84 protein-coding genes and 5 pseudogenes (2 of these 89 running past the window's edge) are annotated in these 115,343 nt (G+C 62.1%); 35 read left to right on the forward strand and 54 right to left on the reverse strand.

Annotated elements, in window-relative coordinates; all coding sequences use genetic code 11:
- The 3 genes in view from deoA to L8K08_RS11255 are tightly spaced (at most 54 nt apart) and all read right to left on the reverse strand, a layout consistent with a single transcriptional unit that may run on beyond the window.
- Window positions 1-634, reverse strand: partial view of a thymidine phosphorylase gene (deoA, locus tag L8K08_RS11245; RefSeq protein ID WP_242196756.1) — the 5' portion only. 674 nt of this gene lie to the left of the window's left edge; the window shows 634 of its 1,308 coding nt (coding positions 1-634); the start codon lies at window positions 632-634; its stop codon lies off the left edge, out of view.
- A 10-nt stretch (window positions 635-644) separates the two neighbouring features.
- Window positions 645-1,910 (reverse strand): NupC/NupG family nucleoside CNT transporter, encoded by a 1,266-nt coding sequence (locus L8K08_RS11250; RefSeq protein WP_242196759.1) that lies wholly within the window; start codon window positions 1,908-1,910, stop codon window positions 645-647.
- A 54-nt stretch (window positions 1,911-1,964) separates the two neighbouring features.
- Entirely contained in the window at window positions 1,965-2,363 is a 399-nt protein-coding gene (locus L8K08_RS11255) for a cytidine deaminase (protein WP_242196762.1), read from the reverse strand.
- A 279-nt stretch (window positions 2,364-2,642) separates the two neighbouring features.
- Between L8K08_RS11255 and L8K08_RS11260 the strand changes: the two genes are divergently transcribed.
- The 3 genes and pseudogenes from L8K08_RS11260 to L8K08_RS11270 all read left to right on the forward strand — a co-directional run bounded on the left by L8K08_RS11260 (window position 2,643) and on the right by L8K08_RS11270 (window position 10,142).
- Window positions 2,643-3,185: a hypothetical protein gene (locus L8K08_RS11260; RefSeq protein WP_242196765.1), complete on the forward strand. Its 543-nt coding sequence runs from the start codon at window positions 2,643-2,645 to the stop codon at window positions 3,183-3,185.
- Window positions 3,186-3,504: 319 nt separating this feature from the next.
- On the forward strand, window positions 3,505-4,707 hold the full coding sequence (locus tag L8K08_RS11265; protein ID WP_242196768.1) for a M48 family metalloprotease: 1,203 nt from the start codon (window positions 3,505-3,507) through the stop codon (window positions 4,705-4,707).
- Window positions 4,695-10,142: pseudogene (locus tag L8K08_RS11270) on the forward strand (WGR domain-containing protein). Before L8K08_RS11265 ends, L8K08_RS11270 begins: the two are co-directional and overlap by 13 nt.
- A gap of 146 nt (window positions 10,143-10,288) precedes the next feature.
- Here L8K08_RS11270 and L8K08_RS11275 read toward each other — a convergent pair.
- Both L8K08_RS11275 and L8K08_RS11280 read right to left on the reverse strand, forming a co-directional pair.
- The gene (locus tag L8K08_RS11275; protein ID WP_242196772.1) at window positions 10,289-11,614 is read right to left on the reverse strand and encodes an LLM class flavin-dependent oxidoreductase; all 1,326 of its coding nucleotides are present in this window, start codon (window positions 11,612-11,614) and stop codon (window positions 10,289-10,291) included.
- 23 nt (window positions 11,615-11,637) lie between these two features.
- Window positions 11,638-12,594 carry an ABC transporter substrate-binding protein gene (locus tag L8K08_RS11280; protein ID WP_242196775.1) on the reverse strand — a complete coding sequence of 319 codons (957 nt, stop codon included), beginning with the start codon at window positions 12,592-12,594 and terminating at the stop codon, window positions 11,638-11,640.
- Window positions 12,595-12,911: 317 nt separating this feature from the next.
- Here L8K08_RS11280 and L8K08_RS11285 point away from each other — a divergent pair, with 317 nt between their 5' ends.
- Genes L8K08_RS11285 through L8K08_RS11300 form a run of 4 tightly spaced genes read left to right on the forward strand, consistent with a single transcriptional unit; the run spans window position 12,912 to window position 19,759 of the window.
- Entirely contained in the window at window positions 12,912-14,519 is a 1,608-nt protein-coding gene (locus L8K08_RS11285) for an efflux transporter outer membrane subunit (protein ID WP_242196779.1), read from the forward strand.
- Between the two features lie 16 nt (window positions 14,520-14,535).
- Window positions 14,536-15,723 carry an efflux RND transporter periplasmic adaptor subunit gene (locus L8K08_RS11290; RefSeq protein ID WP_242196782.1) on the forward strand — a complete coding sequence of 396 codons (1,188 nt, stop codon included), beginning with the start codon at window positions 14,536-14,538 and terminating at the stop codon, window positions 15,721-15,723.
- 9 nt (window positions 15,724-15,732) lie between these two features.
- Window positions 15,733-18,798 (forward strand): efflux RND transporter permease subunit, encoded by a 3,066-nt coding sequence (locus tag L8K08_RS11295; RefSeq protein WP_242196786.1) that lies wholly within the window; start codon window positions 15,733-15,735, stop codon window positions 18,796-18,798.
- 22 nt (window positions 18,799-18,820) lie between these two features.
- On the forward strand, window positions 18,821-19,759 hold the full coding sequence (locus L8K08_RS11300) for a LysR family transcriptional regulator (protein WP_242196789.1): 939 nt from the start codon (window positions 18,821-18,823) through the stop codon (window positions 19,757-19,759).
- Window positions 19,760-19,788: 29 nt separating this feature from the next.
- Here L8K08_RS11300 and L8K08_RS11305 read toward each other — a convergent pair whose 3' ends face one another.
- The gene (locus L8K08_RS11305) at window positions 19,789-20,730 is read right to left on the reverse strand and encodes a cupin (RefSeq protein ID WP_242196792.1); all 942 of its coding nucleotides are present in this window, start codon (window positions 20,728-20,730) and stop codon (window positions 19,789-19,791) included.
- Between the two features lie 279 nt (window positions 20,731-21,009).
- On the opposite strand from L8K08_RS11305, the gene L8K08_RS11310 reads away from it, so the two are divergent.
- Window positions 21,010-21,879: an oxaloacetate decarboxylase gene (locus L8K08_RS11310; RefSeq protein WP_242196795.1), complete on the forward strand. Its 870-nt coding sequence runs from the start codon at window positions 21,010-21,012 to the stop codon at window positions 21,877-21,879.
- 45 nt (window positions 21,880-21,924) lie between these two features.
- On the opposite strand, the gene L8K08_RS11315 is transcribed toward L8K08_RS11310, so the two are convergent.
- The gene (locus tag L8K08_RS11315; RefSeq protein ID WP_242196798.1) at window positions 21,925-24,471 is read right to left on the reverse strand and encodes a hypothetical protein; all 2,547 of its coding nucleotides are present in this window, start codon (window positions 24,469-24,471) and stop codon (window positions 21,925-21,927) included.
- Between the two features lie 536 nt (window positions 24,472-25,007).
- On the opposite strand from L8K08_RS11315, the gene L8K08_RS11320 reads away from it, so the two are divergent.
- Window positions 25,008-26,330, forward strand: coding sequence for an OprD family porin (locus L8K08_RS11320; protein WP_242196802.1), 1,323 nt, complete (start codon window positions 25,008-25,010; stop codon window positions 26,328-26,330).
- On the opposite strand, the gene L8K08_RS11325 is transcribed toward L8K08_RS11320, so the two are convergent.
- Window positions 26,317-26,808 carry a helix-turn-helix domain-containing protein gene (locus L8K08_RS11325; protein ID WP_242196805.1) on the reverse strand — a complete coding sequence of 164 codons (492 nt, stop codon included), beginning with the start codon at window positions 26,806-26,808 and terminating at the stop codon, window positions 26,317-26,319. The genes L8K08_RS11320 and L8K08_RS11325 overlap by 14 nt on opposite strands.
- Before the next feature lie 107 nt (window positions 26,809-26,915).
- On the opposite strand from L8K08_RS11325, the gene fabF reads away from it, so the two are divergent.
- The 3 genes from fabF to L8K08_RS11340 all read left to right on the forward strand — a co-directional run bounded on the left by fabF (window position 26,916) and on the right by L8K08_RS11340 (window position 31,211).
- Window positions 26,916-28,184 carry a beta-ketoacyl-ACP synthase II gene (gene fabF, locus L8K08_RS11330; RefSeq protein ID WP_242196808.1) on the forward strand — a complete coding sequence of 423 codons (1,269 nt, stop codon included), beginning with the start codon at window positions 26,916-26,918 and terminating at the stop codon, window positions 28,182-28,184.
- Window positions 28,185-28,255: 71 nt separating this feature from the next.
- On the forward strand, window positions 28,256-28,636 hold the full coding sequence (locus L8K08_RS11335; protein WP_145160633.1) for a RidA family protein: 381 nt from the start codon (window positions 28,256-28,258) through the stop codon (window positions 28,634-28,636).
- A 595-nt stretch (window positions 28,637-29,231) separates the two neighbouring features.
- Window positions 29,232-31,211, forward strand: coding sequence for a U32 family peptidase (locus L8K08_RS11340; protein WP_242196811.1), 1,980 nt, complete (start codon window positions 29,232-29,234; stop codon window positions 31,209-31,211).
- On the opposite strand, the gene L8K08_RS11345 is transcribed toward L8K08_RS11340, so the two are convergent.
- Window positions 31,189-32,094 carry a DMT family transporter gene (locus L8K08_RS11345; RefSeq protein WP_242196814.1) on the reverse strand — a complete coding sequence of 302 codons (906 nt, stop codon included), beginning with the start codon at window positions 32,092-32,094 and terminating at the stop codon, window positions 31,189-31,191. The two genes, L8K08_RS11340 and L8K08_RS11345, sit on opposite strands and share 23 nt — an antisense overlap.
- Window positions 32,095-32,202: 108 nt before the next feature.
- Here L8K08_RS11345 and L8K08_RS11350 point away from each other — a divergent pair, with 108 nt between their 5' ends.
- From L8K08_RS11350 to L8K08_RS11365, 4 genes are all read left to right on the forward strand, one after another.
- Window positions 32,203-32,646, forward strand: a complete 444-nt coding sequence (locus tag L8K08_RS11350) for an Lrp/AsnC family transcriptional regulator (protein WP_145160627.1) — start codon at window positions 32,203-32,205, stop codon at window positions 32,644-32,646.
- 98 nt (window positions 32,647-32,744) lie between these two features.
- A complete protein-coding gene (locus L8K08_RS11355) occupies window positions 32,745-33,614 on the forward strand; it encodes an NmrA family NAD(P)-binding protein (protein WP_242196819.1) in 870 nt (289 codons plus the stop codon).
- The gene (locus L8K08_RS11360; RefSeq protein WP_242196822.1) at window positions 33,614-34,411 is read left to right on the forward strand and encodes an aldo/keto reductase; all 798 of its coding nucleotides are present in this window, start codon (window positions 33,614-33,616) and stop codon (window positions 34,409-34,411) included. The genes L8K08_RS11355 and L8K08_RS11360 overlap by 1 nt, the downstream gene beginning before the upstream one ends.
- 325 nt (window positions 34,412-34,736) lie before the next feature.
- Window positions 34,737-35,195, forward strand: coding sequence for a transposase (locus tag L8K08_RS11365; protein WP_145161222.1), 459 nt, complete (start codon window positions 34,737-34,739; stop codon window positions 35,193-35,195).
- A 247-nt stretch (window positions 35,196-35,442) separates the two neighbouring features.
- Here the strand turns inward: L8K08_RS11365 and xylB are convergent, their stop codons facing one another.
- From xylB to L8K08_RS11390, 5 genes are read right to left on the reverse strand one after another with little or no spacing between them, the layout of a single operon-like run.
- Window positions 35,443-36,903 (reverse strand): xylulokinase, encoded by a 1,461-nt coding sequence (gene xylB / locus L8K08_RS11370; RefSeq protein ID WP_242196824.1) that lies wholly within the window; start codon window positions 36,901-36,903, stop codon window positions 35,443-35,445.
- Between the two features lie 16 nt (window positions 36,904-36,919).
- Window positions 36,920-37,912, reverse strand: a complete 993-nt coding sequence (locus tag L8K08_RS11375) for a LacI family DNA-binding transcriptional regulator (RefSeq protein ID WP_145160617.1) — start codon at window positions 37,910-37,912, stop codon at window positions 36,920-36,922.
- Between the two features lie 25 nt (window positions 37,913-37,937).
- Window positions 37,938-38,870 (reverse strand): ABC transporter substrate-binding protein, encoded by a 933-nt coding sequence (locus L8K08_RS11380; protein WP_145160615.1) that lies wholly within the window; start codon window positions 38,868-38,870, stop codon window positions 37,938-37,940.
- A 34-nt stretch (window positions 38,871-38,904) separates the two neighbouring features.
- Complete coding sequence (locus L8K08_RS11385; RefSeq protein ID WP_242196827.1) at window positions 38,905-39,897, reverse strand: ribose ABC transporter permease; 993 nt, start codon at window positions 39,895-39,897, stop codon at window positions 38,905-38,907.
- Window positions 39,890-41,422 carry a sugar ABC transporter ATP-binding protein gene (locus L8K08_RS11390; protein ID WP_242196830.1) on the reverse strand — a complete coding sequence of 511 codons (1,533 nt, stop codon included), beginning with the start codon at window positions 41,420-41,422 and terminating at the stop codon, window positions 39,890-39,892. The genes L8K08_RS11385 and L8K08_RS11390 overlap by 8 nt, the downstream gene beginning before the upstream one ends.
- 971 nt (window positions 41,423-42,393) lie before the next feature.
- Between L8K08_RS11390 and L8K08_RS11395 the strand changes: the two genes are divergently transcribed.
- The 4 genes and pseudogenes from L8K08_RS11395 to L8K08_RS11410 all read left to right on the forward strand — a co-directional run.
- Window positions 42,394-43,743, forward strand: a complete 1,350-nt coding sequence (locus tag L8K08_RS11395) for a PAS domain-containing sensor histidine kinase (RefSeq protein ID WP_242196832.1) — start codon at window positions 42,394-42,396, stop codon at window positions 43,741-43,743.
- Window positions 43,728-44,111, forward strand: coding sequence for a response regulator (locus tag L8K08_RS11400; protein ID WP_145160607.1), 384 nt, complete (start codon window positions 43,728-43,730; stop codon window positions 44,109-44,111). Before L8K08_RS11395 ends, L8K08_RS11400 begins: the two co-directional genes overlap by 16 nt.
- A gap of 9 nt (window positions 44,112-44,120) precedes the next feature.
- The gene (locus L8K08_RS11405) at window positions 44,121-45,374 is read left to right on the forward strand and encodes an EAL domain-containing protein (protein WP_242196836.1); all 1,254 of its coding nucleotides are present in this window, start codon (window positions 44,121-44,123) and stop codon (window positions 45,372-45,374) included.
- Window positions 45,375-45,576: 202 nt separating this feature from the next.
- A pseudogene (locus L8K08_RS11410) lies at window positions 45,577-45,747 on the forward strand (haloacid dehalogenase type II); the annotation flags it as partial.
- 223 nt (window positions 45,748-45,970) lie between these two features.
- Here L8K08_RS11410 and L8K08_RS11415 read toward each other — a convergent pair.
- Window positions 45,971-46,250 (reverse strand): annotated as a pseudogene (locus L8K08_RS11415) (succinylglutamate desuccinylase); the annotation flags it as partial.
- Between the two features lie 130 nt (window positions 46,251-46,380).
- Between L8K08_RS11415 and L8K08_RS11420 the strand changes: the two are divergent.
- Both L8K08_RS11420 and L8K08_RS11425 read left to right on the forward strand, forming a co-directional pair.
- Window positions 46,381-51,405: a glycosyltransferase gene (locus L8K08_RS11420; RefSeq protein WP_242196843.1), complete on the forward strand. Its 5,025-nt coding sequence runs from the start codon at window positions 46,381-46,383 to the stop codon at window positions 51,403-51,405.
- 72 nt (window positions 51,406-51,477) lie between these two features.
- Window positions 51,478-52,845, forward strand: a complete 1,368-nt coding sequence (locus tag L8K08_RS11425) for a sodium:proton antiporter (protein ID WP_145160601.1) — start codon at window positions 51,478-51,480, stop codon at window positions 52,843-52,845.
- Here L8K08_RS11425 and L8K08_RS30265 read toward each other — a convergent pair.
- The 3 genes from L8K08_RS30265 to L8K08_RS11435 all read right to left on the reverse strand — a co-directional run bounded on the left by L8K08_RS30265 (window position 52,836) and on the right by L8K08_RS11435 (window position 53,833).
- Complete coding sequence (locus L8K08_RS30265; protein ID WP_277933608.1) at window positions 52,836-52,970, reverse strand: hypothetical protein; 135 nt, start codon at window positions 52,968-52,970, stop codon at window positions 52,836-52,838. The genes L8K08_RS11425 and L8K08_RS30265 overlap by 10 nt on opposite strands.
- A gap of 11 nt (window positions 52,971-52,981) precedes the next feature.
- A complete protein-coding gene (locus tag L8K08_RS11430) occupies window positions 52,982-53,194 on the reverse strand; it encodes a hypothetical protein (RefSeq protein ID WP_145160599.1) in 213 nt (70 codons plus the stop codon).
- Window positions 53,195-53,287: 93 nt separating this feature from the next.
- A complete protein-coding gene (locus tag L8K08_RS11435; protein WP_145160597.1) occupies window positions 53,288-53,833 on the reverse strand; it encodes a hypothetical protein in 546 nt (181 codons plus the stop codon).
- Window positions 53,834-54,284: 451 nt separating this feature from the next.
- Here L8K08_RS11435 and L8K08_RS11440 point away from each other — a divergent pair, with 451 nt between their 5' ends.
- The 3 genes from L8K08_RS11440 (at window position 54,285) to L8K08_RS11450 (ending at window position 57,180) form a co-directional block, all read left to right on the forward strand.
- A complete protein-coding gene (locus L8K08_RS11440) occupies window positions 54,285-55,694 on the forward strand; it encodes a circularly permuted type 2 ATP-grasp protein (RefSeq protein WP_242196845.1) in 1,410 nt (469 codons plus the stop codon).
- 2 nt (window positions 55,695-55,696) lie between these two features.
- Window positions 55,697-56,647, forward strand: coding sequence for an alpha-E domain-containing protein (locus L8K08_RS11445; RefSeq protein WP_242196846.1), 951 nt, complete (start codon window positions 55,697-55,699; stop codon window positions 56,645-56,647).
- 104 nt (window positions 56,648-56,751) lie between these two features.
- Window positions 56,752-57,180 carry a nuclear transport factor 2 family protein gene (locus L8K08_RS11450; RefSeq protein ID WP_119740554.1) on the forward strand — a complete coding sequence of 143 codons (429 nt, stop codon included), beginning with the start codon at window positions 56,752-56,754 and terminating at the stop codon, window positions 57,178-57,180.
- 107 nt (window positions 57,181-57,287) lie between these two features.
- Here L8K08_RS11450 and msrA read toward each other — a convergent pair whose 3' ends face one another.
- The 3 genes from msrA to msrB form a co-directional block, all read right to left on the reverse strand.
- Complete coding sequence (msrA, locus tag L8K08_RS11455) at window positions 57,288-57,983, reverse strand: peptide-methionine (S)-S-oxide reductase MsrA (protein WP_242196847.1); 696 nt, start codon at window positions 57,981-57,983, stop codon at window positions 57,288-57,290.
- 86 nt (window positions 57,984-58,069) lie between these two features.
- Window positions 58,070-59,830, reverse strand: a complete 1,761-nt coding sequence (locus tag L8K08_RS11460; RefSeq protein ID WP_242196851.1) for a cytochrome c biogenesis protein DipZ — start codon at window positions 59,828-59,830, stop codon at window positions 58,070-58,072.
- A 35-nt stretch (window positions 59,831-59,865) separates the two neighbouring features.
- Complete coding sequence (gene msrB, locus L8K08_RS11465) at window positions 59,866-60,366, reverse strand: peptide-methionine (R)-S-oxide reductase MsrB (RefSeq protein ID WP_119740560.1); 501 nt, start codon at window positions 60,364-60,366, stop codon at window positions 59,866-59,868.
- 325 nt (window positions 60,367-60,691) lie between these two features.
- Here msrB and L8K08_RS11470 point away from each other — a divergent pair, with 325 nt between their 5' ends.
- The gene (locus tag L8K08_RS11470; RefSeq protein ID WP_242196854.1) at window positions 60,692-61,402 is read left to right on the forward strand and encodes a response regulator transcription factor; all 711 of its coding nucleotides are present in this window, start codon (window positions 60,692-60,694) and stop codon (window positions 61,400-61,402) included.
- Window positions 61,399-62,865, forward strand: coding sequence for a HAMP domain-containing sensor histidine kinase (locus L8K08_RS11475; RefSeq protein WP_242196858.1), 1,467 nt, complete (start codon window positions 61,399-61,401; stop codon window positions 62,863-62,865). Before L8K08_RS11470 ends, L8K08_RS11475 begins: the two co-directional genes overlap by 4 nt.
- Here L8K08_RS11475 and L8K08_RS11480 read toward each other — a convergent pair.
- Both L8K08_RS11480 and L8K08_RS11485 read right to left on the reverse strand, forming a co-directional pair.
- Complete coding sequence (locus L8K08_RS11480) at window positions 62,828-63,769, reverse strand: alpha/beta hydrolase (protein ID WP_242196861.1); 942 nt, start codon at window positions 63,767-63,769, stop codon at window positions 62,828-62,830. The genes L8K08_RS11475 and L8K08_RS11480 overlap by 38 nt on opposite strands.
- On the reverse strand, window positions 63,750-64,631 hold the full coding sequence (locus L8K08_RS11485; RefSeq protein WP_242196864.1) for an AraC family transcriptional regulator: 882 nt from the start codon (window positions 64,629-64,631) through the stop codon (window positions 63,750-63,752). Before L8K08_RS11485 ends, L8K08_RS11480 begins: the two co-directional genes overlap by 20 nt.
- A 266-nt stretch (window positions 64,632-64,897) precedes the next feature.
- Here L8K08_RS11485 and L8K08_RS11490 point away from each other — a divergent pair.
- Both L8K08_RS11490 and L8K08_RS11495 read left to right on the forward strand, forming a co-directional pair.
- Window positions 64,898-64,972, forward strand: a pseudogene (locus L8K08_RS11490) (hypothetical protein); the annotation flags it as partial.
- A gap of 125 nt (window positions 64,973-65,097) precedes the next feature.
- Complete coding sequence (locus L8K08_RS11495; RefSeq protein WP_242197935.1) at window positions 65,098-65,370, forward strand: hypothetical protein; 273 nt, start codon at window positions 65,098-65,100, stop codon at window positions 65,368-65,370.
- Here the strand turns inward: L8K08_RS11495 and L8K08_RS11500 are convergent.
- Complete coding sequence (locus tag L8K08_RS11500; RefSeq protein WP_242196867.1) at window positions 65,357-67,621, reverse strand: ATP-dependent DNA helicase; 2,265 nt, start codon at window positions 67,619-67,621, stop codon at window positions 65,357-65,359. The genes L8K08_RS11495 and L8K08_RS11500 overlap by 14 nt on opposite strands.
- The gene (locus tag L8K08_RS11505; RefSeq protein WP_242196870.1) at window positions 67,618-69,264 is read right to left on the reverse strand and encodes a VRR-NUC domain-containing protein; all 1,647 of its coding nucleotides are present in this window, start codon (window positions 69,262-69,264) and stop codon (window positions 67,618-67,620) included. The genes L8K08_RS11500 and L8K08_RS11505 overlap by 4 nt, the downstream gene beginning before the upstream one ends.
- 188 nt (window positions 69,265-69,452) lie before the next feature.
- Between L8K08_RS11505 and L8K08_RS11510 the strand changes: the two genes are divergently transcribed.
- Window positions 69,453-69,677, forward strand: a complete 225-nt coding sequence (locus L8K08_RS11510; protein WP_145160571.1) for a YgdI/YgdR family lipoprotein — start codon at window positions 69,453-69,455, stop codon at window positions 69,675-69,677.
- 40 nt (window positions 69,678-69,717) lie between these two features.
- Here the strand turns inward: L8K08_RS11510 and L8K08_RS11515 are convergent, their stop codons facing one another.
- The gene (locus L8K08_RS11515) at window positions 69,718-69,882 is read right to left on the reverse strand and encodes a hypothetical protein (RefSeq protein ID WP_164487936.1); all 165 of its coding nucleotides are present in this window, start codon (window positions 69,880-69,882) and stop codon (window positions 69,718-69,720) included.
- Between the two features lie 190 nt (window positions 69,883-70,072).
- On the opposite strand from L8K08_RS11515, the gene L8K08_RS11520 reads away from it, so the two are divergent.
- Entirely contained in the window at window positions 70,073-70,342 is a 270-nt protein-coding gene (locus L8K08_RS11520) for a hypothetical protein (protein ID WP_242196873.1), read from the forward strand.
- Between the two features lie 16 nt (window positions 70,343-70,358).
- On the opposite strand, the gene L8K08_RS11525 is transcribed toward L8K08_RS11520, so the two are convergent.
- The 10 genes from L8K08_RS11525 to L8K08_RS11570 all read right to left on the reverse strand — a co-directional run bounded on the left by L8K08_RS11525 (window position 70,359) and on the right by L8K08_RS11570 (window position 87,317).
- Entirely contained in the window at window positions 70,359-71,789 is a 1,431-nt protein-coding gene (locus L8K08_RS11525) for a lipase (protein ID WP_242196876.1), read from the reverse strand.
- A 128-nt stretch (window positions 71,790-71,917) separates the two neighbouring features.
- A complete protein-coding gene (locus tag L8K08_RS11530; protein WP_242196879.1) occupies window positions 71,918-75,025 on the reverse strand; it encodes an autotransporter serine protease in 3,108 nt (1,035 codons plus the stop codon).
- Between the two features lie 116 nt (window positions 75,026-75,141).
- Complete coding sequence (locus L8K08_RS11535; protein ID WP_242196882.1) at window positions 75,142-78,099, reverse strand: autotransporter serine protease; 2,958 nt, start codon at window positions 78,097-78,099, stop codon at window positions 75,142-75,144.
- A gap of 30 nt (window positions 78,100-78,129) precedes the next feature.
- Window positions 78,130-79,464, reverse strand: coding sequence for a TolC family outer membrane protein (locus tag L8K08_RS11540; protein ID WP_145160562.1), 1,335 nt, complete (start codon window positions 79,462-79,464; stop codon window positions 78,130-78,132).
- A 2-nt stretch (window positions 79,465-79,466) separates the two neighbouring features.
- Window positions 79,467-80,768 carry an HlyD family type I secretion periplasmic adaptor subunit gene (locus tag L8K08_RS11545; protein ID WP_106578107.1) on the reverse strand — a complete coding sequence of 434 codons (1,302 nt, stop codon included), beginning with the start codon at window positions 80,766-80,768 and terminating at the stop codon, window positions 79,467-79,469.
- Entirely contained in the window at window positions 80,765-82,519 is a 1,755-nt protein-coding gene (locus L8K08_RS11550) for a type I secretion system permease/ATPase (protein WP_242196885.1), read from the reverse strand. The genes L8K08_RS11545 and L8K08_RS11550 overlap by 4 nt, the downstream gene beginning before the upstream one ends.
- A gap of 102 nt (window positions 82,520-82,621) precedes the next feature.
- Complete coding sequence (locus L8K08_RS11555) at window positions 82,622-82,990, reverse strand: protease inhibitor Inh/omp19 family protein (protein WP_106578105.1); 369 nt, start codon at window positions 82,988-82,990, stop codon at window positions 82,622-82,624.
- A gap of 48 nt (window positions 82,991-83,038) precedes the next feature.
- Window positions 83,039-84,472 carry a serralysin family metalloprotease gene (locus tag L8K08_RS11560; RefSeq protein ID WP_106578104.1) on the reverse strand — a complete coding sequence of 478 codons (1,434 nt, stop codon included), beginning with the start codon at window positions 84,470-84,472 and terminating at the stop codon, window positions 83,039-83,041.
- A gap of 367 nt (window positions 84,473-84,839) precedes the next feature.
- Window positions 84,840-85,943: a P1 family peptidase gene (locus tag L8K08_RS11565; protein WP_242196888.1), complete on the reverse strand. Its 1,104-nt coding sequence runs from the start codon at window positions 85,941-85,943 to the stop codon at window positions 84,840-84,842.
- 9 nt (window positions 85,944-85,952) lie between these two features.
- Window positions 85,953-87,317: an APC family permease gene (locus L8K08_RS11570; protein ID WP_242196891.1), complete on the reverse strand. Its 1,365-nt coding sequence runs from the start codon at window positions 87,315-87,317 to the stop codon at window positions 85,953-85,955.
- Window positions 87,318-87,516: 199 nt separating this feature from the next.
- Here L8K08_RS11570 and L8K08_RS11575 point away from each other — a divergent pair, with 199 nt between their 5' ends.
- Complete coding sequence (locus tag L8K08_RS11575) at window positions 87,517-88,302, forward strand: helix-turn-helix transcriptional regulator (protein WP_242196894.1); 786 nt, start codon at window positions 87,517-87,519, stop codon at window positions 88,300-88,302.
- A gap of 282 nt (window positions 88,303-88,584) precedes the next feature.
- Here the strand turns inward: L8K08_RS11575 and L8K08_RS11580 are convergent, their stop codons facing one another.
- Genes L8K08_RS11580 through L8K08_RS11595 form a run of 4 tightly spaced genes read right to left on the reverse strand, consistent with a single transcriptional unit; the run spans window position 88,585 to window position 92,358 of the window.
- Window positions 88,585-89,664 carry a polyamine ABC transporter substrate-binding protein gene (locus tag L8K08_RS11580; RefSeq protein ID WP_242196897.1) on the reverse strand — a complete coding sequence of 360 codons (1,080 nt, stop codon included), beginning with the start codon at window positions 89,662-89,664 and terminating at the stop codon, window positions 88,585-88,587.
- 60 nt (window positions 89,665-89,724) lie between these two features.
- Window positions 89,725-90,066 carry a cupin domain-containing protein gene (locus tag L8K08_RS11585; protein ID WP_242196899.1) on the reverse strand — a complete coding sequence of 114 codons (342 nt, stop codon included), beginning with the start codon at window positions 90,064-90,066 and terminating at the stop codon, window positions 89,725-89,727.
- Between the two features lie 26 nt (window positions 90,067-90,092).
- Window positions 90,093-91,499 (reverse strand): FAD-dependent oxidoreductase, encoded by a 1,407-nt coding sequence (locus L8K08_RS11590; protein WP_242196901.1) that lies wholly within the window; start codon window positions 91,497-91,499, stop codon window positions 90,093-90,095.
- Between the two features lie 49 nt (window positions 91,500-91,548).
- Window positions 91,549-92,358: a helix-turn-helix domain-containing protein gene (locus L8K08_RS11595; protein ID WP_242196903.1), complete on the reverse strand. Its 810-nt coding sequence runs from the start codon at window positions 92,356-92,358 to the stop codon at window positions 91,549-91,551.
- 256 nt (window positions 92,359-92,614) lie between these two features.
- On the opposite strand from L8K08_RS11595, the gene L8K08_RS11600 reads away from it, so the two are divergent.
- Window positions 92,615-92,887 carry a DUF1652 domain-containing protein gene (locus tag L8K08_RS11600; RefSeq protein ID WP_145160542.1) on the forward strand — a complete coding sequence of 91 codons (273 nt, stop codon included), beginning with the start codon at window positions 92,615-92,617 and terminating at the stop codon, window positions 92,885-92,887.
- A 67-nt stretch (window positions 92,888-92,954) separates the two neighbouring features.
- On the opposite strand, the gene L8K08_RS11605 is transcribed toward L8K08_RS11600, so the two are convergent.
- Window positions 92,955-95,405, reverse strand: a complete 2,451-nt coding sequence (locus tag L8K08_RS11605) for a UvrD-helicase domain-containing protein (RefSeq protein WP_242196905.1) — start codon at window positions 95,403-95,405, stop codon at window positions 92,955-92,957.
- 219 nt (window positions 95,406-95,624) lie between these two features.
- On the opposite strand from L8K08_RS11605, the pseudogene L8K08_RS11610 reads away from it, so the two are divergent.
- Window positions 95,625-96,319 (forward strand): annotated as a pseudogene (locus L8K08_RS11610) (pirin family protein).
- Window positions 96,320-96,383: 64 nt separating this feature from the next.
- On the opposite strand, the gene pgm reads toward L8K08_RS11610, so the two are convergent.
- From pgm to L8K08_RS11630, 4 genes are all read right to left on the reverse strand, one after another.
- The gene (gene pgm, locus L8K08_RS11615; RefSeq protein WP_106578094.1) at window positions 96,384-98,027 is read right to left on the reverse strand and encodes a phosphoglucomutase (alpha-D-glucose-1,6-bisphosphate-dependent); all 1,644 of its coding nucleotides are present in this window, start codon (window positions 98,025-98,027) and stop codon (window positions 96,384-96,386) included.
- A gap of 105 nt (window positions 98,028-98,132) precedes the next feature.
- Window positions 98,133-99,539 carry a PLP-dependent aminotransferase family protein gene (locus L8K08_RS11620; protein ID WP_242196908.1) on the reverse strand — a complete coding sequence of 469 codons (1,407 nt, stop codon included), beginning with the start codon at window positions 99,537-99,539 and terminating at the stop codon, window positions 98,133-98,135.
- Entirely contained in the window at window positions 99,536-100,969 is a 1,434-nt protein-coding gene (locus tag L8K08_RS11625; protein WP_242196911.1) for a hypothetical protein, read from the reverse strand. The genes L8K08_RS11620 and L8K08_RS11625 overlap by 4 nt, the downstream gene beginning before the upstream one ends.
- A gap of 723 nt (window positions 100,970-101,692) precedes the next feature.
- Entirely contained in the window at window positions 101,693-102,715 is a 1,023-nt protein-coding gene (locus tag L8K08_RS11630) for a zinc-dependent alcohol dehydrogenase family protein (RefSeq protein WP_106578091.1), read from the reverse strand.
- 247 nt (window positions 102,716-102,962) lie between these two features.
- Between L8K08_RS11630 and L8K08_RS11635 the strand changes: the two genes are divergently transcribed.
- Complete coding sequence (locus tag L8K08_RS11635) at window positions 102,963-103,877, forward strand: LysR substrate-binding domain-containing protein (RefSeq protein WP_028616088.1); 915 nt, start codon at window positions 102,963-102,965, stop codon at window positions 103,875-103,877.
- An 18-nt stretch (window positions 103,878-103,895) separates the two neighbouring features.
- Here the strand turns inward: L8K08_RS11635 and L8K08_RS11640 are convergent, their stop codons facing one another.
- The 9 genes from L8K08_RS11640 to L8K08_RS11680 form a co-directional block, all read right to left on the reverse strand.
- Window positions 103,896-105,614 (reverse strand): hydrogenase maturation protein, encoded by a 1,719-nt coding sequence (locus L8K08_RS11640; RefSeq protein WP_242196914.1) that lies wholly within the window; start codon window positions 105,612-105,614, stop codon window positions 103,896-103,898.
- A 121-nt stretch (window positions 105,615-105,735) separates the two neighbouring features.
- Complete coding sequence (locus L8K08_RS11645) at window positions 105,736-106,002, reverse strand: LysR substrate-binding domain-containing protein (RefSeq protein ID WP_347340999.1); 267 nt, start codon at window positions 106,000-106,002, stop codon at window positions 105,736-105,738.
- On the reverse strand, window positions 105,999-107,225 hold the full coding sequence (locus L8K08_RS11650) for a RhtX/FptX family siderophore transporter (protein WP_242196917.1): 1,227 nt from the start codon (window positions 107,223-107,225) through the stop codon (window positions 105,999-106,001). The genes L8K08_RS11645 and L8K08_RS11650 overlap by 4 nt, the downstream gene beginning before the upstream one ends.
- 13 nt (window positions 107,226-107,238) lie before the next feature.
- Window positions 107,239-108,726, reverse strand: coding sequence for a PepSY-associated TM helix domain-containing protein (locus tag L8K08_RS11655; RefSeq protein WP_242196920.1), 1,488 nt, complete (start codon window positions 108,724-108,726; stop codon window positions 107,239-107,241).
- Window positions 108,723-108,992 (reverse strand): hypothetical protein, encoded by a 270-nt coding sequence (locus L8K08_RS11660; RefSeq protein WP_145160526.1) that lies wholly within the window; start codon window positions 108,990-108,992, stop codon window positions 108,723-108,725. Before L8K08_RS11660 ends, L8K08_RS11655 begins: the two co-directional genes overlap by 4 nt.
- Window positions 108,992-111,073 carry a TonB-dependent siderophore receptor gene (locus L8K08_RS11665; RefSeq protein ID WP_242196923.1) on the reverse strand — a complete coding sequence of 694 codons (2,082 nt, stop codon included), beginning with the start codon at window positions 111,071-111,073 and terminating at the stop codon, window positions 108,992-108,994. Before L8K08_RS11665 ends, L8K08_RS11660 begins: the two co-directional genes overlap by 1 nt.
- 152 nt (window positions 111,074-111,225) lie before the next feature.
- Complete coding sequence (locus tag L8K08_RS11670; RefSeq protein ID WP_242196927.1) at window positions 111,226-112,914, reverse strand: ABC transporter ATP-binding protein; 1,689 nt, start codon at window positions 112,912-112,914, stop codon at window positions 111,226-111,228.
- Complete coding sequence (locus L8K08_RS11675) at window positions 112,911-114,638, reverse strand: ABC transporter ATP-binding protein (protein WP_242196931.1); 1,728 nt, start codon at window positions 114,636-114,638, stop codon at window positions 112,911-112,913. The genes L8K08_RS11670 and L8K08_RS11675 overlap by 4 nt, the downstream gene beginning before the upstream one ends.
- Window positions 114,635-115,343, reverse strand: the 3' portion of a protein-coding gene (locus tag L8K08_RS11680; protein ID WP_242196934.1) for a Gfo/Idh/MocA family oxidoreductase. It continues 341 nt past the right edge of the window; only the last 709 of its 1,050 coding nucleotides appear in the window; the start codon falls outside the window, past its right edge; it ends in the stop codon at window positions 114,635-114,637. The genes L8K08_RS11675 and L8K08_RS11680 overlap by 4 nt, the downstream gene beginning before the upstream one ends.

The following is a 115,343-nucleotide window of genomic DNA, read 5'->3' on the forward strand; positions in this document are numbered from 1 at the left end:
GCGGCTCGGCCATGAAAGCGCCGTTGCCGGTTTTCACATCCATGATCAGTACGTCGAGGCCGGCGGCGAGTTTTTTGCCGAGGATCGACGCGGTAATCAGGTCAATCGACTCCACCGACCCGGTCACGTCGCGGATCACATACAAGCGCTTGTCCGCCGGCGCCAGGTTGGCGGTCTGGCCGATGATCGCGCAACCGACGTCGGCCACCACCGCGTGCAGGCGTTCGGGGCTGGGTTGGCAGTCGTAGCCGGGAATGCTCTCGAGCTTGTCCAGGGTGCCGCCGGTATGCCCCAGCCCGCGCCCGGAAATCATCGGCACGTAACAACCGCAGGCCGCCAGTAACGGCGCGAGCAGCAAGCTGATCATGTCGCCGACGCCGCCGGTGGAATGCTTGTCCACGACCGGCCCTGGCAGGTCCCACTTCAGCACTTGGCCGGAGTCGCGCATCGCCTCGGTCAAGGCCAGGCGTTCGCTCACGTCCATGCCCTTGATGAATACCGCCATGGCGAACGCCGCCACCTGCCCATCGCTGAGGCTGGCGTCGGCAATGCCGGCGACAAAGCGTTGAATGTCCATCGCAGCCAGGGCGTGCCCGTCGCGTTTGCGCCGAATCACTTCTTGTGGCAACCACATACTGTGCTCCTTACAACGAAATGAAAAAGCCGACAATCGCCGCGCTCATCAGGTTGGAAAGCGTGCCGCCGATCATGGCCCGCAAGCCCAGCCGCGCGAGTTCCTCACGGCGTTGCGGGGCGATACCCGTGAGGCCGCCCAGCTGAATGGCAATCGAAGACAGATTGGCGAAGCCGCACAGGGCGAAAGTCACGATCACCTGGGTGTGCACCGACAGCAGCGGCACGCCGGCTTCGGCAGCCTTGGCCGGGGTCAGGTAGTTAGCCAGGTCGGCGTAGGCGACAAACTCGTTGAGCACCAGTTTTTCGCCGATAAAACCGCCGGCCATCACTGCTTCATGCCACGGCACCCCGAGCAGAAACGCGATGGGCGCCAGCACGTACCCGAGAACCAGTTGCAAGGTCAATTGCGGGTAGCCAAACCAGTTGCCCGCCCAGCCCAGTAGCCCGTTGAGCAGCGCAATCAACGCGATAAACGCCAGCAGCATGGCACCCACCGCCAAGGCCAGGCGCAAGCCAACCTGGGCGCCATCGGCGGCGGCGTCGATGATATTGGTGGGGCGATTCTCGGCCTGGCCCAGCTCCTCGATCACCTGTTCGGTGCAGGCGGCTTCGGTTTCCGGCTCCATGAGTTTGGCCATCAGCAAGGCACCCGGCGCCGACATGAAGCACGCCGCGATCAGGTACTTGAGCTCCACGCCCAGCCCGGCATAGCCCAGCAGCACCGAGCCGGCCACTGCGGCGAAGCCACCAACCATCACCGCAAACAACTCAGAGCGCGTCAGCTTGGCGATGAAGGGCCGTACCACCAGCGGCACTTCCGACTGGCCGATGAAAATCGCCGAGGTCACCACCATCGACTCGATGCGGCTGGTGCCCAGCAACAGGCGCAAGGTGCCGCCCACCAGCCGAATGATCCAGCCCATCACACCGATGTAATACAACACAGAGATAAAGCTGCCGAAGAACACGATCATCGGCAAAACCCGGATGGCGAACACAAACCCGCCACTGCCGAACACTTCAAACATGTGCGGTGAACTCAGGCCGCCGAACAGAAACTCGATGCCTTTGTTAGCGTAAAGCTGCAGCGATGCCACCGCGCCTGACAGCGAGGCGAGCACCGTCTGGCCCCACGGCACGTAAAGCGCAAAGGCGCCGATCAAGACCTGGATCAAAAACGCCACCGAAACGGTGCGCCAGTTGATCGAGCGTCGTTGATGAGATAAAGCAATGGCAATGAGAATAAGGGTCGCTATTCCGACAAGACTGATCATGCAGGCGTCTCAACAATGGACCACGCGAATGCAGACCCGAAGGCCTGCCCAGGATTAGAAAGCGTCGAAGGCGCCCGGCAGCAATTGCTCCAGGGTCCAGGTGCGCGTGGCGGCCGGGTCACTGCCCTGACAAATCACCACTGCATCCTTGGCCATCAACTCCAGCATCACCTGGCGGCAGGCACCGCAAGGGCTTATCAGTGAAACATTGGGTGCATAAACAGCCATGGCTTTGAAACTGCGTGGGGCATAGCCCTGGCTGATGGCGCTGAACAACGCGCTGCGCTCGGCACAGTTGGTCAGCCCGTAGGAGATATTCTCCACGTTGCAACCCTGTACCACCTCACCGTCGGCGGTCAGCAATGCCGCGCCCACGGGGAAATGGGAATAAGGCGAGTACGTGCTCTGGGCGGCACGCTTTGCCTGTTCCATCAAACGCTCTTCAATTGTCATGCACAGGGTCATCCCATCTTATTGCGAGCACGTCCAGGGCGGTCGTGACGCTATTGTGGTGTTATTTAAATAACAATTGATGTGAATATTCAATCTTTTTTTATGCTCGCGAACAAAGGTAGGCGCCGAAATCCTTGGCTGCCTCACGTGCACGCGTCTATGAGGTAGACAGGTGTTGTAGCGCTGTTGGCTCGCCAAGATCTAAGGCTAAAACCCTTTGTTTTCCGATAGTACAGCCTGAATACTGATAAGTTTTAGAGTGAAAATTCGGGAGCCATCATGGGAATTCAAGTCACGATACTAAAGGGCGTTTGCATCCTGACGATGGGGGCTATAGCGCTCGACGCGTTCGCGGAGGCTTCGGAACAGCGCTATCTGTGTAAGGCGCAAGAAACGCTATTGTTCGGATGCGACTCCGGCCGGAAGATGATCTCGGTGTGCGCGTCGCAGGATTTCTCGGCGACAACAGGCTATGTGCAATACCGATTTGGTACGCCCGGCAACATTGAGTTGAGCTATCCCGAGAAGCTGAGTCCACCCAATGGTCATTTCTGGTTCAGTTCTACCGGCTACTCAGGTGGAGGCGAAGCACATCTGCGCTTCATCAATCACGGGGTAACCTACGCCGTTTTCGACCGTATGGTGCGCACAAACTTTACTCCAGGGGAACCTAACGACCCTGACATGAGCGAGGGAATAGTCGTGCGGCCGCAGGGAAAGAAAGCGACAACTCGACTCTGCACCTATTCCGAAGGCGGCATTCGCGCGCAAGCATACACAACCATCGAACGTGAAGACTTCGACGATAACCTCGTTCCGTAAGCGTGAAAGTGGGTGTTTTGTGGCGCGGATGACTTGGGGTTGGGCCAGGAGGTTCTTTAGCAAGGGTTCAGGCAATGAAAACGCTGAAAGGCGTTTTAAAGGCGTTCGACGCGAGAGTGTTCGACAACCAGCTTACGCAATCCATGCGCGCTAAATAACCTGATTGCCAAACCCGAGGGCTGTGTACTTTCACAAGTATTTTTCCCAACCACTAGGTATGCTCCGCGTTTATTGCCGATCACTGACACCGGGATGCCAGCCCAAGCCTCTGCTGCCCAGGCGCAGCTTATGGAGCCGTATCCTCAAGGACGTTTGAACGATGAGTACCCCCGCGCTGGACATCAGCAGCCTCACGCCACTGCCTTATCACCAGCAGGTGGTCGACTACCTGAAAACCAGTGAGCCCGCCGTGTGGAGCTGGGCCTCGTCCCTGGGCGTGCAGCAGGAACATGCCCAGGATGTACGCGCGCAATTGCTGCGCGACACCTACCGCCTGAGCCCCGAGACTCACTCGCAGGCTTACCGGGCCTGTGAGGCAGCGTTGCAAAGCTTGCAGGTCCAGGCGCCCGCCACGCTCTACCAGGCGGGCGACGGCGCGATGAATGCGAGCCTGTATTACCTTGCCGGTGAGGTGCATGTGGTGTTTTACGGGCCGATCCTTGAACGGCTCGACGCCCAGGAGTTGCTGGCGTTGCTGGGGCACGAGCTGGCCCATTACCGTTTATGGTCGGAGCACGACGGCGACTACCTCACTGCCGAGCGCATTCTCAACCACGCGATGGCCGATGTGTATACGCCGCCCAGCCTGGAACAGACCGCACGTTTATATAGCCTGCACACCGAAATCTACGCCGACCGCGGCGCGGCCCTGGTGGCCGGCGGACCCGAAGCGTCCATCACCTCGCTGGTAAAGATTCACACCGGGATTGTCAGCGTCGATGCCGCGAGCTACTTGCAACAGGCGCGCGAGCTGGATGGCAAGGATGCGCAACTGTCCCAGGGCGTCTCGCACCCGGAGACTTTCCTGCGTTCCCAAGCGGTAGACAGTTGGTGGCGGCAAGTTCCGGAAACCGACGCCTGGCTGCACCGCCGGCTGCGTGGGCCGTTGTCGCTGACGCGCCTGGACGTGACCGACCAGGTCGAGCTGACCGCCCTCACCCGTGGCTTTATAACCACCTTTATCGGCGCAGCGGTGTTGCAGTCCGAGGCGGTACTCAATCAGGTACGGGGTTTCTTCCCCGACTGGAAGACCACGCAGACGCCGCTGGACCTGGCCACGCTGAATGCCGAGCGTATCGACGCGAGCATCCATGAATACCTGCACTTCATCATGCTCGACCTGAGCCTGGTCGACCGTGACCTGCGTGATGAAGCCTTGCTGCATGCCGCGCGCACGGCGAAGAAACTCGGCAGCGCCGACGACTTTATCAACGTGCTCAAACGCGATATCAAATTACCCAAACGTGAGCTCGACCCGATCGTTCGCGCACTAAAAGCGGAGGTCGACACATGGACCCAATAACCCAACCCGTCACGTTCACGCAATTACTGGCGAGCCACGACGGCGCCGCCGTGCCTATCGACGATGTATTGTTCCTGGCGCTGCCGCTGCTGCGTCAGGTGGCGCAACTGCATGAGTTGGGGCGTGTTGCCCAGCTCAGTTACCTCGATGTACTGCAAGGGCCAGAGCGTACCCTGCAACTGCGCAACCCCGAGGGCGTGCCGCCGCGCCTGGCGCTGGAGGCGATCAAGCAGGTGCAGCCCAACCCTGAGTCGGCGCTGAATATCGTCGGCAAGGTCCGCCTGACCCGCGATTCGCAAACCGGTGTGGCAATTACCGACCTGCAAGTCCAGGAAGATCCGCACCAGGCCATCGACCACCCGGTGTTCCTGACGGACTTGCGCAGTTGGGAACATCAGCTTGGGCATCACGACGAAATCACCGATATTTTCCAACTCGGCCAGTTGCTGGCATGCTTGGCTTGCGGGTTGGATTTTGCCGATATCAACGACCTCAAGACGTTTGCCCGGCACCGGCGCAACCTGTTCCAGCTCAATGGCCGGCTCAACCCGGTGCTGGCCAATGTAATCGTCGAGATGACTGAGCTTAACCGCCATGAGCGCGCCACCGATGTCGGCTCGCTGGCCAAGCGCCTGGAGTCCTGGCGCGAACAGCCGGCGAGCCTGGATGTCGAGCGTGTGCTGGCCGAGGCTGAAGGCCCGGCTTCGCGGCGCACCGTGGTGCTTGAGCATCTGCGCAACCGGCTGTTCGATCTGTCGCGACGCAACCGCCTGCTGCACTTTCGGCCGACCCAGGCGAACGTCAATTTGACCGTGGCCAGCGTGCCACTGGTGATGCGCATCGAAAGCATCCGCCCCGAAGCGTTGTGTACCTGGCAGCCTACCTTCGGTGGCTTTTCCGAGCAGGTACTGAGCGGCAAACCCGTTGGCCTGCAGCAATGGCTGCGGTTTGAAGACCAGACCTGGTTGCAGGCATCGCTGGAACGCCTCATCCAGGAAACCCGCCGCGACCGCGCCGAGTTCGGCTTCAGCAACCTGCGCCTTGTTGTCGCCTTCATGCGCTGGCACAACCTCAAGGACACCCCGGAAGAACGCATTGTCACCCCGTTGCTGTGGTTGCCGGTGGAGCTGAGCCGTAAAAAAGGCGTGCGCGACCAGTTCATGTTGCAGTGCGACGAAACCGAGGCCGAATTCAACCCGGTACTGCGTCATCAGTTGCGTCAGCTTTACGATATCCAGTTGCCGGAAACCGTCGACCTGCAAAAGACCTCGCTGGAAGACATTCACGCCGATATTGCCCGTCAGATCAAACTGACCGAGCCCGGCGTCGAGCTGCGCTTGCAGAGCAAGCCGCAAATCGAACTGATCCACCAGAAGGCCGTGCAGCACCTGCACCACTTCCAGCGCCGCCGCGCTCGTCAGCGCTCGAGTATGCCGTTGGTAAGACCGGATTTCAGCTACGACCGCGAAGACTACCGCCCGCTGGGCCTGCAACTGTTCCAGCAAAAAGTGCTGCCAAGCCAGTTGCCGCTGCGCCTGGCAGTAGGCGGCAAACCTTCGCTGCGCGACCAGCATCCGCAAATGGTCGCCAGCAGCACTGAAAACAGCACCTTCGCCCTGCCCGAGAATCAGGGGCACCGCTACGCCTGGGATATCGACCTGACCCAAGTGACACTGGCCAACTTCAACTACCGCAAGATGTCGCTGGTACGCGACTACGCGCAGTTGATCGACGAACCGGCGCAAAACGAAGCGTTTGACCGGATGTTCTCCATTGAGCCGCGAGACGTTGAAGTGCAAGCCCCGGACCCGATTCCGTTGCCCGAACAATGGAACGTGGTGGCCGGCGACGCAACGCAAAATGCCGCCGTCAGCCTGGCCCGCACCGGGCGCAATTTTATCATTCAGGGGCCGCCGGGCACTGGCAAGTCCCAGACCATCACCAACCTTATCGCCGACTATGCCGGTCGCGGCCTGCGGGTGCTGTTCGTGTGCGAAAAGCGCGCGGCGCTGGACGTGGTATTCCACCGCCTGCAGCAAAGTGAACTGGGCGAATTGTGCTGCCTGATTCACGACTCCCAAACTGACAAGAAAGCGTTCGTGGGTAACTTGCGCGAGTGTTATGAGCGCTGGATTGCCGGCGACGCCCAATCAGCGCAACTGCAAGCTCGACGCAGTGCCACACTGGCCACCTTGAGCCAGCAGCTGAGTTTGATCGAGCGCTTCGAACAGGCCATGGCCGCGGTTCCGCAAACCTTGGCGTGCTCGGTGCGCGAGCTGGTGCGCCACCTGATCGAACTGCCTGCGGCGTCTGCAAAACTGCCGCCCGAGGTACTTGAACGCCTGCCCGACTGGCGTCACTGGCAGGCCCACGGTGAGCTGATTAGCCGCGTGTATGAGGCGATCAACGAACGCTTCGGCCTCGACAGCTTTGCGCGCCATCCTTTCAGCCGCTTGGCCTCTAATCTCATCAGCCACGAACACGCGTATGGCCAGCTCAAGGCATTCCTGGATGAAGCCGGCGAGCTGATGGACAGTGTCGAGCAACTGATGGAGTCACCCTCAAGCCTGCTTTCGAGTGACACACCCCTGGCGGATGCGTGCGTGCTGACCCACGCGGCCGAGCAACTGACCAGCGCCAACCTGACCTCGCACCTCGACCTGCTGGAGCCGGGCTCACCCGGCTCCCAGGCGCTGCATGCCGAACAGGCGACGTTGCAGACGCTCACCGTGCGGCAACACAATGCCGGCGAAAACACCCGCCATTGGCGCGACAAACTCGGCCCCCAGGACACCCAGGCCGCCCAGGATCTGGTGCAGCGCCTGGAAGGCTCGCTGCTGCGTTGGCTGCAACCGTCGTGGTGGCGGCTGCGTGGCGAGCTACAACGGCGCTACGACTTCAGTCAGCATGCCATCCGCCCACATTACCGCAGCGTGCTCGACAACCTGGCCGATGAGCACCGCGCCACCGCCGAGTTGCAAGCCGAACAGCAGCGCCTGCAAAGCCGCTACGGCATTCAGGACATCGACCTGTTCGTGCACAACCTGCAAGCCCTGCTGGCGCAACTGAGTGCATCACCGTTATAGCGCCAGTGGCTCGAAAGCCTGCGCGGTAACCCGGACGCCCTGCCCGGTGTGCGCCAGGAAGCTAACCTGCGCCAGCCATTGGCGCGCCTCGCCCAATTGGTTGCGCAACACTGTGTATTCGAACCGGCGCCGAGCCTGGGCGCGTTGGCCGAATACCTGCGCGACCTGCGTGAAGAACTCGACGAACTGCCCGACACCCTGCCGCTGCTCAACGAGCTGCATCAAGCCGACCCCGCTTGCCTGTTGGCCGTGCAGCAGCACGCCTTGGCGCAACCGGTGCTGGATGGTTTGATTGCCGAGGAAAACCTCACCCGTCTGTATCGCGCCAACCCTCAGCTGTCGCGCTTCGACGGCCCGGCCTTGGGCCTGGCGGCTCGTCAGGTCAGCCAGGCTGAAAGCAGCCTGCTCAAGCACAACGCCCATGTGCTCAGCGCCACGCTGCATCAGCGCTTCCTGGAGCATGTGAAGCAATCGGCGATGTCGGTGACCCAGCTTGACGCCCAGGCCCGTGAGTTCAAAAAGGCCTATGCCAAGGGCCGACGCGAACTGGAACATGAGCTGGGCAAGACCATGCGCTATCGCTCCATCCGTGAAATGGCGAGTGGCGACAGCGGCCGGGTGATCAACGACCTCAAGCCTATCTGGCTAATGAGCCCGCTGTCGGTGTCCGACACCCTGCCACTGACCCCGGACTTGTTCGACGTGGTAATTTTCGACGAAGCCAGCCAGATTCCCAGCGAGGAAGCCGTGCCGGCCTTGAGCCGTGCGCAACAGGTGATTGTGGTGGGTGACGAGATGCAATTGCCACCCACCAACTTCTTCTCCAGCGCAGGCGACCAGGACGATAACGAGCTGGTCGCCATGGAAGACGGCGAACAGATTGCAATCAACCTCGACGCCGACAGCTTGCTCAGCCAGGCCGCGCGTAATTTGCCGGCGACCCTGCTGGCCTGGCACTACCGCAGCCGCCATGAAGCGTTGATCAGTTTCTCCAACGCGGCGTTCTATGAAGGCCGGTTGATCACCATTCCCGACCGTCGTATCGAGCGCCCTGCCCCGGCCCAGGCTGCCCTGGACTCCAAGGACGCGCAGGCAGCGATGCAAGGCGCCGACACCCTGCTCGACAGCCCGATCAGCTTCTTGAAGATGAGCGATGGCGTCTACCTCAGCCGCAGTAACCTGGCCGAAGCGCGGTACATCGCCAACCTGGTGCGTGAACTGCTGCACCGCGAGACCGGCCTGAGCCTTGGCATCGTGGCCTTCTCCGAAGCCCAACAAGGTGCCATCGAGCAAGCCTTGGAGGACTTGGCGGCCAGCGACTCAGCCTTCGCCACCCGCCTTGAGCGTGAGTACGTGCGTGAAGACGCCGGGCAGTTCAATGGTCTGTTCGTCAAGAACCTGGAGAACGTCCAGGGCGATGAACGCGATGTGATTATCCTGAGCATCTGCTACGCGCCAGGCCCGAACGGCAAGATGCTGATGAACTTCGGCCCGATCAACCAGCGCGGCGGGGAAAAACGCCTGAATGTGATCTTCAGCCGCGCGCGGAAACGCATGGCGATCGTCTCCAGCATTGAGGCAGATGCCATCACCAATACCCACAACGACGGTGCCGCCGCGCTGCGCGCGTTCCTGCAGTTTGCTCAAGCCAGCGCCAGCGGGGACGCGCCGCGCTCCCAGGGCATTCTCGCCAACCTCAACCCCGGCGCCAAACAATCCTTTGCCGTCAGCCTGCCCAAGGACAGCCTGCGCAGCGCTCTCGCCGCCGCCTTGCGCAAACGCGGGCATACGGTGCAGGAATATGTCGGGCGTTCACAGTTTCGCTGCGACCTGGCGATCAGTGATGCCAGCGGTGAACACTTCAGCCTCGGCGTTTTGCTGGACAGCGATAGCGCGGCGGCGGCTGACGTGCGTGAGCGCTATATCTTCCGCCCGACCGTGTTGCGCAGTTTCGGCTGGAAGATCATCGACGTACTCAGCCATGACTGGCTGCGCGACCCGCAAGACGTGCTGAATCGCATCGAAGCGCTGCTGCGTGGCGAAGAAGCGCCCGCGCTGCCAGAGCCGCAACAGGCCGTGGCGCTGGAAACGGTTGAGGTCGAACCGCCGCCAGCCACTGAAGCAACCACCCCAATGCGTGAGTTCACGTTTGGTGAAGGTAACTCCAACAAGTTCTGGCGGATCGGCGTGACGGAATCGGAGGTTGTGGTGAACTTTGGGCGTATCGGCACTAAGGGCCAGACGTTGATCAAGTCACTTGAAAGCCCTGAGCGCGCAGTGCGTGAAGCGCAAAAGCTGATTGCGGAGAAATTGCGCAAGGGCTATCAAGAGCAGGTCGAGGGCGAATAGTCCGGTCCCTCAACCCTCATTTAAGCGCAGATGCCCTCTGGGAAGGGGCTTGCCCGCGAAATCGACGTGTCAGTCAGCACCAATGCTGGCTTGGCCGGCGCCTTCGCGAGCAGGCCGGCTCCCACCTTTGCTCCCAGCCAGGGCAACTAACCGTGGTGCTTGAACCGGGAAATCCCCAGCCCCAAACTCTCCCGCAACGTCGTCCCTTCATACGCCGTGCGATACACCCCACGCGCCTGCAGCAACGGTATGACTTCCTGCGTAAACCGCGCGAACTGCTGCGGATGGCCAATATAGATATTGAACCCATCCACCGCGCGCGCCTGGAGCCACGCCTCCATCTTGCGCGCAACCGTGTCCGCCGTGCCCACAAACGCGCCCGGCCGCAGTTGGCGACCAAACTCCACTGCCTGGCGCAGCGTGAAACCTTTGTCCCGCGCTTGATCAGCAATGCGTTTGGCATTGGTGAAAAAGCTGCTGCGCGCCGCTTCCAGGCTCTCCTGTGGAAACGGCGCATCGAGGTCGTACTGGCTGAAATCATGCCAGCCGAAATTACGCCCGAACTCCTTCAGCGCGAGCTCGAAACTGTGATCGGCGTGATGGTAGTGCTGCTCGATTTCACGGGCGTGCTCATCGGTGTCGCCCACATAGATCTCGGCGCCGGGCATGACCAGCAGTTGCTCCGGGTCGCGACCGTGTTGCGCCGCCCTGCCCTTTATATCGCGGTAAAACGCCTGGCCCTGCTCGATGCTGGCCGCGTGGGTGAAGATCACGTCCGCCGTGGCGGCGCCCAGGTCGCGGCCTTGCTCAGAGTCGCCGGCCTGGAAGATCACCGGCTGGCCTTGCGGTGAGCGTTGGATATTCAGCGGGCCGACCACCGAAAAGTGCTCGCCCTTGTGGTTCAGGCTGTGCAGTTTGCTGGGGTCGAGAAACTGGCCGGTGGCACGGTCACGCACGAAAGCGTCTTCCTCGTAGGAGTTCCACAGGCCTTGCACCACGTGGACGTGCTCGGCGGCGCGGCTGTAGCGCGTGTCGTAATCGTAATGTTCGTCGCGGCTGTAATTGCCGGCCGTGCCGGCGTCGCCGCTGGTGACCACGTTCCAGCCGGCGCGGCCTTTGCTGATCAGGTCGAGTGAGGCCAGGCGCCGGGCGACGTTATAGGGCGAGTTGTAAGAGGTAGTCAGCGTACCGACCAAGTCCAGATGCCGCGTGCTGACAGCCAGCGCAGAGAGCAGCGTCAGCGGCTCCAGGCGGTTCAGGTAGTGGGAGGGCGAGCCCGGTGTGATGAATTGGCTGTCGACGATAAACATCAGGTCGAACAGCGCCGCCTCGGCCTGGCGGGCAATGTCGATGTACCAGTCGACGTTGACGCTGGCGTCGGCCGGCAAGTGCGGGTCCAGCCATAGATTGTGGCGGCCCGGCCCGCCGCAACCCATGGTCAGGGCGCCGAGTTTGAGCTGTCGTTGGGTCATATCAGAAGAGTTCCTTGAAACGTTCACGGCTGGGTCTGGGCGACGGCGGGCTGCAGCGAGGCCGAGAAGGAATCATCGAACAGGCTCGTTGCGGAGTAAGACTTGACCAGGCCAAGGCTGGCGAAAAAGTCCACGGTCTTTTGCGCTTCGACCGGCGACTGGGCCGTAAGCGGTTCGACCGTGGTGCGCGCACGCGCAAACCAGGCGCGGGCGATGTCGGCGTCGGCGCGGGTGCGCTTGGCCCACGCATCGGCATACGCGTCAGCGTTGGCCGGGCTTTGGCGCGTCCAGTCGCGGGCTTTTTTCAGGCGCTGGAGGAAGTCACTGATTTGCGCGCGTTTGGCCTCGACAGCCTTGGCGTTGGCGGCGATAAAGCTCTGGGCCGGGATCAAGCCCTCCGCGGTTGCGAGTACCCGCGCCCCTTGGCGTTCCTGTTGCGTGACGTAGGGTTCCCAGGTGGCGATGACGTCAACCGAGCCTCCTTCCAGCGCATGGGAAGCGTCGAGTGCGCTGAGGTAGCGCAGCTCGAGTGAGTCGCGCGGGACGCCGGCGTTGTCCAGCGCGGTGAGCAGCAATTGCTGGCTCCAGGAGCCCTTCCAGAGCGCCGCACGTTTGCCGGCAAGGTCGGCCAGTGTGTGGATCGACGAATCCTTTCTGACCAGGATGGCCACGCCGTCGAGGTTTTGCCGGCTGACGGCAATCACCTTGATCGGCGCACCTAATGCGCCCAGGAACAGCACCGGCGCGTCCCCCAGCAAGCCGATATCCAGGCTGTTGGCATTCAGCGCTTCGGCGACCGGCGAGCCTGCGGTGAACTGCTTCCACTCAAGCGTGTACGGCAGGTTTTCCAGCACGCCCGCCGCCTCCATCACGGCTTGGGCGTTGTAGCTTTGGTCGCCCACCACCAGCGTTTGCGCGTTCGCGGTCAGGCACAGCAAGGTGGCGGCCAACCCGGCCGCCAGTGTTGTCAGGTAACGCACGTTCGTCTCCAGATGCCTGGTCAGGCATGCAAGTCGATCCGCGCGTGCGGTCTCGGCAGTGTTCGTAGGGGTTCATACGATGCGGTTATAAATACCGCTTGTAAAATACTGATAACGCATAACCTAATTCACAAATAATGCAACTTAGGCATTTTCAGGCCGCACGCGTTGCACCCGCACATTGCACAGTGCCCTACGCCACCTACACTGGTTGAAACCCCGACACCCCGCGGCCTTTTCAAGCCGCCCGGCCGGACGTACCCGCACGCATCGCTCAACCATTACAGCCGTTGGCCAACTGATTAATCCGAGTAAATATGAAAGAGCAGCTTCGCCAGCGTGCACCCGCAGTGGTGCCAATCCGCACCCCGTTTCGACATGCCTGTTTGCTGGCGCCGCTGAGCCTGCTGTGCCTCGCCCTCGCCGGCTGTACCGTGGGGCCCGACTTTGCACGGCCCGATGTACCGGCCAATGCCGGCTTTGCAAAGGACCCTCTCACGACCACTGCCCAGGCGGACATTGACGCCGGTGGCTCGGCGCAGCGGCTGATCGCCGGGATGGATATTCCCGGGCAGTGGTGGACGCTGTTCCGCTCGCCTTCCCTCAATGCGCTGGTCGAAGAAGCCCTGCGCGCCAACCCGGACGTCAGCGCCGCGCAAGCGGCACTGCGCCAGGCCAACGAGCTGGTGTACGCCGACCAGGCGTCGCTGTTTCCGTCGGTGAGCGCCAATGTGCAAAAAGCCCGCGAGAAAGTCTCCGGCGTCACCTCGGGCATCCCGGAGTCGCCGATTCTCACAGTGAGTTCGGCGTCGCTGAGCGTTTCCTATGCGCCGGACGTGTTTGGCGGCACGCGCCGGCAAATCGAATCCACCACCGCGCAAGCCGAGTATGAGCGCTTTCAGCTGGAGGCGACTTACCTGACCCTGACCTCCAATGTGGTCAACACCGCGGTCAGCCTGGCGTCGTTGCGCGATCAGGTGGCCGCCGCCGAAGAAATCATCACACTGCAGGGCGGTCAGCTCGACCTGCTGCAAGCTCAGCGCCGACTGGGCGCCATCGGCGACAGCGACGTGCTCACGCAGCAAACCGCACTGGCGCAAACCCGCGCGACCTTGCCGCCACTGCAAAAGCAATTGGCACAGACCCGCAACCAATTGATGGCGTACCTGGGGCGCTTTCCAAACCAGGATCAAGGCGAACGCTTCAATCTGGCCTCGTTGCATCTGCCAGAAGCGCTGCCGGTCAGCCTGCCCTCGGCCATTGTCGGCCAGAGGCCGGATGTGCGTTCGGCGCAGGCGCAACTGCATCAAGCCAGCGCCAACATTGGCGTGGCCGTCGCCAATCAGTTGCCGCAATTCAGCATTACCGGGTCGTTGGGTTCCACGGTGGCAAGCGGCACCAAGCTGTTTTCGGCGGGCAGCGGTGTCTGGAGCCTGGCGGGTTCGATTACCCAGCCGATCTTTGACGCCGGCGCACTCGAACACCGCAAACGTGCGGCCGTGGCCGCTTACGACGAGTCGGCGGCGCGCTATCGCGGCACCGTGATTACCGCATTCCAGGACGTGGCCAACGCGCTGCGGGCGCTGGAGGCGGATGCCGATGCGCTGAATCAGCAGGTCGTGGCCGAACACTCCGCACAAGCCAACCTGGACCTGGTGCAGGCCCAGTTCCGCCTAGGCGCGGTGGCGTACATCAACTTGCTCACGGCCCAGCAAACCTACCAAAACACTGTGCTCGCCCGCGTCAAAGCCCAGGCCGCGCGCTACAGCGACACCACGGCGCTGTTCCAGGCATTGGGCGGCGGCTGGTGGAACCGCACGGATGTGGCCCCCGCCACCCAGGGCGCGCCGGACCGCTTCGGCCTGCCGTCGTGGCAAGAGATCATGCCGGCTCACAGTAAAGCCGCTCCCGACTTGAATCATTGAAACAGTGAGAACCCCCATGGCTGACGTTCAGACTGCCTCTGCCCTGCCCCCCGAGCCCGGAGTACCGCGCAAGCGTCGCCTGTGGCGGCCGATGCTGATCATGATCGTGGTGGTGCTGGTGATTGTCGCGATCATTGCCGGGGTGAAATTCGTGCAGATTTCAGCGCTGATCGCCCAATCCAAAACGCCCTTGCCGGCCGCCGTGGTGACGGCCCTGCGGGTGCCGTTCAGTGACTGGCAACCGAGCGTCTCCGCCGTGGGCTCGATGAAGGCGGTGCGCGGTGTGGATGTGACCACTGAAGTCGGCGGCATCGTGCGCACCCTGGGCTTCACGCCCGGGCAAGAGGTGGCGGCCCAGGCGCTGCTGGTGCAGTTGAACGCCGACTCGGACATCGCCCAATTGCACTCCCTGGAGGCAACTGCGGACCTGGCCGGTATCGTGCTCAAGCGCGACAAGGCGCAACTGGCGGTCAACGCCATTTCCCAAGCCCAGGTGGACACCGACACCGCCGACCTCAAGGCCAAACTCGCGGCTGCCGAACAACAGCGCGCGCTGGTGGCGAAAAAAACCATTCGCGCTCCCTTTGCCGGGCGCATCGGCATTACCAGCGTCAACCCCGGCCAATACCTCAACCCCGGCGACAAGATCGCCACGTTGCAGACCTTTGATCCCATCTACATCGATTTCTCGGTGCCGCAGACCCAACTGGAGGCCATTGCCATCGGCCAGGTGGTTTCGGTGACGGCTGACGGCCTGTCAAAGCAGACCTTCACCGGCCGGATCAGCACCATCGACACCCAGTTCGACTCAACCACGCGCAACGTCACCGTCGAGGCGACCGTTGAGAACCCCAAGCAAAGCCTGGTGCCCGGCATGTTCGCCCGTGCGGTAGTCAACTCGGGGACCACCCAGCGCTACCTCACCGTGCCGCAGACGTCAGTGACCTACAACCCTTACGGCACCACGGTGTTCATCGCCACGTCGAGCAAAAACGACAAGGGCGATGAAGTACTCACCGCGCAACAAACCTTCATCAAGACCGGGCCGACCCGCGGCGATCAGGTCGCGATCCTGTCGGGCGTGAAGGAAGGCGATCTGTTGATCACCAGCGGCCAGATGAAGCTCAAGAATGGCTCGCCGGTGAAGGTCGATAGCAGTGCCGCGCCGCTGAACGACCCGGCGCCCACGCCCCAAGAACAGTAAAGGTGTCCCATGAAGCTTACCGATACCTTTATTCAGCGACCGGTGTGGGCAGTGGTGGTTTCGCTGTTCATTCTGATCCTGGGCCTGCGCTCGATCTTCGAGTTGCCGGTGAACCAATGGCCGCGCACCGAAAACACCGTGGTTACCATTACCACCGCCTACTACGGCGCGGATGCGTCCACAGTCGCCGGCTTTATCACCCAGCCACTTGAGTCGGCCATCGCCCAAGCCCAGGGCATCGACTATTTGTCCTCGACCAGCATCACCGGTGTCTCCACCATTACCGCGACATTGCGTTTGAACTACGACGCCAGCAAGGCCCTCACCGAGATCAATACCCAGGTCAATTCGGTGAAGAACCAACTGCCCGCGCAGTCCCAGGAGCCGGTGCTCACCATTGCCGTCGGGCAGACCACCGATGCCATGTACCTGGGGTTCTACAGCGACACGCTGCCCACCAACAACATCACCGATTACCTGGTGCGGGTGGTCAAGCCCAAACTGGATTCGATCCAGGGCGTGCAGACCGCAGAGATTCTCGGCGGGCGCCAATTCGCCCTGCGCGCCTGGCTGGACCCGGACAAGCTGGCCGCGCATAACGTCACGGCGCAGGACGTCTCCACGGCCCTGGCCAACAACAACTACTTGTCTGCCGTGGGCTCGACGCGCGGGCAAACGGTAACGGTCGACCTCACGGCCGGCACCGATCTGCACACGGTGGATGAATTCAAACGACTGGTGATCAAGCAGAAAGGCGACGCCTTGGTGTATCTGGAGGACGTGGCCACCGTCACCCTTGGCGCCGAAAGCTACGACAGCAGCGTGGCGTTTTCCGGCAAGCGCTCGGTGTTCATCGGCATCAAGGCGGCGCCGACCGCGAATATCCTGACCGTCGCCGACAGCGTGCGTGAGGCCTTCCCCGAGCTGCAATCGCAACTGCCCACTGGCGTGCGCGGCGAGATCGTGTACGACTCAACCGAGTTCATCAATACCTCGATTTACGAGGTGGTGAAGACCCTGGTCGAGGCGATGATCATTGTCTCGGTGGTCATCTACCTGTTCCTCGGCTCGTTCCGCGCAGTGATCGTGCCGCTGGTGGCGATCCCGCTGTCGCTGGTCGGGACCTTCTTCATCATGTACTTGCTGGGGTACTCGATTAACCTGCTGACCCTGCTCGCGCTGGTTCTGGCGATTGGTCTGGTGGTGGACGACGCGATCATCGTGGTGGAAAACGTCGACCGGCACATCAAGGAAGAAGGCAAAGGCGTGCTGGAGGCCGCGCTGATCGCGGCGCGGGAACTGGGTGGCCCGATCGTCGCGATGACCGTGGTGTTGATCGCCGCGTACGTGCCCATCGGCCTGCGCAGCGGGCTCACTGGCGCGCTGTTCAAGGAGTTCTGTTTCTCGCTGGCGGGCGCCGTGACCGTGTCGGCCGTGGTGGCGTTGACCCTCTCGCCAATGATGACGTCCAAGCTGTTCAAGTCCGGGCAGGAAGAAGGTCGTTTTGCGCGTAAGCTCGACCAGTATTTTGACTGGCTGCGCGGGCGTTACCACCGTGTGTTGTCTGGCGGGCTGAACATCTGGCCGGTGCTGGTGACCTTTGGGTTTGTGCTGTTCCTGCTGGTGGCCGCCAGTGGCATGACCGCCAAAAGTGAACTGTCGCCCACCGAAGACCAGGGGCTGGTGTTCATGCAGATCAAAGGCACGCCGACGGCCTCGCCCCAGCAGATGGAACGTATTGCCGACCAGGCCTTCCAGATCGCCAGTAAAGAGACGGAATACGCGCAGATGTTCCAGCTGACCGGGCTGCCCATCCTCAATCAAGGCCTGGGCGGCGTGCTGCTGAAAACCTGGGGCGACCGCACGCGCTCCCAGGCCCAGCTGATACTCGACCTGCAGCAAAAGTGGAATCAGGTGCCGGGCGCCACCATCGCGGCCTTTCCGCTGCCGTCGCTGCCGGGCGCCCAGGGTTTGCCGGTGCAATTTGTGATCACCACCACCGACTCCGTGGAAAACCTCAATGAGGTCGCGCAGGCCGTGATGGCCGAGGCGCAGAAACAGCAGTTGTTCTGGTTTGCCGACATGGACTTGAAACTCGACAAGCCGCAAGCCCGGCTGGTGGTGGACCGGGAGAAGATCGCCGCATTGGGCCTGACTCAGGCCGACGTCGGCGCGGCGCTGTCGGCGGCGTTGGGCGGTAACTACGTGAACTACTTCTCGACCGCCGGCCGCTCCTACAAAGTCATTCCCCAAGTGCTGCAGGTCAACCGCCTCAACCCGGAGCAGATTCTCGATTACTACATTCGCACCCCGTCCGGCTCGATGATCCAGGCACGCACCGTCGCGCATATCGAGACCTCGACACAGCCCGAATCGATCAACCACTTCCAGCAACTCAACTCGGCCACCCTGTCAGGCGTCAGCGGCGTGGCCCAAGGTGAGCTGCTGGGCAAACTCAACACGATCCTGACCAACGTGGCGCCCTCGGGTTACACCTCGGACTTTGCCGGCGAGTCGCGCCAATTCATGCAGGAGTCTGGTGGGTTCTTTGGTTTGCTGATGTTCTCGATTCTGATCGTCTACCTCGCCCTGGCCTTCCAGTTCGAGAGCTTTCGCGACCCGGTGGTGATCCTGTTCTCGGTGCCGCCGGCACTGTTTGGCGCGCTGGCCTTCATCACCATGGGCTACGCGTCGATCAACGTGTACACCCAAGTGGGCCTGGTGACGCTGCTGGGCTTGATTACCAAGCACGGGATCCTGATCGTGCAGTTCGCCAACGAACTGCAACGTGCAGGTCACAGCAAGCGCGAAGCCATAGAAGAGGCCGCCGGCGTGCGTCTGCGCCCGATCCTGATGACCACGGCCGCGATGGTGCTGGGCGTGGTGCCGCTGGTGTGGGCCTCCGGTGCCGGTGCTGCGGGGCGGCACGACATGGGGCTGGTGATCTTCGCCGGGTTGTCGATTGGTACGCTGCTGACGTTGTTCATGGTGCCGGCGATGTATATGTTTATTGGGGAAACGCACCATCAGCAAACACCGCAGACACTCCCAGGCTCAGACTTGAGGACAACATAAACCCAAGCCCGGCAGGTCACACTTGGATTATTTCACCGCGCTGACCGCCTTCGTCGAAGCCGCCGAAGGCAACAACTTCTCGCGCGCCGCCGAGCGGCTCGGTATCAAGGCGTCAACCGTTTCTCGCTACGTGAAGGACCTTGAACAGGACCTGGGCATCGCCCTGTTCAACCGCTCGACGCGCACGCTGCACCTGACCGAGGGCGGCCAGACGTTTCTGCTGCATGCGCGCAGGGTGCTGGATGAGCTTGAACAGGCCAAGGCGGCGACGTCGGCGCTGAACCAGGAGCCTCGTGGGCTGCTCAAGCTCAACTTGCCGCCAGCGTTTGCCCGTCACCATATCCTGCCGCTGTTGAATACATTTGTGGTTCGCTACCCGCAGATCAAGCTGGAACTGGTATTGGATAATGCCCAAGTCAACCTGATTCATACCGGCGTCGACCTGGCGATTCGCATTGGCGTGCTGGCTGATTCCACGCTCAAGGCGCGCAAGATCTGCGCGGGCAACTACCTGCTGGTGGCCAGTCCGGGCTTTTGCGCTGCGCACCCTGCCCCTTCAACGCCGGCAGAGCTGGCCCGCCTGCCGGCGGTACTGAGTCAGCATGATTTTGCGTTTGCATCTGCTGATGAAGTCGTGCCGCTGGTGCCTCACGACTGTATCCGTATCAACGACCTGGATGCGCAGCTGATCGCGGTGCGCCAGGGCCTGGGGTTTGCCCTGTTACCCGACTGGTTGGTGGCGACCAGTATTGAAGCGGGCGCGTTACAGGTGTGGCTGCCAGAATGGAACATCCTCGGTGCCGAGCAGGCATTTTCTGTGTGGTTCGTCTATCCACCCAAGAAGATTGTGTCGTCGAAGGTCAGGTGCTTTATCGACTTCATCGTTGAGCAGTTGGGCGACACACCTGATTGGAAGCGCCAGGGCTGTCCGTGCCCAGCCGACCTAAAGGGTGGCTGTTAAACTCGCTCCCACATTAGGGTCTCATCACATCAGCTAAAGCGAATATCCAGCGCGCGCAAGTACGTTTGCAACCCGGCGTCCTGGATAGGGATCAGGAATGCTTCCTGGTCGGACTCATTGAAGTGCGCGTGCCAGTACCCCGGCGGTGTGACAAACGCCAACCCCGGCGACCAGTCAACGCGTACCGGGTTGCGAATCTGCCCGTCGGCGTCCAGTTCGGTGCCTACCAGCGAGTAGCAGCCCGTGGGGCAGTCGATGATGAAGTCCAGTGCAATCGACTGGTGCCGGTGCGGCTTCTGGATCGAGCCGGGCGGCAGGATGCCGTACATGGCCCACAGCACATGCGTGACGGTTCGGGTCTGTGGAAAGTTGCGGTTACCCAGCAGAATGCTGATACGGCTGCGGTCCTGGGCACGTGGATCATCGGCGGCTTCACGCAGCTTCAGGTTGGCCAGTGCGGCGGGATACAGCGTCGGCGCGAAACGGTCGGTGCTGCGCGTAACCCCCAGGTAGCGCAACAGCGGCTCATCGTGCACGTAGTACAGGCGCGCATCCTGCGAGGCGCGGAACCGGGCTGGCAGCAAGCCTGGCAGCGCGATAAAACAACCGGCCGACCATTCGATCTGGTGTTCGCCCTGAACGACGCTGCCCTCTCCGGTGATCACATAAAACACTTGAGAGGTGGCATTGGGGTGCAGCTCCAAGGTGTCGTCGGCGTTCAGGCGGATGAAGTTGGCACACAGCCCAGGCCCGGTTGCCGGGCCCTCACAGCCCAGCGCAGCGCTGAGGTCCAGCGCGACCACCCGCGACGGGCCACTGGCATACAGCGAGGCCGGGAAGCTGTGGTAAGGAATTCGGGTAATCAGATTGGCGCTGATCGGGTTGGCTGCCTTGCTGTATTCAAAGTACTCGGCATCCACTTGTTCGCGCGGGGCATCAACGCTCAGGTCGGGCTTGAATTCGCTGTTCATGGTTCACCTCAGTCTTGGGCTGGTTTGAAACAACTATAGGCATTGCGCCCATCGCGATTAAGCACTCGGTTGGCACAGCAGTTGTGCAAGATGGGGCGGCTATGCTCCTGGATGGTGCGAAAGGCCTGTCCATCGCCAAAGCGTGAACCGATGATCCATGTGTCAGGCATCTGTCTCATGCTCAAACGTCATAATCCCCCGTTCGTCTGCGTGGTAATCTGGCGCCACCATGAATAGACATTGATCGTCACTTGACGATGACCAGAGCCAGGAAAGAACATGCCAAAGATTTCTCACTCAGCACTGCGCCGCAACTTCCGTGAACTGCTTGCCAAACAAATCTGCGTTGAAACCGCCTCCGTCTTTGACCCCATGTCTGCGCGCATCGCCGCCGACCTGGGTTTCGAAGTCGGTATCCTCGGCGGTTCGGTCGCATCGTTGCAGGTCCTCGCGGCACCCGATTTTGCGTTGATCACACTGAGTGAGTTCGTCGAACAGGCCACCCGCATTGGCCGTGTGGCCCAACTGCCGTTCATCGCCGACGCCGACCACGGTTACGGCAATGCCCTGAACGTGATGCGCACCGTCGAAGAGCTCGAGCGCGCCGGGGTTGCGGCACTGACGATTGAGGACACGCTGTTGCCCGCGCAGTTCGGGCGCAAATCCACCGACCTGATTTCGGTTGAGGAAGGCATCGGCAAGGTCAAGGCCGCGCTTGAAGCGCGGGTCGATCCGCAGCTGTCGATCGTCGCCCGCACCAACGCTGGCGTGTTGCCGACCGAAGACGTCATCGCCCGCACCAAAGCTTATGAAAAAGCTGGCGCAGACGGCATCTGCATGGTGGGCGTCAAAGACTTCGACCACCTTGAGAAGATCGCAGAAAACCTCAGCGTGCCGTTGATGCTGGTGACTTACGGCAACCCGCAGCTCAATGACAGCGAACGCCTGGCCGCGCTGGGTGTGCGCATTGTGGTGGCCGGCCACGGCGCCTACTTTGCGTCGATCAAGGCGACTTACGACAGCCTGCGTGCGCAACGCAAGTTGACCAGCAGCACCTCGAACCTCAGCGCGACTGAACTGACGCATACCTACACGCTGCCGGAAAGCTACGTGGCATGGGCGGAAGAATTCATGGACGTGAAAGAGTAAGCCTCAGCCAATCGGCGGCCAGTTCCGACTGGCCGCCGACTTCGGTCAGTAATTGGCGTTGGGATTACCCACGTCCACGTAGCCATTTTTGGGCGCAATGATCACATCCAATGGCGGCGGCGTAACGCCGAAGTCATCGAGCTGATGCTTGAGCCCGGTGTACCACTCTTCTTGCTGTTTCTTGCGCGCATCGTCGGCCTTGATGTCGGCAATGATCGCGTAGATCAAGCCACCGACCGCCGCGATGCCGCCCACGGCACCCGCCAGGGCACCGGCCGCGCCGCCAATCACGCCGGCCGCTTCTGCAACGCCGGCTGCCACCGTGGTTATGCGCGGCACCACATAGGTGGCGACCTCCACCATGCCGGCCACGGCCGACAGGCCATTAAGCCCCGCGAAGATGCCCTGGAAGCCGGCGCCGACCTTGTCGCCGCTCTGGGCCGAGTTTTTTGCGGAAATGGCCCCGGTGACCAAGCCCAGTACGTTCCCCGCCACGCCGCCCAGGCTCTTGCCGACGTTTTCCACGTCTTTCACGTACTTGGGCGCGTCGAACTTGTAAGTGCCCTGTTGGGTGCGATCGAACTGGTCCTGGACAAACTTGGCGCCACCTTCAAGGAACAGTCCGGCCGCCTGAAACGACTGACCCACTGTCTGCGCGGTGCTGCCGCCCTTGCCGCTGGCGATGCGCGTACCGATGGCGCCCGCCAACAACACGCCCGACACGCCGTGCATCACCCCGGCCTTGTACGCCGCGCTGACCCCGGCCGGCAGCTTGCCGCCCCAGGTGCTTTGGACTTTTTTGATCGCATCGTCGAACTTGGCGCCGCCGCGCATGGCGTCGTCCACCGCCCGAATGCCACTGATGATATCGGCGGTTTTCGGTGGGGCCTCGCCCGGTGGCGTGAATGCAGCGTTGTTGTCGTTGATCACTTGCTCAAGGCGCGGGTCATTGGCGCCGGTAACGCCCAGGCCGCGGTAGAAGTCGTCAATCGACTGGCCTTTAAGCAGGTCTTCACGCCCCAGCTTGGCGGCGACGTCGTTGAAGCTCGAACTGCCCGCCTGCACGGTCTTGTCGTCAAGTACCGCGTCAAAGATTGCCTTGTTCACACCGGACTGAATCACCGCCTTGTCTGCCGGCACACCACTGGCGATCAGGTCGTTGATCTGCTTGCCGGAGGTGATGTCTGCGTACTCGGCGTTGACTTTGTCCTTGATGGCTTGCGGGGCGTTTTCCAGGGCTTTCTTGTAGTCAGGCTGTTTGCCCAGGGCCTGGGCGTAGAAGTCCGGGTACTTGATAAAACTCGACAGCGCATCGGTGGTGCTGGCGCCCTTGGCGGCAAACGCGCTCTGCAGCGCGTCGCAACTGGATGAAGCGTCCAGGCGCCGCTCCATCTCGGCTTTCAAGGCTGGGTCGGCGGCGACCATTTTCTGCAACTGTTCGGTGCCCTGGGTGTTGAGGAACTGCTGCACGTCCGGGTCTTTGCTGAGCGTGTCGATGCGCCCTTGCACATCCTTGATAAAGTCTTCGCGTTGCTGGCCCGGTGACGGGCCGTCGCCTGACCACTCATTGGCCGCATCCGGCCCCTGGTGCGCAAACGCATCGGCACCCGCCTTGTAGTTGGCCAGGCCCGTGGACAGCTGGATGATCGCTGCAGTCTTGTCCGCACCGCTGGCGCTGGTGTTGCCCGTGGCGAAATAGTCAGCGCCCACCTTGGAGGCGTCACCACCGGCCGCCTTCACGGCGTCTTCGGTGGCCTTGGCATTCAAGTCCTTGATCTGGTCATCCGCGCTGTTGCCGTCCAGGCCCTTGAGGTTGTCGTAGCCGTATTTGCCGAAGTCCTGCAGGCGCCCCGCTTCCGTGCCGTGGCGCGCTTCGCCATCCTTGGTGAAGCCGTCGATGCGGCCATTGCCCAGGTTGCCGCCTGCGATGTGCTTGCCGGTCTCGTCGTAGTTCTCGACATAGTTGAGCACCTGCGCGGCACGCCAGGCCGCATCGGCGTCGTGTTCAAAGTCGCCGACACGCTCGCGCAGAGCGTCCTTGACCCCGCTCTGGTTGCCGAGGTTTTTCAGCAACGGGTTGTCTTCGATGATTTGCTCGGCACTGCGGTTGTCGCCCATCGGCCGGCCTTCACCCGGCAACGGCAGATGGTTGGACGGCGCATCGCCCTTGGGCGGCGTGCTGGGTGGGCTCTGCGGTAGCTCGCCTTTAAGGGTCTCCCAGCCGTACTTGCCGAAATCCTGCAGGCGCCCGGCTTCGGTGCCGTGCCGGGCGTCACCGCCTTTGGTAAAGCCGTCGACCTTGCCGTTGCCGGCTTCATTGAGTTCTGGCCGCTTGACGGTGGGCTTGCCGTTTTCGTCGAGTTTTTCGATGTGCTCCAGCACCCGGCTCGCGCGGTAAGCGGCGTCCGGATCGTGTTCAAAGTCGCCAACGCGTTCACGTAATTTGTCTTTCACGCCACTCTGGTTGCCGAGATTCTTGAGCAGCGGGTTGTCGTCGATGATCTGCTGCGCAGTGCGAAAGTCACCTTGGGGCCGCTTTGTATCGGGGCCGAGGCGGTTGTCGTCGGGCTGATTGCCTAGCGCTTTCGACACCGCTTTATTCCAGTTGGGGTTGTCGCCCGCGTTGGGGGTGCTATCAACCTAACGAAGCTGATTGACTTGCATGGCCTGTCTCCTGATCTGGCGTGGGAGAAAGGATTATTAGAGGGCAAGTGCAACAGTCTTGTTACATGGGCGAAATTGAATCAAGCGCAATCATATAGCCACCACTGAACGGCGGCGGCGCACATGAACTTTTATATAACTAAGCATTAAAAAATCCGCCGCAGAGTCTGCGGCGGCAAACCAAAGGTTTTTGTCGAAGCAGAGCGGCTAAGACCCTATCAACGCTACACCCGCTCGTGATTAAAAGACGTGAAGTTTAATTAATCGAGTTTAATCCGCCACACCGCTGCAAGCCGCGAAAAATATGATAAAAATCGGCTTCGGCAACCCTGTCGAACACAATAAAAACCGTCACTACGCTCACCTGAAAACATCTGCCCACAACACTGTATGCGCCATAAAAATTGCGATGTTTCTGCGCGCGCGTTACTTATTCCGGGGAAGTAAACACCATGATCAAACCCATGATTAGACAGTGCAGCCTGCTCACACTGGCAGTGTGCGCGAGTGTCAGCCAAGTGGCCTTTGCCGAGTCTGTCAGCGACCAGGCCGATTCCAAGGGTTTTATTGACGGCAGCAGCATCACGGGCCTGTTGCGCAACTATTATTTCGACCGCGATCGCCAAAGTGGCAAGGCAGACAACCGCGACTGGACCCAGGGCGCAATGCTCAACTACGCCTCGGGCTTTACCCAAGGCACCATTGGTTTTGGCGTGGACGCCTACGCCTATGGCGCGATGAAGCTCGACGCCACCCACGCGGATGCCGGCACCGGTGAGCTGCCGACCGACCGCCATGGCGACCCGGAAAACGGCTATGGCTCCGTCGGCGCCGCGGTGAAAATCAAGGTGTCCAAGACCCAACTGAAGTTCGGTGACATGCAACCCACGGCGCCGGTCTTTGCCACCGGCGGCACGCGGATTCTGCCGCAGACCGCCACCGGGTTTGACCTGACCAGCAGCGAAATCGCCGGGCTGGACCTGGAAGCCGGGCATTTCACCAGCACCAACAGCGGCATGACCAGCAACCATGACCACGATATCTATGCCACCTACGCCAACGTCGCGGCCAACAGTGCGAGTTTCGTCGGCGGCAAATACACCTTCACGCCCTCGCTGAGTGCAACCGTGTACGCCGGTGAACTGGAAGATATCTGGCGCCAGTACTACACCAACCTCAACTACGTATTGCCGTTGGGCCATGACCAGTCGCTGGCGCTGGACGGCAACCTGTACCGCACCCTCGACACCGGCAGCGCCAAGGCCGGGGCCATCAACAACACCACGTATTCGGTGGCGGCGGCCTACTCGTTCCTGGCGGCCCACACGCTGACGCTGTCGTTCCAGAAGGTGCACGGCGACACGCCGTTCGACTACATCGGCACCGGCAACAACGGCGCGGGTGAAGGCGGCGATTCAGTGTTCCTGGCCAACTCGATTCAGTGGGGCGACTTCAACGGCCCGGGCGAGCAGTCCTGGGGCGTGCGTTATGACCTGAACATGGCCAGCTACGGCGTGCCAGGCTTGAGCTTCATGACCCGCTACGTCAACGGCTCCGACATCAACGGCACGCACACGCCGGCCAACAGCGCCTACGTCGGCGACTACGGTGCCGACGGCGACCATCACGAGACGGATGTGGAGGCCAAATACGTGCTGCAAAGCGGCCCGGCGAAAAACCTGTCGCTGCGCGTGCGCGATGCGATGGTTTCGTCAAACGCGGATCAGCGCGACGGCAAATTGAACGAGCTGCGGGTGATCGTCGACTACCCGTTCACTCTGCTGTAACCACCCCAGGCTCCAGCCGTTGGCGCATGCCTGCGCTGGCGGCTGGACCGGCCTGTACCACGCACGCCTCCAACGGCACGAGTGTGCCTTCGGCCGTTGCCATCATCGGTTGCACCGGCTTGCCCGTCTCGCGCTCCACCACCTCGACACTGGTGCCCTCTTCGGCATAATGCCGATTGCCCCACGCCACCAGTGCCATCAGCACCATGCGCAAATCCTCGCCCTTGGCCGTCGGCACGTATTCATACCGTGGCGGCCGCTCGCTGTAGGCGCGGCGCTCAAGCATCCCGGCGTCCACCAGGCCATTCAAGCGGCGCGTCAACATGTTCGGCGCGATGCCCAGGCTGCGTGAAAACTCATCGAAGCGACGCAAGCCATGCAATGCATCGCGCATGATCAACATGCTCCACCACTCCCCTATCCGTTCAAGGCTGCGGGCGATCGGGCATTCGTCGCTGACAAGAGACTTGCGTTGCATAAGGGTTCCCAGGTGCCGGTACAAAGTTGTGTGACGCCATGTTACTTTCATCATGATAGTGACGTCCATAGGGTCTGTACCCTCAACGCAACCGGAGTCGATTGATCATGAGTAAACGTATCGTCGTGACAGGCATGGGCGCACTGACGCCGCTGGGCGCCAGCGTGGAATCCACCTGGCAACGCCTGTTGAACGGGCAGTCGGGCATACGCCGTCTGCCTGAAGCATTGATCGGTGACCTCGCCATCAGCATCGGTGGCCAAGTGCAAAGCGTGCTGCAAGACCCTGAGGCCGGGTTTGACCCTGATCGGCTGCTGGCCGCCAAGGAACAGCGCAAGATGGACCGCTTTATCCTCTTCGCCCTGGCGGCGGCCGATGAAGCCTTGAAGCAAGCCGGCTGGGCGCCTCAAACGCCGCAGGCACAGGAACGCACGGCAACCATCATTGCCTCTGGCGTGGGTGGCTTTCCGGCGATTGCCGATGCCGTGCGCACCACCGACAGCAAAGGCCCGCGACGTTTGTCGCCCTTCACCATTCCCTCGTTCCTGAGCAACATGGCGGCCGGGCATGTGTCGATCAACTACGGCTTGAAAGGCCCGCTGGGCGCGCCGGTGACGGCCTGCGCAGCCGGTGTGCAAGCAATTGGGGACGCGGCGCGGATGATCCGTGCCGGGGAAATCGATGTGGCGGTGTGTGGCGGTGCGGAAGCGGCAATTCACCGGGTCAGCCTGGCCGGGTTTGCAGCGGCGCGGGCGTTATCCAGCGACTTCAATGACACGCCAGAACGGGCTTCGCGGCCCTTCGATCAGGCACGTGACGGCTTCGTGATGGGCGAAGGTGCCGGCATCCTGGTCATCGAAGAACTGGAGCATGCCCTGGCACGCGGCGCGCAGCCCATCGCCGAACTGGTGGGTTATGGCACCAGTGCCGATGCCTACCACATGACGGCCGGGCCGGAAGACGGTGATGGCGCGCGGCGGGCGATGACCCAGGCACTGCGTCAGGCAGGCATTGAGGCGGCCCAGGTCCAGTACTTGAACGCCCATGCAACCTCGACGCCGGTGGGTGACAAAGGCGAACTGGCCGCCATCAAGAGCGTGTTCGGCGCCCATGGCGGCCCGGCCATCAGCTCAACCAAGTCTGCCACCGGCCACTTACTGGGCGCCGCAGGCGGCATCGAAGCGATCTTCAGCGTGCTTGCCCTGCGCGACCAGGTCGCCCCGGTGACGCTGAACCTGGACAACCCGGACGCGCTGGCCGACGGCCTGGACATGGTGCGCGGTGAAGCGCGGCACATGCCGATTGAATATGCGCTGTCCAACGGCTTCGGCTTTGGTGGCGTGAATGCCAGCGTGCTGTTCCGCCGCTGGGCATAACCCTCGGTTTGCCCCTGTTGTGATTTTCGGGGACCATGTGCGCCTTCTGCTACAGCCAACCAGAGGCGCCCATGGCCAACCACGACCTGAGCTACACCCCCGATCCGGATGCCGACTCGATTTCCTCCGACGTCGTCGGCTTCAACGGCATCCTGGTCTCCACCCAGATCCCGACCCGCGCCGATGGCAGCCTCGAACTCGGCGACATCACCCTGCAAAGCGAGTGCACCCTGCAAGCGCTGAAAGTCGCGCTGGAAAAAGCCGGCAGTTCCATGGACCGGGTGATGCACCTGACCATCTACCTCACCGACATGGCTGATCGCGCCGCGTTCAATGAAGTCTACAAACGCTTTTTCGCCAAACCGTGGCCGGTTCGCGCTGCCGTTGGCGTGGCCGCATTGGCCGTTGAAGGCATGCGCGTGGAAGTCACCGCGATGGCGGCCAAGGCCTGAGTTATCGCTGGCAATACACATCAAGGGTTGCCGCGATAGCGTCAGATAGACCGAGGTGCCTGCATCGCAGGCAAGCCAGCTCCCACAGAAAAGCAAAGCAGTGCGGTGCTGGAGGCTGAACGCGGTCAACTTGTGGGAGCGGGCTTGCTCGCGAAGGCGGTGGATCAGTAACTCATGAGCTGACTGAACCACCGCATTCGCGGGCAAGCCCGCTCCCACATTTGGATCTCTGTGCATCAGATAGAAGTGTGTTGCTGTGCTTTTGCTTCTACCACTCAGGTCGGCTGTCAGGCCGCCGTGCTTTGCTTTTGATTTTGATCTGACAGGCCCCGTCAACCACGCTGGCCGAACCTAGGCGAGGCACCGAGTGGTGGGGCAAAGACCTTTTGGTTACTTTTGGCTGGGCCGGCATTCCGGGCGTTTGCCAAAAGTGACCCGCTGTAAGAGCGGAACCACCAGTGGCCGTTACCGCAGCAACGGATATGCTCCCAATCTACCTACCCCATTCGCCCAGCCAGCCCTGCGGTAGGTGCCCACCCAGCATTTCACAGCTACAATGCCCGCCTCAACCGTGACAAGCCTGACTAAAAAAACTATGTCCTTGCCCAAGCATCACCTGGAATTGCTCAGCCCGGCCCGCGATGTCGCCATCGCGCGCGAGGCTATCTTGCATGGCGCCGACGCCATCTACATTGGTGGACCAAGCTTCGGCGCGCGCCATAACGCGTGTAACGAGGTGAGCGACATCGCTCAACTGGTCGAATTCGCCCGCCGTTACCACGCCCGCGTGTTCACCACCATCAACACCATCCTGCACGACAACGAACTGGAACCCGCGCGCAAGCTGATCCATCAGCTGTACGACGCCGGTGTCGATGCGTTGATCGTGCAAGACCTGGGCGTGATGGAGCTGGATATTCCGCCCATCGAGCTGCACGCCAGCACCCAGACCGACATCCGCACCCTGGGCCGCGCCAAGTTTCTCGACCAGGCCGGTTTCTCGCAGCTGGTGCTGGCCCGCGAGCTGAACCTGCAGGAAATCCGCGCGATCGCCGATGAAACCGATGCCGCCATCGAGTTCTTCATCCACGGCGCCCTGTGCGTGGCGTTCTCCGGGCAATGCAATATCTCCCACGCGCAGAATGGCCGCAGCGCCAACCGTGGCGACTGCTCCCAGGCCTGCCGCCTGCCGTACACCTTGAAAGATGACCAAGGCCGCGTGGTGGCCTTTGAAAAACACCTGCTGTCGATGAAAGACAACAACCAGAGCGCCAACATCCGCGCGCTGGTCGAAGCCGGTGTGCGTTCGTTCAAGATCGAAGGCCGTTACAAGGACATGGGTTATGTGAAAAACATCACCGCCTATTACCGCCAACGCCTCGACGACGTCCTCGAAGACCGCCCTGACCTGGCGCGCGCTTCCAGCGGCCGTACTGCGCATTTCTTCCTGCCCGACCCGGAAAAAACCTTCCACCGGGGCAGCACCGACTACTTCGTCACCGACCGCAAAATCGACATCGGCGCCTTCGACACGCCCACCTTCACCGGCCTGCCGGTGGGTGTGGTGGAAAAAGCCGGCAAGCGCGACTTGCAGGTAGTCACCCATGAGCCGTTGTCCAACGGCGACGGCCTCAATGTGCTGATCAAGCGCGAAGTCGTGGGTTTTCGCGCCAACATCGCCGAACCCAAAGGCGAGTTCGAAGAAGACGGCGAGAAACGCTACCGCTACCGCGTCGAGCCCAATGAAATGCCGGCCGGCCTGCACCAGTTGCGGCCCAACCATCCGCTGAACCGCAACCTCGACCACAACTGGCAACAAGCCCTGCTCAAGACCTCGGCCGAGCGCCGTATTGGCCTGCAGTGGGTCGCGCGCCTGCGTGAAGACCAGTTGGACGTGACCGCGACCAGCGAAGAAGGCATCAGCGCCAGCGTCACCCTGCCCGGCCCGTTCGGCGTGGCCAACAAGCCGGAACAGGCGCTCGACACCCTGCGCGACCTGCTTGGCCAACTCGGCACCACCGAGTACCACGCCACGCACATCGAACTGGATGCGCCGCAGGCATTCTTCATCCCTAACTCGCAGCTCAAGGCCTTGCGCCGTGAAGTGATCGAGGCGCTGACCGCCGCCCGCGTTGCCGCTCACCCACGGGGTGGACGCAAGGCTGAGACGTCGCCGGCGCCGGTGTACCCGGAAGCGCATTTGTCGTTCCTGGCCAACGTCTACAACCAGAAAGCCCGGGACTTCTACCACCGTCACGGCGTGAAGCTGATCGACGCCGCCTTCGAAGCCCACGAAGAAACCGGCGAAGTGCCGGTGATGATCACCAAGCACTGCCTGCGGTTCTCGTTCAACCTGTGCCCTAAACAGGCCAAGGGCGTGACGGGTGTGAAGACCAAAGTGGCGCCGATGCAACTGATCCACGGTGATGAGGTACTGACCTTGAAGTTCGACTGCAAACCGTGCGAGATGCACGTGGTGGGCAAGATCAAGGGCCACATCCTTGGCTTGCCACAGCCGGGCAGCGGCGTGGGCCATTTCAACCCGGAAAACATCATCTTTCAGGGCACGCACTGATCCTTGGGGAGCGGGGCCACCACCAGCCCCGCTGCAACCCCGCTGCCGCCAGCAGAATCGCAACAACCCCCAGCCATTGCAGCCAACCCAGGCGATGCCCAAAGGCGATCCAATCAACAAAGATCGCCGCAATCGGGTAGATGAACGACAGCGCGCCGGTAATCGCGGTCGGCAGTTTCTGGATCGCCCCGTACAGCAACACATACATCAAACCGGTGTGCACCATGCCCAGCGTGATCAGCGCAGCCCAGGCCTGGGTCGCGGCAGGCAAGCTGTGCCAAGGCACTAACGGCGCCAGCAAGAGTGCGCCGGTGATCACCTGGATCAACGCCATCAAGTGGGGTGGAACGTCCTTCAAGCGCTTGATGATCAAGGCGGCAATCGCATACAAAAACGCTGCGCCCAACGCCAGGGCAATACCGGTCAGATAATCCCCGCCAGCGCTTTGCTGTTCGCCATGGGCGGTGACAATCGCCAGCATGCCGAGGAACGCCACGCTCAACCACGCGAGCTTCTGCACGGTGATCTTCTCACCCAGAAACAGCGCCGCCAGCATCACCAACATGAACGGCTGCACGTTGTACACCGCGGTGCTGATGGCAATCGACGCACGTGAATAGGATTCGAACAACAGCAACCAGTTGCCGACGATGGCCACACCGCTGAGCATCGCCAGGCCGAGCTTGGCCCAGGTCAGCAGGTCTCGGCGCAAGTAACCCAGCCACGCGCACACCAGCAACAGCGTCAGCGCGCCAATCACGCAGCGCCAGAACACCACTTCGATCACCGACACGCCAGACACCAGCACAAACCAGCCGATGGTGCCCGAAATCAGCATGGCGGCGACCATTTCCCACGACCCGCGACGAATAGATGTGTCCACGATGGCGCTCCTCAAGTGAGGCTCAATTATGGCAATCTGCTGATCAGCACCTCCAGCGACTAAAGTAGGCAAAAACCCTCAATTACCTTTTTAAATTAGGCAGACAGCATGATTGACTCTATCGACCAGCAACTGATCGCCGCCTTGATGGACGACTCGCGCCTGTCGCTCAAGGCGTTGGCGGGTATTACCGGGCTGTCTTCGCCCAGCGTGGGCGAACGCCTGCGCCGTCTGGAAGAGCGCGGCGTGCTGACCCACTACACCGTCGACATCGACCCCAAGCACTTCGGCTATTTGCTACAAGCCATCGTGCGTATCCGCCCGTTGCCCGGCAAATTGCAGGAAGTGGAGCGCCAGATCCAGGCGATTCCCGAGTTCACCGAGTGCGACAAAGTCACCGGTGAGGACTGCTTCATCGCGCGCCTGCACGTGCGCACCATGGACCAGCTCGACACCCTGCTCGACCGGCTTAACGCCTATGCCGAAACCAACACCGCCATCGTCAAGAAAACCCCGGTCAAACGGCGTTTGCCGCCACTGGCCGATTCGTGATTTCGCGTCACTAACGCAGTGACGTAATCGCTATTCTGTCATCGCCGGCCGAACTTTATGCTGGGCTCCACACATTGGAACCCACAGGAGTAAAGCGCATGTACGTAATCACTGGCATCACAGGCAAAGTCGGCGGCGCCCTGGCGCATAACCTCCTCAAGGCAGGTCTGCCGGTTCGCGCCGTCATTCGCGACGCCGGCAAAGCGGCCTATTGGGCCGACCAGGGCTGCGAAATCGCGTTTGCCGCGATGGAAGATGCACAGGCGCTGACCGAAGCGTTCAAGGGCGCGACCGCTATGTTCATCCTGCCGCCACCGGGCTTCGACCCGCTGCCTGGGTTTCCTGAAGCGCGTGCCGTGATAGCGGCTGTCAGCCAGGCCCTCAAGGCCGCCGCGCCACAAAAAGTCTTGTGCCTGTCGACCATCGGCGCGCAGGCCAAGGAGCTCAACCTGCTGACCCAGCGCACGCTGATGGAGCAGGCGTTGAGCGCCCTGGACATCCCCGTAACCTTCCTGCGCCCAGGCTGGTTCATGGAAAACGCCGCCTACGACGTCAGCAGTGCGCGTGACACCGGCGTGATCCACAGCTTCCTGCAACCGCTCGACAAACGCGTGCCGATGGTTGCCACGGCCGACATCGGCACACTTGCCGCGCAACTGTTGCAGCAAGACTGGGCCGGCCACCGCGTAGTCGAACTGGAAAGCCAGTGGGTCAGCCCGAACGACATCGCCCAGACCCTGGCGCAAGTGCTCGGCCGTGACGTGCGTGCCGAGGTGGTTGAGCGCGATACCTGGGAACCGTTGCTGCGCGCCCAAGGCGCACACAACCCACTGCCGCGCATGCGCATGGTCGATGGCTTCAACGAAGGCTGGATCTGTTTCGAGCACGATCAGGTGCTCAAGGGCACAACTTCCCTGCTCACGGTGTTGCGCGAGCTGGCAGATAAAACCGCGGAGGCGAATGCCTGATGAACCTGCCTGAATTGGGTTTCGGTACCTTCCGTATGCCCGGCGATGACTGCCGGGCAGTGGTCGAAAGTGCCCTGGCGCTGGGTTACCGGCATATCGACACCGCCGCTATGTACGACAACGAAGCCGCTGTGGGCCAGGCGATCAAACACTCGGGCATCCCCCGCGACGAGGTGTTCCTGACCACCAAGGTCTGGCATGACCAGTTGGCGCCTGCCGCGCTGCAAAAAGCCTTTGAGCTGAGCCTCGGCAGGCTGGCGGTGGACTACGTCGATCTGTTCATGGTGCATTGGCCGGCTGCCGACATGGACCTGCCCGGCGTGATGAACGCTTTGTTGGCCCTGCGCGACAGTGGCCGCGTGAAGCACATCGGTGTGTGCAACTTCAACATGCCGATGCTGCGCGAGGCGATCGATGTGCTGGGCACGCCGATTGCCGCGGTACAGGTGGAATACCACCCGTTCCTCGACCAGAGCCGCCTGCTCAATTACCTGCGCGGCAAACGCATCCCGATGGTTGCGTATGCACCGTTGGCACAGGGTCGCGCGGCCACTGACCCGGTATTGACACAGATCGGCGCCAAGCACGGCGCCAGCGCGGCGCAAGTCGCCCTGGCCTGGTTACGCCAACAAGGCGTGGCGGCGATTCCCAAAGCCCAGCGCCAGCAAAGCCAGCAAGCCAACCTCGATTCGCTGCACGTCACACTCAATGAGCAGGATATGCAAGCCATCGCGCGCCTGCCCAAAGACCAACGCTTTGTGCAGCCGCCGTTTGCACCGCAGTGGGATGCGCTGTAAGCCGATGGAGTGGCTAGTGGGCAAGTGGGCTAGTGGTGGTTAGAGGGCTTCCTGTGGCGAGCGGGCTTGCCCCGCGTTGGGGCGCGAAGCGGCCCCGAAACCTGACGACTCAATCCATCTGGAAAAACGCGGAGACTGGTTTGGGGCTGCTGCGCAGCCCAACGCGGGGCAAGCCCGCTCGCCACAGTAAACCCGCTCGCCACAACAGCCCCGCTATCCACAACAAGCCCGTGCCCACTGGAAATATGGGGACACCGAACTCAACACGGTCAATCCACTGGCGCTGCTAGCGTCACAGCTTCTTATCCATGCAAGGAGCAACGGATTGTCTCGTCAGCCCAACTCTCACCGGTTACGCCGCGGTCGCTACTCAGAATCAGGGCGTGCTTATTTGGTTACCGTCGTGGTGCATCAGCGCCAACCCTTGTTCAACAGTTTTGAGCTGGGACGATTATTGGTAGCAGAATTCAAACGAACCCACGACGCGGGCCAGGTCAACTCACTGGCGTGGGTGATCATGCCGGATCACTTTCATTGGTTGTTCGACCTGCATAACTCGACCCTGCCCGATGTGATGCGCCAGACCAAGTCGCGCAGTACGCTGAGTATCAATCGAGCCCGAGGCAGCCGGGAAAGGTTCTGGCAGCGCGGCTATCACGACCATGCTGTTCGGGCCGAGGAAGACGTAAGGAAAATAGCCCGCTACGTGATCGCCAACCCTCTACGTGCCGGGCTGGTCGAGCATATTGGCGATTATCCGTTGTGGGACGCGGCGTGGTTGTGACACTGCAGATTCGCTTGGCAAGCGGGTTTCCTGTGGTGGACGGGCTTCCCGTGGCGAGCGGGCTTGTTGTGGCGAGCGGGCTTGCCCCGCGTTGGGGCGCGAAGCGGCCCCGAAACCTGACGACTCAATCTATCTGGAAAAACGCGGTGACGGGTTTGGGGCTGCTGCGCAGCCCAACGCGGGGCAAGCCCGCTCGCCACAACAAGCCCGCTCGCCACAACAGCCCCGCTATCCACAACAAGCCTGATCAATCGTGCAGCGCCTTCGCCGCCACCAGCAACCCTTGGAACTTGCGATAACGCGCTTCCAACACCGGCTGTTGCATCACGTCCGGCCAATACCGCGCCTTGACCGGCAGGCCCGCTTGCAACAGCGACGCGCCCTGCCCGATCGCCACAAACCCCAGCTTCGCCGCCCCAATACACGCGCTCAATTCGCTGCCCTGCAAGGTAAAGATCTCGCGCTGCAGGATGTTCGCCAACAACTGCGCCCAGTACTCGCTGCGCGCGCCGCCGCCCACCAGGGCGCAGGCGCCGACGCTGGCGCCGGCCGATTGCACGGCGCGCAAGGCGTCGAGCAAGCCAAACCCCACGCCTTCCATCACGGCGTAACCGAGCATCGCCGGGGTGCAATCGTGGCCCAGGTTCATGAAACCGCCGCGCAGCAACGGGTCGTTATGCGGCGTGCGTTCACCGGCCAGATAGGGCAAAAACAAGGGTGTGTCCAACGGTACCGGCTGCCCCATCGGCAACTGCGCCTGCACCTGGTCCAGTAGCGTTTGTTCGTCCGGCATACCGGTCAGGCGCGTCACCCAGCGCAAGCAACTGGCCCCGGCCAGCATGGCGCCCATGGTGTACCAGCGATCAGGCAGCGCATGGCAGAAGCTGTGCACGGCGCTGGCCGGGTTACCGGCGGCGTGATCGGTGATGGCGACGATGGCCGCGCTGGTGCCCAGGGTGATGAAACCGTCGCCGGCATTGATTGCGCCGATGCCGACGGCCGCCACCGGGTTATCGCCGCCGCCACCGGCAATCACCACGCCGGGCGACAAACCCAGCCCGCTTGCCGTCACGTAACCCGCCGGCGCACCGCCTTCCACCAACCTGGGCATCTGCGCAGGCGCAAGCCCCGTGGCACGCAGCATCGGCGCAAACCATTCGCGCTGCGCCACGTCCAGCCAAAGTGTGCCGGCCGCATCGGACATCTCGCTGATGCGCTCGCCACTCAGGCGTAAACGCAGGTAATCCTTGGGCGAGAGCACGCAGTCAATGGCCTTGAACACCTCGGGTTCATGCTGCTGCAGCCACAGCAGTTTCGGCGCGGTCAGCCCGGCCATGGGCAGGCTGCCGGTGACTTCGGCGAAGCCGGGCCCGAGTTGCTCAGCTTCGGCGACAGCACGCGAGTCGTCCCACAGGATCGCCGGGTACAACACGCGGTCGTCATCCCCGAGCAACACGGCGCCGTGCATCTGCCCCGACAACCCGATGCACACCACGCGACTGAAACCCGCATGCGCACGCAACTGCTCAAGCGCCTGCAAACAGGCCTGCCACCAGTCTTGCGGGGCCTGCTCGGACCAGCCGCTGTGACGTCGCGAAACACTCAAGCGCACACCGGCGTGGGCCAGCACAGCGCCGTCGACGTCCATCAGGATCGCCTTGAGTTCGGAGGTGCCCAGATCAATACCGAGGGAAACAGGACTGCTCATACGTGGGTCATTCCAATCAAATACAGCCACATGAATTACGGTATTGCAGGCTCGGCGCCAGGCGTACGCTTTGTACCGGCGCGGCCGGCGAGGCCATGCGTTGCAGCAGCATCTGCACCGCGCGTACGCCCAGCTCCTTGACCGGCTGGGCAATCAAGGTCAGGCGCGGCACGAAAAAATCCGCCCAGTCAAAATCATCAAAACCCACCAGCGCGATCTGCCCCGGCACCTCAATCTGTGCGTCACGCAGGGCATGCATGGCGCCCAGTGTCATCAGGTTATTGCCCGCCATGATCGCCGTAGGCGGCGCGCTCAGCGCCAGCAACTGCGCAGTCGCGGCGCGCGCCGGCTGACTGTTCGAGCCACCGTTGACCAGCAACTGCGGATCAAACGCCACGCCTGCCGCCTGCAACGCAGCCCGGTAACCCGCCACGCGCTCATCGGTAGTGCCCAGCCCCGCGCGCCCGGCAATAAAGCCGATGCGGCGGTGCCCGTGTTCAATCAAGTGCGCGACCAGGGCCTGGGTGGACTGGGTATTCTCCACCCCGATCTGGTCAAACTGCGTACTCATCATGCGGTCCACCAGCACCGTGGGCATTTCATTTGCCTGCAAATACTTAAGGGCCCTGGAATCAGTGGACGGGGCCAGCAAAATCCCGTCAACCCGCCGATGATGCAACGCCGTGACCACCCGCAGCTCCTGCTCCGGGTCGTCGTGGGGGTCGACAAACAGCATCATGTAGCCGTGCTTGGCGCACTCGGTTTCAATCGCGTGCACGGTTTCACTGAAGTAATGGTTGGACAGCGCCGAGATCGCCACGCCAATCGTGCTGGTGCTGGAACGGGCCAGTGAGCGCGCCAGGGTATTGGGGATGTAGCCCAGGTCCTGAATTGCGCGCTGCACCGCTTGCACCGTGGCCTCGCTGACTTTGCGGGTGCCGTTCAACACGTGGGACACGGTCGACGTTGACACCCCCGCCCTGCTTGCCACGTCATCCATGGTGACCACGACGCGTTCCCCTTTGCTCAATGACTCAATGTTTACTCGACCAACCGCTGTACGTAGCCACGTTGTCGCGGGTGATCAGTTTTGGCGTGAGCAGGGTAACCGCTTCGGCCGGGGCCTTGTCATTGAGAATGTCGTTGCCCACATTCACCGCTGTTTGCGCCATGGCCCAAGGGTCCTGGCTGGCCGAGGCCTGGATTTGCGTGTCGGTCTTCAGCGCATTTTCGATGTCTGGCGCACCGTCCACCGAAGTGATGAGGATGCCGCTGCGTTTAAGCTGCTTGGCCGCCAGGTCGCTGCCGATGGCTTGCGGGTCGTTGATCGCGAACAGGCCGTCGATTTTCGGGAAGCGCGTGAGGTAACCCTGCATCACGTTCAGGCCACCTTCGCGCGAGCCTTTGCCGTCCTGGTCATCGGACAGCACCTTGATGTCCGGCGCACCGGCCAATGCAGCCTTGCAGCCTTTGACGCGGTCGGTCACGGCGGTGACTTGCGGGCCATTCTGGATGATCACATTGCCCTTGCCCGCAAGCTTGTCCACCAGGAACTGGCACGCCAGTTTGCCGGCTTCGACGTTGTCGGTTTGCACCGTGGCGTTTACGCCCTTGGCGTCCACATCCACCGCCACCACGACAATGCCGGCATCCCGGGCTTTTTTGATGGCCGAGGCCATGGCCGATGGGTCGACGGCGTTGAGCAGGATCAGGTCGACCTTGGACGAAATGAAGTTGTCGATCTGCGAGAACTGCTTGCTCAGGTCGTAGTCGGCCGACACCGACGTCACTTTGACGTTGGGGTTCAGCTCTTTGGCCCGCGCCGTGGCGCCATCGGCCAGGGTCACAAAATACGGGTTGCCGAGCGAGCCCATGCTGATGCCGAGGGCCTTGAGTTCGCGGGCTTCTACGGTGTGGGAGATCAGGGCAGCCAAGGCCATAACAGGAAAGAGGCGTTTGAAGTTCATGCGGGACTCTCTTGTGATTGTTGTTGGAGTGAAATCAGGTCCGTGCACCGGACTGGCGATAGCGATCCAGCGCCACCGCGCCGATGATCACAATGCCCTTGATGATGTACTGCCAGATATCCGACACACCCAGCAGCACCAGGCCGTTGGTGAGCACCGCGATAATCAGCGCACCGATCAGCGTGCCGCCGATGGTGCCGACGCCGCCGGTAAAACTGGTGCCGCCGAGAATCACCGCAGCAATCGCGTCCAGCTCATAGGATTGCCCCAGTTGCAGGCCATTGGCGGCGAACAGGCGCGAGGCGCTCATCACCGCGCCCAGCCCGGCCAGTGCACCGGACATGGCGTAGACGAACAGCAGCACTTTCCACACCTTGATCCCCGACAAGCGCGCCGCTTCCGGGTTGCCGCCGACGGAGTAGATCTGCACGCCCATGACGGTGCGGCGCAGGATGAACCACGACAGCGCCACCACCGCGACGGCAATGATCACCAGCCACGGCACGCCCAGCACCGAGTCATTGCCGATAAACGCAAACGGCAAGTCGGGGTTGAACACGGTTTTGTCATCTGCCAGCAACCGCGCCAGGCCGCGCATGGCGGTCAGTGCGCCGAGGGTGACGATAAACGGCGGCAGGCGCATGAAGGCGATCAGCCCGCCGTTGACCAGGCCCAGCAACAGACCGAAACCGATGCCGGCAGCAATCCCGAACATGCCGAACTGTGGCGACATCGAGGCCTGCAACGCGACCACGGCGGACGCCGCGAGAATCGCGCCGACGGACAAGTCGATGCCTGCCGTCAGAATCACAAAGGTCATGCCTGCCGCCAGCACCACATTCACCGAAGCCTGCTGGGTGATGATCGACAGGTTCTGCACGGTGAGGAAGTTTTCACTGGCCAGGGCAAACCCGACCAACAGCAGTATCAGCACCGGCAGCATGCCGACCGTGCGCATCAGCTCGCGAACGCGTTCCGCTTTACCGACGGGCGCAAGGGCAAGTGTGTGGTTGTTTGAATCAGCCATGGGCAGCCACCTGATCGCCACCGGTGGCGAGGTCAATAATACGTTCCTGGGAAATGACGTGGCCGGATGCCCCGCCGACTTCGGCCACCAACTGGCCTTCGCGCATGATCAACACGCGGTCGCACGTGCCGATGATTTCCGGCAACTCACTGGAGATCACCACAATGCCAACACCGGCCAGCGCCAGTTGATTGATGATGCGGTAGATCTCGGACTTGGAGCCGATGTCCACGCCCCGTGTCGGCTCGTCGAGGATCAGCACATGCGGCTTGACCTCCAGCAGCCGCGCCAGCAGCACTTTCTGCTGATTGCCGCCGCTCAAGGCGCCGACATTGACCTTGCCCGACGCCACGCGAATCGACAGCGACTTGATCGCGTCATTTGAACGCTGGGCGGCATGGCCGCGATCCAGCACGCCACCGGCATGCGCGTCCGGCACACAGGCGCAGACGTTGATGTTGTCGGCCACGCTCATGTCGAGGAACAGGCCCTGGGCCTTGCGGTCCTCGGTGAGGTACACCACGCCGGCGCGGATCGCGTCAGCCGGGTTACGCAGTTGGGTGACGGTCTTGCCCACCACTTCAAGTGTGCCGCTGGTGCGCGGGTCGGCCGCAAAGATCAGCCGCGCCAGCTCCGTGCGCCCTGCCCCGACCAGCCCGGCAATGCCCAATACCTCGCCGGCGTGCAGGTCGAAACTGCACTGGCGCACACGCTTGCCATCGGCCATGTCACGCACGCGCATCACCACGTTGCCGGGGTTATAGGCGGCATGTTCCTTCTTGTAGAACCCGGAAAGATCGCGGCCGACCATCATTTTCACCAACACCTCGGCCGACAGCGCCTCGCGCGTCAGCTCGCCGATGTACTGGCCGTCGCGCAGCACCGAGACGCGGTCCGACAACTCATAGATCTCGGCCATGCGGTGGCTGATGTAGATAATCGCCAGGCCCTGGCTGCGCAGCTGTTTGATCAGGGCAAACAGGCGGTCGGTCTCACGCGATGACAGCGGCGTGGTCGGCTCGTCCATCACCAGGATCCTGGCGTGGGCATGCAGCGCACGGGCGATTTCCACCAGCTGGCGCTCGGCAATCGACAGGCTGCTCACCGGCGTGGTGGGTTTGAACTCGGCGCCCAGGCGTTGCAGCACCTCGACGCAGCCGGCTTGCATGCCCTTGCGGTCGATGGTCCAGCCGCGCCGCAGTTCGCGGCCCAGGTAGATATTCTCGGCCACGCTCAGGTTGGGGCACAGGCTCAGTTCCTGGTAAATCACGGCGATGCCGAGGGTCTTGGCGGTGGCGGGGTCGAAGGTGGCAACGGGCTGGCCGTCGATGCGGATTTCACCGCCGGGATCGGCCTGGTAGGCGCCGGAGAGGATTTTCATCAGGGTGGATTTGCCGGCCCCGTTCTCCCCCATCAACGCGTGGATTTCACCGGGGTAGACCTTCAGGCCGACATTCTTGAGCACGCGCAAACCGTTGAAGGTTTTGCTGATGCCCTGCATCTCAAGCAAGGGTTCAAGGCTCATGGATGAGCTCCTGGAATTATTATTTTTGTAGTCGAGTGCTGCCGACTCTAGTCCAGTTACATTTCCTTACGCAAGCGCTTGCGTGCGCCGTTTATCGATTGATTAAACGTTTCATCAAGCCCACAAGCGCGAAACCCGCACGCCGCCGGGTGCATGAAATGAAATTCATACGCCAGCGGAATAAAACCCTGCGCCCGTGCGTTCTGCCAGCAGTCATTGGAAGAAATCAGGATGCGTCATGACCTCCAACGCAGGCGTTGTCGTTTACATCTGGTATTCCCAATGGCGGCTGAACTCGGTCAACTTGTGGGAGCTGGCTTGCCCGCGAAGGCGGTGGGCCAGTGATACATGAGTTGGCTGACCCACCGCCTTCGCAGGCAAGCCAGCTCCCACATTTGGATCTCTGTGCATCAGGTAGATGGGCTTCGTTTGTACTCGGTTAAAGGTGGGAGCTGGCTTGCCTGCGATGGCATCTACTGTGTGTCACTGATAGACCGAGGTGCCTGCATCGCAGGCAAGCCAGCTCCCACAGAAAGGCAAAGCACTGCGGTACTGGCTGGCTGCACTCGGTCAACTTGTGGGAGCGCGCTTGCTCGCGAAGGCGGTGTGCCAGTGACACATGAGCTCACTGACCCACCGCTTTCGCGGGCAAGCCCGCTCCCACATTTGGAGCTTTGTGCATCAGATAGACGTGTGTTGCTGTGCTCCGGCATACCGGGCGTTTGCCAAAGGTGACCCGCTGTAAGAGCGCAACCGCCAGCTGCCCTGAGCGCAGCAACGGATATGCCCCCGCCCACCAATCCCTCCAAAACCCGCCAAGTCAAAGCTGCCAAGCATCAAAACGCCATAATCTCTGCTATCGTCCAAAGACCTCATCTCCTCCTCGTCGCCCTCGTGCGATCTCAGTGAGCATGCTCTGCGCCATCGGCTATCAACGTTGGCGGGCCTGAAGTTCATGGAACGCCACCGCGATGGATAAAAACCCAACCGAACGACCCCTCGAACCGCAATCGCGGGCCGAAAAAATCGTCGAATTCAAACGCCAGAAAACCCTGCTCAAGACCGGCGCCCTGCAAGACGCGATCTTCAACAGCGCGTATTTTTCAAGCATCGCCACCGACGAAAAAGGCGTGATCCAGATCTTCAACGTCGGCGCCGAACGCATGCTCGGCTACGCCGCCGACGACGTGCTGAACCGCATCACCCCCGCCGACATTTCCGACCCTGCCGAACTCATCACCCGCGCCGCCGCCCTCAGCCTGGAGCTCGACACACCGATCACGCCGGGCTTCGAAGCCCTGGTGTTCAAAGCCTCGCGCGGCATTGAAGACATTTACGAGCTGACCTACATCCGCAAGGACGGCAGTCGCCTGTCGGCCATGGTCTCGGTGACGGCCCTGCGCAACCGCCACGACACCATCATCGGCTACTTGCTGATCGGCACCGACAACACCGCGCGCAAGCAGGAAGAAGCCGAGCGCAAAGGCTTCGAACGCGCCCTGGAAGAAAAGAACCTGGAACTGGAACACGCCAACCGCATGAAGTCCGAGTTCCTCGCCACCATGTCCCACGAGTTGCGCACGCCGCTGAACGCGGTGATCGGCTTTTCCGAGGCGCTCAAGGATGGCCTGGTCGGCGACATGAGTGAGGTGCAGCGTGAATACATCGGCGATATTTTCACCAGCGGCCAGCACCTGCTGTCACTGATCAACGACATTCTCGACCTGTCCAAGGTCGAGGCCGGGATGATGGACCTGGAGCTTGAGGCCGTGGAGCTCGCCGGCTTGCTGGCCAACAGTCTGTTGATCGTGCGCGAAAAAGCCGCCTTGCAACGCATCCAGTTGAAACTGGAAAGCGACGGCGATTTCGGCACCCTGGAACTGGACCTGCGCAAAACCAAGCAGATCATCTACAACCTGCTGGCCAATGCGGTGAAGTTCAGCGAACACGGCGCCTCCGTGACCCTGGCGGTGCGCGAGGTCAGTCGCGCCCAGGTCGGGCAGATCCCTGGCGACTGGCCGACCCATGGCTTCGCCCTGCAACCCAGCCCCCACGCGCAGTTCCTGGAACTGAGCGTCAGCGACACCGGCATCGGCATTGCCAAGGACGACATGAGCAAGCTGTTCAAGGCGTTCAGCCAGATCGACAGCAGCCTGGCGCGTAAATTTGAAGGCACGGGTTTGGGGCTGGCGATGGTCAAGCAATTGACCGACCTGCATGGCGGCAGCGTCGCCGTCGCCAGCCGCGTGGGCCTGGGCACCCGCTTTGTGGTGTGGCTGCCTCTGCATCGCGCCTCGGAGGCCGCATGGCCGAAATCCTGATCGTCGAAGACAACGAGGCGAACATGCGCCTGGCTCGGTTGTTGCTGGTCAATGCCGGCCACAGCGTGTTGTGGGCGGCGGATGCAGAAACCGGGCTGACGCTGGCGCGGGAAAAACAGCCGGCGCTGATCCTGATGGATATCCAGTTGCCGGGCATGGACGGCCTCGCCGCCACCCGCCTGCTCAAGCAAGACCCCGGCACCGCGCACATTCCGGTGATCGCCCTGACCGCCATGGCCATGAAGGAAGACCGCGAAAAGACCCGACTGGCCGGCTGCGACGCCTACATCATCAAGCCGCTGCGCTACAAAGAGCTTTACCAGACCATCGACACCTTGCTGCAACAACATATCAGCCCACTTCTATGAGTCCTCTCCATGGCCAGCCAACCCGCAACGCTACTGATCGTTGATGATGAACCCCAGGTTCGCAAGCTGCTGGAAACCCTGCTGCAGCACGAGGGCTACCAGACCCTGAGTGCCAGCAGCGGTGAAGAAGCCTTGCAGTTGGTGGCGCAGCAACCGCCCGACCTGATCCTGCTGGACATCATGATGCCGGGTATGGACGGCTACGAGGTCGCCAGCCACTTGAAGGGCGACGAAGCCACGGCGAGTATCCCGATCATCATGTTGTCGGCCCTCAGTGAGCCCAGCGCGCGCGTCACCGGGCTGGAAACCGGCGCCGAGGAGTTCATCAGCAAACCGGTGGAGCGTGTCGAGTTGTGGCTGCGGGTGCGCAACCTGCTGCGGCTCAAGGCGCGCGGCGATCATTTGAAAGTCCACAACCTGATGCTTGAGCAGCAACTGCAGCAGCGAACGGGAGAGCCGGCGGGCATGAGCGTGCACGACCTGGCGCGCCAGGATCTGGAAAACGCCCTGCGCCTGGCCGTCGAAACCAATGCATTCAGCGTGCATTACCAACCCAAGGTCGAGCTGGCCGGTGGCCAGATATGCGCACTCGAAGCGCTGCTGCGCTGGGAGCGGCCAGGCTACGGCGCGGTTTCACCGGCGGTATTTGTGCCGATACTCGAGAGCCTGGGCCTGATCGTGCCGGTCGGGCGCTGGGTGATTGATACGGTTTGCCAGCAAATCGCCGTGTGGCAACGCGGTCTGATTGGCGCCGTAGAGGTTTCAGTCAACGTTTCCGGTCATCAATTGATCGAGGGCGACCTGATTGCCGATATCGAACGCACCTTGAGGCAAACCGGGGTGGCGCCGCACTGGCTGGAGGTCGAACTGACCGAAGGCTCATTGATGGAAAACACCCAGCACACCATTGCCAGCCTGCAACGGCTGCGCACGATGGGCGTGAAAATCTCCATCGATGACTTCGGCACCGGTTATTCAAGCCTGGCGTATCTGCGCCGGTTTCCCATCGACACGTTGAAGATCGACATCGCGTTTATTCGCGAGGTCACCACCAACCCGCAAGACGCGGCCATCACCCGCACGATCATTGAACTGGCCCATAGCCTGAGCCTGCAAGTGGTTGCCGAAGGTGTCGAAACCCAGGATCAGCTGGCGTTTTTGAAGGCCGCCGGCTGTGATCAGATTCAAGGGTACTTGTTCAGCCGGCCATTGCCCGCAGCCACGCTGGAACGCCTGCTACTGGAGCGAATGCCGCGGATCTGAAATCTCGTCGCGCAAACACTCGATCAGCCCGCGGTGTGTCGAACTCAATCGCCCCGCGCCACTGACCAGCGAGTTCGAGATCAAACAGGGCGGCGACCTTCATATCGACTATTCAACTGTGTGGCAGAGGCTGATTTGATTTCCAACTGACGGCCACGTTTCCTATGCTGCGAGGGTCACTCACTTTCCGTACAGGTGCCGCATGCCCCTTGAGAACACCCCTCGCCCACTCTGGTTGACCTTTGATTGCTACGGCACGCTGATCCAGTGGGATGAAGCCCTGCGCGCCGCGATCGATAAAATCCTCGACGAAAAAGGTGATCATCAGGTCGACCGGGATACCTTGCTCAGCGCCTACGATCATCACGAACACACGCATATCTGCGCCAGCCCGCGCCTGGACCGCGTGCCTGAGCTGTTCAAGTCCGTGGGTTGGTGAGGCCTATCGAAATCACCTGACGCGCTGCGATCCCACTGTGGGAGCGGGCTTGCCCGCGAATGCGCAGTGTCATTCACCGAATAGGTCGGCTGATACGCCCTCTTCGCGGGCAAGCCCGCTCCCACATGGGGGGGTGTGTACAGGCAGCATTTCAGGGGTCCAGCACCAGGCCGGCGTCGGCGGCTGACTGCACCAGGCTCTTTTGCCACTGCGCCAGGTTGCTCGCCTGGCGCTCTATGGCCAGTGAGTGGTCGAAAGCGCAGTTGAAGTTCAGCCCGGTCGCGTCTTGAAAGCGCCCCAGCAGTCGGCCCTGACGAAATTGGCCGATGCCGAACGGATTCGCCTGGGGCACAACAGTAACGGTGCCGCGCAGCCGCCCTTGAGCCTGTAAGGGGTGTCAGCCGTTGATGTAGCCGAACGGACACCCCTGACAACTGAGCACGAAGGTTGAAATGAGGGGTAAAGATTATCGCCGTCAGGCGCCGGAATCGCTGCACGCAATACTGCCACAAGGGGATGCCACGCCACTGTGCCGTGGCGTATTCCCCTGCCCAGGTGACAGACTTTATGACGCGTATTTCCACCCCCCACGCTGCGCACATGCAGCCAACGCAGGTTCCTGACAGCAACGTTGCACCGCCCAGGCTCACCGCTGAGCCCGGCGCGCCCATTCAGCCAGCCATTGAAGGCACCCGGGCCCACGGTGATCGCGAGCTGGCGGCTCAGTACGGCGCCGCACTGCGCGGCATAACCGGCGTAGCCGCCCGCGACGCTGACCAGAAAATCTGGCCCATTCCCCCGCATTCAACCTTCGGCCAATGGTGGGCGCAGCTGGCCAACGCCTTGCGATCACCGGATGTGGCCCAGTGGGTCCATGACCAGGGCATAGACAGCCACTCGATCAGCCTGAACCCGACGTCCGGGCGGATTTACTTCACACTCAAGCGTCGCCTGGATCCCGCGCAGACGCTGCACACGCTGGGGCTCGACGACAGACACTGGGGCGCCATCAGCGGCCCGGTTCTGCAGGCGGCACGTATCATTGCAGCCGGCCAGGCGGATGCAACCTTCACCCTGCCGGGCGTTACAAACGAGCACATCGCGCCCTTGGCACTGGTGGGCAATTTTTATCAAGAACCGCCCCACCTTTCGGGCACAGCCCTAAAGCAGCGTGCCGACGCACTCAGCCGCGAGCGCCGCTTCGCCGGGCTCGACCCTGTGGCCTTTCCCGGCTTAATCGAATCGCGCAGCGAAAGTGCCCTGCAAAGCCAGAAATCCGTAGTCGACGATACGCATGCGCAGCACCAGGCCGCAGCGTCGTTGCGGTACTTGTCAGCGCAGTTGAAAGACGGCACGCGATCAAATGCCGACATCGCCGATGAGTTACAGGCAAACACCCTTCAACTGGGCACCGACAGCACTTACCGCAGCGATCACACGCAGGCGTGGGCCGAGGTCAGCCTCAAGCAGTTCCTGGAAGATAACGGCTGGGATCTGCCGACCTGCCGCGAGGACATGGACAACCTTGCCCACGCAATCACCACACCACCGCCCATTACTCCGACGCACGGGAACCTTGGCGGTGCGCTGAGCTGGCCGCAACCCCTGGATCAGCGCAACCAGCGACTGTTGAGTACCGGCCTGTACGCAGGCGGCTTGGGCGACATTGATGTGCGCCCGTTTAACAATGTTCTGGAGTACCTGCTCGACAACAGGCCCCTCACGCCCTCAACGCTGAGCCAGCCGCGACGCTTACTCGACGAGTTGCTCAATACGCCCAGAGGCAAGGCACTGGGCGAGGCCATCCAGGCCAGCTTCGAGGCACGGTCAATCAAGGGCAGTGCCACCGATTGGCTGCTGGCGGCATTGAACGTGGAGCGTGTCAGCGTGACCGATCCTTTTGGCGCTGCGCGGCCAGACACGCCACTGAGCATTGAAGGTTACACGCTGTTCTGCGCCGAAAACGCCGGCAAGTCCGCGTCTACCATCGTCAGGGAGTTGGAAGAACACCTGGTGACCACCGGCCGAGCGTCCTCCCCGGCCACCGCCGCAGTGCTGACTCACCTTTTGCTTGCCAGCCGGGCGCCGGCGCTTTTGGTCAAGGACATCCCCGATCAGGTGGCCGTGGGCACCCACAGCTGGGTCAGCTTTGCCACGGCGGTCGCGCGCATCGAGGCAAAAGCGCCAGGGGCAACAGCGGCGATGAGCTATGCGCGCGTCATGCTGGAGGCCAGCGTTGCCCCCGTGACCGATGACGAGCGCCGCATTGAATATGCCGCCCAGCATGAAGCGATCAAGGACTGGGCCGTTGGCAATGGCATGCATTACCCGACCACCGATGCAGCCATGGCCGAAGTGCGTCAGCGATTCAGTGCCCAGGTCAGTGAGTTGAGAGAGGCCGCCGAGACGCAAATCGGCGAGATGCCGACCACAAAAGCCCTGGCGCTGGCGCAACTGAAACTCGCCTTGCCGGCAATGGCCCCGAACCTGTTTGAAGAAAAATGCATCACCTCGCAGCCCGCCAGCCGGCACTATCCGGGACCTTACTCGCTGCTGGATCTGTTTATCGACGGCAGAGCCCTGCTCGGCGCTCCCGACTCGTCCGACGATTGGGGCCGGGCCGGTCGCGCTGTGCTCAGCGCGGTGACGTTGGGCAGCGTCTCTTTGCCCACCGATGGCGCGCCAGGGGCTTGGGTAACGTCATCGAATGCAATCAACATCAACGCCGCTCTGGCAACGCTTAAAGACCTGCCACGTCCGCAGGATGCTTTTGATCAAGGGTTTGCGTCCTATGCCAACCGCGTAAAAAAGACCACCGCTGCGCAGCTCAAGCACTTGATAGCCACGCTGCCGCTGCAAGACCGACAAAACCTGGAATTCGGCAAAATAAGCGTGCGCAAGGAAATTGAATACAGCCGAGACGATCGCCGCGTTGCAGAAGGAGTGCTACTGGTCGAGACCCAGCACAATGGCAAGACCATGACCTATGCAGTCGACCGCCTCAAGGGCACGGTGACCCGGCGGCCGGGCCAGACTTACAAAGAGTACCCACCGGCCGGCGGTTGGTATCCGTCACCCGGCAAACGCTACGATGCCATAAAGCCTGCGGGTGAATACTCATCGGCGCTGCTGGATGAGCGCCAAGGTGCGCAAACCGTGCCTGATAGCTTCGCCAGTGACCGAACCCGGTACATCGCCGATGCGCTGATCGAAGACATCAACCTGCCTGCGGTGCACCGCAGCGCCAGAGGCGTGACGACCTTCGACACTGAAGTGCCGACCTATAAGGTGGTTGAGGAAGTAGCGCTGAATCTGATCCCGTTCAGGTCAGCCATCAAGCATTTCATCGACGGCAACGTGAAGGACGGTATCGTCGATCTGGCCTTCGATATCTTTGGTTTCGCGGTGGGCCTGGGGGCTGCGGCCAAGGGCGCGAAAGGCGCACTGGCCGGCGCTTCGGCCATTTCCAAACTCGGCCAGACGTTCAAGATCGTCGGGCGTGCGGCGGTCGGCTCGCTCAACCCCCTGAGCGGAGTGGATGACCTGGCTCGCGGCGTCGCCAATGGCGTACGCAGCTGGACCGGCGCCGCTTATAAGGGCCTCAAGCACCTGCGCGGGTCTTACCGCAGTGTCAACCTGCTCGAGTTGGCGAAAAAGCCCGATATCGCGCAAGGCACCTTCAGGGCCTCTCACCGTGCGCAGAGCCCCCCAGCGCTGGCCACATTCGATGAGGCGACCCAAAACTGGTACGCCTTTGATCCGCGCACGAAGCAGGCGTACGGCAAAGCGCTGGACAACTTTGTCGTCGACAGCTCCAACTCAAACGACGCCAGCAGCCTGCACGCCCTCGGCGGCGATGACCTGGTGAAGATCGCCGAACGGCAACAGGGCCTGGCGGCAAACGGCACATTCAAGGTCGGGCAACAGACCGTCGAAGGTCAGGCCGTGCTGTTCCAGGGTCACTGGCATCAATACGACGCGGTGAAAAAATACCCCTTTGGCCCCCCGCTCAAAGACTTCACGCCCAAGCGCCTGGCGGCCAGTGGCGAGACCCGCACACTGGATGCCAACCTGCGTGGTTATGAAGCCAGACACATAGCCCCCGACGCGCTTTCGACCAAGGGCTTGCAGGGCAACGTGTACGTAGGCCGCAGTAAAAAAGAATATGTAAGGGTCGACGGCACACTCTATGAGTCACGGTTGAAGGAGGGCCAGCGAGTCATCCGGCACCCCAATGGCACGCGGCCAGAGATCGCTATCAGGGACCTCGGCGCGTCCGGCTGGGAACCCACCTCCAGGTCCGCCCGGCTGCTGGGTGGCACCCATGACACACCCACGCCCTGGAAGTTTGGCGACAGCACTTACGTGGTCCCGATGGATGACATCCAAGTCGTCGAACATGCAGCCACGCCGTTCAGGCTCAATCACAAAGGCGCCGAACACAGCGTCATCTTCGACAGCTCGGCCGGTGCGTGGAAAGAGACCACGCTCGCCACGGGTATCGATGACACGCCCGCGAGGTATTTCTGGCGAAGTGGCAAGGGCAAGTGGCAACGGGGAACGCTTGATGAGTTCAGCAAAGCTAAAAAAGCCGACGCGCATCAGTACACCTTTATTGATGTCTCACCGCCGTCGGTGCTGAAGGTACCAAACGAGGTGAAACCGCTGCCCAAGGCGCTGCACTATTTTTGGGCCGGCCAGGCAATACCGTCGCACCTGGCCGACAACATTGCCAGGAACGCCACTCAAGCGCCCGGCTACACCTCCATCCTTCACGTCGATGCCGACAGCCCGGCGGTGTTTCAACGCATAAAAACCACGCTGCAGAGCAAGGCTCCCGGCGTGAAAGTGCTGAACCTGCATGAGGACGAAGTCTTCAAGCAGCTCAGGCGCGGCGAAATGTACGACTACTTTCGGCAGGGGCAAGGCAAAAACCTGGCGGCCGCCTCGGACGTTGCGCGTTATCCCATCATGAACAAGCACGGCGGCGTGTATCTGGACACCGATGACGTCATTCAAAAAAACATCGGCACCGACGCATTGCTCGCCGGCCCTGACGATGTTCTGCTCGGCGCGCCGGTCGTGCATAGCCTGACCGACTACACGCCGTTCTATAACACCAGTAACTTCGCGACACGCCCTGGCAACCCGGTCATCGAAGCGATGATCACGCAGATGAACCAACGCTTTAAGGCCAACAAGGCGTACTTCGCGGCCAACCGCCCCACTGCCACGAAAACCGCCGATGGCCGGGTGCACTACACGCCCGAATTCACCGCGTATGAACGCAAGATATTCGAGACCGCTGGCCCGAATCTATTCAATGACATCCTCAAGTCGAACCGGCCCGACCTGTACGAGCTGGGTTTGGATGGATTAGCCAAAGAGTCCAAGCTGGTCGACGGCAGCCTCGTCTCGTCCGGGCCTATCGTCGACATTGAAAACGACGTGCTTCGCGTCTACGCCAGCAAAGGGCTTGCGCCACCGGATCACCTGCGTGAGCAGATACAAAAAATCAAACACCACCACTACCCGCTGCGCTACCGGTTCCACATCAGCATCGGCGCCGATCACTCGTGGATCAACACCTGACCCAACAACTTTGAACCAGTACCGGGTCGTGGTCCTCCAACGGCTACAAACCACGGCCACGGTGCACGTTCGATGACTTTTATTCTTTGGTTGGCCGTACTCGGCGCGGTATTGCTGACCCTCGCCCTCACCTCCTCCTACCTGCGCTGGATGCCGGTGACAACCTCGGCAGTCTGCCTGTTGCTGGGCATCGCCATCGGCCCGCTGGGCATGGACCTGCTGCAGATGGACATCAAGGCCTCCGCACGCTGGATGGAGCACTTAACCGAAGTGGCGGTGCTGTTTTCGCTGTTCGTCAGCGGCTTGAAGCTGCGCCTGCCCTTGCGGCATCGCACCTGGCGCATTGCGTTTGGCATGGCTGGCCCGGTGATGTTGCTGACTATCTTGGGCAGCGGCCTCGCGCTGCATTACCTGTTCGACCTTTCCTGGGGCGTTTCGCTGTTGGTCGGCGCTATTCTTGCGCCGACCGACCCGGTACTGGCCGGCCTGGTTCAGGTCAACAATGCGCAGGACTATGACGCGCTGCGTTTTGGCCTGTCGGGCGAGGCCGGCCTGAACGATGGCACGGCGTTTCCGTTTGTGATCTTTGCGCTGTTATTCATGCAGCACGGCGGCTTTGACGGTGACTGGCTGGGCGGTTGGGCGCTGAAAAACCTGCTGTGGGCCGTACCGGCCGGGTTGCTGATCGGATACTGGATGGGCCGGGGCATCGGCCGCGTGACCTTGTGGATGCGCATCACCAACGAAGACAGCACCTTGTCACCCAACGATTACCTGACGCTGGCGTTGATCGCCCTGGCCTACGTGGCAGCCGAGGCCGTGGGCGGCTACGGCTTTTTGTCGGTGTTCGCCGCCGGGCTCGGCTTGCGCCAGGCAGAGTTCAGGTCCACCGGCAATTCGCAGACGCCCTCCGAGCACTTGGCATTGCCGGTGGTGGGCCATCTGGAAGTCGAACCTGCGCGCGCGCTCCAAGGTGATGTCAGTGAACTGCAAGACACGCAGATCGCCGCCGGTGTGATGATGGGCGACATGTTGTCATTCGGCAGCCTGGTGGAGCGCTCGATGGAGGTTTTCCTGGTGACGCTGCTGGGGATCATTCTGGTCAGTCATTGGGACTGGCGCGCGCTGCCGGTGGCGGCGCTGTTGTTTTGCGTGATCCGGCCGGCGAGTGTGCTGGCGGTGCCTTGGGGCAGCCTGATCGACTATCGGCAGCGCGGTTTGATGGGCTGGTTCGGTATCCGCGGGATCGGCAGCATCTACTACCTGTTTTATGCGCTCAACCACGGGTTGATCGGCACCAGCAGTGCGGTGGCGGTGAACCTTACGGTGTCGGTGATCGCCTTGAGCATCGTCGTTCATGGCCTGAGTACCCAGCCGATGCTGGTCTGGTATGAACGACGTGCCAAGGTGAAAGCTCAAAAAATTGCAGCTCAGTCCTGATTTTCGGTATGACCGACATCGGCCGCGTCATCCAGATCGTTCAGCGGCACTTCTGCATCATCCATCAATGAACCCGGGTCTTCGTTGCCCGGGTCATTGAGTTCTTCGTCGTCTAGATCTGACATGACCGTCTCCTCTAACCGCCTTGGGTATCGATATCGGCATCCGTCTCAGGCTTGGCTTCGGGCTCAGGCTTGAAGTCGGGGCTGTAGTCGTTTTCCTTGGCTTTTGGGTCGCTGGCAGGTTTTGGGTCTTTCGGCGCGTCGGCGGCAGTGCCGGGGGCCGGCTCTCCACCATCGATGGCCGGGTCGTTGCGGTTGCTGACTTGCGGATCATTGCTTGTGTTCATGGGGTCACCTCTTCGCAGTTTCGGAAAACACATCCTGCGTAAAGGTAAGGTCCCGCGCAGGACGATGAAGTTCCGACGATTTAACCAGCGTGCTCAAGACACAGGGTTATCGATCTGGATGTAGAACGCGTAGACGCCCAGCAATAGCCAGAACACCATGAACAGCCACGGCGCGCGCATGGAGAACAGCAGCGACTTGCGATAGCCCTTGTGCGACGACTCGGTTTCACAAAACAGCGGCGAATCGTCATAGGCCAAGCCCATCACCGGCTCGCTGCGCAGCAATTCACTTTGTTTGTAGTGCCAGTGGTCGATGATTTCGTACGCGGCGCGGATCCCCGGCCAGGCATTCAGAGAACTGAGCACCCCCAGGGAGGCCAGGAACACCGGCACGATCAAGGTGAAAAACTTGCCCCATTCCGGGTTCAGGTTGCCCATGCCGGAGACAAAGGCGATGACCAGGAACGACTGCGCCGTCAGGTAGGCGTCGGTGCGGTTGGCCAGGATGGAGGTTTCGTACTGGATTTCGCGGCGATAGAAGTCAAGGCGGTCCTTGGGCGAACCAAAAATCTTGGCGTTGTGTTCACTGTGATCGTCCAGCGCTGCTTCGGGAGTGTTCGGGGAGATAATTCTGGGCACGACGGTGCTCCACAAGGTTGCGAGTCTCGTTAGAAGAATCGGGGAGCAGTGAAGTTCAAGTTTGTTCATGCACCATTGTGGAACACGCCCTGCACCCTTGTAGTGAGCGGGCTTGCCCCGCGTTGGAGTGCGCGGCGTTGCTGCGTTTTTCTGGGGCCGCTGCGCAGCCCGACGCGGGGCAAGCCCGCTCGCCACAACATGCCCCGCTAACACCATCAGCCGGCTCGTCGCAGGATTAAATCGACACAAGGCCCAGTTCCGGCACACGCATTGCTTTATCCATTCATCTGCCCGGATTCAGGAGCATTCGTTACCCCCCGACCCAGAGCCGACCCCATAAGAAAGTAAGGACCAGGCCTGTTGGCACGATCAGCCACGGGCTCATAAAAAAATGCGTTTTTTAAAGCGGCAGTGCCACCCAAGCATCCCTGGGCACTGACAAGGTACTGGAATGGCTCGATCTTTCTTTGATGAAATGAATGACGCACAGGGCGTGTGCCGTGCGCATTATCAGGATTTCTCCCGCTGGCTGGCCAACACGCCGCCGGAACTGCTGGCGCAAAGGCGCCGCGAAGCCGATTTGCTGTTCCACCGCGCCGGCATCACCTTCACCCTCTACGGCGACGAGCAGGACACCGAGCGCCTGATCCCCTTCGATATCATTCCGCGCAGCATCCCCGCCACTGAATGGAGCGTGATCGAACGCGGCTGTATCCAGCGAGTCAATGCGCTGAACATGTTCCTGGCCGACATCTATCACGACCAACGCATTATCAAGGCCGGGATCATTCCCGCCGAGCAGGTGCTGGGCAACGAGGGTTATCAGAAGGCGATGGTCGGGCTGGACCTGCACCGCGACATCTATTCGCATATTTCCGGGGTTGACCTGGTGCGCGACGGCGACGGCACCTATTACGTGCTCGAAGACAACCTGCGCACCCCCAGCGGCGTGAGCTACATGCTCGAAGACCGCAAGATGATGATGCGCCTGTTCCCGGAAGTGTTCGCCAAGCAGCGCATCGCGCCGGTGGACCACTACCCCAACCTGCTGCTCAAGACCCTGAAAAGCTCCAGCCGCCTCGACAACCCCAACGTGGTGGTATTGACGCCTGGGCGCTTCAACAGCGCCTTTTTCGAACACGCCTTCCTTGCCCGAGAAATGGGCGTGGAACTGGTCGAAGGCGCCGACCTGTTCGTGCACGACCTCAAGGTGTTCATGCGCACCACCGACGGGCCCAAGCCGGTGGATGTGATTTACCGGCGTATCGACGACGCCTTCCTCGACCCCAAGGCCTTCAACCCCGATTCGATGCTCGGCGTGCCGGGGCTGGTCGCCGCCTATTGCGCCGGCAATGTGGTGCTGGCCAATGCGATTGGCACCGGCGTGGCCGATGACAAGTCGGTTTACCCGTACGTGCCGGAGATGATCCGCTTTTATCTGGATGAAGAGCCGATCCTGCAAAACGTGCCGACCTTCCAGTGCCGCAAGCCGGATGAACTGTCCCACGTGCTCGCCCACTTGCCGGAACTGGTGGTCAAGGAAACCCAGGGCTCGGGCGGCTACGGCATGCTGGTCGGCCCGGCCTCCACCGCCGCCGAAATCGAGGATTTCCGCCAACGCATCAAGGCACGTCCCCACGCCTACATCGCCCAACCGACCCTGAGCCTGTCCACCTGCCCCACCTTCGTCGAAAACGGCATTGCGCCGCGGCATATCGACCTGCGCCCGTTCGTGCTCTCGGGCAAGGAAACCCGCCTGGTGCCCGGCGGCCTGACCCGCGTGGCATTGAAGGAAGGCTCGTTGATCGTCAACTCGTCGCAAGGCGGCGGAACCAAGGACACCTGGGTGGTGGAGGGCTGAGTATGTTGAGTAGAACCGCCGCAGATCTGTACTGGATGTCGCGTTACCTGGAGCGTGCCGAGAACCTGGCGCGCATGCTCGAAGTCAGTTACTCGCTGTCGCTGATGCCCCAGGCCGGGCGCAGCGATGGGCTGGACGAACTGGCGATGGCGTTGCTCAGCAGCGGCACCCTGGAAAGTTACCTGGAGCGTCACACACAACTGGACGCGACGCTTATGCTGCACTTTTTCGCCCTCGACGAAGAAAACCCCGCGAGCATCTACAACTGCCTGCGTGCCGCCCGGGGCAACGCCCACGCGGTACGCGGGCGCATTACCGCCGACATGTGGGAAAACCTCAACGCCACCTGGCTGGAAATGCGCAGCATCGCCGCCGGTGGCCTGGCGCGGCACGGCATCAGCCACTTCTGTGACTGGGTCAAGCAGCGTTCGCACCTGTTCCGCGGCGCGACGTCCGGCACCATCATGCGCAATGACGCGTACCGATTTATTCGCCTGGGCACCTTCGTCGAGCGCGCGGACAACACCTTGCGCTTGCTGGACGCGCGCTATGAAATGTTTGGCGAGGAGTCGGAAGAAGTCAGCGACTTGTCGGCGCGCGGCTACTACCAGTGGAGCGCCCTGCTGCGGGCGTTGTCGTCGTTTGAGGCCTACACCGAGCTGTACCCGAACGCGTTGAATGCGCGCTCGGTGTCGGAGTTGCTGCTGCTGCGCAGTGATGTGCCGCGTTCGCTGCATGCGTGTATCGAGGAGTTGAGCCATATCCTCGCCGACTTGCCCGGCAGTTATGGGCGCACCGCGCAGCGCCTGGCGGCCGAATTCGAGGCGCGCCTGCGCTATACCGGGATCGACGAGATTCTGGAGGACGGCTTGCACAGCCGCCTGACAGACTTTATCGACACGGTGCGCGAGTTGGCACGGGCGATTCATAGCTCGTACCTTGAAGTGGTGTGAGTTGCAGTCACTTAACTGTCAGTTCGGGTGATTGACCCTGCTCAGGTGCCGCTCTTATGTTGGGCAGGTGAAAGGCTCTCCCATCCCTAGAACAGGTACCGCGCATGTCCGAACTGACACTGACCCCCGCCGCCGCTCAGACGTTGCAACGCTGGCACGCGATGCTGGCCGGGCGCGATCTGCAATCGCTGCCCGAGCTGCTGGCGCCTGATGCCGTCTTCCGCTCCCCGATGGCCCACACGCCCTACCCTGGCGCGCCCGTGGTGTCGATGATTCTCAACACTGTGATCACGGTGTTTGAAGACTTTAAATACCACCGTGAACTGGCCACGGCCGACGGGCTCAGTGTGGTGCTGGAGTTCAGCGCGCGGGTGGGCGACAAGCAACTCAAGGGGATTGACCTGATTCGTTTTAATGAGTTGGGGCAGATCGTTGAATTTGAAGTGATGGTGCGGCCGCTGAGCGGGTTGCAGGCGTTGGGTGAGGAAATGGGGCGGCGGTTGGCGCCTTATCTGGCAAAAACCAAAGGTTAAAACTGTGGGAGCGGGCCTGCCCGCGATGGCGGTGGTTCAGTTGCATGGGTGGTGACTGAGCGGACGCCATCGCGGGCAAGCCCGCTCCCACATGGGTTTTGTGTTGGTTATTGGTTTTTTACCAGTACGGGTTCTGCGCGGTATTGGTCCGGGAACAGCTTTTTCAGCTGCGCCACTTTCGGCAGGTCATTGATCACGATGTAGGGGTAGGACGGGTTCTCGGTGAGGAAGTCCTGGTGATAGGACTCGGCCGGGTAAAACGCCTTGCCCATCTCCACTTTGGTCACGATCGGCTTGTCGAAGGCCTTGGCGGCGTCGAGCTGTGCGATGTAGGCCTGGGCGACTTTTTGCTGCTCGGCATTCTGCGCGAAAATCTCCGAGCGGTACTGGGTGCCACTGTCCGGGCCCTGGCGGTTGAGTTCGGTGGGGTTGTGGGCCACCGAGAAGTAGATCTGCAGCAGCTTGCCGTAGCTGACCTTGCTCGGATCGTAGGTCACCGACACCGCCTCGGCGTGGCCGGTGTCGCCCTCGCTGACCGACTCGTATTGCGCCGTGTTGGCCGCACCGCCGTCATAGCCGGACACCGCGTTTTTCACGCCCTGTACGTGCTGGAACACGCCTTGCACGCCCCAGAAGCAGCCACCGGCAAACACCGCGGTTTGCAGGTTGCCGGGCTCGGCCGGCAGGTCGAGCGTGGGCGGCGCGATCATCACCGCGTCATCGGCGGCGCCGAAAGAAAAGGCCGAGCTTTGGCCGACGAAGGTGGCGAAGGCCAGTGCGGGTAAAATTTTGAGAAGCCTCATAAAAAATCACTCCAGAGCGCGGTCGGGTGTGGGAGCTGGCTTGCCTGCTCCCACATTGATTGGGTTTTCACTTGAAGATTGATGGGTCAGCCGAAGGTGAAGGCATATGCCGCCACGTGCGGGTCGAGAAATTCGATGCTGAAGGTGCGGTCCTGAACGGCGCCGGGCTGGCGTACTAGCTGATACAGGCGTTGCTCGGTCACCGTGCCGCTGCCATCGGGCGCCACATCCGTGCCGTGGGCATCGCCCGGCGCTTGGCCGTCAATCCTCACCTTGAAGCGCACCGGTTTGCCATCGGCACCCGGGCCCAAAACCAGGTGCAGGTCACGGGCATGGAAGCGGTAGACGATGCGCCCGCCAGCCTGGTCGAGGGTGGCTTGCTGGCCGCCGACATTCCATGGGCCTTCCAGGGTCCAGTTGTTCAGCGCCAGGGTGCCGGCTGCCGGGTAATTCACCACTGTGTCGGTGCCCAGGGTGCCGGTGGTGACGAAGTTTTGCGCACGCTGGAAGCCCAGGTAGGTTTCCGGCGATTGCACCTCGTTCATGTCCGGCGCTTGCTGCAGGCCCTTGGCGTCGGCTTCGATCAAGCCACCGGCGACGTTGGTCGCGCCGGCCTCACGCAGCAGTTGCTGAATGACGCGTTCGGACTCGGCGTAATCGCCTTCGCCAAAGTGGTGATAGCGAATCTGGCCCTTGGCATCGGCAAAGTAGTGCGCCGGCCAGTACTGGTTGTTGAAGGCGCGCCAGACTTTATAGTTGTTGTCGATCGCCACCGGGTAGGTGATGCCCAGATCCTTCATGGCCTTGGTGACGTTGCTCACGTCGCGTTCAAAGGCGAATTCCGGGGCGTGCACGCCAATCACCACCAGGCCCTGGTCGTGGTATTTCGCGGCCCAGGCTTTGACGTAGGGCAAGCTGCGCAGGCAGTTGATGCAGGAGTAAGTCCAGAAATCCACCAGCACCACTTTGCCTTTGAGCGCTTCGGCGCTCAGTGGCGGGCTGTTGAGCCACTGCACCGCGCCGTCCAGCGCCGGCAATGCACCTTCAATGGGCAGCGAATCGCTGTGGTTGGCCGCCGCCATCATGGCTCCGCCAGCCATCATCGCGCCGCTCTTCTGTTCGGGCTTGGCGCTGAGTGTGTCCACCAGGCGTTGTTCCAGGCCGCCGGTGGAGGCTGTCGACAAACGCGACAGCACGCCGGTGTCCAAGCCCAGCGCGATGGCGGCCACGCCGGCCAACATCAGCGCTCCCAGGCCGCGGCGCAACCATTCGCCGGCGCCGAGCGACTTTTTCATCAAGCCAAAGACTTTACCGCCGACCAGCAGCGCCAGCGCCAGTGACGTCGCAGCACCGGCGGCGTAGGCCAGCAACAGCAAGGTGGTGCCGATGCTGGCGCCCTGCAGCGCCGCGCCGGTCAGTACCAACCCGAGGATGGGCCCGGCGCAGGGTGCCCAGAGCAAACCGGTGGCCACGCCGATCAGGAACGAGGCGCCCGGACGCGGTTTGGCGTCGGCCCCAGCGGCTTCGGACAGGCGACTGCCGGCGGCTACCAGTGGCCGCGTCAGGCGTTCCGACAGTTGCGGCAACAGCAACGTGAGTCCGAACAGGGCAACGCACAGCAACGCGAGCCAGCGCCCGTATTGATTGACTTGCACCACCCAGCCGCCGCCCACTGCCGCCAGCGAGGCCACCAGGGCGAACGTCACCGCCATCCCCGCTAACAGCGGCAAGCCACTGCGCATAAACGGCTGCCCGGTGCGAGCGAAGACAAAAGGCAGAACAGGCAGGATGCACGGGCTGACAATGGTCAGCACGCCGCCCAGATACGCGAGAACCAGAAGCCACATGGGTTCGTCCCTTATAAGTATTGATAAGCATCGGCTTAAGCCGCCGTGAACGTCATGGCCGCGCCATTCATGCAATAGCGCAGGCCGGTGGGTGCAGGGCCATCGTCGAAGACGTGCCCTTGGTGGCCACCACAGCGGCGGCAGTGAATTTCCTTGCGCACCACGCCGAAGGAGGTGTCGACGTGGCTGGCGACCGCGTTGTCCAGTGGCTGCCAGAAGCTTGGCCAGCCGGTGTGGCTGTCGAATTTGGTGGCCGAGGAGAACAGCGGCAGCGCGCAGCCGGCGCAGGCGAAAGTGCCCGTGCGGTGCTCGTCGTTGAGCGGGCTGGTGTAAGGCCGTTCGGTGCCCTCCTCGCGCAGAATGTCGAATTGCTCGGCGCTGAGCAGGCTGCGCCACTGAGCCTCGGTGTGGTTGACCTCGAAGGTTTCGGCGGCTTCGGCGTCGGTGACCAGGTTGAGCTGTTTGAGCAGGCCGCCGGCCAGGACGGCGACACCCAGGCCGCCGGTGGCGAGGAGTATTTGTCGGCGTGAATACATGGGATTTTCCTCATTGATGGCTGGCGCTGATCGTGTGGCTGCAGGGTTGGTGTGGCGAGCGGGCTTGTCCCGCGTTGGCGTGCGTGGCGCTCCCGGTTTTTTTGGGGCCGCTGCGCAGCCCGACGCGGGGCAAGCCCGCTCGCCACGGGGATCTGGCTAGCCAAAAGCCTTTCTTGTCGTAACCGGTGCCTTTGTATTGAGGTGATCCTGGGCCATGGGCGGTCGCGAAATCCTCACGCAGAGTTAAACAATTCGTGATAACTACACTGTTGCAAAACCCGCACAATGCGCGGACTACAAGTGAAGGTTTCTGAAGGTTTCCAGCATGGATCAGCCCAAACGTGTCCTGGTGGTCGAGGACGACGCCCATATCGCCGACTTGATCTGCCTGCACCTGCGCGACGAGCAGTTTGAGGTGGTGCACAGCGCCGATGGCAACGAAGGTTTGCGCCTGCTCGAGCAAGGCGGCTGGGATGCGTTGATCCTCGACTTGATGCTGCCCGGCGTCGACGGCCTGGAAATCTGCAGGCGTGCCCGCGCCATGACGCGCTACACCCCGATCATCATCACCAGCGCGCGCTCCAGCGAGTTGCACCGCATCCTTGGGCTGGAGCTGGGCGCCGACGATTACCTGGCCAAGCCGTTTTCGATGCCCGAGCTGGTCGCGCGGGTCAAGGCGCTGCTGCGCCGCGTGGACGCGATGGCGCGCAACTTGAAGATGGACGCCGGCAGCCTCGACCTCGGCCAGTTGTTCATCAACCCGCTGACCCGCGATGCGACCCTGCAAGGCCAGCGCCTGGACCTGACGCCGCGCGAGTTCGACCTGCTGTATTTCTTCGCCCGACAGCCGGGCAAGGTGTTTTCGCGCATGGACCTGCTCAACGCGGTGTGGGGCTACAGCCACGAAGGCTATGAACACACCGTGAACACGCACATCAACCGCCTGCGCGCCAAAGTCGAAACCGACCCGGCCAACCCGGCGCTCATCCTCACGGTGTGGGGCCGGGGCTACAAGTTTGCCGAGAGCGCGTCATGAAACTGACCCTGACCCAGCGCCTGTCGGTGGTGTTCGCCGTGCTGCTGGTGATTTGCAGCGGCACCTCGGCATGGCTGCAGGTGCGCTCCAACCGCATGCATGAACTGGAAGTGGTGCAAGGCCTGTCGCGCGACCTGGCGGCGCATATTGCCCGCGACACTCAACTGATGGACGCCGACGGCCTCAATCCCGAGGCGGTGCGCAACCTGTTCAGCCAGTTGATGCTGGTCAACCCGAGTGTCGAGGTGTACTTGCTCGATAATGACGGGCGTGTGGTCGGGAATGCCGCGCCCAGCGGGCATTTGCTGCGCGACAAGGTCGACCTCGCACCGGTGCGCCGATTCCTCAGCGGCGCGATGCTGCCGATCCTCGGCGATGACCCGCGCAGCGTCGATGGGCGCAAGGTATTCAGCGCGGCACCCCTCAAGGCCAACGGCCAGCAAACCGGCTTTCTGTACGTGGTGCTGTTGGGCGAGGCCCATGATGTGTACGACGCCAAAGACGCGACCGGCATGGCGCTGAAGATTGCCTTGTGGTCCATCGGCCTGGTCGCCCTGCTCTGCCTGTTGGCCGGCTTGATCGCCTTTGCCTGGATCACCCGACCGCTGCGCCAACTCACCGACAAGGTGGGCCGGTTCGACATCAACGGCGCCCCTAAACCTGCGCAAATCAACACCCCCGAACTCGACAGCGGCGATGAAATCGCAGTACTCGACCATGCCTTCGTGCAAATGGAAAACCGCCTGGGCGAACAATGGCGCGCCATCACCCATCAGGACCAGGAACGCCGGGAAATGGTCGCGAACATCTCCCATGACCTGCGCACGCCGTTGGCGTCGCTGCACGGCTATCTGGAAACCCTGTCCCTCAAGGACGCCAGCCTCAGCCCCGACGAGCGCCGCCGCTACCTGGGCATCGCCCTCGACCAAAGCCGCAAAGTGGGCGGGTTGGCCCAGTCACTGCTGGAGCTGGTGCGCCTGGAACATGGTTTTGTGCAGCCGGTGATCGAAGGCTTTTCCCTGCCGGACCTTGTGCAAGACATCTTCCAGAAATTCGCACTCACCGCCGAAGCCCGCTCCATTACCCTCACCGCCACGCTGCCGCCACAGGTGCCAACGGTGCTGGCCGACCTGGGCCTGATCGAACGTGTGCTGACCAACCTGCTCGACAACGCCTTGCGGCACACGCCGGTAAACGGCGAAGTCGAAGTGATCCTGGCGCCCGAGGCTACTTGTGTGGCAGTGACCGTCAGCGACAGCGGCCCGGGCATCGACGCGCAGTTGCGCGAAGGCTTGTTCCTGCGCGCGTTCACCATCGGCGGCGCACGCCGCGATGGCGGCCTGGGCCTGCGCATCGTGCACCGTATCCTGCAATTGCACGGGCGCAGCATCCAACTGGTGGAGCGCCCAGGCCATGGGGCGACCTTCAGGTTCTCCCTAGAAACGCGAGCATCAGCGCGTTGACCCGCTCGGCCTGTTCGTTCTGGATCCAGTGACCGCAGTTGGCCAACACCTGCTGGTGCAGGTTGGGCACTGCGTCGGGCATGCGCTTGAGGGTGTGGGCTTCAAACACGCCGACCGGATCACGGTCGCCAATCAGGAATAATGTGGGTTGCAGCACGGGCTGGCCGGCGAGGAACTCGGTGCGCTGCCAGTTGCGCTCAAAGTTGCGATACCAGTTCAGCGGGCCACGAAAACCGCGCTTGCTGAAGGTTTGCACGTAAACGTCCAAGTCCGCTTGAGTACACCACGTCGGCAATGCGCCGGGGGCCGAGACGCCGTCGAACAAGGTGGCGTTGGCTGGCTTTTTCTGCAGGAACACGTCCTGATCCTGCATGAACAGCCGCAACGTGCGTTCGATGTCGGCATCCAGTTCCCGCTCGGCTACGCCCGGTGCCTGGAAATACAGGATGTAGTTGAAGCGCTCGGCGTACAGCTCGCGCATGATCTCGATCACCGGGCGCCGGGCGCGTCCGGCAAACGGCACGGACATTGTGATCAAGCGGGCGACCCGCGCAGGCTCCAGTAACGCCAGATGCCAGGCCACCACGGCGCCCCAGTCGTGGCCGACCATCACCACCTGTTGATGGCCGAAATGGTCCATGGCCTGCTGAATATCGGCACACAAGGTCAGTAACTCGTAATCGGCGACCTCGGCAGGCGAACTCGATTCGCCGTAGCCGCGCATGTCGGGCGCGAACACCCGATACCCGGCGCCGGCCAGCGCGCGAATCTGCTCTCGCCAGGAGTGCCAGCACTCCGGAAACCCGTGCAGCAGCCAGATCGGCTGGCCGTGCTCGGGCCCGGCGATGTGGACGCTCAACTCAATACCGTTGACCTGAACCTTGTCATGCTGGATATCGCTCATCACTGGCTTCCTTGTGATCGATGGTGTGAAGGTTATGAAGGGAGCGCTCGCGGTATTCGCGTGGGGTGCACTTCATCTGACGTTTGAATACGCTGCTGAAGGCGCTGTCCGACTGGTAGCCCAACGCCTGGCCGATGCTGGACACACTGCTGCCGGAGGTGTTCAAGGCCTTTATCGCCAAGTGCATGCGCCAGCGGGTCAGGTACTCCTGAGGGGCCATTCCGACCTGCTGTTTGAAGCGCAAGGCAAACGTCGAACGGGACTGATTGGCAATGCCGGCCATGTCGCTCAAGGTCCAACGCCGCGCCGGTTCGGCGTGCACTTGCGCAAGTACCGGTGCCAGCCGAGGGTCGGTCAATGCCGCCAACCAGCCTTGAGTGCTGGCACCCAGGGAAGATTGATAGAGCCGCAGGATTTGCACCAGCATCATTTGCGCCAAATGCTCGGTCATCAATGCCGCGCCGAGTCTTGGCCCGGCATATTCCAGGGCCAGCCGCTCCAGGCACCAGCGCAACACGCCGGCCTGTTCGGACCTGGCGCTGATACGCACCACCGGCGGCAACCCATCGAGCAACAAACGCGCATCATCGCCGTAGGTGAACAGCCCACCAATCAGAAACAAATCCTGCGCGTCGCCCACGCGGGCGATGCCGTCCACCGCCTCGCGGTAAACGTCGCGCGCGTCAACGCCCTCCCGTGCAAGGTTGCTGGACAATCTCCACGGACGGTTGTGTGTCAGTAAAAAACAATCGCCCTCGCTCAAAGCGATGGGCACCGGCTCGCCCTCCACTTCCAGCCAACAGTTGCCCGCCACCACGGATTGAACTTGATGCCCTGCGGCGCCGGAAAATTCACCGCCCACGTGCCGCCGGCCTTCAAGCCCGCGAACAACGTGCGGTGGCTTTTCAAGCGGGCCAATACCTCGGAGAGAGTATCCATAATAAAAATCTCCGGACGATCGCGATAGAAACACAGACTTTAGGGCATTCCGCGTCCGACCGCCGAAGAAGAACATAGCCCTACCCCAAATGGAGAACGGCTATGACGCGCAAACAAGCCCCCCTCAACAGTGGTTTTGGTGCCAGTACCACCGCGCTGCAAGCGTCGGCCGCTAAAAACTTGCGCGGTATGACCGCCATCGTCACCGGCGGTTACTCCGGAATTGGTCTGGAGGCCACTCGCGCACTTGCAAGTGCCGGAGCACGGGTGATCGTCCCTGCACGTGACGCGCAAAAGGCGCAGCGCAGTCTGCACGGCATACAAGGCCTTGAATCGGTGCACCCCGGCGAATCCTTACTGACCTGGTTCGGCATCTGGACAAAAAGGACTTGGCGTTCGTCGGCGCGCTGGATGAACACGGCGCTGTGCGCGCGGCCAGCCATTACAAAAGCCCCGCACAAGGCGCCGCCACGCTGGTGCGGTGTGGCGTCCCCCCGCAACTTGAAGGAATGGGCGGCCTGTACTGCGAGGACTGTGAAGTTGCCACCCCCACTGAAGATCACACCCCGCGCAGCGGCATTCCCCCCAGAGCGATCGATTCGGAGCAAGCCGAAAAACGCTGGGCGCTGAGTGAACAACTGAGCGGCATCACGCTTGAGTGACGGGCGCCCACCAGCGCGGCAATAATTGGCGAACGCGCGCTTCGCCAAAGCGGTCGTCAATCAACATCACCACGCCCTCATCCTGCTGGCTGCGAATCACGCGCCCCGCCGCCTGCACCACTTTCTGAATGCCGGGGTACAGGTAGGTGTAGTCGTAACCGGAGCCGAAAATCGACGCCATGCGCGCTTTCATCTGTTCGTTGATCGGGTTCAGTTGCGGCAAACCCAAAGTGGCGATGAAGGCGCCAATCAAGCGTGCGCCGGGCAAATCAATGCCTTCGCCAAACGCACCGCCCAGCACGGCAAAGCCGATGCCCTGGCTGTGCTGGGTAAACTGGTTGAGAAAACCCTGCCGTTCGGCCTCGGCCATGCCGCGTGACTGCAACCACAACGCCACCTGCGGGTGGCGCTCGGCCATTAACTGCGCCACCTGTTGCAGGTAATCGAAGCTTGAGAAAAACGCCAGGTAGTTGCCGGGCCGTTGCGCGAATTGCCCGGCGATGAGCTCCACGATCGGTGCCAGCGAGGCTTGGCGGTGCACAAACCGCGTGGAGATCGCATCGACGATACGCACCTGCAATTGCTCGGCCTTGAACGGCGATTCCACGTCGATCCACGCAGTATCGGCCGGCAGGCCGAGCAGGTCGGCGTAATAGTGGCGTGGGCTCAGGGTCGCGGAAAACAACACGCTGCTGCGCGCGGCGGTCAGCCTGGGCCGAATGAATTCGGCCGGCACCACATTGCGCAGGCACAGGGTTGAAGCACTGCGCTTGCCACCGAACTGACGTTTGCTGATATCAAAGATGAAGTGTTCGTTGAACAGTTCGGCGACTTTGGCAAATTGCAGCGCTTCGAAATAAAACGCCTGCAGCTCGCCGCTGAGGGCTTCGGGGTGATCATTGAAGTAATCGCCCATGGCGCTGGCGCAGAGGCTCAGGGCCTGCAGCAGTTTTTCGGGTTTGCCGGCGTAGGCCTGGTATGGCGCGAGCTGGTCCTTGTGCAGGGCGTTCCATTCGCGGTTCAGGCGTTGCAAGGGTTTCTTCAGCGGCTCGGGTGCGCTGTCGCGCAGGGTCTTGAGGCTGTATTGGTCGAGGCTGGCGCTGTACATCGAACGCGCACGCTCGACCAGGTTGTGGGCTTCGTCCACCAGCACGGCGGCGCGCCATTGGTTCAACTGGGCCAGGCCGAACAGCATGGCGCCAAAGTCGAAATAGTAGTTGTAGTCAGCCACCACCAGGTCGGTCCAGCGCGCCATTTCCTGGCTCAGGTAATACGGGCAAACATCATGAGCCAGCGCCACGTCGCGCAGGTTGCGCTGGTCCAGCAGGCGCACCTTGGACGCGGCCGTGCGCGCGGCCGGCAGGCGATCGTAAAAGCCTTTGGCCAAGGGGCAGGAATCGCCATGGCAGGCTTTGTCCAGGTGTTCGCAGGCCTTGTCCCGGGCCACCAGTTCGAGCACGCGCAGCGGCAAATCGGGGCTGCTGTCGTAGAGGACTTGGGCGGCGTCCAGGGCCAGCTTGCGGCCCGGCGTCTTGGCGGTGAGGAAGAACACCTTGTCCAGCTGCTGCGGCGCCAGGGCCTTGAGCAGCGGAAAGATCGTGCCGACGGTTTTGCCGATGCCAGTGGGCGCCTGCGCCATCAGGCAACGGCCGGTACTGACGGCTTTGTAGACCGATTCTGCCAGGGCACGCTGGCCGGGACGAAAGTCAGCGTGGGGGAACGCCAGGCGCTGGGCCGCGCCGTTGCGCACGTCGCGGTGCTGCATTTCCTGTTGGGCCCAGCCCAGGAACAACGTGCACTGCTGGTTGAAGAACAGTTCGAGGTCGGCCGCTGCAAAGCGCTGGTTGAACAGGGTCTCGCCCTCGCCGACGATGTCGAAGTACACCAGTGCCAGGTCGATTTCACCAAGGCCGAGCTTCTGGCACATCAACCAGCCGTACACCTTGACCTGCGCCCAATGCAATTGACGGTGGTTGGCGGGCTGGGCGTCGAGGTCGCCGCGATAGGTTTTCACTTCTTCCAGGCGATTGCTGTCCGGGTCGTAGCCGTCCGCCCTGCCCCGTACTTTGAGCTGTTGGTATTCGCCTTCCAGCGCGACTTCGTTCTGGTAGTGCGCGCTGCGCCGCGACGCCACGGTGCGGTGGCCGACGATACCTTCCTGGGCGCTGGGCGACGGCGTGAAGCGCAGGTCGAGGTCGCCGACCTTGGCCGTGAATTCACACAGCGCGCGCACCGCGACGCTGTAGCTCAAGCCGACTGCGCCCAGCGCACATAACAGACAGTCACCGGCATCTGATACTCGCCACAGAACTCCAGCCAGCGCAGCTGGTTATCCTGCAGGCGGTCGCCGGGGCCCTTGACCTCGATCATGCGGTAAGTCTTCTGGGCGGGCCAGAACTGGATCAGGTCCGGCATGCCGGCGCGGTTGGCGCGGATGTCCAGCAGCAAGCGTTCAAACCAGTAGCGCAGGTGTTCGGCGGGCAAGCAGTCCAGTGCTTGCTGCAGCAGGTCTTCACTGAGCAGGTTCCAGAACACGAAGGGCGACTGGATGCCCCATTTGTCGACGTAACGCTGGCGGATAGTGGCCTTGTAACGCTCATCGCCAAGCTGCTCGAAACACGCCGCGAACAACGGCGCGCGGCGCTGATGGAAATCTTCACTGTGCAAGTCCACCGGCCCGCGCTGGAACGGGTGGAAAAACGAGCCGGGCAACGGTGCAAAAATCGCCTCCCAGCACAACAGGCCGAACAGGGAGTTGATCAGGCCATTCTCGACGTAATGCACCGGTGCATCGGGCTCGCTGAGGTGCGCCTGCACGCAGTACTCCACTGACATCAGCGGCTGCGGCATCTCCAGCGCCAGGTCCAGACGCGTGACGGGCCGCGGCTTGGCCTTGGGCAGCGCCGGCTCCCCCAGCTTGCGGCGCAGACGTGGCAGCACGCGCAGCAGGTGTTGCTGTTCGGCGGCGCTTTCCGGAGCCTGTTGCGCGGCGCACGCCAGGGCCATGGCTTGCGGGTAATCCTCCTGGCGCTCCAGCACGCGAATCAGGCGTGACCGGGCGCCGGGATAGGCGCATTGGCGGTAAATGCGTTGCGCCAGGTCGAGTTCGGCACTGCGTTCGCAGTACTGGCCGATCTGGAACAACAGCTTGGCGCGACGCTTTTCCAGCCACGGGTTGTCGGTGCACAGCGTAGCGATTTGCGCGAGTACGCCGTCCAGTGCCTCCCCCGCTTCGAAGGCCTGCTGGCATTGATGCAGAAATAGAAAACCGACGACGTCGTCACGGGTGCGCAGGCCGCGGGACTCGGTGCAAAACTCGACTTTTTCGTAGGTGTAGATGCCAAGGTCGGCCAGCACGAACTCTGACCAGTCCTGGTGCAGATTGCCAAAGAACATCAGGCGCAAGCGGTCGCACAGGTCCATCACGGTGAGGCTGTACAGTGCATCGCTCAGGTCCGGGCACCACTGGGCAAAGCTGCGCTGCTGCGTAAAATGCTGCGTCAGTGATGCCAGCCAGTCGGTTTTCTTGGCTTTGGGTTGATCAATCCAGGGTTTGAACGCAGCGAGGACTTCGCCTTTTTGCAGCACGGCGAACAGCTCTTCAACGCACAGCGCGCCTTGATCATCGACCCAACCCTGCTCAATCAACGCCAGGGCGGCCGAGCGTGTGCAACCAATCTCAAGGTAATTGAGCTTGCTTGCGCGAAAATGCACGCCCTTGCGCATGACCATGCGCACCAACAGCGCCTGTGACGCTTGCGGCAACCTGTCAAATTGCTGAATGAAATGCTGTTCGTCCGCATCAAGCAAATCCGCATAGCGCTGCACCAGCCACTGCAGGACTTGGCGGAAGTTATGCAAGTAATACAAGGGATTTTCGAGGGGGTTGGCCATGTCGAGCGCTGATCAAATACTGGTTATGCATACAGAGTGCCGTCGCGAACCCGTTGTTGCAATCGGTAATAGATAAATGGCGCACGCAACTTTTCTAATAAAAAGGATCAGATAGCTCAGTTGATGGCGTAACATTTACGGCCCGCACCCATAGGCTGCGGGACTTTTCAGGGTTAAAGGTAAGGGTTATGAACATGAAGAATTTGGGTCTGCCGCTGGTTGCACTCACTTTTCTACTATTGGCCGGTTGCTCAACGCAAACCGTGGTGACATTGCAAAATGGTACGCAGTATTTGACCAAGGACAGTCCTAAAACCAAGACGGCCGACGGCTTCTACGAGTTCACCGACATCGCTGGCAAGCATGTGCGCGTCAAGGCCGATGACGTAGCGACGGTACGCAAGGAAAACTGATAAAAAAAGCCCCGCTGATGCGGGGCTTTTTGTTGCAGGTTCAGTACCGGTAGTACGGGTGGTAATACGGGTGATAGTAGGGATGGTAATAGTACGAGTGGTAGTACGGCCGGTAGCAGCATGGGCCCGGATAGGCCGGGTACACCGCACACCCGCCCAACCCCAGCAGTACCAAGGCGCATAGCAGCAATCGAAGTCGGGACATGCTCAGCTCCTCATATGACGCGCGAAACATCTCGCAGGTGCTGATTAAACGCGTCAGGCGCACGTAATCCGTCGCAAGGCTGCGCCGCTGATCAATGAAGATTTATTTACCGAAGGATTTTCCCCGCCTGGGCGTTTAACCGATAAGCCGCTTTTATTTTCAAACGCGGCACAACGGAGGAACGACGGCCATGGCACTCATGTCCCGCACGGTACGCGCTCTTTTGCTGATTCCCCTGACCCTGGCGGCCTTGGCCTGCGCGCCAGCGTTTGCCGACACCATCATCATTCGCCAGCCACCGCGGGTGATCGTGGTGCAACCACCTCCACCGGTCTATTACGGGCATTGGGGCTATGCGCCACGCCCCTACTACTACCCGCATCACTATTACGGCTATGGCTGTGGCTACCCCCACCGGCCCTATTGGGGCGGTGGCTGGCGGGGGCAGCACTGGCACTGATCGGTTGCGTGAGTGATCAGCCGATCACTACGCCATCCGTCCACAGCCCGCCATGCCCCACGCCGACCAGCGTCACCGAGTCGGCCCCAAACGTGAGCACCGTATCGGCGCCGACCACCTTCGCGTGGTCACGCAGGTCGGTGCTCCCTTCCACGTCCTTGAACACCAGTTTGTCGGTGGGCTGGTAGCCAATCACGCGGTCATTGCCAAAGTGGCCGCTGAACAAAAAGGTGTTGTGCCCGCTGTCGTCGCGGATCGTGTCGTTGCCTTTGCCACCCTCGATAAAGTCCGCCCCCTTGCCGCCCTGGATCAGGTCGTTGCCGTTGCTGCCGATGATGAACGTATTGCCCTTGTGCGGCTCGGCATTGCGGTTGAGGTCCTGCACCCAGGTATTGGCCCGCGCCGGGTCGGACAGGTTGGCAACAATTACCGTGGAGTCACGGGTCATCTGGTCGTAGAAGCCGGACTCGAGGATGCGCGTCATGCCATCGCCGTAGGCCGTCGGCAAATGCGAGACCCAGGTGGGCAGGTTGACGATGGAAAACGGCATCACATTCCACAGTGTCGAGGCGTAGTGGTCGTTGAAGCTGACGATGTTATCGGTGGTGGACTCGTGGGGTTTGTCGTGCACGCCCAGCGACGACAGGTTGAAGGACGAGCCGTCCAGCGCGCGGAACACCGGGTCGTTTTCGTAACCAATATTGAGCACCTTGTCGCCGGCACTCTGGGTCGGCGAGGCATAGGCGACATAGTTGGCGTCCTTGTAGAACCCCGCCCATTTGTTGTTGCTCAAGTCCGCCATGCTGTTGACCGCCAGCCCGCCCAGGCTGTGGCCGCTGACCACCACGTCCTTGCCGGTCAGGCCATGGGCACCGGCGTAGTCGGCAACATTCTTGAGCAAGCCGCCGAAGGCTTCGCCGGCGTAGTTTTTCGCGTAATCCTTGGGCCCCAGGGCCGCGAGCAGATCGCTGATCAAGTCGCCGATCGAGTCGCTGATCAAGGTTTCCCGTGGCCCCGAGGTGCCACGAAAACCGATGCCGATTTCGAGCAGTTCGCCGGCGTCGTCGTATTTGCCGAGTACCTCGACCTGGGCCGTGGTGTAGCCGGCTTTTTCACCAAAGAAGGTGCCACGTGCATCGACCTTGCCGGCGTAGCCCAGGGCACTGGCGCTGATCGGTGTCCAACCGGCTTTCTGCACCGCCTCAAGGGCGGCTTTTTCCGAATCCGGGTTCCACGGGATGCCAGGGATCACGCCCTGGGAATCCGTGCTGCCGAGCAGCGCACCGACCAGCGTGGCCGGTAGCCCCAAGCCTAACCCGTTGTGCTGGTAGCCCACGGCAAAGCCGTTATCCAGGTTGTGATAGGAATACAACGTGATCGCCATGGCATCGGCGAACAACGTTTTGGAACCCTCGGTGCCAAGGTTTTTATAGTCAAAGATACCCATGGTAGTGCCTCTCTGTTGTTGGATTTGTAGAGAAAGCGAAAACACTTTTCAGCGGTGGGCCAGGTGTCAGGTGGGAGCTGGCGTGCTCCCACCTGACACCTGGCCCGCATGCAAAGGTGATGAAACCTTTAGAACGCCCAGTCGAGGCTCAAGCCCACCCCGTGCACTTTGTCCTTGCTGGCCAGCAGGCCGTTGTAGTCAACGTTCACCCGCGCCTCTTTGCTCAAGGCCAGGCTCACCCGCGCGCCCACCAGCGCGGCATCGCGCACCATCGGCGCGCTTTCCACCGCGAACGACGGGCTGCCCGACGCGAACGCCAGGTGCTGCTCGGAATCAGTGCTGCTCAGGTTGTGCTGCCAGCCCAGGGTGCCGGACACCTCCAGTTGCTGGTGATCGTTCACATTGAAGGTCTTCAATGCACGCATGCCCAGGGTGCTCAACACCACATCGCGGCGGTCGTCATGGCCTTTGAGCGCGGCGGCATCACCTTTTTCGGTAAAGCCATCGGTGTCCAGGTGCACGTAAGCCAGGTTGGCGAACGGCTCCAGGGCCAACGGTTGCAGATTGACGCGGTAAGCCGCTTCGCCAAACACCTGCGTGCTGCTCGCGTCCACTTTGACTTTCTGCTTGCCGGCCACATCGCCGTACTGCAGGTCGCGCTTCACATCGGCGCGATGCCAGCTGTAGGTCGCTCCCCCGCTCAGGCGCAAGGCACCGATCTCATGCCCGGCATAGGCGCCAAAGTGGTAGCTGTCGACCGAGGCACGTGAGTGGGTGTCGTTGCCCATGTTCAACGAGGTGTCGCTGTAACCGGCGACCAAACCGATACGGGTCGCCTCGTCCAACGCACCGTCAACGCCGACGAGCATGCCGCCCAGCGAAGTGGTGTAGCCCGCCGTGTCGCTGCGGCTGTCGGTTTTGCCCCAGGCGCCCAAGGCCTTGACCCACACGTTGCCACGGCTGTCGAGGGTTTCGCTGGTGGCGCCCATCTCGCCATTGTGCAGGCGCTCGCCCACCGCTTCACGCACGTAGCGGCTGTCGTTGACCAGCGCGCTCTGCAACGCCGGGTAGATTTCGCCGGACAGTTGCTGGAACGCGCCTTGCGCCGAGGCCGCAGTCGGCGCCAGCAACAAGCTTTCATACACTGCGTTGCCGGCGCCCAACTGGTCTGCCGCCGCGGCGACAGCACGCTGGTTGGGCGTAACGGCCACACTGGCGAAGCTGTTGGTACGCGCCACATCCAACTGCACGCCGTTGGCGGCATAGTTCAACGTGCCACCGATAAACAGGTAGTTGGGCAGTACCGCACCGAAGCTACCGGTAACCCCACCCGCGGCTTGCAGGATGGTGTACTGGCGACCGATCAGGCTCTGGGCCTGTGCGTTTGTCAGCAGTGTCGGGCTGTTTTCCAGGGCCAGGGTCACGGTGCCGCCATTGAGCGTGGCCGTGCCACCGGCGACGATGCGATCGCTGCTGGTCGGCGACAACTCGACCGCGTAGGTCGAGCCCGCGTCGAAGGTGACATTGCCAGCCACATTCAGCGTCCCGATGGAATTACCCGGCGCCACGGTGCCGCCGCTTTTGGCGGACAGCGAGCCGATATGCCCCGAGCCACCGACCACGCCGCTCTGGCTGACGGTGACGTCGGAGGTGACCGAGCCATTGATCGCCAGCAAGCCCTGATTGACCAGGGTCGGGCCGCTGTAGGTGTTGTTGCCGGTCAGCACCAGCGCGCCGATGCCCTGCTTGGTCAGGCCGCCGTGGCCGGAGATGTTGTTGCTCCACACGTCCAGCCCGCAGTGCACGTCCGTGCACAGGCGCTGGGTCGGTTTGCCGGCATCCACCACGGCGCCGATCCCTGGCAAATCCGCCACGAACTGCCCGCTGCCGTACGCGCCGTCAATGCGAAACTCGGCCGGGATATCTTCGCCGGTGATGAACATCCCCGGGCCGTTGACCGCCTTGCCCAGGTTGATCATGCCCCAGCCGTACAGCGCGTCGATGCCCGGCGCGCCGAGGTCGGTGGCGGTGGTTTTCAGCACGGTGGAGACCTGATCGCCGCTCATGTACGGGAAGCGCTCCATCAACACCGCCGCAGCGCCGGCCACGTGGGGTGCGGCCATGGAAGTGCCATTTTTATTGGCCCAGTCGGTGGTGAGGTTTGAAAGATCGGTGCCGTTGATGATCGAGCTGAAGATCTTGGTGCCCGGCGCCGATACGCAAAAGCTTGCCGCATACCCGCAGCGCGACGAGAACGTACTGATCACATAAGGATCAGCGCTGGCGGTGTCCGGGTTCTGCTGCAAAGCCGCCACCGACAGCCAGTTTGGCGCGATGTCCGGCACGAAGTAGGCCAGGCCCGACATCGCATCCGGGTTGTTGCGGTTGTAGTCGTTACCGGCGGCAAAGATGGTCAGCACGCCGCTGCGGGCCGCGTCGATTGCGCCTTGATAAGCACCGCCGGCCAGCGTGCCGAGGATCGGCCGGATAACGTTGAACTGCGCCTGCGCTTCATTGACCGTGAAGTTGGGGAATGCCGGATCGCGGCCGCCCTTGGCGTACTGGTCACCGATGCCGATGCCCCAGCTGTTGTTGATGATGCGCGCGCCATTGGCGACCAGCCCATCCCAACCGGCCTTGTACACCGCGCCATCGTTGCCGAGGATGATCCCGTCTTCCGGGCCCGGGTCGCCGTTTTCGGCGCTGAGGATTTGCGCATTGAACGCCACGCCATGCATCGGCCCACCATCGCGGTTACCCGCGGCAATGCCGCCGACGTGGGTGCCGTGGTTGCCCAGCTTGCCGTTGGAGTCCTTGGAGGGCGTGCCGTCATAACGGAACGCATCGCCCGCCTTCACCGGAATGTAGGGGTCGGTGTATTGGCGAATGCCCTCGGTGACAATGGTCACCACCTTGCCGGGGCTGTCGAATTCCGGGTGCTGCGCGTACACCGGCTGGTCGAAGATCCCCAGCTTGACGCCCTTGCCGGTGTAGCCCGCGGCGTAGGCAGCATCTGCATGCACCGCGCCCAGGCCCCAGTCGGCCTTGAATTCATTGCTGCGCCAACTGGCCGCGTCGCCCAGCTTGCCCGCTTCCACATAGGGTGCGGCCTGGGCGGTTCCCAGGCTTGCCAGGCAGCACAGCAACGCGCCGTATGGCACGCAGCTCAAGGCCTTGAGCGGGTAGCCCGGGCCGGTGTGAGTGGCGGTGATTAACCCTGACTTGCGTTTGTTCACGGTGACCTTCCTTAGTTTTCTTATTGCCGGTATGTGAATCACTTTTTCTTCAGCGCCGCCTATCTGATGTGGGCGCTGGCGTGCCAGCTCCCACCGTTTTTGACCTGCGGTGTTCTCTAGAACTGCCAGTTGAGGCTCAGCCCCACGCCCTGGGTTTTCTCGCGGCCACCCAACTGGCCGTTGTAATCCAGGTTGACCCGTGTGGTCGGGCTCAACGCCAGGCTGGCCTGCACGCCCACCAGCGCCGCGTCACGTAGCAACGGCGAACTGCGCACGGCAAATGACGGCCCGCCGGCAACAAACGCCAAATGTTCTTCTGATTCCACCGCCGTGAGGCTGTGCTGCCAGCCCAGCGAACCGGACAGTTCCAGTTGCTGATGGTCATTCAACGGCAAGGTTTTCAACGCGCGCAGGCCCAGGGTGCTGAGTACCGCATCACGCCGATCACTGCCACGCTCCAGGGCCGCGGCGTCGCCTTTTTCGTGGAATGAGTCACTGTCCAGGTGCACGTACGCCAGGTTGGCGAACGGCTCCAGCGCCAGCGGTTGCAAGTGAATGCGGTACGCCGCCTCGGTGAACAACTGCGCCGTGCGCGCATCCAGCTTGGTCTTTTGCTTGCCGCTGACGTCGCCGTATTGCAGGTCGCGTTTCACATCACCGCGATGCCAGCTGTAGGCGCCGCCGACGCTCACGCGCCAGTCACCCAGTTCACGCCCGGCATACGCGCCGAAGTGGTAACTGTCGATGGACGCCGATGAGTGTGTGCCACTGCCCAGGTTCAAGGAGCTGTCGCTGTAGCCTGCCACCACACCCACACGGGTCTGCTCGTCCAACGCACCGTCCACACCGGCCAGCAAGCCACCAATCGAGGTGGTCGAGCCTGCGGTTTCGCTGCGGCTGTCAGCCTTGCCCCAAGCCCCGAGCGCTTTGAGCCACAGGTTACTTTCGCCGTTCACCGGTACATGGCGCAGCCGCTCACCCACAGCCTCACGCAGTTGCAGGCTGTCGTTGATCAGCATCGCGCCAATCGCCGGGTAAACCTCGCCGGACAGTTGCTGCAAGCCTTGCCGAGCGGTTGCAACCGAATCGGACTGCAGCAGGCTTTCATACACCGGGTTGCCCGCGCCCAGTTGCTCGGCAGCGGCGGCGACAGCGCGCTGGTTACGGTTGGCGGCGACGCTGGCAAAGGTCGCTCCGTTGCGCCCCACGTCCAGTTGCACGCCGTTGGCCGCATAGTCGAGGGTGCCGCCAAGGAACAGGTAGTTGGGCAGCACTTGACCAAACTGCCCCTGGATGCCGCCCGCTGCCTGCAGGATGGTGTATTGGCGGCCGATCAGGCTTTGCACCTGGCTCTGGCTCAGCAGCGTCGGGCTGTTTTCCAGCGCCAGGGTGACGGTGCCGCCGCCCAGTACGGCGTTGCCACCGGCGACAATGCGGTCGCTGCTGGTCGGGGTCAGTTCCACCGCATAGGTGGAGCCCGCGCCCAGGTTCACATCGCCCGCCACCTGCAAGGTGCCGACCGAATTGCCCGGTGCCACGGTGCCGCCGCTGTTCACCGCCAACGCGCCGATGCGCCCGGAGCCGCCGAGGGTGCCGCTGTCGTTCACGGTCACGGCCGAGGTCAGCGAGCCGTTGACCGCCAGCAGGCCGCCATTGACGCTGGTCGCGCCGCGGTAGGTGCTGTCGCCGCTGAGCAGCAAACTGCCGGCGCCGGATTTGATCAGGCTGCCTTCATATACGCGGTTCGCGGCGGCTTGATCACGGGCGGTGCCGACCGCGTAGTCAGTCTGGTCCTGCTGACTGGCAGTTGCGCCCACGCCGTTTTGCCAGCCCTTGTCGATCAGGGTTTGCTGCCAGGCTGTGTGCTCGGCGCGGTCTTCGGCCTGGCGCTGGAGCAACGCCTGGTCGGTGATGCCGTTGCTCCACACATCGCCCTGCCCGGCCGCCAGGTTGACGTTCATCGAACCGAGCAATTGCCCCGGCCCGTGCATCGCCCGGCCCAGGTCCGGCACGCCCCAGCCCACGGTGGTATTGGGTGCCTGGGTAATTGAGCCGTCGAGTTGCGTGGCGGTGGTCAACAGCACCTGCAACGCCTGCTCGTTGTTCAAGTACGGGTAGCGTTCCATCACCAGCGCCAAGGCGCCGGTGGCGTGCGGCGCCGACATCGACGTGCCGGACTTCACCCCATAACCGCCGCCTGGAACGGTGCTGTTGATCAGCGCGCCCGGGGTGGAAATGCACCAGTACTTGGCGATGCCGCACTTGTTGTATTTCTGGTTATTCGCCTTGTCCAGGCCCGACACCGCCAGCCAGTGGCCTTCCAGTTCCGGCTGGAAGTACGGCAGCGCCGAACGCACGCTGGCATTCGCGTAACCACTGTTGCCGGCGCTGAACACATTGATCACGCCGGCCTTGGCCACATCCGCTGCCGCATCCAGCCAGGTGCCCTGGTTGTAATGCTGGGCGTAGGCGGCATGCAGACCGTCGAGGGTCTGGTAGCTGACGTCCGGCGGCTGGCTGCCCCAGCTGTTATTGATGGCGCGCACGCCGGAATCCACCAGCGCGGTGTACACCGCCTTGAAGTATTTGGGGTCCGGGGTGGGGCCAAACAGGAAGCTGTCGTTGGCGTTGGTGTTGCCCACATAGACTTGCGCGTTGTACGCCACGCCATGCATGCCCACGCCATCACGCGCCGCGCCCATGGTGCCGGTGACGTGGGTGCCGTGGGAGTCGTTGTTGGGGTTGAGCGCGCCGGTGGTACTGAACGCGCTGCCATTGACGTAAGTGCCGGTGGCCGTGACCGGGTGGAAGCGGTCTTTGGAGGCTTCCGGGTGATCGGTATCGAACCCGGAGTCCAGCGCGCCGATTTTTACCCCGCTGCCGCTGATCCCGGCGGCGTAGGCCTCATTCGCCTTCATGCGGTCCAGGCCCCAGTCACTCTGGAACTCGGCCGAACGCCAGCTGGCGGGGTTACCCGGTAAACCGGTCTCGGTGTATTGCGCCTGTGCCGCAACGGACAACAGGAGCAAGGAACCTGCGGTAAAGGGTTTGAAGCGTGATGAATCGGTGATCATCTAAACCATCCTTATTGTTTTTATAACTGCTCATTTCACCGGGCCGAATGCCTCATCGACTTTCGCCAGGTCGGTGTCGCGCAAGTTGCCCGCGTAGTAGTGCAATTTGGTCCAGGCCATCAAATAGTCGTACCGCGCCTGGGCCAGGTCGCGACGGGTGCTGTACAGCTGCTGCTCGGCGTTCAACGCGTCGAGGTTGACCCGCTCGCCGCCGAGGATGCTCTGCTTGGTCGACACCACCAGCGCCTCGGCCGAGGTCAGGGCCTTTTGATACGCGCGCAATTTGCTTACCCCGGACAGGCACGCGCTGAACTGGCGGCGCAGCTCGATCAGGGTTTCGCGCGTCTTGCCTTCCAGCTCGTACTCGGCCTGCTCCATGCCGCGACTGGCTTGGCGGGTGGCGGCCGAAATACCGCCACCGGCGTACAGCGGCACGCTGACTTCGATGCCGATGGTGTTGGTGTCGTAGCGCTGGTTGTAAGTGTTGCCGCTGTCGGACTCCTGTTTGCGCGAGCTGGCATACGCGGTGATCTTGGGCAGGTGCCCGGCGCGGTTGCGCTCCACTTCATAGCGCGCCACTTCCACGGCCTGGCGCTGGGAAGCGAGGGTCGGATTATTGGTGATCGCCAGTTCATGCCAGGTGTCGTAGTTGGCCGGCGTCAGGGTGAAGGCGGCAAAACTTTGGTTCAGCGGCGCCAAATCCTGGATGTTGACGCTCTGCACACCGATCAACGCGCCCAACTCCCTCAGCGACGCGTCCTGCTCATCCAGCGCCTGGATCTCTTCGGCAGTGGCCAGTTCATAACGCGATTCGGCTTCGAGGATGTCGGTACGCGTACCTTCGCCCTGCTGGAACAGGTGCTGGTTTTGCTGGAACTGCTGCTCGAAGGCCTTCTTTTTGGCGCGGGCGATGTCGATCTGGTCCTGGGCAAACAGGGCCTGGGTGTAATAGCTCAGCACCCGCACCAGCAGCGCCTGGCTCTTGTCGCGAAAGCTTTCATCGGCGAACAACGACTGGGCCACGCCCTTGCGGTAGTTGGCATAGGCTTCGTAGTCGAACAGCGGCTGTTGCAGGCTGAAGGTCGAGCCATAGCTGTTGTAGTTGCGGTCGTCGCGGTAGTTGCCGCCGCGCCCGTCCGGCAGGTGCGCCTCAGAGTTGTTGCGGCCCTTGTTGTAGTTGTACGACAGCTTGGGCAGCAGCCCGGCGCGGCCGATGGTGCGGTTTTCCAGGCCGGCGTCGCGCTCCTTGATAGCGCCGAGAAACACCGGATCGTTACGCAAGGCTTGCTCATACACATCAAACGGGCCCATGGCAGCCTGGGCAGAGCCACACATCAACAGCAGTGAAATGAACACAGGTTTCATGCTCATTCCTCGGTCAACGCGGAGCCGGCGCGATCCAGCAGCGGCTTGAACAGGTAATTGAGCAACGAGCGCTCGCCGGTGCGCACGAACATCTCGGCAGGCATGCCCGGCTTGATCACCAGGCCATGGAGTTTTTCCAGTGCGGCCTCGCTCACCGTGGTGCGCAGCACGTAGTACGGCTGGCCGGTTTTTTCATCAAGCATCTGGTCGGCAGAAATCAGGCTGACTTCGCCCGGCACGCGCGGGGTGCGGCTCTGGTTGAAGGCGGTGAACAGGATATCCACCGGCAAGTGCGTGCCAACCTTGTCCACCAGGTTCACCGGCAAACGCCCTTCGACTTCAAGACGTGTGCCCTGGGGCACGATTTCCAGCAGGGTTTCACCGGCACGCACCACGGCGCCTTCGGTGTGCACGCTGAGGTTGACCGCAATGCCATCGGCTGGTGCGTTGATTTCACTGTGCTGCAGGTCGAAGCCGGCCGAGGTGAGCTGCTGCTCCAGGGTCAGGCTGCGCAGTTGGGCGTCGGCCAGTTGGCTGCGCACTTCCTTTTGATATTCCTCGCTGTGCTGCTGCAACTTGAGCCGTGATTCAAGAATGCCCTGCTCCACGCGGCCGCTTTCGCCGGCATTCTGCGCCAGGTCCTGTTGCACCTGGGACAGTTGACGCTGGTAATCGAGCAAGCGATTGCGCGGGATATAGCCGTTGTCGGCCAAGGGTTGCAGGTTGGCCAGTTGGTCGCGCAGGGATTGGGCCTGGGCGGACAAGTCGCTGCGGGCACGGCGCATGCCGTTGAGTTGCGAGGTGGCACCGTCGATATTCGCGCGAATCCCGGCTTGCTCGCGGGAAAACGCCTCGCGGCGGCTGCTGAACAGTTGGCGTTGGCCTTCCAGCACCAGGGCCAGCGCCGGATCGGGGTTGGCGCTCAACTCGGCCGGAAAGGTGATGCTGGAGCGGTTATCGCGCTCGCTCTGCCAGCGCGCCACGCTGGCCCAGGCCATGCGGTACTGGGCTTGCAGGGATTGCACGTCGGCCTGGTTCTGGGTCTGGTCGAGACGAAACAGCGGCTGGCCTTGTTTGACCACCTCGCCCTCCTTCACCAGAATCCGGCTGACCACGCCGGGGCTGAAGGTTTGCACGGCTTTGCGCTTGCCCGACACCACCACCGTGCCTTGCACCGGAATGCCTTGGTCCAGAGGCGCCAGGCTGGCCCAGAGAAAGAAGCCGCCGGCGCCGACGATGGTCAGCAGCCAACCCATTTTTACGAAAAAACCGGCATCACGTTGCTCAAATGTAAGGCTGCTCATGCGCCTGGATTCCTTCCGGCTTGGTACTGACGGCTGAGGCTCACGCCGGCCTTTTCTCGTGGTGCTTCCTGCTGCTGGCCCGACAAGGCGCGCAGCACTTCCTGGCTGGGGCCGAAGGCCTGCAAACGGCCTTCGTTGAGCACCAGCAACTTATCGGCCTGGGCCAGCGCCGAGGACCGGTGCGTCACCAGCACCACGCTGCTGCCCTGGGCTTTCATCTGCACGATGGCACTGGCCAGCGCGGCTTCGCCGACGGTGTCGAGGTTGGAGTTGGGTTCATCCAGTACGATCAAGCGCGGCCCGCCGTAGAGCGCGCGGGCCAGGGCCACGCGTTGCTTCTGGCCACCGGACAGGCCGCCGCCGTTGTCGCCCAGCACCGTGTCGTAACCCTGTGGCAGGCGCAGGATCAGCTCATGCACACCGGCTTGTTGCGCGGCCTGCACCACCCGTTCCGGGTCGGCGTCGCGAAACCGTGCAATGTTGTCGGCGATGCTGCCGCTGAACAGTTCGATGTCCTGGGGCAAGTAACCGATATGGGGGCCTAGGTCGTCGCGGTCCCAGCGATGGATATCGGCGCCGTCCAGGCGCACTGTGCCGGCCAGGGTTGGCCACACACCCACCAGCACGCGGGCCAGGGTGGATTTGCCCGAACCCGACGCGCCGAGCACGCCAAGCACTTCGCCCGCACCGAGGTTGAAACTGACCTGATGCAGGGTCGGCACGCGCCGCCCGGGCGGGCCGGCGCTGACTTGTTCGAAACTGACCTGGCCGTTGGGCGCCGGCAGCGCCATGTGTTCGACTTCCGGCGGAAATTCGCGCAGCAATTCGTCAAGTCGCTGGTAAGCCAACTTGGCCGAACTCCACTGCTTCCACACCGCAATCAGTTGGTCGATGGGGCTGAGCACGCGGCCCATGAGGATGGAACCGGCGATCATCATCCCGGCGGTCATGTCGCCCTTGATCACCAGAAAGGCGCCCAAGCCCAGCACCAGTGATTGCAAACACAGACGAAAGGACTTGCTCAGCGAGGTGATCACCGAGCCGGTGTCGCTGGCCTTGTTCTGATAGCCAAGAAATTGCGAATGCACCGCGAACCAGCGCTTGCGCAACGCGCCGAGCATGCCCATGGCCTGGATCGTCTCGGCGTTGTGCAAATGGCTGGTGGCCAACTGGGTCGATTGCTGGGAAAACGCGCCCGCCTCGCCCAGCGGTTTTTTGGTCAGGTATTCATTCAGGCACGCCAGCGCGATCAGCAGTACCGCGCCCGCCGTTGCCAGCACGCCAAGCCACACGTTGAAGAGGAAAATCACGAACAGGTAGATGGGAAACCACGGTGCATCAAAGAACGCGAACAGCGCAGGCCCCGTGATGAATTGGCGGATCACGGTCAGGTCGCCAAGGGATTGCCCGGCGTGCCCCTGACCGCGCTGCAGGTTGCGTTCAAAGGCGGCTTTGTAGACGCGCAAGTTGAAGCGCCGCTCCAACTGGCTGCCGATCCGGATCACGATAAAACTGCGAACGACTTCCAGCGTGCCGATAAACGCAAAGAAGCCGACGACCATCAACGTCAACATCACCAGGGTGGTTTCATTCTGGGAGGACAACACACGGTCGTACACTTGCAGCATGTAAATCGACGGCACCAGCATCAACAGGTTAATCAATGCGGTAAAACAGCCGATGCTGATCAAAATACTCTTGTATTCACCCAACGCCCTGAATAAGGGCGCAACCGCATGGGACTTCGCCATATCTTCTGATCTTCCCTGAAGCGAATTACGCGCACTAGTTGCCCAGACCCCACAGTAGGGCGGCCAACTATTAAAATCGGGTTATATGCTTATAACTGTTAATTAAGGTGTTCGTTGCAGGACAACTTCGGGAATTGAAGGCGTCTGCCCTTTATATTCGCCGTCTTTTTCACGGTTCAAATGGATAATGCCCGTGCCCTGGGCGTTCATCAGCCAGATGCCGTCCGGGGTCGGCAACCAGGTCAGCGGTTTATCGCCTAGCCATTGCGCGGCGCACGCCACGTCACCGGCCAGCGCGTTAGGCTGGTCCAACAGGTCCAACGCGCACACTTGATCCTGCTGGTGCAACTGCCAGTGGCCGGCCAACTGGGCGGTGGTGGGTAAAACAAGACTGCTAGCCATTGCGTGGGCTCCTGCCGACACGAACAACACCTGTGAAGCACAGGCGATCAAATGAGAAAAACGCGGCATGTGCTGCTCCATCATAGAGCGCGGCGCCGGAGCGCCGCGCGCTTTACATCACGCTACGATGTCGCTGACCGCAGCCTGGCCAACGGTGGTGACGAGGAAATCCGCCACACCGTGCCCGGAGAAGTCCACGGCCAAGGTGCCCAGGTTGGTACCCGAGGCATAGCTGAGTACAGCATCGCCGGCATGCCCGGTAAATGCGTTGACGAAGCTCAAGCCCGCACCTTTGGTGATGCCGGACAGGTCGATCTTGTCCGAACCCGAGGTGAAGTCGAAGATCTTGTCAGCAGCACCCGGCTTGGAATCGGAACTGGCACCGTACACGAAGGTATCGTTGCCGGCGCCGCCCCACAGTTGGTCCGCACCGCCACCGCCGTAGATGATGTCGTTGCCGGCACCGCCCTTGATGAGGTTGGCTGCGTTGTTACCAATGATCAGGTCGTTGCCCGAACCGCCGAAGGCGTTCTCGACCGTGACGCCCTTGGCGATGGACACGTTGCCCACCAGGCCGCCAACGTCGGAGAACGAGGCCTCATTGAGGTTGATCTTCTGGTTCTGGGTAAAACCGGAGAAGTCCAGGGTGTCGTTGCCACCACCGTCCCATACCGAGAACACCAGCTTGTCGGCATTGGAAGTAGCGCTGTAGAAATCACGCCCGGTGTTGGAGTTGAAACCGTAGGTGGTGTCACCGGCGCGGGTGCTGTAGTTGGCACCGTAGAGCTTCTGGATCGCGGCAATGTCGTCGATCAGCGGGCCTGAAGCGTAAGCTTCGACGCCGCCTTTGGTGAAGTTCTGGTTGGTGTTGCTTTCGCTCCAGTAACTCATGACGCTGTAGCCACGCGTGTCCTGTCCATAGTCCGCGTCTTTGTACGAAGGGTTGCCGGTCCCGGCGTTGTAGTCGCCAGGGTGAGCCAGGCCCAGGGTATGGCCGATTTCGTGGGTCAGGGTCTGCCGGCCGTAGTTGTTCACGTCCGGGGTCTTGTTCGGCGTGTAGCTGCTGTTGGTCAGGTACCACGAGGTGCCGTCGTAGCCTGCGCCGGTGCCGGGCAGGTAAGCGAAGGCAGCCGCGCCATCCTGGCCACCGCTGTAGTTGCCGAAGGTCATGTGCGTGTCACCGCCCGAGGCGCTTTCGGTAAAGCTCACGTTGGCGACATCCGACCAGGATTGCATGGCCAGTACGGCCTGTGCTTTCTGCTGGGCGTTGAACTGGCTGAACCCGGAGATCCCATGTTTGTTCAGGGTGGCCGAGGAAGCCGAGGTGAGGAAGGTGTAGGTCAGATCGATCTTGCCGTTGTGATTCACATCCTTGTACGAGGCGCCATCGCGCAGCAGGTGGTCCGCTGCCTGGTCCACGGAAAAGGACGGTTTGCCATTCACCGTGAGGTTGCCGCCACGGTCGTACAGATGGCTGAAGCTATCGATTTGCGAGTAAGCAGTGCTGGCTTGCGCGGCAGAAACAATAGCTTTGTCTTTTACTTTTGACATAAACGTACTTCCTTGTTTGCAAGTGCATCAGTCTTTGGTCGATAGGAACCCCGCGGGCGAGATCGTCCTATCACTCGCCTCTTTTGAAGGCGTATCGAAACTGACACAACTTGAAATCTTTCGTCTACAAATATTTCCGCGATGAAAATGTGACGTGGATTCAAGTTAAGGAAGTCGCAGGCAGTGTTTATTGGGGACAACTGCGTTTGCGCAAAAGCGCCGGCCCGAGTGGTATTTAAATATTAAATAGCAGTAAAGCCGCTCAACTTGAGCGGCGCACTTGAATAATGGATCCAATATATTGTCACGGTGTCATTGGCGACATTAAAGAGCCACTACTTAGATAATTAATTAGAGTTGTCCCCTATTACGGGGACACGCTCCAACCGCACTTGTTTAGTGCGGTCAATAAGGTCTCATCCGCCAGGCCGGGCACCCTGACGCCGTCCTCGGTGGTCATGTCCTCGCCGGCCAGCATGGCGTTGATGATCGCCTCCTCCACCGCCTCCGCCGCTGCGCTGAACAACGGCGAAATATGGTCGTTGTTGAGCATCTGCAACGCGCTGCTCAGCGGCAGGTTCTTGCGCCCGTAATCGGCCGGTGGCAGCTCGTGGTTGCCGGTGGCGAATGCCAGGAACAGGTCGCCACTGGAATCCTCGGTGCCACCGCCGGTGCGCGCAATACCAATCGAGGCGCGTTGCGCCAGGCGCTGGCATTGGTGCGGCAGCAAGGGCGCGTCGGTGGCGATGATCACCACAATTGAGCCCATGCCCGGCGTGCCACGCGCGGCAAACGGCGAAGCAATGCCCATCAAGTGGCGGCCCACCGGGTAACCGTCGACCCGCAGTTCCTGACGCTTGCCGTGGTTGGCCTGCACCAGCGCGCCGACGGTCCAGCCGCCCTGCTCGGCCGGCAACCGCCGCGAGGCGGTGCCGATGCCGCCCTTGAACTCATGGCAGATCATCCCGGTGCCGCCGCCCACTGCGCCTTCCTGCACCGGGCCGCCTTGGGCGCTATCCAGCGCCTCGCGCACATGCTCGGGCTTGACGTGCTGGCCCCAGATGTCATTGAGCAGCCCGTCGTAGGTTTCCATCACAACCGGCATGCACCAATACACCGCCGGGTCCGCCAGGCGCTCACGCTCCAGGGCGATCAAGGTGTCACGCACCACGCCGATGCTGTGAGTGTTGGTGATGGCCACGGGCGTGGTCAGCAATCCCGCTTCGCTGATCCATTCAAGGCCGGTGGCATCGCCATTGCCGTTGAGCACGTGATACCCGGCGAAGCACGGCTGGTGCCGCGCCTCGCCTTCGCGCGGCTGGATCACGGTGACACCGGTACGCACTTGTTTGCCGTCGATACACGCCTTGAGCGTACTGTGGCCGACCCGAACGCCCGGCACATCGGTGATGGCATTCAATTCGCCGGGCGTGCCCAGCCCCAACGTGATGCCCAATTGACGTGCACGCATACCCACTCCTTACAATTTTTGATACGCCGGACTCAACCGGCCACTGATGCAATAAAAAATGACCGACAGCGCGAGCAAGCCGATGATGATCATGATGTCGCGCACCGACGCCGCGTAGATCAAGGTCACCAGCAGGTAACCTGCGCCCAGCACGGCCAACACCGCCGGCAGCGGCCATAACGGCATGCGATAAGGATGCTCGCGATCACGCAGCAGCACCCGGCTCATCAGCGCGCACAAGGCCACCGCCAGGTACACCAATATGATCAGTAACACGCTGAAGGATGTGAGGTCCGCCAGGTTGGAGCTGAAACTCAACAGCGCCGACGGGATGGCCAGGAACAAGGTTGCCAGCCACGGCGAATCCCAGCGCGGGTGAATGCGCGTGAACAGTGTGTTGATGCGCGGCGTCCACAGCGCATCGCGGCCGCTGCTGAACACCACGCGGCCAATCTGGATGACGATGGCGACAATCGCGTTGAACACTGAGAGGAAGATCCCCGCACTGACCAGCCGCGACAGCGTTTCATTGCCGTGGCTGGTCAGCAGGTAGCCGATCGGGTCCGGGCTGCTGATCATCGCACTCAACGACGGCGCGCCGATCAACAGCGCGGTGATGGGCACCAGTTCGATCACCACCACCAGCCCCAGTGACCACAGCACCGCCTTGTGCACGCCTTTGCCGCCACACTTCATGTCTTCAGCCAACAACACGGCGGGGCCGTAACCGTTGTACGAAAACAAGCCGATACCGACCGCGCCGATCACCAAGCCCCACGGCGCCAGGTGCAGCACGCCGTTTTCGACGATTTGCGGCTGGAACAACACGCTGGCCGGCTGCACCGGGTTGCCGAAGCCGATGCACACAATCACCAGCAACGCGGCGATTTCCAGCAGCAGGCAGGTGCCGGTGATCCAGGCGTTGAGCTTGATATTGAGGATGCCCAGCGCGTAGCTGCACACCACGATGACCAGGGCGACGGTTTGCGAATCGAACTGCGTGCCCAGGGCATTGTTCAGGTAGGTCGCCGCGCCAGTGGCCAACACCGGTGGGATAAACAGCAGCATCACCAGCACGGTCAGGAAGGTCGCGTAGCCGGCCATGCCGCCAAACACCCGCTTGGCGTAGACGTATTCGCCACCGGCACTGTTGCGCGCGCGGCCCAGCTCCGCGTAGCAGAAGGCGAACATCAAGGCGAGCAAGCCGGCCATCACAAACGCCAGGAACACACCACTGCCCGCTTGCTGGATAGCAAACGGGGCAATCACAAACACGGAACTGGCCGGCGTCACCGCAGAAACGGTGATGGTGACCACATCGAACACGCTCAGCGTGGGTTTGAGCACGCCGTCTGGCGCGGGGGAAGCACTCATATCGTTATCCTCTGTCGTTGTTTTTGATGTGAGGCAGAAACGAAAGGTCTGGCGTTTGCGGGATATGTTTCCCACTGGATGGTCGAGAAAGTAAACGCTGCGTGTAGGCAGGCCAATTCCCCTATTGGCGTACTCCCCTTGACGGTACGCGCTAAAAGCCGAACCCTTGGCCGATATTTTGAGGGTGGGAGCCTGTGAGATGAGCCTGTTCAGAGAGGTCGGCATGCACGCAGGCCTGGGCCGCACCGTCGCGCATATCGGCACCGAGCGGTTCTGGAAGCAACTGGTGCTGTTGCTACACCAATGCCTGCCGTTCGATAACGCGCTGGCGATTTTCTATCCTGCCGACGGCCCGCCCCAGGCCCTGGAAGAATACGACGCCCAGCCCAGCAGTAAACCGGCGTCGATGCTGGTGTACCTCAATGGCCTGTACTTGCTCGACCCGTTTTACCAGGCCTGCCGCGAGGGTTATGCCAGTGGTGTGTATCGCCTGGAGGAAGTCGCGCCGGATCATTTCCGCCAGAGTGAATACTTCCTCAACTACTTCCACGACAACGTGCTCGAGGACGAGGTGCAGTTCATCCTGCAAGTCCCGGGTACGGGGACCTTGTCGTTATCGCTGGGCATGCAGCGGCGGTTCAGCGTTGAGGAAACCGGGTTGATGACGATGCTGGCAGCCTGGGTGTTGCCGTTGATGCACCAGCATTGGCAGCAAAGTACCCAACGCGCGCCGGCGATGGACAGCCAGATCCGGGATGCGCTGAGCCTTTTCGGCAGTGGTGTGCTCTCGGAGCGGGAGCTGGAAGTGGCGCGCCTGGTGCTGCGCGGGTTCTCGTCCAAGGCCATGGCCGAACGCCTGAAGATCTCGCCGGACACCGTGAAGGTGCACCGGCGACACCTGTACGCGAAGCTGGATATCTCGTCACAGCCGGAGCTGTTTTCGTTGTTTATCCAGTCGCTGGGGCATGATTTGGAACACCCCTGACTGCATGCGCGGTTGTAATGAGCCGGGTTGTTGTGGCTGGCAGGGTTACTGTGGTGAGCAGGGTTACTGTGGTGGGCAGGCTTGTTGTGGCGAGCGGGCTTGCCCCGCGTTGGGGCGCGAAGCGGCCCCAGTAGGGATGAATGTGGTGTATCAGGCGGTCCTCAGCGGCAGGTTTTGGGGCCGCTTCGCAGCCCAACGCGGGGCAAGCCCGCTCGCCACAACAAGCCCGCTCGACACAGGGAGCCCGCTTCTCACAACAACCCCTCGCCACAGCAGCTAAGCCTATCGCCCGGTACGAATGGTGTTCCACACCCGTGTACGAACCCGGTCGATGTTCAGCGGCATTGCTTCGAGTGCAAACAGCTTGCCCATCATTTCCGGGCTCGGGTACACCTTGGTGTCGGCTTTGATCGCCGGGTCCACCAGGCTGTCGGCGGCGGCGTTGCCGTTGGCGTAGTGCACGTAGTTGGTGATGCTGGCCATCACTTCCGGGCGCAGCAGGTAGTTCATGAACGCATAGCCGGCCTTTTCGTCAGGCGCGTCGGCCGGCATGGCGACCATGTCGAACCAGATGGCGGCGCCTTCTTTGGGAATGTTGTAGCCGATGTTCACGCCGTTCTTGGCTTCCTTGGCGCGGCTCTCGGCTTGCAGGATGTCGCCGGAGAAGCCGACGGCCACGCAGATGTCGCCATTGGCCAGGTCAGCGGTGTACTTCGAAGAGTGGAAGTACGCCACGTACGGCCGCACTTTCATCAGCAGGTCTTCAGCTTTCTTGTAGTCCTCGGGCTTTTTGCTGTGGTGCGGCAGGCCCAGGTAGTTAAGCGCCGCCGGCAGCAGTTCCGGGCCGTTGTCGAGGATCGCCACGCCGCATTTTTGCAGCTTGGCCATATTCTCCGGCTTGAAAATCAGGTCCCAGGAATCCACCGGGGCGTTGTCGCCCAGCACGGCCTTGACCTTGTCGATGTTGTAGCCGATGCCCGTGCTGCCCCACAGGTACGGGAAGCCGTGCTGGTTGCCCGGGTCGTTGTTTTCCAGGGCCTTGAGCAGCACCGGGTTGAGGTTTTTCCAGTTCGGCAACTGGCTCTTGTCGAGCTTTTTCAGGGCGCCGCCCTGGATTTGCCGGGCCATGAAGTGGTTGGACGGAAACACCACGTCATACCCGGATTTGCCGGTCATCAACTTGCCGTCGAGGGTTTCGTTGCTGTCGTACACGTCGTAAGTGAAACCGATGCCGGTCTCTTGCTGGAAGTGCTTGGTGGTGTCCGGCGCGATGTAGTCCGACCAGTTGTAGATCTTCACCGTCTCGGCGGCCTGGCTGATAGTGGCCACCAACATCAAGGGCAACAGGGCAATGGCTTTCATGGTTCGATTTCCTGGCGGTTTTAGGGCTGTTTTTATGGCAGGCGATCAAGGATCAAAGCGTTACAGAATCAATACATAGGTCTTGCGCACGGTTTCCTGGATATCCCAGACTCCGGTGCTGTTGGCCGGCAACATCAGTGCATCACCGGCTTGTATGTGGACGACTTCACCGTTATCGGGCGTGAAGGTGCAGCGGCCCTGGATAAAGTGGCAAAACTCCTGGGATTTGATCTGCCGACGCCAGCGCCCTGGCGTGCACGCCCAGATGCCGGTTTCGACGCCGTCGTTGCGCTCCACACTTAAGGTCGAGGCCACGGCGACGGGCTCGCCCAAGGGCACGGCCACCGGTGACGAGTCCGGCAAGTGGGCATTCAGCGTGTCTTTGAATTGAGTGATGCTCATGGGTTTTCCCGTGTGAGTGAAACGTCTTAGTGCATGAAGCCTTCCATGAACCCGGCCACGCCGGTGGCCAGCTTGCGGCGCCAGGGCGCGGTATTGGGGTTGGCCAATACCTGGTCTTCATGGACGAAACTGCGAATGATCGCGTTGTAGCCCAGCCAGCGGCACGGCTCGGGCTCCCAGGCCTTGAGCGCGTCCAGGCCACGTTCGCGAATCACCCAAGGCTGGGTGGTCAGCGGCGTATCGAGGCCCAGGATCAAGTCAGCCAGGGTGCGGCCACCCAGGTTGCTGGCGCCTACGCCCTCCCCGCCGTAACCCCCGGACAGCGCGATGCCGGTCTTGTGGTCACACAGCATGTGCGGTCGAAAGTGACGTGACATGCCGAGGTTGCCGCCCCACGAGTGGGTAATCCGAACCTTCTTCAGCTGTGGGAAAAGTTCGCCAAACAGGTAGCGACGCAGTTCCACTTCGCTGTCGGTCAGGTCGAAGTTGTGGCGCAATTTACCGGCGAACTGGTAGCCGCCCCGCGCGCCGAACACCAGGCGGTTGTCGGCAGAACGCTGGCCGTACGTGACCTGGCGGCTGCTTTCGCCGAAGGCCTGGCCGTGGCTCAAGCCAATTTCATCCCAGGTGCTGGCGGGCAGCGGCTCGGTGGCGACAATCAGGCTCTGTACCGGCAACTGATAGCGACCCAGCGGCGGCAGCGTGGTGGCATAGCCCTCCACCGCCGGCACCACCCAAGCGGCCCGCACTCCCGCCTTGGCGGTGCGCAGGCTGCCGGACTGCCAATGGGTGACCGGGCTGTTTTCGTAGAGGGTGACGCCCATGCTCTCCACGACGCGCGCCAGGCCACGCACCAGTTTGGCCGGGTTGATCGTCGCCACATGCGGCGCGTAGATGCCGCCATAGGGTTTGGCGATACGGATCTGTTCGGCCAGCTGTTGCGGGCTCAGCCAGCGGTAATCGTCTGCTGTCAGGCCTTGGGCGTAGAGTTTTTCGAGGTAGCGGCGCAGGCTGCCTTCCTGCTCGGGGTAGCGCGCGGCGCAGTACAGCGCGCCGCCCTTGCGGTAGTCACAGTCGATGCCCTCACGGGCCAGCACCCGTGCCACTTCATCGGGAATGCCGTGCAGCAGGTCAAAGGAGGCGCGGCGTTGTTGCGGGTCAAGCCCGGCGAGCAGGCGATCTTCGCCGAGCAAATTGCCCATCAGCCAGCCGCCGTTGCGGCCAGAGGCGCCAAAACCTGCGGTTTGCGCTTCGATAATTGCAATTTTCAGCTCGGGTGCCTGGCGTTTCAGGTAATAGGCCGTCCACAGGCCTGTGTAGCCGGCACCGATGATGGCCACGTTGACGTCCAGGTCATGCTCCAAGGCCGGCCGCGCCAGCAGCGGGTCGTCCAACTGGTCCATCCATAAACTGATATTGCGCCATGCCGGCATGCCAAGCTCCCCTACCTCGTTTCGATAGGCTGGATCCTAGAGCGCGGTGTTATGGGCTGTCTTGCGCGCGTGCACGCAGAGAAATTTGTTTGACGTAGGCCTTGGGCGACTGGCCGGTGTGCTGACGAAAGGCACTGTAAAACGCCGACAGTGAATTGAAACCGGCGGCGAACGCCAGGTCATCGACTTTTATCGGCGGTACGGCGTTATCCAGCGCGGCCAGCAAGTGTTGAAGCCGGGCCTGGTTGACGTAGCGGTAGAAGCTCTGCCCCAGCACCTGGTTCAACAGGTAGGAAATCTGATTGCGACTGTAGCCGCATTCCTTGGCAACCCGTTGCAGGTCAAGTTCCGGGTCCAGGTAGGGCTGCTTGAGTTCGAAATAGTGTTGCAGGTCATTGGCCATGTGCCCCAATTGCTGGGGCGACAAACCCAGGCGGCTGACCGTGGGGCGCATGGCCCGGGTTGGCTGTTCGTGCACCAGTGACGCGTATTCGTTGACCCGCCAGATCAGCCCGTCACGCACAGTGATGGCCTCGCTGGTGCGAAACGACACCAGGCCCTGGCCGCCCCGCAAGGTGATGCGGTACTGGATGAACGCGGTGTCGCCGTCGGCACGAATGCGGTCGGTGTGCTCAATGGCTTCATCGGCGCCACGCGGCATGCTGGCTTGCAGGTAGTCACGCAGTTCGGTGTAGCCGATGACGCGGTTCTGGAAGAAGTCGTGGTACTGAATGTCCGGATGGTAATAGGACATCACGCCATCCAGATCGCGATGGCGCCAGCACAGGTGGTGACGCAGCACCAGATCGCCCGTGGCTTGGGTGTGTTGGCAATCGTCGTCCGGAGCGGTCTGCGGCATGGGCGGCTCGGTTGCGGGTAAACCCTGAAGAGTGCCGAATTTCAGGGCAGCCTTCAATGGTCAATTGGCGCTTCTGAATAATGGCCTTTTGCCTAGCTTGTAGTAGGAGATGACCCACATCAAGGTATTGAAAAAGAACTGCCCAACGGGCCCAAAAAAGTCACCTTGCGCTTGCGAACGGGTGCTATTTTGAACTTCTTCGATGCCCTGACCAGTGACGGTCATGGCCCCTGCCGCGAGCTAAAGGAAGCGCTCAATGAAGAAGGTGGGCAACATGAATAAAGTGACATTTCCCAACGCTTGCCAGCTGATGCGCTGGCATTTTCATCCGATGGGGTTTGAGGGCAGCATGGACGCCCCCGGCAGCATGGTCGCCCGCCTGTTTGATCGCAGCAGCGGCGAAACGTTGATCGCGATTGCCGGCATTCCCTGTGCCACCGTGATGAATGCCGCCGATGTAGAGCGCATCATCGAAGCCGTCGAAGCTGAGCTGGAGTGTTTTGTGCCGCCGCTGTCCTTGCGGGCCTGACCTCAGGTTATCCGGGGACGTATAGCTCATGTGGGAACGGCTGGCGCCTTCCCACATCACGCTGCACTCACTGGCCACGGTGATCGTCAAAAAACGCTTTGTTGCCATCTACCCGTTCCGAAGCCCTGGGCACATTCACGCCCTGGCCCTCCGGCTTTTCCACGTACCAATAGCAATGGCTTACCGCTCGGGTGATACCGACATAGGCCAGGCGCAGCACTTCGTCTTTTTGGGCAGCGTCATACGGCTCGCTGTCACCGTCCTTGCCCAGGCCAGCCATGCGGTAGACCTGATTCTTGTAGGGCGAGCTGGTCACATGCTGACAATCACCCAGCAGAAATACCGCATCGGCCTGTAGCCCTTTGGCGCTGTGATAAGTCAGCTGTCTCAGCCTGCGGTCCGGTAACGGCAAGCTAGAATCAGCATTAACTACAGACTGAATATGCTCTTTAATCAATAACTTATCGCTACTTTTTCGATAAAGCATTAACACCGACTCGCCTCTTTGATAGTGCGTCAGCAACTGCCGAGCCAACGCAGCATCGTCGCGCTCAAGCACCGTCACGGGCACCAATGCCTTTGGCTCGCCACTGGCCTTGGCTTTTTTGCCGGGGATTGCCGGGGCGGCGCGCACAATATGCTCGGCGGCGTCGATGATGTGCTGGTGGCTGCGGTAGTTCTCACTCAGCATCACGCGGGTGGTGCTCGGCGACGGGAATTCGGTGTTGAACGCCATGAAGTATTGGGGTGAACTGCCGCGCCAGCCATAAATCGACTGCCAGTCATCGCCCACACACAGCAAGGATGAACGTTGTGCGCCGCGGCCTACGTGCATCGCCGGGCCGCGAGCGCGGATTTCGCGCAGGCTGGCGCGAATCCACGACACGATCTGCGGTGACACGTCCTGAAACTCGTCGATCATCAAGTGCGACATCGGCCGTAGCAACGGATCGCTGAGCAGCTTGAGATTTTCCGGGGTATTTTCGCCGAACAGCGAAAACATCCGGTTGTAGGTCATGATCGGCGGCGATTGATCGAGCAGGTGATCTTCCAGGGCTTTCCAGAAGATGCTCAGGGCTTCAAAAAACAACCGGTCGGGATCGTCCTTGGCAAAGCTCATCTGGCCCACGGCAGTCGGCACGTCCAGGCCGAGGTTCTCAATGAACCCGGCAGTCATCACAAAGCTGTCCAGCAGCGGCGACGAGGCGAGTTCACCTTTGACCTTGTAATCGAAGCCCGGCCCTGCGGTAGCATCGCCGGCCAAGCTGCTTAATAGACGCTTGGAAGATTCATAACTATCTAGCCAAATCATAGGCTTACGACAGAAAGCTTGAAACAGTGTGCGCTTTACTGCCCACTCGGCGCGCACCGAAAGCTTCGAATTCGGCCGACTGATCTGAGCGTTTTCGCGTGAATCGAAGCCCAGCATCACCCAGGCGTCCAGCTGCGGAATATAGCCATGACAGTGAAACTGCGCGCCATTGATCTCAAAGGTCTGGCGGCTCGGCTCAATGCCCTTGATCGGCCAGGCGCCCGCACGAAACCACAGGTCTTCGATGACATCGCAAAGTTCTTCATCACGCTTGGCGGCCAACTCGGTCACGGCGATACGCTTTTGCACATCCGGATGGTCGCGCTCCAGTTCTTTGAGCTGCAGGCCATGACGGGCCAAGGGTGCAATCAGCTCACGGAAACGCTCGTGCCGGCCGTGCAGCCGGTGGTAACAGGCATTCATCTGTTGGCGTTGGGCATCGCCGATGCGCAGGTCGAATGGGTTGCTGTCCGCGTCCTCGACACCGCTGCTGAGGTTTTCGAACGCCTGCAGCCGTTCAAAGCCGGGCAAGCTGCGCACCATCGGCAAGATGCGCGAGTGGAAGGTTCGCACCACGGCCTGGGCTTCTTTACTGCCAAGGGGTTGGCCCCACAGGCTGAGAATTTCCATGAGCTTGTTGATGAAGTCCTTGCGCGACTCGCGGGTAAACGTCACCACGGTCATCGAGCTCAGTTCAAAGCCCAGGTAATGGGTGAGCAACAGGATCCGCAGCACCAGAGAGGTGGACTTACCGGCACCGGCACCGGCGATCACCGACGTCGAAGGCGTGTCGCTGAAGATCATTTTCCATTGCGCGCTGCTCGGCTGTGCATGGGCCGGCAGTAAACGCGCCACATCCGCTTTCATGCGCTTTTTCACGTCGGCGCTGAGCGGCAGCCGCCAGTCGTCGAACAGGCTGTCATCCACACCTGGCGCCTTGTGCTCATCGGGACGCAAGTCACGGATCAGCAATACCTGACGGCCCTCTTCTATTCCGTCAGCCTTGCCTTCGCGATAGCCATATTCCACACCGGCTTCGTGCCCGCTGCGAAATCCGTCAGCCTGGCCGTGCAGCCAGGAAAACCGATGCTGCGCGCGTAAACGCGTCAGGCCGTGGCCAAACAAGCGGGCGGCCAGCCGTTTCAGCAGCGGCATTTCTGCCAGAGGTCGAAGCTCAGGGGGCAAATCAGGCGTTTGTTGCGGCACGCGGACTCCAGCGATGAGGTTGGTTTTGGCGAAGGCGCCATGGTCGCCGGAATCGGCGCTCAGTTCCAGCCAATTGCTTTGACGTCATGCAGTTAGGCGATGAAGTGAAAGTTGAAACGCCTGTAACCAATCGAATAATTGGATGAGAATACGGCAATTTTTACGCTTTTTATCGATCATGCACTGGCGGATCATGGCCTCCATCATCAGGAGACTCTCATGCTCGAACTTCGACCTTTCAACACGCTGGGCGGCGCCCATCATGGCTGGCTTGACGCCCATCACCACTTTTCATTCGCCCAATACCACGACCCCAAGCGCATGCACTGGGGCAACCTGCGGGTATGGAACGACGACATTATCGCGCCGGGCACGGGTTTCCCGCAGCACCCGCACCGCGACATGGAAATCATCACCTACGTGCGCGAAGGCGCCATCAGCCACGCCGACAACCTGGGCAACAAGGGCCGTACCGAGGCCGGCGATGTGCAGGTGATGAGTGCCGGCACCGGGATCGCCCACAGCGAATACAACCTGGAGGCCACGCCGACCAAGATTTTCCAGATCTGGATATTCCAAACGAGGCCGGCTTGCCGCCTTCGTGGGGCGCCAAGCCCTTTCCTCAAGGGGATCGCGAGGGCTTTGTGACCCTGGCCAGCGGCAAGGCCGGTGACAGCGAAAGCCTGCGCATCCGCGCTGATGCACGCCTGGTGGCGGCCAACCTGAAAGCGGGCGAAAGTGCCGAGTATCGGCTGGACAGCGGGCGCCGCGCGTACCTGGTGCCGGCGACGGGCGTGATTGAAGTCAATGGCTTGCGTGCGCAAGCGCGAGACGGCGTGGCGGTTGAGGATGAGCAACTGTTGCGGGTGACAGCGATTGAGGACAGCGAGATCGTACTGGTCGATCTGGCTTGAAGTGACGTTCGTTAACCTGAAGATGTGGGAGGGAACAACCCCTCCCACATCGGGTATGGCGTGATTACTGGCTGATTGCGCCGTCGACCAGCACCTGCGCTTCTTCCACCAGTTGCTTGAGGTGATCCTCGCCCACAAAGCTCTCGGCGTAGATCTTGTAGATGTCCTCGGTGCCCGATGGGCGCGCGGCAAACCAGCCGTTTTCGGTCATCACCTTCAAACCGCCAATCGCCTGGTTGTTGCCCGGTGCATGGCTGAGGATCTGCTGGATGCTTTCCCCGGCCAATTGCGTGGACGTGACCTGTTCCGGCGACAGCTTGCCCAGCAAGGCTTTCTGCGCCGGGGTGGCCTTGGCGTCGACGCGGATCGCGAAGGGCTCGCCCAGTGCGTCGGTCAGGCCACGGTAGATCTGGCTTGGGTCCTGGCCTTTGCGCGAGGTCATTTCCGCCGCCAGCAGGGCCGGAATCAGGCCATCCTTGTCGGTGCTCCACACCGTGCCGTCCTTGCGCAGGAACGAGGCACCGGCGCTCTCTTCGCCGCCAAAACCCAGGGAGCCTTCAAACAGGCCATCGGCGAACCATTTGAAGCCTACGGGCACTTCGTACAGACGACGGCCAATACGCGCGGCCACGCGGTCGATCAAGCCACTGCTGACCACGGTCTTGCCCACGGCGGCATCGGCGCGCCAGTCCGGGCGGTTCTGGAACAGGTAATCGATAGAGACGGCCAGATAATTGTTCGGCGCCAGCAGGCCGCCGGACGGCGTGACGATGCCGTGGCGATCGTGGTCCGGGTCGCACGCGAAGGCCACGTCGAACCGCTCCTTGAGGCCGATCAAGCCTTGCATCGCATAGCTGGAGGACGGGTCCATACGGATCTGGCCGTCCCAGTCGACGCTCATGAAGCGGAAGGTGGAATCGACTTCAGTGTTCACCACGTCCAGGTTCAAGCGGTAATGCTCGGCAATCGCCGACCAGTAGCGCACCCCTGCGCCGCCCAGCGGATCGACGCCCAGGCGCAAATCGGCGCTGCGGATGGCGTCCATGTCGATCACGTTGACCAGATCGGCCACGTAGCTGTTGAGGTAATCGTGGCGGTGCGTGGTATCGGCCTTGAGCGCCTGGGCGTGGGTGATACGCTTGACCCCGGCGAGTTTGTTGGCCAGCAGCTCATTGGCCTTGGCTTCGATCCACTTGGTGACGTGAGTATCGGCTGGGCCGCCATTGGGCGGGTTGTACTTGTAGCCGCCGCTTTGCGGCGGGTTGTGCGACGGCGTGATCACGATGCCGTCGGCCAGGCCCGTGGTGCGGCCGCGGTTGTAGCAGATGATGGCGTGGGAAATTGCTGGGGTCGGCGTGTATTCATCGCCCTCGGCCAGCATCACGTGCACGCCATTGGCCGCCAGGACTTCCAGCGCACTGGCACCGGCCGGTGTCGACAGCGCATGAGTATCCAGGCCGACGAACAAAGGACCATTGATACCTTGGGCTTCGCGATACAGGCAGATGGCCTGGCTGATGGCGAGCACGTGCCACTCGTTGAAGCTCAACTCAAACGAGCTGCCGCGGTGGCCGGAGGTGCCAAAAGCCACGCGCTGGGTGGAGATCGCTGCATCAGGCTGGCCTGTGTAGTAGGCCGTGACCAGTCGCGGGATATCCACCAGCAACTGAGCTGGCGCCGGCTTGCCCGCAAAAGGACTGATAGTCATGCATGAACCTCGAAAAGAAGGATTTGGAAAAAACGACAGTTTACTGAGAGTTGGACTACTACGCGACGGTATCGATCCTACAAAACTCAGAGAAATTTCACGCATCTAGCCTGTTTGTGCCTGCCGCAGGGCATCAGCCAGTGCCACCAGCGCAACTTCCAGGTTGGGCTGCCCATGAAAGGTATGGCTCAAACGCATGTGCTGATGGTGCAGTCCGCCGACACTGAACAACTCGCCGGGTGCCACCACCACCTGCCGGGCCAGCAAATACTGGAACACCTGGCGCATATCCACCGCTTGGGTCGAACCCAACCAGAAGGTCGCGCCGCCGGCAGGCATCCGATAAGTCACTTGATCGCCCAAATGCTGCTCGAGCAGCTGACTCATTGCCCCGGCTTGCTCGCGCAGCAACTGACGCAGGGTGCGCAGGTGCTGATCAATCTGCCCGCTCTGATACAGGCGGGCAATCGCGCGTTGACGAATTGACGACAACCGGAACGAACGCAGCAGAAACTGGCGCTGCAACTGGCTGCTCATGTGCCGGGACAGCACGTAGCCATACGGCGCTTCTGGGCCGAGAATTTTCTCGAAGGAGGAAAACACCATCAGCCGCTCCGGGTTCACCAGATCGCGCAAGGCCGTGTGGGGTGGTTTGAAACTCAATTCCCCGCACGTGTCGTTCTCCAACAGCCAGCACCCATGTTGGTCGAGCAATTGCGCCACCTTGAGGCGATCGCGCAACGCCATCGCCACGCCGGAGGGCTGGCTGACCGTCGATGACAGCAGCACCAGGCTCACGCGCTCGTCGCGCAGCAGGCCTTCAAGCGACACCAGGTCGAGGCTGCCGTCGTGCGCCCAGGGCAATTCGAGCAGGCGGATACCAGCATCCTGCAGCAGGCGCAGGATCAGCCAGTCGCAGGGCGACTCGATAATCACCGTAGAACCGGGCAGGCCAAGCACCTCGATGAGGATATCAAGCACCCCGCGCAGGTCGGCACCGATATACACGTCGTCGGCGTGCCAGCAGCGCGTCGGCGACGAGGTGTAACGCGCCGCCAGCGCTGCGCGCAGCTCCCACACCCCACATGGCTGGGACCAGGGCTGCAAGTGGTGCGGGTACTGGCGCACCAGCTCCCGCTCCAGGCGCAACAGTGTGCTGTCCAGCGACGCCAACAAGGCAGGCTCATCGCCACTGAGCACGACCATGCCCGGGCGTCGCGCGGCCACGTAGAGGCGCTCGAGCAAATCCCCGCTTGGCCACGTCGAGGCACTGCCGGCAAGCGGCCAGGCGTAATAGCCGGACTTGGCCACTGAGTACACCCTTCCCTCTTTCTCCAGCAGCGAGTAAGCGTACTGGATGGTGGAGATGGACACGTTCAGGCGTTGGGATAACTGGCGCAGAGACGGCAGCTTCACCCGGCTATCGCTGCTGACCTCATCAATCAGGTTGATCATGTAGCGATACACCGCCTGATAGGCGAAATCCGCCTGCCGCACGCCACGCAGGGTCATCGCCCGGACAGCTGCAAGGCCATGTCGGCAGTGGCCGTCGACCGTTCCTGACGGCAACCACGAGCGGTACTGCCGGCGCCGCCAGGCATTGGCCGCTTGCGGTACAGATGCTGGAGCAACGGCAGCGGCAGTCCGCTGGCGTCGGTGACCCATTGCTGCAGCATCTCGGCAGCGGGCTTGCCCTGCAGCACTTTGTGCAGTTCCGGCAGCGCCACCAGCATGCCCGAGTGGCACTGGCGCAAATAACCTTCCAGCCGCTCACCGTGGTGGATAAAGGGCGAAAACAGCAGACAGATCAACTGGCCCTCATCCAGGCCAAAAAACCGCTGGGCGTGCTGGGCCGACACGGCGCGTCCTTCGCGGCTGACCGTTTGGGTGATCAATGCTTCGCACACCTGTCGACGACGCAGGTAATTCGCTGCCTGCAGCATGAACCCTTCGACGCCCGCTTCGTAATCCAGCGCCCTCAGGCTCTCGGCTTGCAGGCCGCGCAGGTGCGCCATCAGCATTGGGTTGGCAAAGGTCGGATGACTCAGATGAAAGCCCAATGGGTCCGGGTTATAGGCCATGAACTCGGTGAGCAACGGCGCGCAACCGCGGTCAATGCCATCCAGCAGGTCGGCGATACCGATGTACGCGAGGTGGCGGTGGCCACCCGGGCTGGTGTCGCTCTTCGCCACGTAGTGCTCACCGTACAAGTCGCGATAAATGTCGTCACTCCACTGATCCATGCGCGCGAACAGCCCATTGAGCGTCGCGGGCCTGCCCGCAGGAACCTGAACGCCCGCGGCCTGGGCGGTCTTTTTCAGCCAGGCGAGCAACTGGCCCTGCTTGCGCGCGCAATCGCCGCTGACCAATGCATGCACGCCACCGTCCCAGGCGGTGACGCGCTGGTAGAAGTCGCCCAGGGCCAGATAGGTCTCGTTGCACAGTGTTGCGCGAACGTCACCGGAGGACAGATGCCCCATCATCAGCATGTTGCGCTGGCTGGCCTCGCGCCCAGTGGCGGAGGCCGGGCGCTGGTGGTTGAAAGGCAGCACCTGGTGATTTTCCACCATCAGCAGTTCAACCCGTGGGTCGTCGTGAAAAAACAACTGGCTGTAGCCGCGGTGAAGCGTGTCGAGCGTGCCTTGGGTCATACCGCTGTGACGCAAGGTGGCCACCCGCAGTTGGAACGTCCTGGGGGCGCGGCCGGCAATGCTCAATTGCGCGGCACGCAACAGCGCCAGGGTGTAGCTGCTCACTTCACCGCCGCCATGGGCCACCAGCACCTTGTAATCGCCCACCTGCTCCATACCGCCAGCGGCAACGACAATCCGCTGTATCAACAATTGAAGTGCAGTGCGTTCTGCACGATTGAAGTGCCCGATGAGCCGTTGCAGTACTTGCTGGTAAACATAATTCATAGCTTGTTCGTGAATAGCGCTCATAGCTCTACTACCTGAGTTGAAATATCAGTTTCAAGCAACTACCGAGACGCACTGCCCGGTCTATTGCATCTGTAAGAAGGGGTGCCCGCGCTACCGTGTTCGCGATAAATAAACACTAGCACTCTGCAATTAACCGACATGGAATATGCACCGGCGCACCGTTGGAGCATCCATTGCGCCAACAGGCCGTGCGTGAGGCGTCCAGGCCGTCAATGCGGCAATCCTAGGAATGCTCCGACGGCCCCCTACACTCATTTATCCTTGAACTAGAAGATGAATCTGACACATAAAAATCTTCTAACTTTGACCTCCGCTGGTTTATCGATTGAGGTTCGCCTGGAAAGTACCCGCATCCTCGGGTCCAGGCAGTTGCTGCATTATCGTGGGTAGTTGCAGGCACTGCCTGCTGGGGTATCAGAGTATCAATCATTACTCGGTCCTTGAGTTGAACGTGAAGACTCAATTATCAGGACTGGAATAATGATTAACAGATACAGAAGCCGGTCGAAAACCAGTTCAGATAATTATCCGCTGCCGCGTAAATAGCGCGCACACAAAGACGCCGCGCTGAAAATCAGGGCGGCGGCAGGGGCAAAGGTATCGTTTACAGGACCGAAAGACGCGCGCGCGTTTCATCCAACGCGCGGGTTAAGCCCTGCTAAATGGCGCATTTGTCTCATGCGCCCAGGGCCCGTATGACTCATTTGCGAATATTCCTACACCTCAAACAGCTTCAACCTGCAACGCAACGCGTTCGCGACACGGGCATTCGTCCATATAGCGGTGTGCTTCCACGAACTGATTGAATGGAAACACCGTCGTTTTCAGCGGCACCAGTACACGGTCGGCCGTCAGTTGGTTGATATCACGCAGCGCACGCTGCAAGGCCACCTGATCCTGAATGATGCCCAGCTCCGGCTTGCCGGTGAAGTTGCCGATGCAATGCACAAAGAACTGAATGTTCTTCTGGAACGCTGCGCACGCCGGAAACGGTGTCTGGTTGCCGCCTTGCAGGCCATAAAGCACCAGGCTGCCACGCGGTGCCAGCACGTCACCGAGCAACGACATCTGCGGGCCGCCCAAGCCATCGAACACCACGTCAACGCCGCGGTTGTCGGTGAACTTGTTGACCTGCATGAGCAAGTCCTGTTCTTCGGTGACAATCACCTTTTCTGCCCCGAGGGACAGCAGGTACTCACGCTCTGCGCTGTCTTTGGTCGCGGCAATCACCCGCACACCCAAGGCTTTGCCCAGTTGTACGAACGAGGGGCCGGCGCAGTGGCTGGCGTCGGTCACCAGGGCGAACTGGCCGGGTTTGACCCGCGCCAGGTCCACATAGGCAAAGTAGGCAATCAGCAGCGGCGTGTAGTGCACGCTGGCTTCAATCGGGCTCAACACGTCCGGATAACGGGTCAAAGCCGAACGGGGCAGGACGATCTGTTCGCCATACACCGGGTAATCATTGGGGCTCTCGGCCGGAAAACTGGCCACTTTATCGCCCACAGCCAAGTCATCCACGCCGTCGCCGAGGGCTACAACCACCCCGGCCATCTCGTGGCCAAGGCCGGACGGCAGACGTGCATGGGAAGACGCCAGGTTCTGGCGCCACAAAATGTCATACCAGCTGATGCCAATCGCGTCGACACGCACCTGCACTTCGCCCGGTGCGGGCAGCGCGGCTACATGCTCTTCGCATTTGAGCACCTCGGCCGGACCAAACTTGTGAAAACGGATCGTGCGGGACATCGCAAACCTCGTCAAAGTAACCTCTAATGCCATGAACTCTATCTGGGCTTTCCAGGTAAGACCACCGGTCGCCGTTAATAGTCGACATGCCTGCCATTGATTCCGCAACTGAGGAATGGACCCCAGATCTTGTAGGAAAACTCAATTAGCCGGTGCAGAGTACCAGCCTTTCCCCGTAAGATTCATGCCGGTCATTGTTTACATGTGGCCGCTCTCGTCAAGCTCGCTGACTCTTCCAGGACACAAGATGAACCGTAACGACCTGCGTCGTGTCGACCTTAACCTCTTGATCGTATTCGAAACCTTGATGCATGAGCGCAGTGTGACCCGTGCCGCCGAGAAGTTGTTCCTTGGCCAGCCGGCCATCAGTGCGGCGTTGTCGCGCCTGCGTGGACTGTTCGATGACCCGCTGTTTGTGCGCACCGGGCGCAGCATGGAGCCGTCCGCCCGGGCTGTAGAGATTTTCGCCCTGCTCTCCCCGGCCCTGGACTCGATTTCCACCGCCGTGAGCCGCGCCGCCGAGTTCGACCCGGCCACCAGCACGGCCGTGTTCCGCATCGGTTTGTCGGACGATGTCGAATTCGCCCTGCTCCCCCAGTTGCTCAAACGCCTGCGCGCCGAGGCGCCGGGCATCGTGCTGGTGGTGCGCCGGGTCAATTACATCCTGATGCCGGGTCTGCTGGCCTCCGGCGAAATTTCCATCGGCGTAAGCTACACCGCCGACCTGCCGGCCAATGCCAAGCGCAAGGTCCTGCGCCGCAGCCTGCCGAAACTGCTGCGCGCCGACAGCGTGCCCGGCTCGCTGAGCCTGGATGACTTTTGCGCCCGCCCCCACGCCCTGGTGTCATTCGCCGGCGACCTGAGCGGGTTTATTGATGAAGAGCTGGAAAAACTCGACCGCAAACGCCACGTGGTCCTAGCCGTGCCGCAGTTCAACGGCCTGGGCACATTGCTGGCCGGCACCGATATCCTGGCCACCGTGCCGGACTACGCCGCCGAAGCGCTGACCTCAGCGGGCGGATTGCGCGCAGAAGACCCGCCGTTGCCCGTACGCTCGTTCGAATTGCACATGGCCTGGCGCGGCTCGCAGGACAACGATCCGGGAGAGCGCTGGTTGCGCTCGCGGATTCAGATGTTTTTTGGCGATCCCGATAGCCTCTGATCGCCGTCTGCAACCCCCTCAACCAACCAACGCCACCTTGCGCGCCACTGCCCATGGCGCTATCAGGCGTTGCGGGGTCTGGCAGGTCTTGCGTTTGAACACGAAGTTGCGGCACTTCTCGGCGAACTGTTGGCGGTTGTGCACCATGTCTTGCTGCATGTGTGCCAGTTCGTGTTCGCGACAGTGTTCCACCTGATCCAGGTCCATCGTTGCCTTGCGTGCGCGCGCCAGCACATAGTGCTCGTCGTCGAGCGCGCGGGTGGCCTGCTGCATGAGCCATAGGCCAAATGCCTGTGGGCACCGTGGGCCGATGGCCTGAACCATGCCGTAGTGCTGGGCCTGGTCGGCACTGATCGGCAGGCATTCTTGCGTGAGCCGCTGCGCCACTTCACTGCCGACGGCACGTGGCAGGCTGTAGGTCCAGTATTCGGAGCCATACAAGCCCATGGTTTTGTAATGCGGGTTGAGGACCACGCCCTCACGGGCGAAAACGATGTCGGCCGCCAGCGCCAGCATGACGCCGCCGGCTCCGGCACTGCCGGTCAGGCCGCTGACCACCAGCTGCCGGGCCGTGAGCAGCTCCTTGCAAACATCGTCGATGGCCTGGATGTTGGCCCAGGCTTGCAGCCCAGGCACCGTGGCGGCCTGAATCACATTGAGGTGCACGCCGTTGGAAAAGCTGCCACGCCCGCCCTTGATCAACAGCACCTGGGTGTCTCGCGCCTTGGCCCAACGCAGTGCAGCCACCAGACGCTGGCATTGCTCGGTGCTCATGGCGCCGTTGTAGAACTCAAACGTCAGTTCGCCGACAGGCCCTGACTCTCGGTAGCGAATCGGTTGATAGGCCTGTTCATTCCACGTTTGTCTGGCGAGGGTGCTGTCCAGCACGGGAATGCCTGCGAGTTTTTCGGCCAGCACGTGACGGGCCGGCAACTTGAAGGTTTCCTCACCGGGCTGGGCTTTGCGTTTGAGCGAGCCGATCCACAGGCTGTGATCGCCGGCCGCCACCAGCACCGCGTCGTCCTGTACCGCAAGAATGTCGCCCGGCGTGCCGTGGCGTGAGTCCAGGTGCGCGTCGTACACGTAATACTGCCCGCCCCTGATGCTTGCCAACACACCGGGCTGGCCATCAGCGGCGTCGATGTTGCGTTTGATGAAGCGTGCGCAATCGAACCAACTGAAGCTGCGGTCAGCCTGGGTCATGTTGGGCTGCAATCGCCCGATGACGTTGGGCTGCGTGTAATCAAGCGGTGCCGGGACGAAGCCCCGGGCGAATTTTTCCACCACGTCGCGGATGCAATCGATGGCTGCGTCACTCACCAGGCCGTTGTACAGCTCGGATTTGCGCACGTCGGCCGGCATGTCGAATTCACGCGTCGACCAGATCGGCCCGGCGTCCATTTCCTCCACCGCCTGCAGGGCGGTCACGCCCCAGCGGCTGACCTGCCGGGTGATGGCCCAGTCCAGCGCACTGGCGCCGCGGTCGCCGACGATCCCCGGATGGATGATCACGACCGGGCGTTCCGGGTTGCTCCACAGCTGCTGTGGCACACGGTCCTTCAGAAACGGGCAGATCACCACATCGGCGCCTGACGCCTCAACCTGCTCGCACACCGTGGCGGCATCGGTGAACAGCACCACGCTGGGCGCGTGACCCGCCTGGCGCAAGTCCAGCCAGGCGCGTTGGGTCAAACCGTTGAACGCCGACGATAACAACAGGATCTTCAATGACCGCATAGCTGACTCTTCCTTGAGAATACGCGACCCGAGGCACTCATTGAGCCCTCCCTGGCCTTTGATGGAAGCATAAGGTTAGAGGCACTGCCAGGCAGGTCACCTGATCAGGATCAATCTTGTGTCAGCCAATCGCGCATTCGTGGCCATCCGCAAAGCCATAGGCAATGCACTGGTGCTGCTCCAGGTCGCGGTCGGACAACGGCGTGCCATGGCGAGCCAGGTACGCCGGCGATGCACAAAACACGTGCCACTCACGCGTCAGCAGCCGATGTTCCACCGTGTGCGGCCAGGCGTGGCCGTCACCAATGCGCAGTGCAATGTCCACGCCCTCCTTGAACGGGTCGAGATGGCCGTCAGAGAAGGAAAGACGCTCAACCTGGCGCCTCAACCCGCAACGCTCTCCCGCCGACCCTGGCGCGACAGGTTCAACGCCACCAGCAGCGCCAGCACGGCCATGACCATTCCCGCAAGAAACCCGCCGCTATACCCCGCCTGCGCGGTCAAGCCAACCAGCAAGGTCGAGGACAGCATCTCGCCCAAATCCCGCGTGCTTTGCACGGCCGTCATGTCTGTCCCCGCCTGATCGCTTTGGGCGGCGAAGGCCATGGAGGCGGTCATGATCACCACCGAGGTCGCACCGGTGGCAAACGAGCCCAGGCCTACCGCCAGCCAGATCAGCCCGGTTTGCGTGGCGAGCATGCCGGTGGCTTGCAACAGCCAGGTCAACGCAGCCACACCGGCCATGCCGACCGCGAGCATGAACGTCGGCCACAACCCCAGTACACGGATCAGCCAGGCGCCGCCGCCACAACCGAGGACGACAGTGACCATGCCGCCGCTCATGCCCAGTTGGCCGATGGCCTGCAACGACCAGCCGGCGTCGTTCAAGAACAGTTTGGACAAGCCGAAACCGGACACCGAGGTCATCGCTGACAACAGCGCCAGCAGCACCAGCGCCAGCGCTTTCGGGCGCTTGATAAACCGCCACAGCGAAGCATGCGCCACGTCCGGTTGTGTGTCTTTGGCGGGGGCCACGTGCAGCCAGCCGACGCACACCAGGCTCAGTAACGGCACCAGTGCCAGCAGGCTGAACGCCGTGGTTTGCCCCAAAGCCCCGCTGAGCAACAAGGTGCCGGCGCCGCCAACGAAAAAGCCGACCATGGTGCCGCCGACTTGAATGGCGTTGATCCGCGCCAGCATGTTGTCGGTGAAGTACTCGGCGGCCATGCCGTCGGTGGCGATGTCCTGCGTGGCGCTGGCCAGCGAGGCGACAATCAACAGGCCCACGGCCACGCCTGCGGTGGCCACGCTCAGGCCGATGCTTGCCAGGGTGACGATGCACAGCAAGACCAGCACCTGCATCGGTATGATCCAGCTGCGCCGCCGTCCCAGTCGCGGGCTCCAGTGGTTATCCACCTGGGGCGCCCAGATGAATTTGATCACCCACGGCAAGCCCACCAACGGCAGGAAGGCCAGCGCATGGAGTGCAGCGCCGTCATGGCGCAGCAGGGTCGGCATAGCGTCCATCGCAATGCCGAAGCAAATGCCCTGAGACAGGTACAGCAGTGCGAAGGTCAGCACCATGCGCCAGTGTTTCAACAGTTCCAGCATGACAACTCTCCCATCAGGCAACGTTGGCGGCGGCAGCCCGTGCCGCACGCGTAAAAGAAATCAACCGGCGCACTGCCCACAAGGCACTCGCACCGCACAGCAACAACACCAGGTCGATGGGCCACAGCGGCAGACCGCCCTGCCTCACACTCCCCACCATGTGCACCCCGCCCGCAGCGACAAAGGCCAGGCCCGCCACCGCCAACAAAAGGTGCAGCGGTTGACGGCGCGGCGGCATCACGCACGCCAGCAACAGGCTGGCGAGCCAACTGCCCCAGAACCACCCCGCCAGCGCGCCGCTGCCCAGCGCCCCCGCGCACAGCAACACGGCGGTGGCCGTCAGCAACCCGCCGCCACCGCCGACCACCAGGCGCAACAGCACCTGCCAACCGGCGCCCGCCTTGAGGCGCCTGCGTTCCAGCCACAGGTACAAGCCGCTGAGCACCAGCACCGCCGCCGCCAACGCCATGGCGAAATGCACGGCACGCAGCAGCGGCCCGCCATAGGGCACCCAGCGGTAATCGGCAAAGTGCAGCGGCTGCACCGCGATGAACGCCTGCAGCCACAGGCCGCGCCCACTGGCACTGCGGGTGCCCACCGCCACGCCGTCAGCGCCTGCGTAGGCATGGCGTTCAAACACCGCGGTGCTGGGCAACCCTTGCTGGATGCCGCTGACTTCAACCCAGGCACCCGGCTCGCCCCAGCGGTGCAAGGCGAGGTTTTGCGCCAAGAACCCGGGATGAGCAGCGGCGTCCTCGCGCAACAGCTGATCGAGATCGACCCGCGCCGCACTTGCCTGCGCGCTGACCTGCGGCGGCGCGCCCAGCAAGTGCATGAAGGCCTGCTGCGGCGCGCCTGGAAACGCCTGCCCGGCCAGGCCCAGCGTGCCGAGCGCGCCAAGGCCCGACAGCGCGCCGGTCACGCCGAACAGCAGCAACCACGGCCCGCACCACCGTCCGACCAGGCTGTGCAGGTCATGGGCAAACACCCGCGCGCCACGGTCCCGGCGCAGGCGTTTAAGGTCTTGCAGACGCCCGCTGTGCAAGGCGCTGCCGGCCCAGATCATCAGCAGCAACACCACGCCCAGCAGGCTGATCAGCACCCGTCCGGGGAAGCCGATGAACAGGCTTTTGTGCAGATTGAACAGGATGTCGGCCGCATTGCCCGACGCGACCGCACGGCCGTTGGCCGGGTCCAGCGCGACGCTGCAATCGCCGGGCGAAGCGCACAGCTCGACCACCGAGTGGTGGCTATCGGGCAAACGAATGCGCAATTCGTCCAGCGCCAGGCCCTTTTCACGCGCGACCTCCAGCCATTGTTCCACCGCCATCGCCGGTTTATGGCTTAACGCGGAAGGCCCGCGAAACCAGGCGCGCAAGTCTTCATGGGCCATGCTCCAGGCGCCGGTCAGCAAGATGCCAAACAGCACCACGCCAAACACCGCGCCCATCCCGGCATGTACGCGCTGCACCAGCGCCCTGGGGGCTCCCATCAGTTTCATGACCAGGTTCCATCCCATAGCAGCCAGGGCGTAAACAGCAGCAGCCAGGCGCTGGAGCGATACACCACACGCGGCCGATCCGGCGCCAGCAGCGACCACAGCAGCACCGTCACCAGAAAGCCCAGCCCCAGGAACACCCCGGCATACAGCCGTTCCAGGCCGTCGCCCCACGGATAATGCCGCGCCAGCAGCACCGCCAGTTGCAGGCTGCTGAGCAGACTGCCGGCCAACGCCAGGCCGATGCGCAACGGCCAGGCGCCGAGCATCAGAACGTACCTCGCAAGGTCATGTTGAGGCTGCGCGGTTCGCCGTAGCGGTTGTTCCAATTGACGTTGGACAGGCTCTGGTAGTACTTGCGATCGGCCAGGTTGTTGCCGTTCACCGCGGCCGTCCAATGCTCGTCGATGCGATAAGCGACGCGCACGTTGAGCAAGGCATAGCCGCCCTGCTCCAGGGTCACTGCACCGGATTGCGTGGCGTAATCACTTTGCGCCTGCACGCCGGCGCCGACGCTCCAGCGCTGTGCCTGCCACGGCAGTTGGTATTCGGTCCAGACCCGCGCCATGTGGCGCGGGGTGAATTCGGCGTAGCGTTCGCCCGAGGCGTTGTTGGTGTCCTTGAGGTATTCGGTGGTGGTGTAGGTGTAGCCAGCGGAGACGTTCCACTCAGGCGTGATGTAGCCGGTGCTTTCCAGCTCGAAGCCCTGGCTGCGCACTTTGCCACCGCTGATGTAATAGGTGTTCGGCCCGGCGCCGGGGTGTTCGGGATCGACCTGCGGGTTGTTTTCAAGATCGATGCGGAACACCGCCAATGACACATTCAAGCGGCCATCGGCCAACTCGCCCTTGACGCCGGTTTCGTAGGTCTTGCCCTCGACCGGCTTGAGCAGATCGCCGCTCCAGGTTTGCCCGGTTTGCGGCTGGTAGACCTCGGCGTAGCTGGCGTACCACGACCAGTTCTGCGCAAAGTCCCAGATCAGGCCGCCATACGGGGTGATTTCCCGACCGGGCTTGAAGTGGCTGGTCGGCGCGTCCTGGTCCCACCAATTGGCACGGCCGCCGATCACCAGCGTCAACGGGTCGAGCAGTTTGTAGCGGGTCAGCGCGTAAACGCCTTTGGAGGTGGTGGTGGTCGAGCCCGGCGAGGTGTAGGCGCTGATCCCGGGCTTGGGCACGCTGCTCGGGTCCCAGCGATAGACATTCACCGGCACATTCAACGGCGTGGTGAACTGAGCGCTGTGCTGTTCGGTTTCGCCCTGGCTGTAGTTGCTGCCCAGCAGCAATTCATGGCTGCGGCCGAACAACGCGTAAGGCCCATCGACCGACGCATCGACGCTCTTCTGAGTGCTGTTGAAGGTATACGCCGCGCCCATCAAGTGCCCGCCATCGCCGGTGAGCGGGTCGATGGCGCCGTACGCACCGGCATAACGCAGGCTGGAGTCAGCGTCCTGGTATTCGGCGGCGACTTTGGCTTTCCAGTCGTGATCAAGTTGCTGCTCGAGGGCGCCGAACACCCGGCGCGTGGTCCACTTGAAGCGGTCCCAGTCCACGTCCAGGTACGTGGAGCGCGGCAGGTGCAGGCTGGAACCGTCTTTGGCCATCGGCACGCCGGCCATATTGGTCACCTGGTCGATGGTCTGATACTGCGCGCCCAGGGTCAGCAGCGTGTCGGGGCTCAGGTCGAACTCGGTGACACCGTAGAGCAACTGCGTGTCTTGTTTGCCGACGTCGTAGAAGTAGTCGCGGTCTTCATAAGCGGCCACCACTCGGCCACGCACGTTGCCCGATTGCGTCAACGGCCCGCCCACATCAACTTCGCCGCGGTAGCGGTCCCAACTGCCAGCACTGAGGGTGCTGCTGGCGGTGAATTGCTTTTGCGGGCGTTTGCGCACCAGGTTGACCGTGGCCGCCGGGTTGCCGCTGCCGTGGAGCAGACCGTTGGCGCCGCGCAGGATTTCGACGCGCTCGTACACCGCCATGTCCTGGGGCGAACCGGCGGTTTCACCGAGCATCGCCGGCACACCGTCCAGCTCGAACGCGTTGATCTTGAAGCCGCGCACGTAATAGGCAGTCGTCAGCAGCTGGAAGGGTTGCACCGTCACACCGGTGGCTTGCTGCATCACTTCGTCGAGGCTGAACAGGTTCTGCTGCTCGATGCGCTCGTGGTCGATCACGCTCACCGACTGCGGGGTTTCCCGCAGCGTGAGTGGCAGCTTGCCCAGGGTGGTCACGCCCGGCGGGGTCACATCGCCGGAGGTGTCGTCGCCGGCAATCTCGATACTGTCCAACTGCACGGCGGCACGCGCCAGTGCCAGCGGGCTCAGGCCCAGTACCAGCGCGATCCCCACGTGTGCCCCGTTACGCTTGAAGCCCCGCCCAACCTTTGTTGCTCCCCGGTGTGACATTGCTGCGCCCCATTCGATAATAATTCGCATTAGTATCGTTTAAACGAGCGGGCCGACTTTTCGATTCAGGGACTTTTTCAATGGCTGCCCGGCACTCATTCACCTCGGTGCTGCTCGACGAACTGCGCATACCACGGGTGTGTGGCGAGCAAATGCTCATGGCTGCCGCAGCCGCTGACACTGCCGCCTTCCAGCACCAGGATCTGGTCGGCATCGCGCACCAGCGTCGGGTTGTGCGACACCAACACCAAGGTGCGCCTGCCGTGCAGCGCCTGCAGGCTGCGATTGACCCGTGCCTCGCTGCGCGCATCGAGGCTGGCGGTGGGTTCATCCAGCAGCAGGACCGGCGCCTGTGACAGCAACGCACGCGCCAGGCCAACCCGTTGCCGTTGGCCGCCGGACAGCAATGCCCCGCCCGGCCCCACTTCACTGTGCCAACCCTCCGGCAGGCGGCTAAGGACGTCGTCCAGTGCAGCGTCCCGGGCGGCTTGCTGCAATTGCGCGGGCGTGGCGTGCGGCCGCGCCATGCTCACGTTCCACAGCAGGCTGCCGGCGAACAGGCCGCTGTCCTGGAACACCTGGGTCATGTGCTGGGCCAGGGTGTGTTCGCTTATCTGGCGGATGTCCACCTGGCCAAGGTGCACTTGCCCGGTCTGCGGGTCCATGCCGCGGCCCAGCAAGGCCAGCAAGGTGCTTTTGCCCGCCCCCGAGGGCCCGACGATTGCCGTGAACGTGCCCGCGGCGCAATGCACATCGAGGTCCTTGAGCAGGTGCTCGCCCGCCTCGCCGAAGCTGTTCAGGCGCTGCCCTTCCAGGCTCGCATCCTGCGGTTGCTCACCGGGTTGCGGGCTGTGCAACGTCGGCGCCGCCAACACCGCCAAGACTTGCGAGAGCGCCTGCCAGGCCATGCGCAGGGCCTGGTCCAGATACGCCAATTGCGACAGCGGCTCGATAAAGCGCACCAGCAGCACCAGCACCGCCACCAGCAGCGCGCCGGATAAATGCCCCGCGGCCACCGCCAGCACGCCGCCTGCCAGCACCAGCGCAAACACCATCTGCACCGCGGCGGCAAACCCGAGGCCGGCGGGCAACCCCCGGCGATTGAGCTTGCGCGTCGCCTGGTGCTGCTCATGCAGCGCCTCGCGCAGGGCCCGTTGGCCCAGGCTGGCGTCGCCGGCACTGCGGATCAACGCCTGTTGCTGCGCGAACGCCTGCAGCAGCCGCGCGGCGTGGCGGTCCACGGCCTGACGCTGTTGCTCAAGATCCAGGCTGCGCCGCCCGGCCCAACGTAAAAGGCCGAACAGCGGCAGGTACGCCAGCGCCAACACCAGCGCCAGACGCGGCTCGATGAAGAACAGTCCCAGCACCACCACCGTCGGCGTCACCAGCGCGGTGACCAACGGTGCCAGCAGGTGCGCGGGAATGCCCATGCTGTTGAACACCGGCCCGCTCACCAGCCCTTCCAGTTGGCCGCGACGGGTCAGCGGCAGTCGCGGCAAATGTTGCACCAACTGCCAGACCAGGCCCGCAGCCAACCCGGCACCGGCCAGATAACCACGGCGCTGCGCGACGTAACTGACGCCCGCCTGCAGCAGCGTCAACCCCAGCAGCACCAGCACGCTCGACTGCAGGTTCTGGTGCTCGAACCAGGCCAATATCAACGGCACCAGCGCCAAGCCTGCCAAGCCATCGAGGACGGCGGCCAGCAGCATCCACACCAAGGCGCCGCGCAGCGCGCGCCGGGCGAGGTCGGGCAAATGACGCAACAGCGAAACAACACTCATGACACAGGCTCCAGTTGATCGGCGTTCGAGGTTTGCTCGTTCCAGAGCTGTCGGTAGAGGCCGTCCATGGCCAACAGGTCCGCATGGCGCCCGCGTTGCACGATGCGCCCGTCACTGAGCACCAGAATCTGCTCGGCATGGCGGATCGTTTCCAGGCGATGGGCGATGATCAGCCGCGTACGCCCGGCCGCGTCGTTGTGCAGGGCGGCGCGCAGTGCGCGCTCGGTGTGCGGGTCGGTGGCGGACGTGGGTTCATCCAGCAACATGATCGGCGCAGCCGACAGCAGCGCCCGCGCAATCGCCAGGCGCTGTAACTCGCCACCGGACAAGCGCACGTCTTCGTCCACCACGCTGGCGTAGCCCTTGGGCAACCCCATGATCCAGGCGTCCAGGCAAGCGGCCTTGGCAACGCGGCAAACCTGCGCGTGGCTGGCGTCGGGTTGATACAGCGCGATGTTCTGCGCCAGCGACAGGCGCAACGCACCCGCCTGCTGAAACACCAGCGCCAGGTGCTGTTGCAGCGCCCGACTGGCGATCTGCCGAACATCCACCCCGCCCACGCGGACTTGCCCGCTGTCCACGTCCATAAAGCGTGCGATCAACCCGGCCAGGGTGCTTTTACCCGCACCCGACGGCCCCACCAGCGCGGTCGTGGTGCCGGGTTCCAGGCGCAACGTAATCGAGTTGAGGACCGGCACGTCACCGTGGGAGAAATTCACCTCAAGCATCTCCACGCTGGCATCCCTGGGCGATTGCGGCGCTTCGGGCTCGGCCAGCGGTGGCGTGGTCAAAACGGCCTGCAAACGCCGGGCACTTTCGCCTGCCGAGTTCAGCGCATCAAAACCGTGCCCCATCGCCAGCACCGGCGCCGCCATGGCACGCACCAACAATAAAAAGCCGCAGACTTGAGCAGCCGCCACGTCAGCCACACCGATCAACAATGCGCCAAGCACCACCCAGGCCAACAGCCACGGCGCGCTCAGCAGCACCTGGATCAACGCCGCCAAGTGTCCTGCACGGCTCACCCAGTGGCTGAAGCGCTGATCAAACTGCTGCACCGCCTCCTGCACACGGCGATGAATACCCGCATCCGGAAATTGCCGGACCAGACCGAGGTTGCTTGCAAACTGGCTGTAGTCGCTGAACAGGCGCTGGATCGCGCCGTTTCGCTGCGCCACCGCTTCGCGGTAATGCGCCGAGCCCAGGCGCCAATAACCCAGCCCCCCCAACGCCAGCGGCAGCAAGCACCAGAGCGCCAGACCGCTGTTGCTCCACAGCAGATACCCGAAGGTCGCCAGGGGGATCAGCAGCAGGTTGACCAAGTCGGTCGGCGCATGCCCAACCAACTGATGCAGCGCCCGCACATCCTGCTCGGCATAACGGATCACGCCCTCCGGTCCCAGCCGGGAGAACCAGCCCAGCGGCAGCAGCTGCAGATGCTCGGCGAGGCGCACGCGCAGGCGGTCGCAGAGGTCGGCATCCACCTGATGAGTCAGGTGCAGCGCCAGGGTCTGGCCACACAACCACACGGCAGATGCCAGCACCGCCAGCACCACCCAGGCCATGGCCGACGCCGCCAGCGGCGGCGCCTGGCGCAGGCTGTCGGCCAAGTGCGCCAGCGCGATCAGTGGCAGCAGCGAACAGATCCCGGCGACCGCCTGCAACGCGACCGCCAGGTATAAGCGCCCACGAAACGGGCGCAGGATTTCGCGCAGAGGGCTCATCGAATGCACTCCAGCGCCTGGGCCAAATTGGCCGCGGGCAACGTCTGCGCCGGCTGCTGCGGAAAACCGATGGTTGCCGTCACCTGCTGCCACAGCCCGACCACTTCCAGGCTGCGCTGTTGCAGACGCGCCAGGCCAACACCGGTAATCAAAGGTTGCAGCGCGCTGGCGGCGGCGGCCGGCCAGATGCTGCGGTAAACCTGCGCCCAATCCGGCGCGGCGGCCTCCAGCACCTCGGCGCAGGGCAACGGCTGGCCGGCCAACGGGCCGAACAGGTCGAACACGCCCTCGGCGTCCTCCTGCGGCGCGCGCACGGCGGGCATCCACAGCAGCGGCCCGTGGGGCGACGCCAGTAACAGCGTGCCGCTGTCGGTGGCGATGCTCAGGCGCAGCAACATCTGCATGCGCCCGTCATCATTGGCGGCCAGTTCGTTGAGTACGCGCAGCGACACCGGCACCTGCGCCATCACCAGGCTGATATCGCGCCAGGCCGAGAGTGCCGGCGCCACACAGTCCACGGACCACGGCCCCACCGACTCCAGCAGCGCCGCCAACACGTCCAGCGTCGCGTAGCTGACTTGCACTGCGCAGCTGGCCTCGATATGCCGAATGCCCTGCTGGCGATGCAGCTGCCGCGCCAGTTCGATAAAGCGCGCCACGCACGGCAGCTGCGGGTAAAAACTGTTGAGCAGGCAACGCCGTTGC

Origin of the sequence: Pseudomonas sp. TREG-RG-20F-10-E-6-01, from assembly GCF_022662455.1 — a bacterium.
GTDB lineage: Bacteria > Pseudomonadota > Gammaproteobacteria > Pseudomonadales > Pseudomonadaceae > Aquipseudomonas.

What these genes read in the sequence shown, in the direction of transcription:
- L8K08_RS11305 (WP_242196792.1), bottom strand. Translation starts at nt 20,730, where the DNA reads ATGAACAGCGAATTCAAGCCCGACCTGAGCGTTGATGCCCCGCGCGAA.
- L8K08_RS11475 (WP_242196858.1), top strand. Translation starts at nt 61,399, where the DNA reads ATGAAACTGACCCTGACCCAGCGCCTGTCGGTGGTGTTCGCCGTGCTG.
- L8K08_RS11520 (WP_242196873.1), top strand. Translation starts at nt 70,073, where the DNA reads ATGGCACTCATGTCCCGCACGGTACGCGCTCTTTTGCTGATTCCCCTG.
- L8K08_RS11395 (WP_242196832.1), top strand. Translation starts at nt 42,394, where the DNA reads ATGGATAAAAACCCAACCGAACGACCCCTCGAACCGCAATCGCGGGCC.
- L8K08_RS11625 (WP_242196911.1), bottom strand. Translation starts at nt 100,969, where the DNA reads ATGAGCGCTATTCACGAACAAGCTATGAATTATGTTTACCAGCAAGTA.
- L8K08_RS11440 (WP_242196845.1), top strand. Translation starts at nt 54,285, where the DNA reads ATGGCTCGATCTTTCTTTGATGAAATGAATGACGCACAGGGCGTGTGC.
- L8K08_RS11325 (WP_242196805.1), bottom strand. Translation starts at nt 26,808, where the DNA reads ATGCAACGCAAGTCTCTTGTCAGCGACGAATGCCCGATCGCCCGCAGC.
- L8K08_RS11640 (WP_242196914.1), bottom strand. Translation starts at nt 105,614, where the DNA reads ATGCGGTCATTGAAGATCCTGTTGTTATCGTCGGCGTTCAACGGTTTG.
- L8K08_RS11635 (WP_028616088.1), top strand. Translation starts at nt 102,963, where the DNA reads ATGAACCGTAACGACCTGCGTCGTGTCGACCTTAACCTCTTGATCGTA.
- L8K08_RS11560 (WP_106578104.1), bottom strand. Translation starts at nt 84,472, where the DNA reads ATGTCAAAAGTAAAAGACAAAGCTATTGTTTCTGCCGCGCAAGCCAGC.
- L8K08_RS11540 (WP_145160562.1), bottom strand. Translation starts at nt 79,464, where the DNA reads ATGAAACCTGTGTTCATTTCACTGCTGTTGATGTGTGGCTCTGCCCAG.
- L8K08_RS11675 (WP_242196931.1), bottom strand. Translation starts at nt 114,638, where the DNA reads ATGAGCCCTCTGCGCGAAATCCTGCGCCCGTTTCGTGGGCGCTTATAC.
- L8K08_RS11620 (WP_242196908.1), bottom strand. Translation starts at nt 99,539, where the DNA reads ATGACCCTGCGTGGCGTGCGGCAGGCGGATTTCGCCTATCAGGCGGTG.
- L8K08_RS11260 (WP_242196765.1), top strand. Translation starts at nt 2,643, where the DNA reads ATGGGAATTCAAGTCACGATACTAAAGGGCGTTTGCATCCTGACGATG.
- L8K08_RS11430 (WP_145160599.1), bottom strand. Translation starts at nt 53,194, where the DNA reads ATGAACACAAGCAATGATCCGCAAGTCAGCAACCGCAACGACCCGGCC.
- L8K08_RS11545 (WP_106578107.1), bottom strand. Translation starts at nt 80,768, where the DNA reads ATGAGCAGCCTTACATTTGAGCAACGTGATGCCGGTTTTTTCGTAAAA.
- L8K08_RS11660 (WP_145160526.1), bottom strand. Translation starts at nt 108,992, where the DNA reads ATGCTCGGCGCCTGGCCGTTGCGCATCGGCCTGGCGTTGGCCGGCAGT.
- L8K08_RS11420 (WP_242196843.1), top strand. Translation starts at nt 46,381, where the DNA reads ATGACGCGTATTTCCACCCCCCACGCTGCGCACATGCAGCCAACGCAG.
- L8K08_RS11670 (WP_242196927.1), bottom strand. Translation starts at nt 112,914, where the DNA reads ATGAGTGTTGTTTCGCTGTTGCGTCATTTGCCCGACCTCGCCCGGCGC.
- L8K08_RS11585 (WP_242196899.1), bottom strand. Translation starts at nt 90,066, where the DNA reads ATGAGCATCACTCAATTCAAAGACACGCTGAATGCCCACTTGCCGGAC.
- L8K08_RS11470 (WP_242196854.1), top strand. Translation starts at nt 60,692, where the DNA reads ATGGATCAGCCCAAACGTGTCCTGGTGGTCGAGGACGACGCCCATATC.
- L8K08_RS11450 (WP_119740554.1), top strand. Translation starts at nt 56,752, where the DNA reads ATGTCCGAACTGACACTGACCCCCGCCGCCGCTCAGACGTTGCAACGC.
- L8K08_RS11275 (WP_242196772.1), bottom strand. Translation starts at nt 11,614, where the DNA reads ATGACCCAACGACAGCTCAAACTCGGCGCCCTGACCATGGGTTGCGGC.
- L8K08_RS11425 (WP_145160601.1), top strand. Translation starts at nt 51,478, where the DNA reads ATGACTTTTATTCTTTGGTTGGCCGTACTCGGCGCGGTATTGCTGACC.
- L8K08_RS11385 (WP_242196827.1), bottom strand. Translation starts at nt 39,897, where the DNA reads ATGGCTGATTCAAACAACCACACACTTGCCCTTGCGCCCGTCGGTAAA.
- L8K08_RS11630 (WP_106578091.1), bottom strand. Translation starts at nt 102,715, where the DNA reads ATGTCCCGCACGATCCGTTTTCACAAGTTTGGTCCGGCCGAGGTGCTC.
- L8K08_RS11390 (WP_242196830.1), bottom strand. Translation starts at nt 41,422, where the DNA reads ATGAGCCTTGAACCCTTGCTTGAGATGCAGGGCATCAGCAAAACCTTC.
- L8K08_RS11505 (WP_242196870.1), bottom strand. Translation starts at nt 69,264, where the DNA reads ATGGCCAACCCCCTCGAAAATCCCTTGTATTACTTGCATAACTTCCGC.
- L8K08_RS11355 (WP_242196819.1), top strand. Translation starts at nt 32,745, where the DNA reads ATGTACGTAATCACTGGCATCACAGGCAAAGTCGGCGGCGCCCTGGCG.
- L8K08_RS11255 (WP_242196762.1), bottom strand. Translation starts at nt 2,363, where the DNA reads ATGACAATTGAAGAGCGTTTGATGGAACAGGCAAAGCGTGCCGCCCAG.
- L8K08_RS11360 (WP_242196822.1), top strand. Translation starts at nt 33,614, where the DNA reads ATGAACCTGCCTGAATTGGGTTTCGGTACCTTCCGTATGCCCGGCGAT.
- L8K08_RS11295 (WP_242196786.1), top strand. Translation starts at nt 15,733, where the DNA reads ATGAAGCTTACCGATACCTTTATTCAGCGACCGGTGTGGGCAGTGGTG.
- L8K08_RS11580 (WP_242196897.1), bottom strand. Translation starts at nt 89,664, where the DNA reads ATGAAAGCCATTGCCCTGTTGCCCTTGATGTTGGTGGCCACTATCAGC.
- L8K08_RS11650 (WP_242196917.1), bottom strand. Translation starts at nt 107,225, where the DNA reads ATGCTGGAACTGTTGAAACACTGGCGCATGGTGCTGACCTTCGCACTG.
- L8K08_RS11510 (WP_145160571.1), top strand. Translation starts at nt 69,453, where the DNA reads ATGAACATGAAGAATTTGGGTCTGCCGCTGGTTGCACTCACTTTTCTA.
- L8K08_RS30265 (WP_277933608.1), bottom strand. Translation starts at nt 52,970, where the DNA reads ATGTCAGATCTAGACGACGAAGAACTCAATGACCCGGGCAACGAAGAC.
- L8K08_RS11535 (WP_242196882.1), bottom strand. Translation starts at nt 78,099, where the DNA reads ATGATCACCGATTCATCACGCTTCAAACCCTTTACCGCAGGTTCCTTG.
- L8K08_RS11290 (WP_242196782.1), top strand. Translation starts at nt 14,536, where the DNA reads ATGGCTGACGTTCAGACTGCCTCTGCCCTGCCCCCCGAGCCCGGAGTA.
- L8K08_RS11445 (WP_242196846.1), top strand. Translation starts at nt 55,697, where the DNA reads ATGTTGAGTAGAACCGCCGCAGATCTGTACTGGATGTCGCGTTACCTG.
- L8K08_RS11310 (WP_242196795.1), top strand. Translation starts at nt 21,010, where the DNA reads ATGCCAAAGATTTCTCACTCAGCACTGCGCCGCAACTTCCGTGAACTG.
- L8K08_RS11335 (WP_145160633.1), top strand. Translation starts at nt 28,256, where the DNA reads ATGGCCAACCACGACCTGAGCTACACCCCCGATCCGGATGCCGACTCG.
- msrB (WP_119740560.1), bottom strand. Translation starts at nt 60,366, where the DNA reads ATGTATTCACGCCGACAAATACTCCTCGCCACCGGCGGCCTGGGTGTC.
- L8K08_RS11565 (WP_242196888.1), bottom strand. Translation starts at nt 85,943, where the DNA reads ATGCGTGCACGTCAATTGGGCATCACGTTGGGGCTGGGCACGCCCGGC.
- L8K08_RS11655 (WP_242196920.1), bottom strand. Translation starts at nt 108,726, where the DNA reads ATGAAACTGATGGGAGCCCCCAGGGCGCTGGTGCAGCGCGTACATGCC.
- L8K08_RS11600 (WP_145160542.1), top strand. Translation starts at nt 92,615, where the DNA reads ATGAAGAAGGTGGGCAACATGAATAAAGTGACATTTCCCAACGCTTGC.
- L8K08_RS11525 (WP_242196876.1), bottom strand. Translation starts at nt 71,789, where the DNA reads ATGGGTATCTTTGACTATAAAAACCTTGGCACCGAGGGTTCCAAAACG.
- L8K08_RS11460 (WP_242196851.1), bottom strand. Translation starts at nt 59,830, where the DNA reads ATGTGGCTTCTGGTTCTCGCGTATCTGGGCGGCGTGCTGACCATTGTC.
- fabF (WP_242196808.1), top strand. Translation starts at nt 26,916, where the DNA reads ATGAGTAAACGTATCGTCGTGACAGGCATGGGCGCACTGACGCCGCTG.
- L8K08_RS11515 (WP_164487936.1), bottom strand. Translation starts at nt 69,882, where the DNA reads ATGTCCCGACTTCGATTGCTGCTATGCGCCTTGGTACTGCTGGGGTTG.
- L8K08_RS11570 (WP_242196891.1), bottom strand. Translation starts at nt 87,317, where the DNA reads ATGAGTGCTTCCCCCGCGCCAGACGGCGTGCTCAAACCCACGCTGAGC.
- L8K08_RS11555 (WP_106578105.1), bottom strand. Translation starts at nt 82,990, where the DNA reads ATGCCGCGTTTTTCTCATTTGATCGCCTGTGCTTCACAGGTGTTGTTC.
- L8K08_RS11400 (WP_145160607.1), top strand. Translation starts at nt 43,728, where the DNA reads ATGGCCGAAATCCTGATCGTCGAAGACAACGAGGCGAACATGCGCCTG.
- L8K08_RS11250 (WP_242196759.1), bottom strand. Translation starts at nt 1,910, where the DNA reads ATGATCAGTCTTGTCGGAATAGCGACCCTTATTCTCATTGCCATTGCT.
- L8K08_RS11550 (WP_242196885.1), bottom strand. Translation starts at nt 82,519, where the DNA reads ATGGCGAAGTCCCATGCGGTTGCGCCCTTATTCAGGGCGTTGGGTGAA.
- L8K08_RS11590 (WP_242196901.1), bottom strand. Translation starts at nt 91,499, where the DNA reads ATGCCGGCATGGCGCAATATCAGTTTATGGATGGACCAGTTGGACGAC.
- L8K08_RS11405 (WP_242196836.1), top strand. Translation starts at nt 44,121, where the DNA reads ATGGCCAGCCAACCCGCAACGCTACTGATCGTTGATGATGAACCCCAG.
- pgm (WP_106578094.1), bottom strand. Translation starts at nt 98,027, where the DNA reads ATGACTATCAGTCCTTTTGCGGGCAAGCCGGCGCCAGCTCAGTTGCTG.
- L8K08_RS11340 (WP_242196811.1), top strand. Translation starts at nt 29,232, where the DNA reads ATGTCCTTGCCCAAGCATCACCTGGAATTGCTCAGCCCGGCCCGCGAT.
- L8K08_RS11480 (WP_242196861.1), bottom strand. Translation starts at nt 63,769, where the DNA reads ATGAGCGATATCCAGCATGACAAGGTTCAGGTCAACGGTATTGAGTTG.
- L8K08_RS11380 (WP_145160615.1), bottom strand. Translation starts at nt 38,870, where the DNA reads ATGAACTTCAAACGCCTCTTTCCTGTTATGGCCTTGGCTGCCCTGATC.
- L8K08_RS11320 (WP_242196802.1), top strand. Translation starts at nt 25,008, where the DNA reads ATGATTAGACAGTGCAGCCTGCTCACACTGGCAGTGTGCGCGAGTGTC.
- msrA (WP_242196847.1), bottom strand. Translation starts at nt 57,983, where the DNA reads ATGAGGCTTCTCAAAATTTTACCCGCACTGGCCTTCGCCACCTTCGTC.
- L8K08_RS11285 (WP_242196779.1), top strand. Translation starts at nt 12,912, where the DNA reads ATGAAAGAGCAGCTTCGCCAGCGTGCACCCGCAGTGGTGCCAATCCGC.
- L8K08_RS11575 (WP_242196894.1), top strand. Translation starts at nt 87,517, where the DNA reads ATGAGCCTGTTCAGAGAGGTCGGCATGCACGCAGGCCTGGGCCGCACC.
- L8K08_RS11350 (WP_145160627.1), top strand. Translation starts at nt 32,203, where the DNA reads ATGATTGACTCTATCGACCAGCAACTGATCGCCGCCTTGATGGACGAC.
- xylB (WP_242196824.1), bottom strand. Translation starts at nt 36,903, where the DNA reads ATGAGCAGTCCTGTTTCCCTCGGTATTGATCTGGGCACCTCCGAACTC.
- L8K08_RS11265 (WP_242196768.1), top strand. Translation starts at nt 3,505, where the DNA reads ATGAGTACCCCCGCGCTGGACATCAGCAGCCTCACGCCACTGCCTTAT.
- L8K08_RS11595 (WP_242196903.1), bottom strand. Translation starts at nt 92,358, where the DNA reads ATGCCGCAGACCGCTCCGGACGACGATTGCCAACACACCCAAGCCACG.